Source organism: Ruegeria sp. CK3 (assembly GCF_056536565.1).
Genome location: NZ_JBQFPV010000011.1, coordinates 55,785 through 171,127 on the forward strand (window position 1 = coordinate 55,785; position 115,343 = coordinate 171,127).

The 115,343-nt window shown below is 54.9% G+C and carries 107 protein-coding genes, 1 tRNA gene and 1 pseudogene (2 of these 109 cut by a window edge); 45 read left to right on the plus strand and 64 right to left on the minus strand.

Annotation, left to right across the window (positions count from 1 at the left end):
• From ACR0C3_RS17495 to ACR0C3_RS17530, 8 genes are all read right to left on the minus strand, one after another.
• Nucleotides 1-809: the 5' portion of a haloalkane dehalogenase gene (locus tag ACR0C3_RS17495; RefSeq protein ID WP_480759690.1), read on the minus strand. 97 nt of this gene lie to the left of the window's left edge; 809 of the gene's 906 nt are visible here — the first part of the coding sequence; its start codon is at nt 807-809; its stop codon lies beyond the left edge, outside the window.
• A gap of 237 nt (nt 810-1,046) precedes the next feature.
• Nucleotides 1,047-2,936, minus strand: coding sequence for an SLC13 family permease (locus ACR0C3_RS17500; protein ID WP_480759692.1), 1,890 nt, complete (start codon nt 2,934-2,936; stop codon nt 1,047-1,049).
• A gap of 340 nt (nt 2,937-3,276) precedes the next feature.
• Entirely contained in the window at nt 3,277-4,383 is a 1,107-nt protein-coding gene (locus ACR0C3_RS17505; protein ID WP_480759693.1) for an alkene reductase, read from the minus strand.
• 114 nt (nt 4,384-4,497) lie between these two features.
• A complete protein-coding gene (locus ACR0C3_RS17510; protein ID WP_480759694.1) occupies nt 4,498-5,010 on the minus strand; it encodes a TetR/AcrR family transcriptional regulator in 513 nt (170 codons plus the stop codon).
• Between the two features lie 253 nt (nt 5,011-5,263).
• Nucleotides 5,264-5,845 carry an aspartate/glutamate racemase family protein gene (locus ACR0C3_RS17515; RefSeq protein ID WP_480759695.1) on the minus strand — a complete coding sequence of 194 codons (582 nt, stop codon included), beginning with the start codon at nt 5,843-5,845 and terminating at the stop codon, nt 5,264-5,266.
• 45 nt (nt 5,846-5,890) lie between these two features.
• Nucleotides 5,891-6,097: a hypothetical protein gene (locus ACR0C3_RS17520; RefSeq protein WP_480759696.1), complete on the minus strand. Its 207-nt coding sequence runs from the start codon at nt 6,095-6,097 to the stop codon at nt 5,891-5,893.
• Nucleotides 6,098-6,164: 67 nt separating this feature from the next.
• A complete protein-coding gene (locus ACR0C3_RS17525) occupies nt 6,165-7,013 on the minus strand; it encodes an alpha/beta fold hydrolase (RefSeq protein WP_480759698.1) in 849 nt (282 codons plus the stop codon).
• Nucleotides 7,014-7,088: 75 nt separating this feature from the next.
• Complete coding sequence (locus ACR0C3_RS17530) at nt 7,089-7,322, minus strand: hypothetical protein (RefSeq protein WP_480759699.1); 234 nt, start codon at nt 7,320-7,322, stop codon at nt 7,089-7,091.
• 105 nt (nt 7,323-7,427) lie between these two features.
• Here ACR0C3_RS17530 and ACR0C3_RS17535 point away from each other — a divergent pair, with 105 nt between their 5' ends.
• Entirely contained in the window at nt 7,428-8,303 is an 876-nt protein-coding gene (locus tag ACR0C3_RS17535) for a LysR family transcriptional regulator (RefSeq protein WP_480759700.1), read from the plus strand.
• Complete coding sequence (locus tag ACR0C3_RS17540) at nt 8,278-9,441, plus strand: trimethylamine methyltransferase family protein (RefSeq protein WP_480759702.1); 1,164 nt, start codon at nt 8,278-8,280, stop codon at nt 9,439-9,441. Before ACR0C3_RS17535 ends, ACR0C3_RS17540 begins: the two co-directional genes overlap by 26 nt.
• Before the next feature lie 265 nt (nt 9,442-9,706).
• Here the strand turns inward: ACR0C3_RS17540 and ACR0C3_RS17545 are convergent, their stop codons facing one another.
• From ACR0C3_RS17545 to ACR0C3_RS17555, 3 genes are read right to left on the minus strand one after another with little or no spacing between them, the layout of a single operon-like run.
• Complete coding sequence (locus ACR0C3_RS17545) at nt 9,707-10,732, minus strand: adenylate/guanylate cyclase domain-containing protein (RefSeq protein ID WP_480759703.1); 1,026 nt, start codon at nt 10,730-10,732, stop codon at nt 9,707-9,709.
• On the minus strand, nt 10,725-11,066 hold the full coding sequence (locus ACR0C3_RS17550; protein WP_480759705.1) for an Hpt domain-containing protein: 342 nt from the start codon (nt 11,064-11,066) through the stop codon (nt 10,725-10,727). Before ACR0C3_RS17550 ends, ACR0C3_RS17545 begins: the two co-directional genes overlap by 8 nt.
• Nucleotides 11,067-11,069: 3 nt before the next feature.
• Complete coding sequence (locus ACR0C3_RS17555; RefSeq protein ID WP_480759706.1) at nt 11,070-17,951, minus strand: GAF domain-containing protein; 6,882 nt, start codon at nt 17,949-17,951, stop codon at nt 11,070-11,072.
• 516 nt (nt 17,952-18,467) lie between these two features.
• On the opposite strand from ACR0C3_RS17555, the gene ACR0C3_RS17560 reads away from it, so the two are divergent.
• From ACR0C3_RS17560 to ACR0C3_RS17575, 4 genes are all read left to right on the plus strand, one after another.
• Nucleotides 18,468-19,178, plus strand: a complete 711-nt coding sequence (locus tag ACR0C3_RS17560; protein ID WP_170643573.1) for a M48 family metalloprotease — start codon at nt 18,468-18,470, stop codon at nt 19,176-19,178.
• Nucleotides 19,179-19,546: 368 nt separating this feature from the next.
• Nucleotides 19,547-20,086: a dihydrofolate reductase family protein gene (locus ACR0C3_RS17565; protein ID WP_480759708.1), complete on the plus strand. Its 540-nt coding sequence runs from the start codon at nt 19,547-19,549 to the stop codon at nt 20,084-20,086.
• Nucleotides 20,083-20,661 carry a TetR/AcrR family transcriptional regulator gene (locus ACR0C3_RS17570; RefSeq protein ID WP_480759710.1) on the plus strand — a complete coding sequence of 193 codons (579 nt, stop codon included), beginning with the start codon at nt 20,083-20,085 and terminating at the stop codon, nt 20,659-20,661. Before ACR0C3_RS17565 ends, ACR0C3_RS17570 begins: the two co-directional genes overlap by 4 nt.
• Before the next feature lie 856 nt (nt 20,662-21,517).
• Nucleotides 21,518-22,612 carry an AI-2E family transporter gene (locus ACR0C3_RS17575; protein ID WP_480759712.1) on the plus strand — a complete coding sequence of 365 codons (1,095 nt, stop codon included), beginning with the start codon at nt 21,518-21,520 and terminating at the stop codon, nt 22,610-22,612.
• Nucleotides 22,613-22,734: 122 nt separating this feature from the next.
• On the opposite strand, the gene ACR0C3_RS17580 is transcribed toward ACR0C3_RS17575, so the two are convergent.
• Nucleotides 22,735-23,628: a YegS/Rv2252/BmrU family lipid kinase gene (locus ACR0C3_RS17580; protein WP_480759713.1), complete on the minus strand. Its 894-nt coding sequence runs from the start codon at nt 23,626-23,628 to the stop codon at nt 22,735-22,737.
• A 593-nt stretch (nt 23,629-24,221) separates the two neighbouring features.
• A complete protein-coding gene (locus ACR0C3_RS17585; RefSeq protein WP_170668071.1) occupies nt 24,222-24,506 on the minus strand; it encodes a hypothetical protein in 285 nt (94 codons plus the stop codon).
• Between the two features lie 160 nt (nt 24,507-24,666).
• On the opposite strand from ACR0C3_RS17585, the gene ACR0C3_RS17590 reads away from it, so the two are divergent.
• On the plus strand, nt 24,667-25,464 hold the full coding sequence (locus ACR0C3_RS17590) for an MBL fold metallo-hydrolase (RefSeq protein ID WP_480759715.1): 798 nt from the start codon (nt 24,667-24,669) through the stop codon (nt 25,462-25,464).
• A gap of 2 nt (nt 25,465-25,466) precedes the next feature.
• Entirely contained in the window at nt 25,467-26,408 is a 942-nt protein-coding gene (locus tag ACR0C3_RS17595) for an MBL fold metallo-hydrolase (RefSeq protein ID WP_480759808.1), read from the plus strand.
• 1 nt (nt 26,409) lies between these two features.
• On the opposite strand, the gene ACR0C3_RS17600 is transcribed toward ACR0C3_RS17595, so the two are convergent.
• The 14 genes from ACR0C3_RS17600 to ACR0C3_RS17665 all read right to left on the minus strand — a co-directional run bounded on the left by ACR0C3_RS17600 (nt 26,410) and on the right by ACR0C3_RS17665 (nt 39,330).
• Nucleotides 26,410-27,468, minus strand: a complete 1,059-nt coding sequence (locus tag ACR0C3_RS17600) for a YeeE/YedE family protein (RefSeq protein WP_480759716.1) — start codon at nt 27,466-27,468, stop codon at nt 26,410-26,412.
• Nucleotides 27,469-27,526: 58 nt separating this feature from the next.
• Nucleotides 27,527-28,750: a 5-aminolevulinate synthase gene (gene hemA, locus ACR0C3_RS17605; protein ID WP_480759717.1), complete on the minus strand. Its 1,224-nt coding sequence runs from the start codon at nt 28,748-28,750 to the stop codon at nt 27,527-27,529.
• Between the two features lies 1 nt (nt 28,751).
• Entirely contained in the window at nt 28,752-29,186 is a 435-nt protein-coding gene (locus ACR0C3_RS17610; protein WP_480759719.1) for a DUF302 domain-containing protein, read from the minus strand.
• Between the two features lie 78 nt (nt 29,187-29,264).
• Nucleotides 29,265-30,527, minus strand: a complete 1,263-nt coding sequence (locus ACR0C3_RS17615; protein WP_480759720.1) for an FCSD flavin-binding domain-containing protein — start codon at nt 30,525-30,527, stop codon at nt 29,265-29,267.
• A 24-nt stretch (nt 30,528-30,551) separates the two neighbouring features.
• Complete coding sequence (locus tag ACR0C3_RS17620; RefSeq protein WP_170471072.1) at nt 30,552-31,262, minus strand: c-type cytochrome; 711 nt, start codon at nt 31,260-31,262, stop codon at nt 30,552-30,554.
• Nucleotides 31,263-31,264: 2 nt separating this feature from the next.
• Nucleotides 31,265-32,590, minus strand: a complete 1,326-nt coding sequence (locus tag ACR0C3_RS17625; protein ID WP_425085412.1) for a c-type cytochrome — start codon at nt 32,588-32,590, stop codon at nt 31,265-31,267.
• Nucleotides 32,574-33,836 carry a sulfite dehydrogenase gene (gene soxC, locus ACR0C3_RS17630; RefSeq protein ID WP_480759721.1) on the minus strand — a complete coding sequence of 421 codons (1,263 nt, stop codon included), beginning with the start codon at nt 33,834-33,836 and terminating at the stop codon, nt 32,574-32,576. The genes ACR0C3_RS17625 and soxC overlap by 17 nt, the downstream gene beginning before the upstream one ends.
• 24 nt (nt 33,837-33,860) lie before the next feature.
• Nucleotides 33,861-35,558 (minus strand): thiosulfohydrolase SoxB, encoded by a 1,698-nt coding sequence (soxB, locus tag ACR0C3_RS17635; RefSeq protein WP_480759723.1) that lies wholly within the window; start codon nt 35,556-35,558, stop codon nt 33,861-33,863.
• A gap of 87 nt (nt 35,559-35,645) precedes the next feature.
• Nucleotides 35,646-36,491: a sulfur oxidation c-type cytochrome SoxA gene (gene soxA, locus ACR0C3_RS17640; protein ID WP_170764814.1), complete on the minus strand. Its 846-nt coding sequence runs from the start codon at nt 36,489-36,491 to the stop codon at nt 35,646-35,648.
• 70 nt (nt 36,492-36,561) lie between these two features.
• A complete protein-coding gene (gene soxZ / locus ACR0C3_RS17645) occupies nt 36,562-36,891 on the minus strand; it encodes a thiosulfate oxidation carrier complex protein SoxZ (RefSeq protein WP_475143377.1) in 330 nt (109 codons plus the stop codon).
• 34 nt (nt 36,892-36,925) lie between these two features.
• Complete coding sequence (gene soxY, locus ACR0C3_RS17650; protein ID WP_480759724.1) at nt 36,926-37,342, minus strand: thiosulfate oxidation carrier protein SoxY; 417 nt, start codon at nt 37,340-37,342, stop codon at nt 36,926-36,928.
• 46 nt (nt 37,343-37,388) lie between these two features.
• A complete protein-coding gene (gene soxX, locus ACR0C3_RS17655; protein WP_170380044.1) occupies nt 37,389-37,865 on the minus strand; it encodes a sulfur oxidation c-type cytochrome SoxX in 477 nt (158 codons plus the stop codon).
• Nucleotides 37,866-37,996: 131 nt separating this feature from the next.
• Nucleotides 37,997-38,575 (minus strand): thioredoxin family protein, encoded by a 579-nt coding sequence (locus tag ACR0C3_RS17660; RefSeq protein WP_480759725.1) that lies wholly within the window; start codon nt 38,573-38,575, stop codon nt 37,997-37,999.
• A 14-nt stretch (nt 38,576-38,589) separates the two neighbouring features.
• Nucleotides 38,590-39,330: a cytochrome c biogenesis CcdA family protein gene (locus tag ACR0C3_RS17665; RefSeq protein WP_480523976.1), complete on the minus strand. Its 741-nt coding sequence runs from the start codon at nt 39,328-39,330 to the stop codon at nt 38,590-38,592.
• Between the two features lie 80 nt (nt 39,331-39,410).
• Between ACR0C3_RS17665 and ACR0C3_RS17670 the strand changes: the two genes are divergently transcribed.
• From ACR0C3_RS17670 to ACR0C3_RS17725, 12 genes are all read left to right on the plus strand, one after another.
• Nucleotides 39,411-39,785 carry a hypothetical protein gene (locus ACR0C3_RS17670; protein WP_480759727.1) on the plus strand — a complete coding sequence of 125 codons (375 nt, stop codon included), beginning with the start codon at nt 39,411-39,413 and terminating at the stop codon, nt 39,783-39,785.
• A gap of 100 nt (nt 39,786-39,885) precedes the next feature.
• Entirely contained in the window at nt 39,886-40,194 is a 309-nt protein-coding gene (locus tag ACR0C3_RS17675; RefSeq protein WP_170380040.1) for an ArsR/SmtB family transcription factor, read from the plus strand.
• Between the two features lie 42 nt (nt 40,195-40,236).
• Entirely contained in the window at nt 40,237-41,298 is a 1,062-nt protein-coding gene (locus ACR0C3_RS17680; RefSeq protein ID WP_475217394.1) for a YeeE/YedE family protein, read from the plus strand.
• A gap of 440 nt (nt 41,299-41,738) precedes the next feature.
• A complete protein-coding gene (gene mgrA, locus ACR0C3_RS17685; RefSeq protein ID WP_480759809.1) occupies nt 41,739-42,770 on the plus strand; it encodes an L-glyceraldehyde 3-phosphate reductase in 1,032 nt (343 codons plus the stop codon).
• A gap of 297 nt (nt 42,771-43,067) precedes the next feature.
• Nucleotides 43,068-44,228, plus strand: a complete 1,161-nt coding sequence (locus tag ACR0C3_RS17690; RefSeq protein ID WP_480759728.1) for an alpha/beta hydrolase — start codon at nt 43,068-43,070, stop codon at nt 44,226-44,228.
• Between the two features lie 1,308 nt (nt 44,229-45,536).
• Nucleotides 45,537-45,630 (plus strand) — tRNA-OTHER (locus ACR0C3_RS17695).
• A 19-nt stretch (nt 45,631-45,649) separates the two neighbouring features.
• Nucleotides 45,650-46,156, plus strand: a complete 507-nt coding sequence (locus tag ACR0C3_RS17700) for a hypothetical protein (protein WP_170334775.1) — start codon at nt 45,650-45,652, stop codon at nt 46,154-46,156.
• A complete protein-coding gene (locus ACR0C3_RS17705) occupies nt 46,156-46,335 on the plus strand; it encodes a hypothetical protein (protein ID WP_170334774.1) in 180 nt (59 codons plus the stop codon). The genes ACR0C3_RS17700 and ACR0C3_RS17705 overlap by 1 nt, the downstream gene beginning before the upstream one ends.
• Before the next feature lie 3 nt (nt 46,336-46,338).
• Nucleotides 46,339-47,397, plus strand: a complete 1,059-nt coding sequence (locus tag ACR0C3_RS17710) for a hypothetical protein (protein ID WP_480759729.1) — start codon at nt 46,339-46,341, stop codon at nt 47,395-47,397.
• Nucleotides 47,390-47,554, plus strand: coding sequence for a hypothetical protein (locus ACR0C3_RS17715; protein WP_170334772.1), 165 nt, complete (start codon nt 47,390-47,392; stop codon nt 47,552-47,554). Before ACR0C3_RS17710 ends, ACR0C3_RS17715 begins: the two co-directional genes overlap by 8 nt.
• Nucleotides 47,555-47,698: 144 nt before the next feature.
• Nucleotides 47,699-48,010 carry a hypothetical protein gene (locus ACR0C3_RS17720; RefSeq protein ID WP_170334771.1) on the plus strand — a complete coding sequence of 104 codons (312 nt, stop codon included), beginning with the start codon at nt 47,699-47,701 and terminating at the stop codon, nt 48,008-48,010.
• Nucleotides 48,011-48,208: 198 nt separating this feature from the next.
• Nucleotides 48,209-48,802, plus strand: a complete 594-nt coding sequence (locus ACR0C3_RS17725) for a hypothetical protein (RefSeq protein ID WP_480471074.1) — start codon at nt 48,209-48,211, stop codon at nt 48,800-48,802.
• 315 nt (nt 48,803-49,117) lie between these two features.
• Here ACR0C3_RS17725 and ACR0C3_RS17730 read toward each other — a convergent pair whose 3' ends face one another.
• Nucleotides 49,118-50,140, minus strand: a complete 1,023-nt coding sequence (locus ACR0C3_RS17730; RefSeq protein ID WP_171212500.1) for a helix-turn-helix domain-containing protein — start codon at nt 50,138-50,140, stop codon at nt 49,118-49,120.
• Nucleotides 50,141-50,236: 96 nt separating this feature from the next.
• Here ACR0C3_RS17730 and ACR0C3_RS17735 point away from each other — a divergent pair, with 96 nt between their 5' ends.
• Together ACR0C3_RS17735 and ACR0C3_RS17740 are read left to right on the plus strand one after the other, a co-directional pair.
• A complete protein-coding gene (locus ACR0C3_RS17735; RefSeq protein ID WP_216601803.1) occupies nt 50,237-51,748 on the plus strand; it encodes a DUF1214 domain-containing protein in 1,512 nt (503 codons plus the stop codon).
• Nucleotides 51,749-51,782: 34 nt separating this feature from the next.
• Nucleotides 51,783-53,276 carry a DUF1254 domain-containing protein gene (locus ACR0C3_RS17740; protein WP_480759731.1) on the plus strand — a complete coding sequence of 498 codons (1,494 nt, stop codon included), beginning with the start codon at nt 51,783-51,785 and terminating at the stop codon, nt 53,274-53,276.
• Nucleotides 53,277-53,414: 138 nt separating this feature from the next.
• Here ACR0C3_RS17740 and ACR0C3_RS17745 read toward each other — a convergent pair whose 3' ends face one another.
• From ACR0C3_RS17745 to ACR0C3_RS17755, 3 genes are read right to left on the minus strand one after another with little or no spacing between them, the layout of a single operon-like run.
• Nucleotides 53,415-53,717, minus strand: a complete 303-nt coding sequence (locus tag ACR0C3_RS17745) for a hypothetical protein (protein WP_214648679.1) — start codon at nt 53,715-53,717, stop codon at nt 53,415-53,417.
• A 60-nt stretch (nt 53,718-53,777) separates the two neighbouring features.
• Nucleotides 53,778-54,548 (minus strand): nuclear transport factor 2 family protein, encoded by a 771-nt coding sequence (locus ACR0C3_RS17750; RefSeq protein WP_170380001.1) that lies wholly within the window; start codon nt 54,546-54,548, stop codon nt 53,778-53,780.
• Between the two features lie 35 nt (nt 54,549-54,583).
• Nucleotides 54,584-55,378, minus strand: a complete 795-nt coding sequence (locus ACR0C3_RS17755) for a VOC family protein (RefSeq protein ID WP_170380000.1) — start codon at nt 55,376-55,378, stop codon at nt 54,584-54,586.
• A 104-nt stretch (nt 55,379-55,482) separates the two neighbouring features.
• On the opposite strand from ACR0C3_RS17755, the gene ACR0C3_RS17760 reads away from it, so the two are divergent.
• Nucleotides 55,483-56,364 (plus strand): LysR family transcriptional regulator, encoded by an 882-nt coding sequence (locus ACR0C3_RS17760; protein WP_170379999.1) that lies wholly within the window; start codon nt 55,483-55,485, stop codon nt 56,362-56,364.
• A gap of 187 nt (nt 56,365-56,551) precedes the next feature.
• On the opposite strand, the gene ACR0C3_RS17765 is transcribed toward ACR0C3_RS17760, so the two are convergent.
• Entirely contained in the window at nt 56,552-58,249 is a 1,698-nt protein-coding gene (locus tag ACR0C3_RS17765; RefSeq protein WP_170769018.1) for an adenylate/guanylate cyclase domain-containing protein, read from the minus strand.
• Nucleotides 58,250-58,451: 202 nt separating this feature from the next.
• Between ACR0C3_RS17765 and ACR0C3_RS17770 the strand changes: the two genes are divergently transcribed.
• Complete coding sequence (locus ACR0C3_RS17770) at nt 58,452-59,252, plus strand: methyltransferase domain-containing protein (protein ID WP_170379997.1); 801 nt, start codon at nt 58,452-58,454, stop codon at nt 59,250-59,252.
• A 106-nt stretch (nt 59,253-59,358) separates the two neighbouring features.
• Here the strand turns inward: ACR0C3_RS17770 and ACR0C3_RS17775 are convergent, their stop codons facing one another.
• From ACR0C3_RS17775 to ACR0C3_RS17785, 3 genes are all read right to left on the minus strand, one after another.
• A complete protein-coding gene (locus tag ACR0C3_RS17775; protein ID WP_170379996.1) occupies nt 59,359-60,138 on the minus strand; it encodes a methyltransferase domain-containing protein in 780 nt (259 codons plus the stop codon).
• A gap of 222 nt (nt 60,139-60,360) precedes the next feature.
• Nucleotides 60,361-60,933, minus strand: a complete 573-nt coding sequence (locus ACR0C3_RS17780) for a carboxymuconolactone decarboxylase family protein (protein WP_170379995.1) — start codon at nt 60,931-60,933, stop codon at nt 60,361-60,363.
• Nucleotides 60,934-61,411: 478 nt separating this feature from the next.
• On the minus strand, nt 61,412-62,284 hold the full coding sequence (locus ACR0C3_RS17785) for a bile acid:sodium symporter family protein (RefSeq protein WP_170379994.1): 873 nt from the start codon (nt 62,282-62,284) through the stop codon (nt 61,412-61,414).
• 227 nt (nt 62,285-62,511) lie between these two features.
• On the opposite strand from ACR0C3_RS17785, the gene ACR0C3_RS17790 reads away from it, so the two are divergent.
• The 4 genes from ACR0C3_RS17790 to ACR0C3_RS17805 all read left to right on the plus strand — a co-directional run bounded on the left by ACR0C3_RS17790 (nt 62,512) and on the right by ACR0C3_RS17805 (nt 65,758).
• Nucleotides 62,512-63,489 carry an AraC family transcriptional regulator gene (locus ACR0C3_RS17790; protein ID WP_237217123.1) on the plus strand — a complete coding sequence of 326 codons (978 nt, stop codon included), beginning with the start codon at nt 62,512-62,514 and terminating at the stop codon, nt 63,487-63,489.
• 161 nt (nt 63,490-63,650) lie between these two features.
• The gene (locus ACR0C3_RS17795) at nt 63,651-64,517 is read left to right on the plus strand and encodes a cysteine hydrolase family protein (RefSeq protein ID WP_058282012.1); all 867 of its coding nucleotides are present in this window, start codon (nt 63,651-63,653) and stop codon (nt 64,515-64,517) included.
• Between the two features lie 48 nt (nt 64,518-64,565).
• Entirely contained in the window at nt 64,566-65,051 is a 486-nt protein-coding gene (locus ACR0C3_RS17800) for a YHS domain-containing (seleno)protein (RefSeq protein WP_170379992.1), read from the plus strand.
• A 137-nt stretch (nt 65,052-65,188) separates the two neighbouring features.
• Entirely contained in the window at nt 65,189-65,758 is a 570-nt protein-coding gene (locus tag ACR0C3_RS17805; protein ID WP_170473744.1) for a carboxymuconolactone decarboxylase family protein, read from the plus strand.
• Nucleotides 65,759-65,769: 11 nt separating this feature from the next.
• Here ACR0C3_RS17805 and ACR0C3_RS17810 read toward each other — a convergent pair whose 3' ends face one another.
• A complete protein-coding gene (locus tag ACR0C3_RS17810) occupies nt 65,770-66,198 on the minus strand; it encodes a LysR substrate-binding domain-containing protein (RefSeq protein WP_170769020.1) in 429 nt (142 codons plus the stop codon).
• Nucleotides 66,199-66,691: 493 nt separating this feature from the next.
• Between ACR0C3_RS17810 and ACR0C3_RS17815 the strand changes: the two genes are divergently transcribed.
• On the plus strand, nt 66,692-70,060 hold the full coding sequence (locus tag ACR0C3_RS17815; RefSeq protein WP_170380010.1) for a DEAD/DEAH box helicase family protein: 3,369 nt from the start codon (nt 66,692-66,694) through the stop codon (nt 70,058-70,060).
• Here the strand turns inward: ACR0C3_RS17815 and ACR0C3_RS17820 are convergent.
• From ACR0C3_RS17820 to ACR0C3_RS17840, 5 genes and pseudogenes are all read right to left on the minus strand, one after another.
• Nucleotides 70,057-71,445, minus strand: a complete 1,389-nt coding sequence (locus tag ACR0C3_RS17820) for a hypothetical protein (protein ID WP_480759815.1) — start codon at nt 71,443-71,445, stop codon at nt 70,057-70,059. The genes ACR0C3_RS17815 and ACR0C3_RS17820 overlap by 4 nt on opposite strands.
• Before the next feature lie 54 nt (nt 71,446-71,499).
• Nucleotides 71,500-71,853 (minus strand): annotated as a pseudogene (locus ACR0C3_RS17825) (TniQ family protein); the annotation flags it as partial.
• Nucleotides 71,850-72,839 (minus strand): TniB family NTP-binding protein, encoded by a 990-nt coding sequence (locus tag ACR0C3_RS17830; protein WP_480759733.1) that lies wholly within the window; start codon nt 72,837-72,839, stop codon nt 71,850-71,852. The gene ACR0C3_RS17830 and the pseudogene ACR0C3_RS17825, both read right to left, overlap by 4 nt.
• On the minus strand, nt 72,836-74,794 hold the full coding sequence (locus ACR0C3_RS17835) for a Mu transposase C-terminal domain-containing protein (protein WP_480759734.1): 1,959 nt from the start codon (nt 74,792-74,794) through the stop codon (nt 72,836-72,838). Before ACR0C3_RS17835 ends, ACR0C3_RS17830 begins: the two co-directional genes overlap by 4 nt.
• Nucleotides 74,791-75,498 (minus strand): hypothetical protein, encoded by a 708-nt coding sequence (locus ACR0C3_RS17840; protein ID WP_170380006.1) that lies wholly within the window; start codon nt 75,496-75,498, stop codon nt 74,791-74,793. The genes ACR0C3_RS17835 and ACR0C3_RS17840 overlap by 4 nt, the downstream gene beginning before the upstream one ends.
• A 75-nt stretch (nt 75,499-75,573) precedes the next feature.
• On the opposite strand from ACR0C3_RS17840, the gene ACR0C3_RS17845 reads away from it, so the two are divergent.
• Nucleotides 75,574-76,401, plus strand: coding sequence for a hypothetical protein (locus ACR0C3_RS17845; protein WP_480759736.1), 828 nt, complete (start codon nt 75,574-75,576; stop codon nt 76,399-76,401).
• 49 nt (nt 76,402-76,450) lie between these two features.
• Here ACR0C3_RS17845 and ACR0C3_RS17850 read toward each other — a convergent pair whose 3' ends face one another.
• On the minus strand, nt 76,451-76,696 hold the full coding sequence (locus ACR0C3_RS17850; RefSeq protein WP_480759737.1) for a DUF3291 domain-containing protein: 246 nt from the start codon (nt 76,694-76,696) through the stop codon (nt 76,451-76,453).
• A 66-nt stretch (nt 76,697-76,762) separates the two neighbouring features.
• On the opposite strand from ACR0C3_RS17850, the gene ACR0C3_RS17855 reads away from it, so the two are divergent.
• Entirely contained in the window at nt 76,763-77,209 is a 447-nt protein-coding gene (locus ACR0C3_RS17855) for a hypothetical protein (protein WP_170501785.1), read from the plus strand.
• 187 nt (nt 77,210-77,396) lie between these two features.
• Here ACR0C3_RS17855 and ACR0C3_RS17860 read toward each other — a convergent pair whose 3' ends face one another.
• On the minus strand, nt 77,397-78,353 hold the full coding sequence (locus ACR0C3_RS17860; protein WP_170334736.1) for a helix-turn-helix domain-containing protein: 957 nt from the start codon (nt 78,351-78,353) through the stop codon (nt 77,397-77,399).
• Nucleotides 78,354-78,629: 276 nt separating this feature from the next.
• On the opposite strand from ACR0C3_RS17860, the gene ACR0C3_RS17865 reads away from it, so the two are divergent.
• Nucleotides 78,630-80,303, plus strand: a complete 1,674-nt coding sequence (locus tag ACR0C3_RS17865) for a sulfatase-like hydrolase/transferase (protein ID WP_170386664.1) — start codon at nt 78,630-78,632, stop codon at nt 80,301-80,303.
• A gap of 47 nt (nt 80,304-80,350) precedes the next feature.
• Entirely contained in the window at nt 80,351-81,136 is a 786-nt protein-coding gene (locus ACR0C3_RS17870; RefSeq protein WP_480759739.1) for a hypothetical protein, read from the plus strand.
• 564 nt (nt 81,137-81,700) lie between these two features.
• On the opposite strand, the gene gyrB is transcribed toward ACR0C3_RS17870, so the two are convergent.
• Together gyrB and ACR0C3_RS17880 are read right to left on the minus strand one after the other, a co-directional pair.
• A complete protein-coding gene (gene gyrB, locus ACR0C3_RS17875) occupies nt 81,701-84,118 on the minus strand; it encodes a DNA topoisomerase (ATP-hydrolyzing) subunit B (protein ID WP_480759740.1) in 2,418 nt (805 codons plus the stop codon).
• A 102-nt stretch (nt 84,119-84,220) separates the two neighbouring features.
• The gene (locus ACR0C3_RS17880) at nt 84,221-84,793 is read right to left on the minus strand and encodes a TetR/AcrR family transcriptional regulator (RefSeq protein ID WP_170537086.1); all 573 of its coding nucleotides are present in this window, start codon (nt 84,791-84,793) and stop codon (nt 84,221-84,223) included.
• A gap of 100 nt (nt 84,794-84,893) precedes the next feature.
• Between ACR0C3_RS17880 and ACR0C3_RS17885 the strand changes: the two genes are divergently transcribed.
• Nucleotides 84,894-85,460 (plus strand): carboxymuconolactone decarboxylase family protein, encoded by a 567-nt coding sequence (locus ACR0C3_RS17885; RefSeq protein WP_480759742.1) that lies wholly within the window; start codon nt 84,894-84,896, stop codon nt 85,458-85,460.
• On the opposite strand, the gene recF is transcribed toward ACR0C3_RS17885, so the two are convergent.
• The 6 genes from recF to mutM all read right to left on the minus strand — a co-directional run bounded on the left by recF (nt 85,457) and on the right by mutM (nt 92,053).
• Nucleotides 85,457-86,554, minus strand: a complete 1,098-nt coding sequence (gene recF, locus ACR0C3_RS17890) for a DNA replication/repair protein RecF (RefSeq protein WP_170660824.1) — start codon at nt 86,552-86,554, stop codon at nt 85,457-85,459. The genes ACR0C3_RS17885 and recF overlap by 4 nt on opposite strands.
• Nucleotides 86,555-86,613: 59 nt before the next feature.
• On the minus strand, nt 86,614-87,735 hold the full coding sequence (gene dnaN / locus ACR0C3_RS17895; protein WP_170351930.1) for a DNA polymerase III subunit beta: 1,122 nt from the start codon (nt 87,733-87,735) through the stop codon (nt 86,614-86,616).
• Nucleotides 87,736-87,960: 225 nt separating this feature from the next.
• Entirely contained in the window at nt 87,961-89,337 is a 1,377-nt protein-coding gene (dnaA, locus tag ACR0C3_RS17900; RefSeq protein WP_480759743.1) for a chromosomal replication initiator protein DnaA, read from the minus strand.
• Nucleotides 89,338-89,867: 530 nt separating this feature from the next.
• Nucleotides 89,868-90,131 (minus strand): 30S ribosomal protein S20, encoded by a 264-nt coding sequence (gene rpsT, locus ACR0C3_RS17905; RefSeq protein ID WP_142638226.1) that lies wholly within the window; start codon nt 90,129-90,131, stop codon nt 89,868-89,870.
• A gap of 227 nt (nt 90,132-90,358) precedes the next feature.
• Nucleotides 90,359-91,135, minus strand: a complete 777-nt coding sequence (locus ACR0C3_RS17910; RefSeq protein WP_170379984.1) for an enoyl-CoA hydratase — start codon at nt 91,133-91,135, stop codon at nt 90,359-90,361.
• Nucleotides 91,136-91,201: 66 nt separating this feature from the next.
• Nucleotides 91,202-92,053, minus strand: a complete 852-nt coding sequence (mutM, locus tag ACR0C3_RS17915) for a bifunctional DNA-formamidopyrimidine glycosylase/DNA-(apurinic or apyrimidinic site) lyase (protein WP_480759745.1) — start codon at nt 92,051-92,053, stop codon at nt 91,202-91,204.
• A gap of 86 nt (nt 92,054-92,139) precedes the next feature.
• Here mutM and ubiE point away from each other — a divergent pair, with 86 nt between their 5' ends.
• Nucleotides 92,140-92,892: a bifunctional demethylmenaquinone methyltransferase/2-methoxy-6-polyprenyl-1,4-benzoquinol methylase UbiE gene (gene ubiE / locus ACR0C3_RS17920; protein WP_480759746.1), complete on the plus strand. Its 753-nt coding sequence runs from the start codon at nt 92,140-92,142 to the stop codon at nt 92,890-92,892.
• On the plus strand, nt 92,893-94,422 hold the full coding sequence (ubiB, locus tag ACR0C3_RS17925) for a 2-polyprenylphenol 6-hydroxylase (RefSeq protein ID WP_480759747.1): 1,530 nt from the start codon (nt 92,893-92,895) through the stop codon (nt 94,420-94,422).
• A 96-nt stretch (nt 94,423-94,518) separates the two neighbouring features.
• Here ubiB and ACR0C3_RS17930 read toward each other — a convergent pair whose 3' ends face one another.
• Nucleotides 94,519-95,694 carry an acetyl-CoA C-acyltransferase family protein gene (locus ACR0C3_RS17930; RefSeq protein WP_480759749.1) on the minus strand — a complete coding sequence of 392 codons (1,176 nt, stop codon included), beginning with the start codon at nt 95,692-95,694 and terminating at the stop codon, nt 94,519-94,521.
• A 118-nt stretch (nt 95,695-95,812) separates the two neighbouring features.
• Here ACR0C3_RS17930 and ACR0C3_RS17935 point away from each other — a divergent pair, with 118 nt between their 5' ends.
• The 6 genes from ACR0C3_RS17935 (at nt 95,813) to ACR0C3_RS17960 (ending at nt 101,438) form a co-directional block, all read left to right on the plus strand.
• Nucleotides 95,813-96,376, plus strand: a complete 564-nt coding sequence (locus ACR0C3_RS17935; RefSeq protein ID WP_480759750.1) for a helix-turn-helix domain-containing protein — start codon at nt 95,813-95,815, stop codon at nt 96,374-96,376.
• Between the two features lie 100 nt (nt 96,377-96,476).
• Complete coding sequence (locus ACR0C3_RS17940) at nt 96,477-97,664, plus strand: glycine C-acetyltransferase (protein WP_480759751.1); 1,188 nt, start codon at nt 96,477-96,479, stop codon at nt 97,662-97,664.
• Nucleotides 97,661-98,611 carry a PLP-dependent cysteine synthase family protein gene (locus tag ACR0C3_RS17945; protein ID WP_480759753.1) on the plus strand — a complete coding sequence of 317 codons (951 nt, stop codon included), beginning with the start codon at nt 97,661-97,663 and terminating at the stop codon, nt 98,609-98,611. Before ACR0C3_RS17940 ends, ACR0C3_RS17945 begins: the two co-directional genes overlap by 4 nt.
• A gap of 19 nt (nt 98,612-98,630) precedes the next feature.
• A complete protein-coding gene (gene tdh, locus ACR0C3_RS17950; RefSeq protein WP_480759810.1) occupies nt 98,631-99,659 on the plus strand; it encodes an L-threonine 3-dehydrogenase in 1,029 nt (342 codons plus the stop codon).
• Between the two features lie 64 nt (nt 99,660-99,723).
• Nucleotides 99,724-100,599, plus strand: coding sequence for a tryptophan 2,3-dioxygenase (locus tag ACR0C3_RS17955; RefSeq protein WP_480759755.1), 876 nt, complete (start codon nt 99,724-99,726; stop codon nt 100,597-100,599).
• Complete coding sequence (locus tag ACR0C3_RS17960; RefSeq protein ID WP_480759756.1) at nt 100,599-101,438, plus strand: alpha/beta hydrolase; 840 nt, start codon at nt 100,599-100,601, stop codon at nt 101,436-101,438. The genes ACR0C3_RS17955 and ACR0C3_RS17960 overlap by 1 nt, the downstream gene beginning before the upstream one ends.
• A 28-nt stretch (nt 101,439-101,466) precedes the next feature.
• On the opposite strand, the gene ACR0C3_RS17965 is transcribed toward ACR0C3_RS17960, so the two are convergent.
• From ACR0C3_RS17965 to pip, 7 genes are all read right to left on the minus strand, one after another.
• Entirely contained in the window at nt 101,467-102,231 is a 765-nt protein-coding gene (locus ACR0C3_RS17965) for a caspase family protein (RefSeq protein ID WP_480759757.1), read from the minus strand.
• A 260-nt stretch (nt 102,232-102,491) separates the two neighbouring features.
• Nucleotides 102,492-104,966: a translation initiation factor IF-2 gene (infB, locus tag ACR0C3_RS17970; protein ID WP_170379973.1), complete on the minus strand. Its 2,475-nt coding sequence runs from the start codon at nt 104,964-104,966 to the stop codon at nt 102,492-102,494.
• Nucleotides 104,967-104,974: 8 nt separating this feature from the next.
• Nucleotides 104,975-105,598: an RNA-binding protein gene (locus tag ACR0C3_RS17975; protein WP_480759812.1), complete on the minus strand. Its 624-nt coding sequence runs from the start codon at nt 105,596-105,598 to the stop codon at nt 104,975-104,977.
• Between the two features lie 23 nt (nt 105,599-105,621).
• The gene (gene nusA, locus ACR0C3_RS17980) at nt 105,622-107,232 is read right to left on the minus strand and encodes a transcription termination factor NusA (RefSeq protein ID WP_480759759.1); all 1,611 of its coding nucleotides are present in this window, start codon (nt 107,230-107,232) and stop codon (nt 105,622-105,624) included.
• Nucleotides 107,232-107,822: a ribosome maturation factor RimP gene (gene rimP, locus ACR0C3_RS17985; protein WP_170379971.1), complete on the minus strand. Its 591-nt coding sequence runs from the start codon at nt 107,820-107,822 to the stop codon at nt 107,232-107,234. Before rimP ends, nusA begins: the two co-directional genes overlap by 1 nt.
• Nucleotides 107,823-107,982: 160 nt before the next feature.
• Complete coding sequence (locus tag ACR0C3_RS17990; RefSeq protein WP_480759761.1) at nt 107,983-108,801, minus strand: ABC transporter substrate-binding protein; 819 nt, start codon at nt 108,799-108,801, stop codon at nt 107,983-107,985.
• Nucleotides 108,798-109,775 (minus strand): prolyl aminopeptidase, encoded by a 978-nt coding sequence (gene pip / locus ACR0C3_RS17995; RefSeq protein ID WP_480759763.1) that lies wholly within the window; start codon nt 109,773-109,775, stop codon nt 108,798-108,800. The genes ACR0C3_RS17990 and pip overlap by 4 nt, the downstream gene beginning before the upstream one ends.
• 49 nt (nt 109,776-109,824) lie before the next feature.
• Between pip and ubiG the strand changes: the two genes are divergently transcribed.
• A complete protein-coding gene (ubiG, locus tag ACR0C3_RS18000) occupies nt 109,825-110,571 on the plus strand; it encodes a bifunctional 2-polyprenyl-6-hydroxyphenol methylase/3-demethylubiquinol 3-O-methyltransferase UbiG (RefSeq protein ID WP_480759764.1) in 747 nt (248 codons plus the stop codon).
• A 398-nt stretch (nt 110,572-110,969) separates the two neighbouring features.
• Here the strand turns inward: ubiG and ACR0C3_RS18005 are convergent, their stop codons facing one another.
• From ACR0C3_RS18005 to ACR0C3_RS18020, 4 genes are read right to left on the minus strand one after another with little or no spacing between them, the layout of a single operon-like run.
• Nucleotides 110,970-111,410 (minus strand): MarR family winged helix-turn-helix transcriptional regulator, encoded by a 441-nt coding sequence (locus ACR0C3_RS18005; protein ID WP_170379967.1) that lies wholly within the window; start codon nt 111,408-111,410, stop codon nt 110,970-110,972.
• 14 nt (nt 111,411-111,424) lie between these two features.
• Entirely contained in the window at nt 111,425-112,255 is an 831-nt protein-coding gene (locus ACR0C3_RS18010; RefSeq protein ID WP_480759766.1) for a carbon-nitrogen hydrolase family protein, read from the minus strand.
• On the minus strand, nt 112,255-112,512 hold the full coding sequence (gene grxC / locus ACR0C3_RS18015) for a glutaredoxin 3 (RefSeq protein ID WP_170379965.1): 258 nt from the start codon (nt 112,510-112,512) through the stop codon (nt 112,255-112,257). Before grxC ends, ACR0C3_RS18010 begins: the two co-directional genes overlap by 1 nt.
• Before the next feature lie 38 nt (nt 112,513-112,550).
• Nucleotides 112,551-113,315, minus strand: coding sequence for a double zinc ribbon domain-containing protein (locus ACR0C3_RS18020; protein WP_480759767.1), 765 nt, complete (start codon nt 113,313-113,315; stop codon nt 112,551-112,553).
• Between ACR0C3_RS18020 and ACR0C3_RS18025 the strand changes: the two genes are divergently transcribed.
• Together ACR0C3_RS18025 and hemH are read left to right on the plus strand one after the other, a co-directional pair.
• On the plus strand, nt 113,296-114,126 hold the full coding sequence (locus ACR0C3_RS18025; protein ID WP_480759768.1) for a class I SAM-dependent methyltransferase: 831 nt from the start codon (nt 113,296-113,298) through the stop codon (nt 114,124-114,126). The two genes, ACR0C3_RS18020 and ACR0C3_RS18025, sit on opposite strands and share 20 nt — an antisense overlap.
• A gap of 56 nt (nt 114,127-114,182) precedes the next feature.
• Nucleotides 114,183-115,232, plus strand: a complete 1,050-nt coding sequence (gene hemH / locus ACR0C3_RS18030) for a ferrochelatase (RefSeq protein ID WP_480759770.1) — start codon at nt 114,183-114,185, stop codon at nt 115,230-115,232.
• A 75-nt stretch (nt 115,233-115,307) separates the two neighbouring features.
• On the opposite strand, the gene ACR0C3_RS18035 is transcribed toward hemH, so the two are convergent.
• A protein-coding gene (locus tag ACR0C3_RS18035) for a hypothetical protein (protein WP_170379961.1) crosses the window boundary here: on the minus strand, nt 115,308-115,343 show its end. It continues 147 nt past the right edge of the window; only the last 36 of its 183 coding nucleotides appear in the window; its start codon lies beyond the right edge, outside the window; its stop codon occupies nt 115,308-115,310.

Sequence of the window (115,343 nt, forward strand, 5' to 3'; positions counted from 1 at the left end):
TGACCAACTGCCCCGGGGATCGACTTTTGGAACAGTTTGTCTACCCCCGCCATGACCCTGTCATCTTCTCCAAAAACAGTCAGAATCGGAGTGTTCAGGGTCTTGAGGGTTTCCCATGCGGCTCGGTTGGCTTCTGAAGCTGGATTGTCAGGCGAGTCGGGCACCAACACTGGAAACTCTCGAGCGCCTGCCAGATAGCGCGCATCCGGAAACGGTGCGTTATAGGCTGCGACCTCTTCATCTGAAATCTTGGATGTTGTGCCACCGAATACGATGCGTCCCGAATTAAATTCCGCCACGGATTGCGAGTATTCCCGCCATGAAAGAAATGCCTCACCCAAGGGCACGTCACCGGTAGGTAGGGCCGTGTTCGCCACAACCACACGAGAGAACCGCTCGGGCATACTCGCAACCAGCCGCAAGCCAATGAGTCCGCCCCAGTCTTGGCAAACCAATGTGATGCCCGTCAGGTCAACTTTCCGCAACCACTCGGACATCCAGTCTACATGGCGTTGGTAGGTGTAGTCGGATCGCTCAGTGGGCTTGTCCGACCGGCCAAACCCAATCAAATCAGGAGCCAGAACTCGATGGCCCGCATCTTTGAATAACGGAATCATGTGCCGATACAGGAAGCACCAGGTTGGCTCTCCGTGCATCAACAACACTGGCGGTGCCTGCGCCGGTCCCTCGTCCAAATAGTGCAGACGGAGAAGACCGCCCTCGGTATCATCCAAATCAAGATAGTTCGGGCCAAAGTCGAAATCTGGCAATCCGTCAAACTGGTGGTCCGGTGTACGAAGGAACTTCATTGTGAACTCTCCAAAATTGCCGACGGTCTTGGTCCGACAACAGTGATGGATAAAACTAAAACGGTCCAGTTCCAGCGTATACCGACTTCAGGTTTGGTTGACTTCGACGCATTGCTTCGGTCCCTCGCGGCGGAGGTTCTTTTTTGCAGACGTCTTGAATCTAACGTTCCGACAAAAAAATTTGGTCTCAAAAACCCTATATTATGAGTTCATCTGTACGGATCGCCGAGAGGCGGCTCAGAAGAAAATCGCAAGTCCAGTCATTGAGACAACCAAGAAAAGCAGAGTCATGATTCCGCCCGAGCGAACAAAATCGACCACCCTGTAACCTGCTGGGCCCATGATCAACGCGTTCACCTGGTGTGTTGGGATCACAAATGAGTTGGACGTTGAAATTGCCACGGTGAGAGCAAATACAGCCGGGTTTCCACCCGCCGATACAGCAATAGAAACTGCTAGCGGCACCAGCAGAACAGTTGCACCTACGTTCGACATGACCAGCGTGAACGCCGTCGCCAAAACGGCTATTCCTGCTTGCAAAGACCAGATCGGCCACCCCTTCAAAAGGGCCAACACATGCGCTGCAATCCAATCCGCAGTGCCGGTGTTCTGAACCGCCTGCCCCAACGGGATCAGTGAAGCGAGTAGAAAAACTGTGCTCCAACTTATCGACTCGTACGCCTCATCAATCGACAACACCCGGCTCAAAACCATGCCAACAGCGCCAACTAACAGGCACAATGATAAACGCAGGTCAGAAAATAATATTAAGCTCAACGCTATCAGGAAGAAGGCGAGCGCCCATCCGACCTTGTGTGGCCGCAACTCTTCCTGAGGAAAGTCCGAGGTGACAACGACGAAGTCCCTGTCTGACTTCACTCGTGTCAGACGGTCCCACTGCACATGCACCACACATGTGTCGCCAGCTTGCAAAGGAACTTGCCCGATATGCGTGGCTGAATGATCCTCGGTCTCAACGTGGCTGAGTGTTTCTTCGCCACGCTGAATGGCCAACAAAGATAAACCATGCGTTTGACGAAGTCGTAAATCGATCGGAGTCTGGCCGATCACTGAAGAACCTGGAGGAATAACAACCTCGGCCACCCCTGATTGCGTCGCGGCGAAATCATCCGCAAAGACATCTAGTTGGGGCAGGATCTCCAAGCCGTAAGGCTCAGCAAACTGGTGCTCAACCACCCGACGCAGGCCAAGCACTGCGAGCCGCGCCGGGGCTTCGATCTTGGTATCCGCCATCGGCGCGATGACCTTGTGGCCGCGATAAGATGTGCCCAGAATGTACATGTTATGGGCGACCATCAGATCCGAAAGCGTTTGCCCGATGATGATCGAGCCTTCGGGGACACGTATCTCAAACATATCGGCCCTGAGCCCGTATGTGGCTTCGACATAAGCCTGCATGGACCGAGCCGAGCTTGCATCTTCTCCACGCTCCCGCTGCGCTGGGAGGACCCAGCGACCAAAGAGCACAAAGTAAAGTACCCCTGTCAGCACCAGCATCACACCGATAGGCGTGACTGAAAACAACCCAAATGTCTCCATTTGTTGGTCAGCTGGAAGGGATGAGTTTGCCGAAACAATCAGGTCATTCAAAAGGATGAGGGGCGACGACCCGACTAATGTAATCGTACCACCCAGAATCGCGCAAAACCCCATGGGCATCAGCAACCTACTCATCGGGATTTCCGTACGTGCTGAGATACGGCTTACAACAGGCAGAAAAAGCGCAGCAGCTCCGACGTTTTGCATGAAGGAGCTGATGACACCAACCGTTGTTGATATAATTGGGATGATCCGGGCTTCTGTCGTGCCACCATTCTTAAGGATCAAGGCCGCAACCTTTGACATAAGTCCGGTCTTATCAAGCCCCGCCCCTATTATCATAACTGCGATGATGGACATCACTGCGTTCGAGGAAAAACCTTCAAAGAGCCTGGAGACATCGGCAAGATTACCTAGCCCGGGTAGATAACTCAGTGCGCCAAGCAGCACCATCACAAGAATTGCTGCGACATCGATCCGTATAATCTCGGTAACAAAAAGTAAGACCGTGAAAGACAATAGACTCAGTACGGCTATCATTTCGTACGTCAGTGTCGGTAATTCCATATCGTACTCCCAACCTAACGTTACCTGAATAGTAGCAAATGCGAAGGACCAACTCTGCGCCGGAGGTAAGGCCAAAAACCATCAGGCCGGCTCACACAACTGGTTTTCTCGGACATGGTATGTGCTGAAACCTGGATTTCGCCAACTTAAAGAGACGCTGATGATAGACTCAAATGCGTCTCTTAGTCACCGCAATCGGAGGGAACCAGTCCATTCGCAGACGTGTGATAAATCCCAGCTTCCAGAAAGGGTATTGCCGTAACCGCGAAAAGAGCGCGCCCAAACCGGCGCGCTCATTCTATTTGCTATTGCCTGCCAAAAAGGAGTTGAGAGTGAGGCATCACTCTGCGGCAACCGCTTCCTCTTCCAGAGCCGGGTAGTCGGTGTATCCTCTTTCATTGCCACCGTAGAGGGTCGTTTCATCCAACTCATTCAGCGAGGCGTCTTTCTCCAGCCGTCTGACAAGATCCGGATTGGAAATAAACGGTCGGCCAAAAGCTACCAGATCGACGGCGCCGGTATCAACCGCTTCTATTGCCATTTCGCGGTCATAGGCATTGTTGCCCATCTTCGGACCGTCAAACAAATCATAGAGCGCCTTTAGATCGCCACCTTCGGGAATATCGCGCGGGCCACCGGTCTGTCCTTCTACGAGATGGAGATAGGCCAACCCATAACTATTCAACAATTTGATCGCATGCGAGAACGTCGCCTGTGGGTCACTGTCGGAAATGTTGTTGGCGTTCGAGAAGGGGCTGAGGCGGACACCAATACGGTCGGCGCCCCATACGTCGACAACTGCGTCCATGACTTCTTTGAGGAACCGTGCTCTGTTCTCGACAGGACCGCCATATTTGTCTTCACGCTTGTTGGACTCGTCCCGCAGAAACTGATCAATAAGATATCCGTTGGCTGCATGAACTTCGACACCGTCAAATCCAGCTTTCTTGGCGTTTTCTGCGGCCCTCCGGTAGTCGCCAACAATGCCAGCTATTTCTTCGATCGCCAGAGCACGCGGCTCAGACGTTTCAACAAACTGCTCACCATCAAAGGTCTTGGCCTTAGCACCAATCGCGGACGGCGCAACAGGGGCACCGCCATCCTGCTGCAAGCTGTGATGCGAAATCCGGCCAACATGCCAAAGCTGGATCACAATTTTGCCGCCCTCAGCATGGACGGCTTCAGTCACTTTTTTCCAGCCGTCGATCTGTGCTTCGGAATAAATGCCGGGTGTCCATGCATAGCCTTTGCCTTGGGGCGAGATTTGCGAAGCTTCCGTGATGATTAGACCAGCACCCGCCCGTTGCGCGTAGTACTTGGCCTGCAATTCATGGACGCTGTCATCCTCGGATCTTGCCCGGTTGCGGGTCAATGGCGCCATGACAACGCGGTTTTTCAGTTCAATTGCGCCAGCTTTGATGCCGGAGAACAGTTTTTCATCAGCCATTGCTGCTTCCTTCTTTGGTTTACTTCTATCAGACTGTTTTGGACTATTTGGTCCAGAATTAGGGTTGCGATTTTTTTAGGTTTTTTTGCTTTTAAAACATTAAGTTAGATAGATCTAAGGTGATACTACCAACCGAGCTTGTTTCAGAGTTTGCGATATCTGCTCCGCGGGAACACCCGCCTTGCGCAAAGCTAACGTGCCGATTGCAAGGGAGGCAAAGGCGCGCGCTTTGTCCAGGGCCTGTCCCGGATCCGAAGGCTCAATCGCTCTCGCAATAATCTCGTCAATACTCTCCAAATGGTGCCGCCCGAGGGCCGCCACATCATCATCATGAGGAGCAAGCTCCGTAAGGCAGTTGATCAGCATGCAGCCGTCACGACCGCCTTGCGGGTTCGCCAAAGCTTCCATTATCGCACCAACGGGGTCATCTCCGCCCGCGTCCGCGACCTCACGCAGAGTTTTCAAACCACGCTTGGAATAGTGGCTGAGAGCTTTGTGAAACAAAGCTCGCTTGCTGCCGAACGTTCCATAGAAGCTGGACCGGCTCAAACCCATTGCTATGGTCAAATCGTCCACAGATGCGGTCTCATATCCCTTGTGCCAAAAAACGCACAGGGCTTTTTCCAAAGCCTCGGCTTCATCAAAGCCACGAGGCCGACCTGGGCCTACAGAGGAATTGTTGTCGCAAACTATAAGAGTATTTTCGCTCATGCGTTAGATTTGGAATGGTCAGTCCAGAAATTCAAGGGACCTGTCGAGGATTCTGGAATAAACAGTCCGAATTGAAGCCAGCGACAGGATTTTTAGGTTGGTAGCAATACCGGACCCGCCCGTCGCGCTCGCTATCTGACTGATGTAAGCCAAAATTGCCGACGGAGACCTATGCGCTTGGGAGATGATTAGCCACGAAATTGGACAAACCCAACCAAACTTGACCGTAGTAGTCGCGAGAAACGATTGCTGAGTAGGCATAGTACAGCAAGGTCCCCCAATCGAAAATCGGCAGGCCCACCTCGCGCTGTGCTGCACGAGAAAACGGTTGCATCCCTGTGCATTCATAGACGATGGCGCCGACGTTCGGATAACGTGCCACGAGCGCTTTGGTTGCCTCCACCATCTGGCGTTCTGCGGTCTCAAAGCTTGCGAGAGGAGCGTCTGGACGTTTTTCCGGATCCCAGAGTTTGTCGAACTCGGTCACCCCCAGCTCGTCCTGGGCGCCGCCAACGATCAGGTTGGAATTCGAATCAATTCCGACGGCTTCGAGGTGGCGATCTGTCAGGAAGCGGCGTTGAGCACACAGGATTACCACCTTCTTGCGGCTGCCTATGACGGTCTGGGCAAATGGCGACAGCAGCAGGCTGGACGTGAACACTGGCACGCTTACGGCGGTGGCGACATTCTGCTGGAAATAGGCAAAGAAATCACATCCTGCGGCAATGGCGCGGCATCCGTATCTTTCCAACCGCTTTGCGGATACAATGATCGGCGCGCGAAGTGGTGTTGTGTCCTAGTCCCAAACCAAGGTTTTGTTGCTGACGTCCGTGGCGATCTCGTATTGGATCGGAAAGGGAAACGCGCTTGGGTTTCGCACGTCACCGGGGAAGCCCGGATAGGCATCGTCCAGAAGCATGACGCCAAGGCCCATCCCATAGCCCACATGGTTCTGACGCACGCGGATATCTTTGATGCCGGGGTCACGGGGTGAATAAAACATTTAGTCGGGCCTTTTCGTGTCAGGGCATTTTGGCGGGCCAATATACAGACGACCCGCCCCAGTCTGATCAGCTGTTGCGTTCGAGGAAGTCGACCAGCAGGGCCGAGATCTTTTCCGGCTGGTCTTCCATCGAGAAGTGGCCGCAGTCCTCGAGCACATGCAGTTCCGAGCCGGGGATGGCGGCTTTCAGTTTATGGGCCCACGCAACCACCTGCCAGGCGTCATCCGCGCCCCAGATCAATTGGACCGGACGCTCCCCGAGCTCGGCGTAACGCGGCGCGACCTCATCGGTATGCTTGGGGTCGTAGTGCAAAACCTGATGCTGAAAGAAACTGCCCTGGCCTACGGGACCACAGATGAAATCGAGGTAGGTTTCCATTGAGGTTTCGGCGAGACGTTTCTTGTTCTGTACTGTCGAATACAGCCAATCCCGGAAATGCTCACGGTGTTCTGCATCCGGCGTCTTGATCAGCTTCTCAAGACCCGCTTGCATCTGTTCTTGGGTGCGCTTCGAGGGCCAGCTGTCATAGCTCACCACGTCGATCATGGTCAGCGTGCGGACACGCTCAGGGGATTGGATGCCGAACCGCTGGGCGATACCACCACCGATGTCATGAGCTATGACATGCAGATCATCCAGCCCCCAGATATCGAGCAGCCCTTCAAGGATCGGAACTTGCCCGGTGACCGAGGTGTCGATGTTAAGATCGCGTGGACGTTCCGACAGACCATACCCGAGCAGGTCGAATACGTGCACCTTGTGTCCGGCCTCGACCAGCGAAGGCAGGATGTTGCGCCAGATCCAGGATGAGGACGGAGTGCCGTGGATGAGGACTAAAGGTTCGCCTTCACCATGCACGCCGTGGGCGATGCGATTTCCGTTTATCACACAGTGTTGGTCCACAAGTTGGATCATGATTTTTCTCCTGCTTTGGTGGGCTGATCGGGCAGCTATTGGGGATGATTTCAAGGAAAGGGAGCGCAGGACCGGTCAGACGCTCCAGGAAAAGATGCCGTAGGCGCCGGCGGCAATGTAGAAGCCCTGTATCGTCGTCCAGCCCCACATCCGCTTGCGCACCGCAAGGGTGAAAAGAAGGAGCGCCGACAACAGGAAAAACACGAAGGAAAGCACCTCATATCCAGTATTGGAAGTGATGAGCAGGGAATAGGCGATGGACAAAAAGGCTCCACCCCACTCAAGCGATTTGTTTGCATCGGTTGTCATGTTTCAATCCGTTTTATGACTTTCCCTGATTGTAATTTCAGAGCACTCAATCTATCAAATGAATGATTGTCATGAATCAATAAGGTATACGAATGGAGCCATGCCATGGCTGAACGGCTGGAAATAGATGGCCTGCGGGCGCTTCTGGCGATCTCGTCTCATGGTGGCGTCACCCGCGCGGCCGAACATCTTGCGTTGTCCCAACCGGCGGTCAGCCACAAGATCAGGCGGCTGGAAAAGGTGCTGGATTGCGATCTTCTGGCGCGCCGTGCAGGCGGGCCGCTATTTACTGAAGCAGGTGAGCGGTTGCTGGGATATGCACAGCGCATGATGGATCTGCATGACGAGGCGCTGGCGGCGTTGGGCAAGAAATCACTCAAGGGTATGATCCAATTGGGCATGACCGAAGACACAACGGGCGGCGATGTGGCCCGTGTTTTAGGTCGCTTCACCCGGTTGCACCCAGAAACCCAGGTGCGCGCACGGATCAGCCAGAGCCTGACCCTCGCAGATTGGCTGGAGGCTGGTGAAATCGACGTGGCGGTCATGCAGGTCTTCAGCCGCGATGTGCGCCCTGACGATCTGGTTCTCTATGAAGACCAGTTGCATTGGATCAAATCTCATGACCTTCCATTGGACCTGTCGGTCCCGGTGCCGTTTCTCGCCTTTGACAGCGACTGTTTCTACAAACACTGGGCCAGTGCCGAAGGGGCGCGGGGCGGGCAGCGGTTTGAAACGGTCTTCGAATGCCCTAGTGCGGCGGGTATCCTATCGTCCGTGCGCTCGGGGTTGGGGGTCGCGCTTATGAACGGGCTGCACCTGTCGCCTGACCTGGAGGTTGTCGAAGATGTGTTCCCAGAGCCGCCTTCCATCGCCTATGTCGCGCGAACCCGCCCCAAGAACCGGAATGATGCAGTCAAGGCTCTCATCCAGGAAATCTCTCGACAGGTCAGAAATGCAATTCCCCTACGCGTTGCTTGAAGAACCAGCCCTAGCCTCTATCGAAGCACAGGCAGCCCAAATTCTCGATGAAATAGGGGTGGAGTTACAGGGAGATCCCGGCAGCCTCGACGCCATGGCATCGGTCGGGGCACGGATCGAAGGCGAGCGCGTGCGTATCGACGCTGACCGCCTGCGCGATCTGATTGAACATGCGCCCGCCTCCTTTATCTGGCAAGGAAAGACCGAAGCGACTTCGGTCACAATCGGAGGCGACCGCCCGGTGGTTGTCCCCTTCTATGGCCCACCGAATGTCCGGCACGCGGACGACACCATCCGCCAGGGCACGCTCGAGGACTACCGCGAATTCGTGCGCCTATGCGATGCTTCGTCGGCAATTGACAGCACCGGCTTTCAGCTTTGCATCGCCCACGACGGGGACTCGCTCGTGCCCTACATGGAGCTCGCCCGCGCGCATCTGGAGCTTTCAGATAAGCCGATGATGGGCACCGTCTTGTCCGAAGACGCCCTGCGCGAGGTTGCCAGCGCGGCTGGCGTCAAGGATACGGACGAAGACTGTCGATTGCTTCATCTGATCAACCTGACGCCTCCGTTGGTCTTTCAGGCTAATCCCCTGCGCTGCCTGCGTGCATCGGCTGAATTGGGTCAGGCGAGCCTTGTTGCCTCTTACATGATGATGGGGGCCACGGCGCCGGTGACCATTGCCGGGGCGCTGGCTCAGGGGCTTGCGGAAATCATGGTTGGGCTGGCTTTGACGCAAGTCTATCGCCCCAGGGCACCGGTAGTGGGTGGGATCTTCGCAACCCCGTTTTCGATGCAGTTCATGGGTCCGATCTTTGGAACACCAGAATCTCTCCTGGCCCAATTGGCCGGTTGCCAGTTGGTGCGCCGACTTGGGGTCCCCTGCCGTGGCGACGGTTTGGTCACGTCGTCCAAGATCAATGACGCTCAGGCCGGATATGAAGGCGCCAGCGCCTTCGGGGCATCTTTGACCGGAGGAGCCGACCTGATCTTGCACGCAGCAGGCTGGTTGGAGTTTGGCCGGACCGTCGGTATTGAGAAGTTCGCTTCTGATGAGGCGATCCTGAAGGCGCAGCTCTCAAATCTCCAAAGCTGCCATTCATCAGGATGTTTCCAAACCATGGCTGTAGGCCGTTAGTTTAACTTTGCAAAACCTGGTTTCTGCGAGTCACAGTCCTTCGCGAGAATCCAAGCAAACGGCCTCATGGAACCCAAAGTTCCTTAGGGAGACCCTTTGGGGGATTGAGCAACACAAAGGGCCGTAACCGCAACGGCTTCGCTAAGAACTGATTGAATTCATCGCAATGGCAGACAACCGCGCAGCGCAAAGGCTATGGGCAAACTACGCAGACATATGGGTGCGCATAACTTTGCACGATTTGCCCTACGCGTTGCATGAATGGTCATAGCGCATGGATGTCGAACGGATCGGAGAAACCTTTGATCCTAGTGCCGACAAATGTCTCCAGTACATTAACCGTTTCCAACAGATCGCAGGTTTCTTGATCAACCAGAATTCGACTTCCAGTTTTCTGCGTTTCTGCTTCCAGACGAGCTGCAAGGTTTACGGTCGATCCGATACAAGTATACGTCGCCCTGTTGTCTGTACCGGCATAACCAGCGACGACTTCTCCAGTCGCTATTCCGATACCGATTTTTAGGTCACTTTTTCCTTCTGAGCGCCGTTCGATATTCAGTATCTCAATCATGTTGTGCATTTCATGCCCTGCCGCCACTGCACTTTGCGCAGAATTGGGCAGTGGTTGCGGAACTCCAAAAAGAGCCATCAAACCGTCACCCAGCATCAGGCTGACAATTCCGCCATTGATGGTAACAGCCTCGAACATCAACGTGTAGAACGTGTTGAGCAGGTCAATTATTTCCTCAGGGGCGAGATTTTCCGACAAGGTCGTGAATCCGCGAATGTCACAGAAAAGGACCGAAGCGTTGGCACGTTTGCCTCCTATTGCAAAACCGGATTCTTGCAGGTCTTGTGCAACCTCCGTTGTTGCAAAGCGCTCTAGCAGTCTCTTTTGTTCGTCCCTGAGCCTTTTCTTTTCAAGACCGCTGGAGACGCGTGCACTGAGGAGTGTCTTATTGACTGGTTTTGGCAGGTAGTCTTCAGCGCCCAATTCAATGCACCGCACGACATTGTCCAGACCCTCAACAGAAGACGTTACAATTACCGGCAGATCGCGCAGGTCGGTGTCGGATTTGACGGCTTCCAAAACCTGAAAGCCGTCCATTTCCGGCATTTCGATATCCAGTAGAAGCAAGTCAAACGGCTGGCTAGACAGCATCTCCATAGCAACCCGGCCGTTTTCCGCGACCGATGCTTGGTGACCCAAAAGCTCTACGCTGCGCGACAAAAGCAAGCGGTTCACCTTGTTGTCGTCGACGATGAGCAAATGGCCGGGAGCGTCAGTCATCAATCAGGCTCCGCAACGCGGCGGCGGCAGTATTTAGGGCTGTCTCCAGCGCCGTCGCGTCTTTTAGGTCTCCAGCCTCGGGCAGTTCTCCGAGTTCGACTTTCCTGGCCAGTTCGGCAAGAGCCGTCGCACCAAATGTGTTGGCGTTTGACTTGATAGAATGCGCAGCACGCCGGTAACGGTCGGCATCGGCCGCAGCCGCGGCCGCTTTCAATTCGTCAATCATACTGGGCGCTTCATCGAGAAAGGTGTTCACAAGCTCAGCAGCAAAGTCTTCGCCTGTGGCGTCCTTTAGTTCCATGAAGATTTCATGATCAATTGGGCTGTCTGTCATGGATCACCTTCTTATTCTTGGGGAATTTAACAGGGCTTCGATTAGGACAGGTACGCGGATCGGTTTGGTGATATAGTCGTCCATCCCTGCTTCCAGGCACATCTCACGGTCCCCCTGCATTGCGTTCGCGGTCATCGCGATTATGCGAGGGCGACTTCCATCCGAATGCGCTTTGTTGATACGGCGAGACGCTTCAAGACCATCCATCTCGGGCATTTGCACATCCATGAAAACGACATCGTATGTTTGCCGGTTTACGCTTTCGACTGCCTCAGCACCATTGCTGGCTAAATCTGCGCGATAACCCATCTGCTCAAGCAGTCGGAGTGCAAGTTTCTGGTTCACCAGATTATCCTCGGCCAGCAAAATGCGCAGCGGATGTCGCGTCGCCATATCCGGATCTGTTTGAGGTTTGTCCTGTGTTTTGGACGGCTTTACGCGCACCTTTTCAGTCGCGAACAGTGTGACTAGGGTGTCGAACAAATGGGATTGGCGCAAAGGTTTGGCGAGGTTGGCGGCGAAGAGCCCATCTTCCAAGTCTATATCTCGCGGGCCAAGTGAACTGAAAAGGATGAGTGGTAAACCCGGCTTCTTGGCGCGAACCTTTTTGGCAAGCTCTTCTCCATCCATTTCGGGCATATGCATGTCGAGAATGGCCAAATCGAACTCAACGCCTTCTTCTAGTATCCTCAGCGCCTCCAACGGAGTCTCACACGTCGTGGTCTGCGTGCCCCATTTCTCGGTTTGAAGAGACAGGATTTTACGATTGGTGGCATTGTCGTCTACCATCAAAATTCGTTTGCCTTCGAGTTCAGGCTGAACGCCGATAAGACTGCGAGAAGACGACTTAACTGGCTTTGCGGGTTTTGCCTGGATCTTGAAAACAAATGTGGAACCGCTCCCCTCGCCATCGCTTTCAGCCCACATGGTCCCGCCCATAAGTTCGGCGAGGCGTTTCGAGATCGCAAGACCCAGACCAGTGCCGCCATATTTCCTGGTCGTTGAGCTATCTGCCTGACTGAAAGACTGAAATAAGCGACTCATGCCTTTTTTGGATAGGCCGATTCCGGTGTCTCGGACTTTAAACGTTAGTTCGAGCATTCCCTGTACCTTGGCAGATTGCTCAACAGACAGAACTACTTCGCCGCTTTCGGTGAACTTCACTGCGTTAGAAAGGAGGTTAAGCAGAATTTGCCTCAACCTTGTTAGATCGGCGCTAATCGCCAGCGGTAGCGCGTCATCGAACTCGTAGGCCAGATCGAGTTGTTTCTCGGCAGCCTTGCCGCTGATTAAATCGAGCGCGCTTTCTACGCATTCGCGCAGGTCAAACGGATGGTTCTCGATATCCATTTGTCCGGCCTCAATTTTCGAGAAATCGAGGATCTCGTTGATGATACCCAAAAGCGCATCGCCGCTATCGCGGATCGTATTGGCGTAGTCGCTTTGTTCTGCGTCCAACTCTGTGTCCATCAACAGCCCGCTCATCCCGATTACGGCATTCATGGGGGTTCGAATTTCGTGGGACATCGTCGCCAGGAAGGCGCTTTTTGCTTCGTTTGCTTCCTCAGCAACTTTTCGCGCCTCTTCAGCCTCGCGGAATAGACGCACATTCTCGATGGCAATTACCGCCTGGTCTGCAAATGAGTAGGCGAGGTCAATCTCATCTTTGGTAAAGGCGCCAGCTGTTTTCCGAGCGAACACCAACACACCCAGACACGCCTTGCCTTTTATTAGTGGCAGCAACAGAGCCGCGCGAACGCCATGCCGGTCATACGTAATCTGTTCGAACGGTGAGAGTTCGAGCGTATCCCAATCCGGAAGGTGGAGCATCTTCTTCTCATGAAGAACCTGCGCGGGAAAACTGGACATCGGATCCGGGTCGATAGGGAAACTCTGGTTGCCTTCAAGGGTGGCAACACCGTCTGCACTCACCCGCGCAAGCACCTCGAACGTGTTTCCTTGAGCGGTCATGGCTGCAACCATATCAGAGGAAACCAACCGCACACCTGCTTCTGCGATTGCCTCGAAGACTGGCTTGATGTCGTCAGGAGATTGGCTGATCACCCGTAGAATGTCCGCACTCGCAGTCTGACGTGCCAGGGAAGCCTGAGTTTCATTAAACAGGCGAACGTTTTCCAGGGCGATTATGGCCTGATCGGCGAAGGACTCGGCAATGGCGACTTCATCTTCGCTGAAAACTTTTGCCGTTTTTCGGATGAATACCAAGGCACCGAAACATTCCGTCCCACGCATCAGAGGCACTGTCAGCGAAGACTTGAACCCTTTCCTGCGTATTATCTCTTGATCGCGTGGGGGCAACTCATCGTACCGCCATTCGGGCAAATGCAAGGTCTTGCCGCTCTTGATTGCCTTGGACGGCAAATTGTCTTCGGGATCAATTGGCAGGCGCTCGTTCCATGTGATTTCTTCGACACCATCAGGTGTCGCAGCGGCGATCTGCCAAAGTTCAGTCTTGTTCGCCTGAATAGCAATCGACAAGTCGCAATCTATGAGGGTCGTCGCGAGTCCGACAATCTTTTCAAAAACCGGTTTGGTATCTGTTGGGGATTCAGAGATTACTCTTAACACATCCGCGCTTGCGGTTTGGCGCGCGAGGGCGGTCTGCGTTTCGTTGAAGAGTTGCGAGTTCTGAATTGCGATTATTGCCTGAGACGCGAAGGTCTCCATTTGCTTTATTTGTTTTTCGTCAAAAGCGGCCGCCGTTCGGCTCCCCATGCTGATAACGCCAATTGTGTCACCATCACGGATCAGTGGCACGGAAAGAACGGATCGATAGCCTTCGAGATTGGACTTGAGCAGTGGATCATAATTGGTGTCAGCTTGAGTGTCCTCAACATAGTCGGCCCTTCCATGCAGAAGCGCACGCGCTGTGGCTGATGTTTCCCCGGGTTCAAAAGGATGTGCCTTTAAAAAATCCGCGAAATTGTCCGACACATTGTGTCCGGCAAAGTAATGGTACTTCCCGTCTTCGGGTGTCTTAAGTGCCACAAAGGCATCCTGTAGGCGGCAAATGCGGGATGAAACGGCCAGCAATGCTTCCAGTACAGGCTCCAATGCGTCGGGAGACCGAGAAATAACTTCGAGTACTTCGTTTGTGGCTTTTTGATACTCTAACGATTCCTCAACTTCCGCCGTTCGGGCTGTCACCTCGTCGAATAGATGCGCATTTCCAAGTGCAATGACCGCTTGCGAGGCGAATGTTTCAACCAAGGCTATCTGCTTGTCTGAGAACGCCCCAATTTTCGAATGAGCAAGTGAAATCACGCCGAGGGTAACCCCATCCTTTACGAGCGGAACCCCCAAAGATGAACGAAATCCGGCACCCAGTGCTTCTTCTTTCCAAGCATAATCCGGGTCGTGCTCAAAATCTTCAATGTACACCGTTTTGCCTGTTAGCGCGACGCGTCCCGTGGTTGTGCCCTTGTCTGGAACGAACACCTGACGGTTTATGATGTCGTTGTGAGCTGCGGCGGAATTATGGGTCGCAGCAACGTCATAAATTCCGGTTTCTTCGTTTAGAAGTGCGACGTAAGACGCTTCGGGTTTGCAGATGCGAACCGCCACTTGCAAAATAGCTTTGAGAACTGGATCAAGTTCATTTGGCGAGCGTGAGATCACTCCCAGTACTTCTGACGTCGCCGTTTGATAGTCGAGCGCTTCTTCAACTTCTGCGGTGCGTGCCTGCACTTCTTTGAACAACCGGGTGTTGTTGATGGCTATCACAGCTTGGGATGCGAATGTCTCTAACAGGTTGACCTGTTTTTCACTAAAAGCCCCGGGCTTCCGGTGGGCCATGACAACAACACCAACTGTTACGCCGTCGGCGACCAAAGGGACGCCGAGGGTGGTGAGGTAATCACCGATCTCTGCCGCCACTTTCCATGTGTAAGTTGGATCCTTGCTCGTATCTTTTATGTAAACAGTCTTGCCATGAAGGGCCGTACGGCCGATGCACGAGCCTTCCTCTGGGGCAATAGGGTTGTCGGACAAATAACTAAGAAACGCGTCGCTCACGTTGTGGGACATGGCCACACGGTACAAACCATCGTCAGCATCCCGCATTGCGAAGAATGCATATTCTGGGTCGCAGATACGTGAGGAAACTTCCAGGATTGCATCCAGCACTCGTGGAAGATCGTTGGGCGAGCGAGAGATGACATCCAATACTTCTGAAGTGGCAGTCTGGTATTCTAGTGACTGCACGACTTCGGCAGTGCGTTCCTCCACTTCCCGGAACAGGTTGGCATTCGTAATGGCGATAGTGGCTTGGTCGGCAAAGGTTTCTAATAACTGAATCTGTTTGGTGGAAAATCCCGAAACCTCGATTGATCCGACCGAAATCACACCCACGACCTCGCCATTCTTAACCAATGGGACCCCGAGCACGGACCGATATTCCCCAACGCCGCTGTCTTCTATCCAGGTATAAGAGGTCTCGGTTTCAATATCTTCGATATAGACAGTGCGTTTCGACAGAATGGCTCGCCCGCTTACACCGCTTTCATCAGGCGAAATAGGATGCGCTTTGACATATTCCGCAAAGGTCGTGTCCTGCGTGAGTATCGCATGAACATGAAAAAGCTGATCGTCGGGGTTCAACATCGCAACATAGGCATCCTGTAATTCGCAGATCCGCGACGCTTCTTTGAGGATAGCGTCGAGAACAGGGGCCAACTCATTTGGTGATGCCGAAATCACCCGCAGCACTTCGGATGTAGAGGTCTGGTATTCCAACGCCTGCGTCACTTCCGCTGTGCGATCCTGGACTTCGCGGAACTGGCGGACGTTTTCCATTGCGATAACGGCTTGAGCCGCGAAGGTTTGGACCAAAGCGACATCGTCGTCTGAGAAAGGTGCAACTTCACGGCGGTAGAGGACAATTACACCAAGACCCAGACCATCCTTCATCAGCGGAACAGCCAGAACCGAACGGGCTCCTTCAATCTCAACCATCTGAACCCGTTTCGGGTCACGATCCCTGAAGTACAGGGGGTCGTCCGCGATATCGTCCTGACGTATGACTTCGCCGTCGATCATTGGTTTGATCGCAATTAACTCCGTGCGTGTCAGCGGTTCCACAAAATTTTTGAGCGCTTCGTCAAAGTCGGTTCTTGCGCCGATATTGGCCGGGATCGTTGCGAGCCCGCGGTCATTGTCAGCGACACATAGAAACGCCAGCGGGGCTTTGCACAAACGGCTGGAGTTTTCGAGAATGCTTTGGAACACAGGACTTTCGTCGTCGCGGCTCCGGCTGATGACTTCGAGGATTTCTCGCGATGCTTTTTCGCGCTCAAGTCGTTCCTGAACCTCTCGAAACTGGCGCGTGTTTTCTATCGCTATGACTGCGTGTTTGGCGAACTCTTCGATGAATTGCACGTCGGGATCAGAAAACGGGCGGACTTCGCGGCGGCTAACCGCAATAGCACCTATCGCTTGCCCGCCTTGCATCAAAGGGACGACAACGCGCGACCTGATACCTTCGACGTCGACAATTTGATGTGCGGTGGCATCGCCTGAGCGGTAGAAATCGGTGTCAGCCATATCCTCGACGCGAACAACTTTGCCAGTTCGGATCGCTGCAGCTGCCGTGATTGAGCTATCAAGAGACCATTCCTCGCCCAATTCAACTTCGGTTCTGTCATGGCCCCATGCTGCTGCCAATCGAATATGGGTTCCAACGGCGTTGACCAACAGCAGCGCGGACTGATCTGCCCCACAAACCTCTGTGGCCTGCTGAAGCACCGCTTCGAAGACGCGTGCATCGTTGTCGCGGCTCTTGCTGATGACGCTCAAAACTTCTTGCGTCGCGGTTTGTCGCTCCAACTGCATTTGCAGTTCTGTCATTTGACGAGTGTTGTCGAGGGCAATGACGGCTTGCGCGGCAAAGCTCTCGACCAAAGAAATCTCGTCATCGGAAAAGGGTCTCACTTCACGCCGGTAAATCCCGATGACACCTACGGGGTCACCATTTGCTGACATCAAAGGAACCGTCAGGAACGAACGAACACCTTCCTCATCAACCAGTTGCCGGCGCCAAGGGTCCCCGTTGATGTAGTGGTCGGTCTCACGCAAATCGACATTGTGAATGACGCGCGCTTCCCGCACGGACTCGGCAATTTGTAAATTTGAGTCCAGAGACCAGCGATCCACGCCGACCTTGTATGTAGCCAATTGATCACCAAAATGGGCGGCGTATTCCAAATGCGTTCCTGCCTCATTTAGCAGGCTCAACGTGGCTACATCTGTTTCGCAAAGCCGGGCCGTGTTTTCCAAGATCGTCTGAAATACCGGCGCTTCATCATCCCGAGACCGACTGATCGTCTCCAGAACATCACGCGTGGCACCTTCACGCGCCAGACGCACCTGCAACTCGCTAAACTGGCGAACATTTTCAATTGCAATGACCGCTTGCGCGGCGAAAGTTTCAACCAGCTGAACCTGATCGTCGGAATAAGGTCGCACCTCATCCCGTGCCAACATCAGGCATCCGATTGCACTGCCACCCACTTTCAATGGAACAAAGAGATTGCTCCTGCACCCATGCGTGTCGACAATGAGCTTAAAGCGCTCATCTCCCGATTTGTGAAAATCGGTGTCGCCCATATCGACAACACGTTTTGTCTCACCGCTGAGAATAGTGTCGGTCACAATGGAGTTGCCTGGCTCCATCGTGTATTTGCCATCGAGCCAGAGCTGTTGAATATCCGGGTGTAAATTGACGCTGGCAACCAGTTGCTGACAAGCATCCCCTTCTTGCCCGAGTACCAGACCGGCAAAAAAGGCATCACACAGATCTTTTGCCAGCGTTACAATCAGGTCGCATACTGGCTGGATGTCGTCCTTGGTCTCGGAGATCGCTTGCATAACCCGCGCGGTGGCTTCGAACCGAGCCTGCTGATCATCCGCGCTGAGCCCAGAGCTTTGCGCAGATGACGACGCTGAGTCAGCAGTCTCTGTTGATGCCTTCTTTCCACCCACCTGCGTTCGTGCCCCCCACGCAAACTAATGAAACACACAAGACCGGAGTTTAGAGGGCATACGATAGAAGTCACAGAGTTTCTTTCTGGACAGCATCCGTGACTGAGCTGCCTCTTCTGATTAGTGCATTTTTCTATCCAGTTAAGATAGCTACGATAAAGTGAGCGAAAGATACCAATAGATGGAATAATTTAGTACTCGAGGGGCAGCCGCGGTCCTTTGATTCAAGGCCATTTGCGTTGCCTACCATTTTGGTCGCATCGGAATCGGGTGCTGCTACAGCAAACCTCCTCTGTTATTGAATATCAATTTTTGCAGGCCCTAAGATTCGGGTATCGGTGTTGGTTTATCGACGCCTGAGGGCTCAATTTAGGATCTCCCAAAAGGTAGGAAGGCTTAGGTATGAAGCGGATTGCCTCGGTATTGCTTGCATTTTTGTTGGCGGGATGCGTTTCAACCGCGCCTCCGCCATCGGCACCCATCCCAAATCCCGGTCGCACGAGTGCCCAGGTCAATTCAAAACAGGCACAAGCTAGATTTCGGCAGGTTGCCTCTCGAATTGAGCCCGTTGCTGAAAACGAGTGTCGCCGCCAAACTCGGGGCGTGAATTGCGATTTTTTGATCCGAATTGATCCAAACAAAAATGCGCCCTCAAACGCGTATCAGAGCTTAAGTAAGTCAGGACGCCCTGTCATAACAATGACCCAAGCGTTGACACGAGATGTGAACAATGCCGATGAGCTTGCATTTGTTATGGCGCATGAAGCCGCTCACCACATTCAAGGGCATTTGGCCCAACAGGCCCAAAATGCAGCGGCTGGAGCGGTACTTTTGGCAGGTCTGGCAACAATTGCGGGGACTGGGCCGAATGACATTGCCGCAGCACAAGATCTCGGAGCCTTTGTGGGCAGTCGCAGCTATTCAAAAAACTTTGAATTGGAAGCTGATCGACTAGGCACGGTGATAGTCTACAAAGCTGGCTATGATCCACTCAATGGTGCGCTTTACTTTGCGCGCGTTCCTGATCCCGGTGATCGTTTTCTAGGGACGCATCCTCCCAACGCACAAAGATACTATGCGGTGCAGGATACAATGGCTCAGATCAGTCGCTAACCATTTTGAGTTAAGGTCTTCACCGGGCCTCAAAGTCTGATCGCGGCTAGAGAGAGCTTCGAACCCGGGTTAATTCGACGTTCTCAAGGTCGCCCCGCTGACACTCGCTTTGATGCAGGCGATGGCCGTGATGCGACCGCGTACAAATGCTGCGCGAGCAATGACAGATCGCGCACTAAAGCGGCTTTTTGCGCAAAACGGTCACTCTTGGAACGTCGGGATTTCCCCGCCGAACCCAATTCACTTGGGTTACTGAATAGGCAAATGTCCCCTTTCTTCGTTAGAGCGGCGCGTCTTGACTGATCAAGTTGCAGGTATTTGTTTAAATATTTATACGATGTATAATTTAAAGGAAAAAAGAGAACGCCATGCCAAGCGGACACATCATGATGGCCATGAGCCTCGACGGTTTCGTTGCAAGAAAAGACCATTCGCTCGATTGGCTGAATAAACAGCCCGCTGACAACGAAGATCACGGGTTCATCGAGTTTATGAACAGCGTAGATGCTCTTGTTATGGGGACCGGATCACTGCGAACAGTCCTTGGATTTGGTCAATGGCCATATGAGAAACCCGTTGTGGTACTCAGCCGCTCCATGACGAAACAGGACGTACCGGAAAATCTACACGACAAAATTGAGTTCTCCACTGCCAGCCCCGAAGAGCTATGGGGAATCTTTCGCGAGCGCGGTTACAGCCGCGTATATGTCGATGGTGGTACGATCATTCGGTCGTTCCTTCAGGCCGGATTTGTACAAGACATGAAGATTACGTTGGTTCCTATTCTACTAGGTGATGGCATTCGCATTTTCGGTGAAACGGATGGCGATATTGATCTTGAACTGATCTCTGCTACACCCTTTCCATCGGGTATGGTCGATCTGGTTTACGAAGTGAAAAGTATATGACCAAAGCACCAACTGTCGGGCGACCAAAAAAGTCCAAGGAACGTCTATCGAAACAGCTTATCCTGCAAACAGCCCTGCCAATTGTTCAAAAGCAGGGAGCCGATGCGCTTTCGTTTCGGTTGCTTGCGGATAAGCTAGAGGTCACGCCGATGGCGGTAACTTACCATTCTGGCAGCAAGCGAAAGCTGCTGGCTGACCTGGTTGAACTGGCCTTTTCGAAAACGCTTCAGGCCACCTTTGAAGAAGGAGCCAGCGCAAAAGCGCGTAGCATACTAAGTGCCTACTATCTTCGGGCCTTGCCGAATGCCAACCTACTGCGCGCAGTTCTGGAAGACGTCACACTCATCAGCAAAGATCTCTTGGACGTCACAGACAAGCTGCGGGCATGTACGCGGGAAATTGACGATGGTGACGAAAACGATGTGCTTTTGCATCTTCTCATCGACTATACGCATGGCTTTGTCCTCTCCGCGTCAAGCGGCAAAAACAATCCGTTAACAATCGATGACTTTTTGCGAGGTATTGATTGGGTACTGGCGCGTGCGATCGGCGGTGCGCACGGTTGTTCAAAATGAGGCATTCAAATCTTTGAGATTTTGACCGGTCTCGGTTGAACGCCTACGTTCGCCAAACGTTTGAGGCAGAGCGCCTCGCACAAAGGAGATTTTATGAAAGAGACCCGAGTCTAACACCTGTTCCTGGCGATCCAAATTCAGGAACACCAACATTAACGAGCACACTCACGCGTGATGCTGAGTGCCCTTTCTGTTTTGCTTTCGTACAATCGAGACCTCCCAATGAATGTCTCAATGCACGAGCAACGTATTTTGCCCGAATTCGCCCTTGTCGGGTCCATCCACTCCAAGCGCTTAGAAAACGGAAAAATGGAAGCCGTCTTTTTCGACAAGGCTGTGCACGCGTTAGCGACGGTCGTAAAGTCGAAGCCACGCTGCGCCATCTTAGGTGAAACCGCGAGAATGCCGGCGACGTTGTAGGACCGGCGGGCGATGTCGACGGCGGAAAGCGCTGCGCGAGTTCGTGACTTTCAGCCGGATTCCTGCACAAGCGGTCAGCGGGACGTCAATACAGACGCTACCGAGGTACTGACTGGTATTGCGAATCCGGTTTCAGTCGCTTTGTGAACACCCGACAAAAGTGCTCAGATGACAGAACCGAGCCAAAAGCGAACCATCCGACATCCGATCTCAAAAGGAGGTTTAAACAAGACTATTTCTGATAATCTTGCAGCCTAAGGTTTCTGATCAACGGCCAGTTCAAGGCAACGAAATGAGGACCACCATCTGAAAATCTCAGCTATTCGAGCTAGAGAGAAGTACCCGAGCCACTTGCCAAGTCACAATCAAGGCGAGCTAATATACTATCATTGCAGAAAGTGGCCGGACAACGCTCAGTCCTGTAGGGAGCCTACAAATGAAAAAGGGTATGCATCATCAAGATCCTTCATCAGCTTTCTTGGGACTCACGTTCTGGTATCAGTTGGTCGTCCTTGTGTTCTTGACCATAGCGTCGCTAGTCCTCGCCTCCTCTGTGCTGGTTCCCCTGTCTTTTGCGGCTCTCCTGTTCGTTCTTCTCACCGCGACTGCGGATCGCATTGGCAGATTCAAGATATTTGGCGGCACCGTCCCGAAGTGGCTTGCGCATTTGGCCGCAATTTCAATTGTGTTAATAGGACTCTCGCTTGTGCTGTCGATACTATCCAGTCAAGCCGGCCAGGTTTCGGAAGCGTTTCCGCGCTATGAGGAACGGTTTTCCAGCATAGTCGCAAAGCTGGTGTCACTGGTTGGGCAAGACAACTATGCAGCCGCGATCAAAGCTTTGGAGCAGATCAACCTGGCTGGGCTCGCGACAGGAGTAATCGGCTCTGCTGGGGCATTCCTAAGCGCTTTTTTCCTGGTGCTACTCTATGTGCCATTCATGTTGGTCGAACGTGTTCCAATGCGCGCCAAAATCAAACTCGCAATCAAAGACAGGGAAGCCGCTGAAAAAGTTCGTCACGTTCTTGAGAGCACGTCGGACAGCATTCAAAGATATGTTGGCATCAAAACGTTGGTGAGTGCACTAACTGGCTTGGGCAGTTATGCCGTGATGGCATCCGTCGGCTTAGACTTCTCTGAAACCTGGGCGGTTCTTGCCTTTTTGTTGAACTTCATCCCGACAGTCGGCTCCATCGTGGGCGTCGCGCTTCCTTCAATTGTCGCACTGGTACAGTTTGAAGAAGTCGTGCCATTTCTTGTTGTTCTAATTGGTTGTGGCGCTGTTCAATTCTCTGTCGGCAATATCCTGGAGCCAATGCTACTTGGGAAAAGCCTGAATTTGTCGCCATTCATGGTCATTTTGGCGCTCACGTTTTGGACTGCGATCTGGGGCATTGCCGGAGCGTTGATGAGCGTCCCGATCACCGTTTGCATCATGATTGTGCTTTCGAACATACCATCTACCCAGCCAATCGCGATACTGATGTCCGGTGATGGGAAGATAAACAACACTGACGCCGTGAACAGCTAAGCGAGAGACGTTAGCCAAACTGGATGGCAGCTTTTTACCTGACTATATCGTCGAGTGTATGTGTCAGCCCCGCACATAGTTCGAAATACCGTGCGACGTTTGAGTTTAAAGAGAAACCCGAGCTACTTACCGCTTGGGAAAACGAAATTCAGCGCATTTGGTTTAATTGAAACCTCAAAGCGTTGATCGATCATCGGCTCTCCGTCCAAATTCATATGAAACGGTTGGGAGGTTTCCAAAACCATAGATCTCAGACGAGAGCGCTGTACAACACCATCTTTGGGATCCGAGATATCCGGCAGTCTGCCAAAGGGCAGATTTTCTGGCATTAAACGCTCTGCAGAAAGCACGCTTAAATCGAGCAACCCGTCGGACACTTCCGCTTCAGGCGCCACGTCAAAACCGCCACCCGCATAGCGGCTGTTCGCAATCGCGATAGCGGAAATGCAAACGTCGTACGGGTCTTCATCATCAATCGAGATTTTTGCGAGAACGGATTTTGCATCAGATAAACGAGCAAGCCCAAACAGCGTGTACGCGAGTCCCCCCAGTCTTTTCTTCATTTCCTTGGGAGTTGTTGCAGTGATCATCGCTCCAAACCCGCCGCTTGCAACGTTCACAAACGGACTGCCGTTTATGAATCCGACATCAATTGGTCGCGCGTGTCCCGATGCAGCAACTCGAACAGATGTTGCCAAGTCCAAACCCCTATCACCATACGACCGGGCGAAATCATTTGCTGTCCCTAAGGGAACAAGACCTAAAGAGACATGCGACTTTGTCTTCAACTTCAAAACAGCATTCGCGACCGAGTTCAAAGTGCCGTCACCACCGCCCGCGATCACCCTGGTTACCCCATCGCCTACGGCTTCTCGAAGGGTCTTCCTCAAGTCTTTTCCTGACCAAGGAATACACACCCTAATGCCAAGCTCTTTTTCCAATGGGCGGACAGCAGAACGCAGATCCGGTCTTGCTGCGGATTTCCTATTGAGAATTAGCAGGGTACGTTTGGCCATGGTTCTAGCATAAAGCTCTCACACGTTGGAGCAACTGCTTTAAAAGTTCTAATGGCAGAGGCGCTCAAGCAATTGAAACCTTATTTGTGCTAGCCAACCTCTAAGTGACGATAGTCAGTTTTCTCCGCATCTCGGAGTATACAAAGATCAGTAGTGAAGGTCCTCTTCGGGCTGCAAGTGGCTATCCGAAGATCTTCCCTGATACTACGAGCATGCCGCGAACGCGTTCACGTCGCTTCTCAAAGTCATTGAGGAATTTTGCGTGTAGCAGCCCAAAGAAATTCGCGATTCAATCTCGCTCGTGAACTCCCAACGGAGAAAACAAAGTCGTTTTGCGAGATTCTCAAACGAGCTCATTTCCCTAATTTTCCATCTGAACAACCTGAACATAGAAAGATGATTTTGCGCATTTGCTTGAGGCTGCGGGAATCCCTAAAGCCTATACAGTGCCGTCATCTTGAGCGTCCAAACTCTCGGGCCCTAAAGCTAGGCACCCTCAGTTTCCTTGCGCGCATGCTACACAAAACAGTGCACTGCTTAAAAGTAACACGCGTTTCAAGCGAGGCATGGAAGAATGGATTTGTTTGGGAGAACTACTGGAAGAGGCGCTCGAGGCGCATCTGAAGCTTGAAAAGAGGGTGCCGCCAGAGCAGACGACGACGAAACCTCAGTTCGAGTCCCGGCTTTTCCTCAAAGAGTTCTTTCATCATCTCATCAGCTGTCTCGGCAACAGAGTAGTATGGATTAACTGATGCGGGAAACGCCCGGGATCGGGAACCGTGACTCGGCATATTTGGGTTGAAACCAAAAGCTCTTCTACATAGCGCCCAGCCTGCAGATCGCTTGGCGAAACTCCATCCTTCTTCATCTTTCGTCATTTACAAATTTAAACATTCATTTTATTGATTGTGTATGGGTGGAAATTCATTTTCTCGACGTACTTTCTTACACAACGCCGCGTGTATAGCGGCACTTAGTGTTCAGTCCAAAATCGCTTGGGCAGAGCTACAACTCGGTTCTTCGGCTCGGATTGCAACTATGTCAGACGGGTACCTGTCATTGCCTCCGGAAATGGTCTTCGGCGCCATGCCGAAGGAAGAACTCAGGCAGCTTCTAGACAGCTACAAGGTGGACGCGACCAAGTACGAGCCAGAGTGCAACGTGGCACTCTATCGAGATGATCAAAACACGGTGCTGTTCGATGTGGGAGCTGGACCCGATTTCATGCCGACATCTGGCAAGCTTCTGGAATCTCTTGAAACTATCGACCTGTCGCCCGAAGACATCTCGCACGTGATCTTCACCCATGCGCACCCGGATCACATCTGGGGCGTTTTGGATGATTTCGATGACCTTCTTTTCCCCAACGCCACGCATCACTTTGGCCGCGATGAGTGGGATTATTGGTGGAACCCCTCGACGGTGGATACCATTGGAGAAGATCGCGCTGCGTTCGCTGTAGGCGCGAAGCGGCGTATGGCAGCAATTGAGGATCAGGTCGCTTTTTTTGACGACGGACAAGAGATTCTTCCCGGTGTTGCAGCACGCGCAAGCTTTGGACACACGCCCGGCCACATGGCGTTTGAAATTCGCAGCGGTGGTGAGTCCGTGATGATTGTCGGCGACGCGTTGGGAAATCCACACGTAGCTTTTGAACGCCCCAACTGGCACAGCGGCACGGATCAGGATCCACAGGCGGCCGCAGCAGCTCGGAACTCACTGCTGGATCAGATCTCCCATGAGCAAATGAAAATGATTGGGTTCCACCTGCCAAATGGTGGGATCGGCCGGGTCGAGAAGACTGGCTCTGCTTATAAGTTCATTGGAGAACCATGATGATGCGATCGCTGGCGATTGTCTTGACCCTGGCCACACCAGCTTGGGCAAGTGAGGATATTGCAGACCAATATCCGAAAAGTGTGCTGTATTCCAAACCGGTCGAATATATCCCCGGCGTCTATTCTGCCATTGGCGCAACCGCCCCGCCGACCTACGAAAACTCTGGTCACAACAACAATCTCAGCTTCATAGTTACCGGAGAGGGTGTGGTCGTCATAAACGGTGGCGCGGCTTATTTGCTTGCCGAAGCACTTCACCAGGAAATTAAGGCGATCACGGATCAGCCGGTTAAGCTTGTCTTCAACGAGAATGGTCAGGGGCACGCGATGCTGGGCAATGCCTACTGGTCAGAGCTCGGCGTTCCAATTATCGCCCATTCGGATGCTGCGGCTGAATTTGAGGAATACGGCCCTCAGATCCTTGAAGGAATGCAACGGTACAATCAGGACAAGGCGGAAAGAACGTTTCTGGCTGGCCCAACCGAGACATTCGAGGACGAATACGTAGTTGAAATGGGTGATTTCCGGATTGAGGCCAAGTATCTCGGGCCGGCCCATAGTCCTGGCGATATCTCGATTTGGCTACCGAAGCAAAGCCTTGTCATCGCGGGTGACATGGCGTTTCACGAGCGCATGCTGCCGATCTTTCAGGAAACCTACACGGCAGATTGGCTTGAGACTTGGGACAACGAGTTCGAAGCTTTGGGAGCCACATATGTCATCCCCGGCCACGGTCATCCGACAAACATGGATCAGGTGCGCCGCTATACACGCGACTACCTGATCTATCTGCGCGGCAAGATCCAAGAGCATATGGATGCCGGCGGCGATCTGGCAGAGGCTTACTACGTCGATCAGTCACCATATGCCCATTTGGACACGTTTGAGGAACTGGCGACAAAAAATGCCGGGCGCGTTTTTGAGCAGATGGAATTCGAATAACTCAGGACGTTTGAGGGACAGGAATTCGGCGCAATAACTTATGCGTGCCGATCGCTCCAACCCACATGAAGAAAACGGCAAGCCATGCCGTCAATGACAGGGCGGACCCTCCTGAAAGCCCTGCTCCCACGGCGCACCCTCCGGCCAGCATCGCTCCAAACCCCATGAGGACAGCTCCAGCAAGGTAGCGCTCCATCGGAGTATCAGGGCCAAAACGTTCGATCTTCCACTCCCCTGCAGTTAAGGCCGCGCCTGCGGCACCAATTGCTACGCCTGGAACGAGGCCGATACCGAAGGACAACGCGACGTTCCTCTCGGCAACCAACGCCATTAGTGTATCCGTGGCCGGTCCTGTAAATGTGATTGACGACACGGGCACGACGTCAAAAGATGCTTGCGCGATCGCAAAGGTCATCATCCAGCCAAGCGCCACAGCCACGCCAACGCCTGCGGCTGTAACGACCCTGATAAGCGTGACTCTCCGGTGGAACGCGAATGCAATTGCCGACACCAATCCCAACGCTGCAACGGCTGTATAAGCCACGGGCGAAAATCCAAGTATTTCTGAAAGATCTCTCGAGGCGCCTCCTGAGACAGTCCAGATCCCGGAAAGCAATTCGCGGGCGGGACTAAGAACGCCCGTGTAGGCCGCCTGAGCAACTAGGGTTAAAACCAATCCTGTAATGAGGGCGCGCAGATTACCGCAGGAGGCCAATACCAATAGGCGAGATGCACACCCACGCGCAAGAACCATGCCAACGCCGAACATCGCCCCGCCAATTATTGCGCCGCTAAGGCTGCCCCTCGACGCAATCGCGCGTGTCTCGGAGAGGTTTAACAACTCAAACGCGACAAACGCCTGTACTAAGGTGAGCGCTGCGGTGAAGGCGATCAGCCAAACCGCAAGGCGTGGACCAAGCTCGCCTTCGGCGACTTCGATGGTCGACGCTCTCAAACAAAAGTGAGACTTCTGGGCCGTCACGCCGAACAAGATACCGACAAGCGCACCGGCAAATGCCAAAGCGCCAGGGTCTCCCAACAAATCGATGAGCCTTTCCATCAACAGAAACTCTGACTTCGTTGCTTGCGCGTCCTTGTCTTCGGTCAAATTGTCATTGTCACTGGGCAGCCATTGGCCTGCGCGTCAATTGGCATTGAGTCCATAACTCACCCAAGGCAGATACCAGTCGATCCACGTCGTCTGTGGAATGCACTGGAGAAGGTGTAATCCGTAGACGTTCCGTTCCCTTGGGGACGGTTGGATAGTTGATCGGCTGGATGTAAATTCCATATTCACGCATCAGTACGTCAGAGATGAAGCGACACTTGACCGGATCGCCGACCATCACAGGAATAATGTGACTTGGGTTCTGTGTATGCGGAATGCCCAGATCGTCCAGCCTGTCTCGCACCTCGCGCACGCGCTGCTGGTGTAGATGTCGTTCCGAATTGCTTTGCTTCAGGTGCCGAACCGACGCGGCAGCTCCTGCGGCCACGGCGGGAGGCAACGCAGTGGTGAAGATAAACCCACTGGCAAACGACCGGACAAAATCGACAAGCTCTTTCGACGCCGCGATGTATCCACCGACTACGCCGAACGCCTTGCCCAATGTCCCCTCAATAACGGTTAACCGATCCATCAGGCCTTCGCGCTCAGCTATACCGCCTCCGCGCGGTCCATAAAGCCCTACGGCGTGAACCTCATCCAAATAGGTCATCGCGCCGTAGCGATCGGCCAGATCACAGATCTCGGCAATTGGTGCAATGTCGCCATCCATGGAATAGACGCTCTCGAATGCAATGAGCTTCGGTGCATTGGCAGGCAGTTCAGCAAGGTGCCTTTCAAGGTCCGCCACGTCGTTGTGTTTCCAGATACGCTTCTGGCACCGACTGTGGCGAATGCCCTCGATCATCGAGGCATGGTTCAACTCATCAGACAAGACTGTGATGCCAGGTATGCGAGACGCCAAGGTTCCCAAGGCAGCCCAGTTCGAAACGTACCCGGAGGTAAACAGGAGCGCAGCGTCCTTGCCATGCAAATCAGCAAGCTCTTGCTCCAGCAAAACATGCTGGTGGGTGGTTCCAGAGATATTCCGCGTTCCTCCCGCCCCGGCACCAACCTCATCGATCACCTTGTGCATTGCTGCGACAACACTGGGGTGCTGACCCATCCCCAGATAATCATTTGAGCACCACACAGTGACTTTCTCGGGGCCATTTTCCGCGTAGCTACGTGCTGTCGGGAACGCGCCGCGCTGTCGTTCGAGATCCGCAAAGACCCGGTAGTTCCCTTCCTCCTGAAGCTGGTCGAGTTGACCACGGAAAAACTGCTGATAGTTCATTTCAGTTCCCAACGGCTTCTTCGACGATTCCTGACAACAGAGTCTGGACCTTTTGCATTGGCCCGTCAGGGTAGCTTCGGTACCCAACCATCACGCCACTGTCGTCTTCAGCCACAAATATCCCGTAAGGGCAAAAGCCAATATTCATTGGGTCGGCTTCCATGACCTCACGCGAAATTTTTGCCGAGCAGAAAATGAAGATGTCTGCGGCCGAAAATATCTGCTTGTCGCTGCCAACATCTGCGCCTGTTCGATTCAGCATTTCCCCAACATGGCTCACATAGTCGATGACCAGCCCCTGTCCCACAATCGCGGACTCCACGGCGAACGTTGCATCATCAAAACTGCCGTCGAAGGGGATAGTGATGATCTCTTCTGCAAGCCCTTGGCTCGCCAGAACAGTGGAAAACGCGGCTGCGGCGATAAAGTGTTTCATGGTTTTAGTCCTCCTCCTAAACCGCATTTTCTCAGATTGATCATCGGGGTCTTTGACACCGGTCAAAGCCCGATTACCTCAACCAAACATGTCCGACGTGATACCGGCGTACCAACCAAGAGACTCTTCGTAAGTTGCTTTCCTCAGGTCGGCATCTTCACCGGTCTGGCTGATAAAGCCATCGACTTTGGCGATCTTTTCAGGCGTCGCCTCATAAGTCGCGCCAACTTTCACACCATCATCGGTGTCAATGAGCGACCAGCATGTGTTCGAGAACTTGGCCGGGAATACTTTTGACCCGGTCAACGCACCTCTTACTGCGTTCGCACAGACCTTTGCCTGGCTGTTTGCCGAAAAACCGGATTTCGGCATGTCGCCCTGCTGGCTGGCATCACCAAGAATGTAGATATCCGGATCGGCTTTGGAAGACATGTCCGCAGCGTTTACTGGTGCCCAGTTGCCATCGGTCACTCCCGCCATTTCCGCAATTCGACCGGCTTTCATCGCTGGGATCACATTGCAGACATCAACCTTCGTCTCTTCGCCGTCGATAGTCACCGTCATTGCTTCCGGATTCACGGATACATTGCCGCCGCCGAAATCTTCGCCGATCCAGTCAACCATTCCTTCATAGTTGTTTCCCCAGCCTTCTTGGAACAAAGCCATTTTCGAGAATTTCGGCTTCGGATCCGCTACAATGATCTTTGCTGTTGGGTTGTTTGCCTTCAGCACGTGCGCCACCATCGAAACCCTTTCATACGGCCCGGGCGGGCAACGGTACGGGTTAGGAGGAGCGACCATCGCGAAGGTACCACCTTCGGGCATCGCCATGATCTGCGCCTTCAAAAGCTCAGTCTGAGATCCAGCCTTGTACGCATGTGGCATCTTGTTTTGGGCCGATAGGTCCCAGCCCTCGACCGCGCCATCAACAAAGTCGATACCCGGGCTGAGGATCAGTTTGTCATAAGGAACTGACCCACCACCTGCCAAGGACACCGTCTTTGCGTCGCGGTCGACCCCAGTGGCCCAATCATGCACGACGTTGATACCGTAGTTCGCGGCAAGCGTGCCGTAGCTGTGGGCGATGTCCGATAGCTCCTGAAAACCTCCCAAATAGAGGTTTGAGAAGAAACAGGTGTAGTAGGTCCGAGACGGCTCGATCAGCGTCACGTCAATCTCACCTTTGCTGTCCTTGGCTATGTAACGTGCGGCAGTCGCACCGCCTGCACCGCCACCAACAACCACTACACGGGGCTTGCCTTGAGCCAGCACCATCGGAGCGGATAGCCCGGCGGCCACTACCCCGGCGGCTCCAAGAAATACTCGTCTATTGAGTGTCATCGCTTTTCCTCCCCTTAGGCACTTTCATTCTGGATTATTGAAGTAGGCGGCCAATGCCGCGATCTCGTCATTGCTCAACCTTCCAGCGATCATTTGCATGACCGGATGTGGCCGCTGTTTGTCCTTGTAAGCGTGCATGGCGACCACGAAGTCTTCGTCAGGCCAGTACACAATCGAAGGAATGCCCTCATCGCCCCCTTCGATCTGGTGACACGTTGTGCATTCGCTGCTGAGATATGCGCCGTACTCAGGATCTCCTTGTATCGCCAGGATCGCGGGATCGATCGAATGATCCGTGCCTTTCGCCGTTGGGTCCGCTTCTGGGATGTCCTGAGGATTGTCCGAAAACGCCCGCAAATAGGCGATCACGTTGGCTCGGTCTTCCGGGTCTTTCAAACCGGGAAAACTCATCCGCGTGCCTGACGCAAATGCGCGTGGGTTTTCGATGTAGGCGGACAGAGTATCAGCGTGCCATTCCAGACCCGAGTTACCCGCACGTTCTAGGCTTTTTGAGTAATTGAAACCGTCCAGACCAGCAGCCTTGCGCCCAAAGACACCATTCAAATGCGGCCCGATTTTGTTTTTGGCTCCATCTCCAACCTGATGACAGCCTTTGCATTTGGCGAACACTTCTTTTCCGGCTTCGGCGTCGCCGAGGCCTTCGGTGGCGTGGGTCGATGGGGCAACAGCAACCATAACCGCCGCGCAGGTCAAAAAAATGTTCAACCACCGCATGATCAGCTTCCGAACGACTTGAGGTAAACGATCACGGCTTCAATATCGTCTGGTTTCTTAAGCCCAGCAAAGGACATGCGTGTGCCCTTCATGTAGTCCTTGGGTTTTGCCAGGAAGGCCGCCATTTCTTCTTCGGTCCAAACAAGACCAGCCTCGGCAGCTGTTTTCATAGCTTTGGAGTATTTGAACCCTTCAACCGAACCTGCGTTGGCCCCGATAACCCCGTTCAGCGCAGGGCCCGTACTGTCCTTTGCACCGTCACCAACCTGATGGCAGGACTTACACTTCTTGAAGACCTTCTCACCAGCTGCGAACAGTTCCGTAGTCTGGTCAGCCTCGTCGATTTCCTGAACATCCGGTGTTGCGGCGGCTTCTTCCTCAGGCTTTGGCGCTGCGGCTGGAATGAACGAGGGCCCTTCCGCCGTGAACGTCGGTAACCCGTCCGCGCTGGCTTCATTCATGACCGAATTCGAACCGCCTTCTGGTGGCGTCTCAACCAGAAAGACAGAACGCATAGTAACCGCTGCCTCTGTCTTGCAGTTCTCCATGCAAGGTTCCTCTCGCCATTCCGCGTATTCCGTCTCGGGTCGAACATCGACGACAAAACCGTCCATATTGTACATCTCGAATTCGGCGAAGTTTTCGTTATTAAGAACGAAGTCGTCATCCACCAGATCATTGGAATAAAGGATGTAGGCGACGATTGCGTAGGTCTCATCCGCCGTAAGAGTGCCCGCTTCACCAAACGGCATTGAGCGGGAAATGTAATCCCAAGCAGTCGACAAATGCGGCCAATAAGACCCAACAGTTTTCACAGGATCTTCGTCGGCAAGTGTGTCGAAACCGCCGGCCAGAACAGGCCAATTGTCGGCGCCTTCGGCAAACTCTCCGTGACAGGACGCACAGCGATCGACAAACACTTCTTCTCCGGTCCAGACATCGCCTGATCCAACCGGCAAACCGCGCCCATCGGGCAATACGTCAACGTCCCAGGCTGCGATCTCTTGCTCCAGCGCGGGGCGCCCAAGCCCGTATGTGCCCTCGCTGCTGGGCGCAGGCGCGGTCAGGTTCATCCCGTTTGCGATCCGTTCGGCCGCTGCGGTCTGGATTTCTTCGACCTTGGCCGCCAGTTCGGCTGCCCGGCTGGCCTCTGCTTGCGCGTTTTCCTGGGCTGTAGCTGCATGCGCCTCAACCTGACTGATCCGGGTTTCCAAGGTTTCTATCTGCGATTGGCCGTAATTCCGGTTCGCAATAGCCACTGCCGCCGCAAGCACCAACGCCGTGCCGCCGAATACAGGCAGGAAAACATGACTAAGAGACTTCGACATTCTCGGCGATCCCTTCTGCGCTCACGTACCAAGTCTGGATACAGTTGTTGTGGTAGACCGAGTTCTCTCCGCGCTTTTCGCGCAGTTGGTCTTTGGTCGGCTGCACATAGCCGGTCTCATCTATCGCCCGGGCCTGTAACAACATTGGTGCTCCGTCCCAGTTCGTGTCGAGATAGAAGCGCGTCAAAGCCTTGCTGTCGCCCTGCTTACCAAGACGCGCCGTCTCCCAGGTGATCCCACCGTCCTTGGACACATCGACCCGCGTAATTTGTCCGTGGCCTGACCAGGCAAGTCCGGAAATAACCAAAGGTCCCGGTCCATGTTTGATGGGCATTTGCGGACTGGGTGAAGTGATGACGGATTTTGCATCCATCACCCACGTCCATTTCTGGGCCCTGCCATCGGCGTAGACATCAGTGTATTTTGATGTTTCTTCGCGGCTTTCGACCGCCATATCGACGATCTCAATGCGGCGCAGCCACTTGACCCACATGTTGCCTTCCCAACCCGGAACAACCAGTCGCACGGGATATCCGTGCTCCATGCGCAGTGCTTCACCATTTGCCTTGAAAGCCACCAGCACGTCATCCAGCGCTTTTTCCATCGGGATGGAGCGGCCATTGGATGACGCATCTGCGCCCTCAACATAGACCCATTTGTCTGGTGAGATATCGGCGCCTGCTTCCTGCAACAGCGTACGCAGCGGAACACCGGTGTATTCCATGTTGTGAATCATGCCGTGCGTAAATTGGACGCCGTTGAGTTGCGCACCCGCCCACTCCATACCAGTATTTGCCGCACATTCGCAGAAATACACATGGTTTTCGCGCGGGAACCGCTCAATGTCGTCGTAAGTAAATACAAGCGGGCGATCGACCAACCCGTTGATCATCAGGCGATAATCCTCTTTGCGCAGCTCTATCGCGCCGGAATGATGACGCTCAAAAGCGCATCCTTGCGGAGTGATCGTACCATCAAGCGCGTGGATCGGTGTGAAGTTGATCGACGAAATCGGAGAGGCGGTCAGCCATTCCACGTTGCGCCGAACGACATGAGATTCGAAACTGATCGGCAGGCCATAAGGTGACTCATCGACACCGGCACCCGTATAAGACGCCCAATCCTGAAGCTCTGTTATCAGTGGATCGGGCGTGTCTGCCGCTGCCGCACCCGCGACTGACCCTGCGGCGACCGCAGCACTGCCTTTCAGGAAGGCCCGGCGGGACGGTTTGAACGCGTCATCCATATCTCTTAGGTCTCCATCTGTTTCTTAAGCGCCGACAACATCGACACTGGTGTTCTCTTGCACCGTTACAGTGCCAAGGTTGCGAATGTGGTTTTCGACGACATCCCAGATCGGCGGACCCTCAGTGCCTTCGTTGACACTGGCCCAACCAGCCACGACGTAGGTTTTCGACGGATCAATCGCTTCACCGGTTTTGAGCAGGGTCATTTCGCTGATCCGTTGCCCTTGTGGTTTGGTCACATCGATGCGGTAGCCAAGTCCACCAACGCGGACCATATCGCCGCCCTGCTGGTAGTAAGGATCGGGATTGAACAGGTTGTCACCGACGTCCTCGAGGATCACATGGATGAATTCGCCTGTCATTTCGGTGCGGTAGGCGTTGGGATACGACATCGATGTGACGTTCCAGATGTCCTCTCGCGTGATATCTTGTCCCGGCAGGATTGAGGGCCCCCAACGGACGCCAGGCGACATCGCGATGTCTGCCTCACGCTCATTGATCAGGGCATCGCAAATCAGGTCATCCCAAGTGCCGTTAAAGTTGCCGCGGCGGTAGAGTAACGAATCCGTTTTGCCAATCACCTCACTTAGCGTTGCTTCATAGGGCGCACGCTGGTCGTTTATGAGAGCGGTGATCGCAGGATCAGGAGCGATGACGTCAGAGAAGATCGGGATCAGCTTGTGCTTCAGCCCCATCATCTGCCCGTCCCTCACGTCGAGATCGACGCGGCTAACGAATTTGCCGTTCGAGCCAGACGCGATGATATGCGTTTTACCGACCAAAACCGGCTCGGGAAGTGCGTCATGGGTGTGACCGCTGAGGATCACGTCGATCCCTTGCACCCGACCTGCCATTTTCTTGTCCACGTCAAAGCCGTTGTGGCTGAGGACAACAACGACATCGGCACCGGCATCGCGAACCTCGTCGACCATGGCCTGCATGTTTTCATCCCGGATACCGAATGAGTACTCGGGGAACATCCAACCTGGGTTCGCGATTGGCATGTAGGGAAACGCTTGACCGATAACAGCGACCTTTGCACCGCCCCGATCAAAGAACTTATAGGGTTGGAACAATTCTGCAGGTTCGTCCCACTCGGCATCAAAGATGTTCTGACCCAAGGCCGCATAGGGCAAACTTTCGACGATTTCGTTAACCCTGTCGCTGCCCAACGTGAACTCCCAATGGAAGGTCATAGCATCGGGTTTCAGCGCGTTCATGACATTGACCATGTCCTGACCGGCCGTCTGATAACAGGTGTAGGAACCGTGCCAGGTATCGCCCCCGTCCAATAGAAGTGCATCAGGACGGTCAGCACGTATGGCGTTGATGACGGTTGAGACGCGGTCCAATCCACCGACCCGACCGTAGGTCTTGGCCAGCGCAGAGAAATCATTGTAGGTCAGCGCATAGGCCGACGGGCTTCCATCTTCGATCCCGTAGGCCTTGCGGAACGCCGCCCCTGTGACATGCGGCATCTGCCCTCGCGCATCGCCAATACCAAGGTTTATCTCGGGTTCGCGGAAATAGATCGGTTTGAGTTGCGCGTGAATATCGGTGACATGGATCAAGCTGATATTGCCGAAGGTCTCGAACTCCAGCAATTGATCCTGCGTTAGGCTTTGCTGCGCAGCGAGCCTGGACCAATTGCCAAACCCGGATGCCCCGTACAGAGCCGAGGCTGCCATTGAAACCTGCAAGAAGTCACGTCGAGAAATCATCTATCAGCTTTCCTATAACACATATAAATGTGTGAATGTTATATGCATGAAAAACCCGCGCAGGACAGCGCCCGCGCGGCTCGTTCCTTATTGACGTACAGCAGGAGTTTCGACTGAAAGCCCGTTGCCACGCGAGGCCACGTAGAGCTCAAGCGCGCGAAACTCGTCCGATCCTTCGGCAAAAGTTTCCGCCCGCGTATCGCGAATACAGCCGCGGAAACGATTGTGACGCGAGATCAGCTTGGCCTGTTTCAGACGATATGTCGGGAACCCGTTGATCATACCTTGGCTCAGGTGGTCGGCACGGATCATGTTGCCCCAGTTGTCTTCATGACAATTGGCGCAGCTCAACTCCAACTGACCATAGCGGGTATAATACATCTCCTTGCCCTGCTCCCAGTACGGGGCGGCATCGCCATCAATCGCTACGTTCATAGGCAACCCACGTGATTGCAGACCGATCAAAGCGACCATGCCTTGCATATCACCTCCGGACCATTTCCAAGCATCGGCTTCCATGCGGTCCGTACGACACTTGTTGATCAGATCTTCCATGACGACCAGCTTGCCGGTTTCGGCATCCACCTTCGGCATGGACGCCTGCAATCCCTTGAAGCTTTCCACCCCATCGTGGCATGAGGCACAGCTCTCGCCAGCGGCGCCATCAACGGCCTCGAAGAGATCGGCGGCCTGATCGACGAAGATCATTGCAGGATTGTCGAAGTCATCAATTTGAAGCGCTTGAGTTTCATCCGTGCGAAAATGCCAACCCGAATAGATCGTGTCCAAATTTTCCAGATGTGCCGGAGCTTCAGTGACCGAGGTCATGTCCAGCTCATCATTGATCGTGAGATTGTCTTCGTCCGGTCCAGCTATCGCTGCAGCCGGGAAAACCAGAATTGCCGCGATCGCCGTAATTGCCTTGGTATTCATTGCGTTCCTCCCTTGGTGGATCAGCGCCAATTCCTCGGACCCGCGCTGATCTGCCTTAGTCGTCGAGCCGTCAGGCGATCTCGATCGTTTTCTTCTCATCGTAGACAGAGCCGTCATCATCGTACCAAGTGAAGACAAACTCACCGGACTCGGGCACAGTCGCTTCGAACTGGAAGTACGGGTTGGTCGAAATCGCCGGCTCCATCGTCACATCAACCACCATTTCTCCGTTAAACTCGCAGGTGAAACGGTTGATGATCGAGCGCGGGATGACGTTGCCTTCTTTATCTTTACGCTGGCCGCTTTCCATCTTGTGGCTGATCAATGTCTTGATCGTAACGGTTTCGCCAGCAGCGGCTGTCTTTGGAACCTTGACGCGGGGTTTTACACCGGATGCCATTGGTTAGTCTCCTGTTCTTCAGGGCGCGTGGCGATCAGCCGCCGCAGCCGCCGATTGTCACTTTTACGGTCGCGGACGCTTTGGAGAAGCTGCCATCTGCCATCTTCGCCACGGCAATGACATCCTGCGTTCCGGCAAGACGGATGCGAGTTGATGCGGCTTGTTCAGCAGCCAACGGACCGAAATTGAAAGTTGCAACGCCCGGTTCGGGGTTACCTGCAGCCACGATAAGAATTGCAGTTGCGCCCGGAGCACTGACTTCGATTGGTACGGTATTGCCGTTTTCTGCGATTTCCGGTGCGGTCAATGTAACACCGCCGTCAGCCACATCTGCACCGCCTGTAAATGCCGCGATGGCATCTTCAGCAGCTGCATTTGCCCGAAGCGGCATAATTGTCAGGAACGCGGCGCCTAGCCCAAGGGCCAGTGTCTCGCGGCGAGAGAGTTCCATTTTCAATCTCCTTTGAAACTTCGAAAATTCACGCATCAGAACGCGATTATTCCTCTTTCAGGGTCGCAAGAAACGCGACCACGTCCTCGATTTCCTGCGCTGTCAGGATCGACGTCAAAGGCGCGGTCGGGGCTTTTCCGGTATAGGCGTCGCCCGGGCGGATATAGCCGTCATCCTTGTAGAAAGCTGGCATCACCGTGCCTTCAAATGTCATCTTTGCGTTTGCGACCAACCCGCGAAGCTCTGCTTCGGTCCAACGATCACCGGCACCATCCAGCATTGGACCGACTTCACCGTGGAACGGGATGTCCGCCAAAACCGTGACCGCGTGGCACGCAACGCAGTTACCTTTTGACTTGTCGCCAACGATGAGCGCGCCATTAGCCGCGTCGCCAGCAGCACCGGTCAACGAAGCCTCAATGGCACCATAGTCGTCGTAGGTTACGTCCTGCGGGTCTGTATCTGCCGCATATGCAGCAACGCCCGTCATTGCACAGACCAATGTTAAGAGTCTCAGCTTCATGATCCCTCCCATTTGCTAACGCGCCGACGGCGCCTTGCGACCCAAAGCCTTTGTGTACCGTAGTCGACGAGTACTGCCTATCGCAACATTAAATTCATAATAATGAATTTTTTTATTTATAACGGCAGCGCTCAATCTTGAGAAATATTGTTTCGCTCTTGAATGCGCCGAGCATGATACCGTTGGAAATCTTCACCGTTATCAAGCTTATATCGCTTTTCATCGACCCAGGTGAAAAGGTCTAAGGTTGTTCCCTTTGAGAACGCTCCGGGCATAACAGCGACCGCAGCATCGATGGCTGTCGCGCCCTCTGGCACCTCTTCCGGCAGAAAAACAAGCGTCGGGGTAAACAGAATCCCCCATTTTCGCATCAGCGCTCTTTGCTCATTTTCTTCCCCGTCAAAGTCGGTAGCGGTGGTGCTGCCATGCAGATCCAGTTGGACGACAAAGAAATTCTCTTCGATGAAAGCTGCAAGGTCAGGCTGGGGGAACACCTCTTCATGCATTTTTTTGCAGTAGATACAGCCTTGTTGTTCAATGAATAACACAAGCCGTTTGTCCTCGCTTGTGGCCTCTTCGAGATCCTCTCGGAGGTCTTTGAACGTGTCGCGCATCCACGGTGTTTTATGCAAACCGTCGTCGCCCAGCTCAGCGGCGGAAACTGTCCCGCCGATCAGACACGCGATCAATACTGACAAAACTCGTTTCATGTCTTCCTCCCGGATTATCCAATGGCTGCGAGCCAAGGCATATGGTCGAGCATCCATTGTGCGATGTAGTTGATGGAATTGGTTGCGATGAGGATGCCGAAGAGCACCAGAAAGCCACCCATGGCCTTTTCGATGAGGGGCAAGTGCTTTCTGAACTGCGCCATCCATTGCATGAAAGGGCGGACCAGAAAGGCCGCCAGAACAAACGGTGCGGTCATTCCAACCCCGTAGACGAATAGAAGTACCGCTCCACGCCAAGCCGTCTCGGTTCCGGCCGCCGTAAACAGGATCGCAGCGAGCACTGGCCCAACACAGGGTGTCCAGCCAAAAGCAAATGCCAATCCAAGAACATATGCGCCAACAAGGCTTACATTTGATGTCTCACCGACGTCCGCACGAAATTGGCGATACAGGAACCCGATGCGAATGACCCCCAGGAAATGCAGCCCCATCGCAATGATGATGGCCGCTGCAATCCAGCGCAGGATGTCGAAATACTCTCGGACCAGCTGCCCGAAGATCGAAGCTGTCGCCCCTAGCGCCATGAAAATCGTTATGATCCCAGCTGCAAATGCTATCGCAGAAAGCGTTGCCCTGCGACGAACGCCGGCGGAAAGTGTTGAGCCCGCAGATATCTGATCAATCCCGACGCCTGCCAGATAGCTAAGATAAAACGGCACGATAGGTAGGATGCAGGGCGACAGGAAAGACAACAGTCCTGCGACCAAAGCTCCTGCAAATGTAATGTCGAGCATGGTCAAACCTGTCCTGGCACGCTATCATTCACATATTCAAAATAGTAAAGATATGCCGCTGCGGTCAATCGGAGCTTAAGATGCGCCACCTATTTCTGCTTTTGCTTGCAATCACGTTGCTTGTTTCTCCGGTGATAACACGGGCAGAAATGACGCTTCTTATGGCCGAAGAAGATGGATGTATGTGGTGCGCACGTTGGGACACCGAAATCTCGGATATCTATCTCAAGACGCCCGAAGGGCATGCCGCGCCACTTCAGCGCATCGATATCCACGCAGCTGTGCCTGAAGGCATCGCATTGGAGCGGCCTCTCTACTACACGCCAACGTTTGTTCTGCTGGACAATGGCCATGAAGTCGGCCGGATCGAAGGCTATCCCGGCGAAGATTTTTTCTGGGGGTTGCTGGGCGTTTTACTGCGTGAAGCTGGGGTGCCGATTGAGACCTCTGGATAAAACGTAGCCAATAAAATAAACTGTTTCGAATGCGTGAAGCTATGAAAGCGAGGCGATCTTGTTGGACAAATCTTCGAAACTGCCTGTGTTCTCCAAGGACATGTGCGCCGAAGACCTGGACAGAATGATGGAAAATGCTCAGACGGCGTCAAATTTCCTCAAGGCAATCAGCCATGAAGGGCGCTTGATGATCCTGTGCTACCTGTCTTCGGGTGAAAAATCTGTCACGCAGATGGAAGAAATGCTCTCGGCACGCCAGGCCGCCGTGTCTCAGCAACTATCTCGCCTGCGCTTCGAGGGCTTGGTCAAAACGCGACGCGAGGGGAAAACGATCTACTACAGATTGGCGGATGATCGATCGACACAGATTCTGGAAGTCGTCTACGATCTATTCTGCAGAGAAAAGTAGAAGCCGCCAAAAATACCCGCCAGCTTTGGGAGGAGACTGGCAATGTTTGAAGCATTGGGAGACGCCAACACCGTCGCCCTGATCGGTTTGATCGGTGGCATTGTGTTGGGCTTGGCCGCACGCATTGGCCGTTTTTGCACGCTGGGTGCAATCGAAGACTACCTTTACGCAGATGACGACCGGCGGCTGCGCATGTGGGCAATTGCGATCGGCGTAGCAATTGTCGGCAGCCACTTGGCTATGGCTTTCGGGTGGCTGGACCCTGTTGGAACAAGGTATCTTGCACAGACCTGGAACCCAATTGGGTCGATCGTAGGTGGCCTCATGTTCGGCTACGGAATGGCCATCAGCGGAAACTGCGGCTATGGCGCGCTTGCAAGGCTTGGGGGCGGCGACCTTCGATCATTCGTCATAGTATTGATCATGGGTTTATCTGCTTACGTTGTCATGTCCGGGCCCCTGGCCTATTTGCGCGTTTGGGTCTTCCCCGAGGAGATGGGTCTTAGTGGCCCCCAAAGCATCAGCTTCCTTGCCGAACAACTGACCTCTATCCCAGCTTGGCTCATTGGCTCCGTTATTGGCGTTGCATTGGTGATTTTCGCCTTGGCAAACCAGCGTTTCCGCCGAACTCCCGCACAGGTGTTCTGGGGATCTGTAGTTGGACTGGCGATCGTATCTGGGTGGCTCGGTACGAATTGGGTGGCGACGCACGGTTTCGACGGTGAGCCAGTTCAAACCCATACCTTCGCTGCGCCCCTTGGCGACACAATATTCTACCTAATGACAGCCTCCGGAAACACTTTGTCCTTTGCGGTAGGATCAGTCTCCGGCGTTCTCATTGGCGCATTCTTGGGGTCCTGGTCCAAAGGTCATTTCAGATGGGAAGCATGCGAGGATCCACGTGAACTCAAGCGTCAGATGCTCGGCGCGGCGATCATGGGGCCAGGCGCGATCATCGCGGTCGGTTGCAGCGTCGGACAAGGTATATCTGCCTTCTCACTTTTGGCCTACAGCGCGCCCGTAACATTCGCTGCCATCTTCGCCGGCGCGGCGATTGGGTTGAAACAACTCGTGTCTGGGCTGTCCTTCATAACTGAGCGTTGACGTCACAGTTCAAACAAGAATTCACGTGTGAAGGACGGTTTCGGCGGCTCTCTATTGTTCAGAATCCGATCGCCGTTGAAGGCAAATAGTCCGCAAACCATCCCCATTAGCAGTTCGAAAAGTCAGATGACCATCGCGGTGCATGCCGCCGGTGTCAAAGCGACAGACCCGCAACTTCCGGTTCACGCCTCAAAACCTTCCCGTTTGTTTTGCCCATCGCTGCGGTGTGGTTCACTATAGGAGACATCCGCTGCCTTTGAGAGTTGGCATTGAATCCGAATGATCGGATAGTGAAATCTTTCACACGTGGAGCAAGGCTACCCACAAGAACGAATATGAGCTCGCGTCGATCTTGCTAAAGGTGATCCGTTTGACAGGCCCAACAATCCATTGATTATGTGCGCATGACCAAAGCTCAAAGACCGCCAAAGCCAAAACCAATTCCTTACACCCCGGAGCCGGACCGCTATGAGCGGATGGTGTATCGGCGAAGTGGGCGATCCGGTGTGAAGCTTCCTGTTGTCAGCCTAGGCCTGTGGCATAATTTCGGTGCGGACTCGACGCACGAAAACAAGCGCGCCATGTGTCGAACCGCGTTTGATCATGGGATCACTCACTTTGATCTGGCGAACAACTACGGTCCACCACCCGGTTCAGCCGAAGAGGCATTTGGCGAGATCCTTAAAACGGATTTCGCGGGTTACAGGGATGAGCTGATCATTTCCTCCAAAGCAGGCTACGACATGTGGCCGGGACCTTATGGAGAATGGGGGTCGCGCAAGTACATGATTGCGTCCTGTGACCAATCACTCGCGCGCATGGGGCTTGATTACGTGGACATCTTTTATTCCCACCGCTTTGACCCCGACACCCCGCTCGAAGAGACGATGGGCGCGTTGGATCATATCGTACGATCGGGCCGCGCGCTCTACGCAGGTATCTCGAGCTACAACTCCCAACGCACGCGCGAGGCGGTGAAAATTCTCAACGACCTTGGGACACCTTGTCTGATTCACCAGCCTTCTTACAATCTGCTCAATCGGTGGGTGGAGCGGGACGGTTTGCTCGATACTCTGGATGATCTTGGGGTTGGGTCGATTGCGTTCACGCCGCTGGCACAAGGCATTCTGACTTCCAAATATCTGACCGATATTCCGAGTGGCAGCCGTGCCACGCAAGGGAAGTCATTGCTCGATGGCATGATCAACGAGCGGTCATTGGCAAGTGTCCGTGCTCTGAACGACATGGCCGAAGCACGCGGGCAGACTCTGGCGCAAATGGCGCTGGCCTGGGTGCTCAGAGGTGGACGGGTGACGACCGCTCTGATTGGAGCGTCCCGGCCGGAACAGATCGTAGATTGCGCAGGCGTCGTTGATAATCTCGACTTCAGTGCTGACGAACTGAGAAAGATCGATCAAATAAGTTCAGAAGAAGATATCAATTTGTGGGCGCGCTCGTCAGAAACAGAGTGACCATAGTTAGAACGTACGCAAAACCCCGGTCCTTTGACGCTTGCGATCTTTGGCGGATTGAACGTTTTTAGTTCGGCCTACCTGCTAACATGAGCCATCGGTCCAATATGCTCATTGGCCAATGAACCGCTCTTCAGCAATGTGGCCCTCCCAAACTACTATTCGCTGCAGCAGCATGAATTGATGGAGGGTGAAGACACAACGTTTGTACAGAAATCACTACTCAGATCAAAAAGAGGGCCGTTATCGCTAGTCTGTTGACAGACAAGCAGCATACTAAAAAATATTGATCTAGTCATGTTGCATGAAAATTTGAAAATGAAGCCTCTTTGGAATGGGGTTTCAGGTCTAACTAAAACGCTAGGGCTACGCTTCTTTTTTTTAGTAGTAGTTCTAGGCATAGCTTCATGCATTCGACCTCCAGAACTCGTAGGCGTCGAAAATCCCCAATATCCTGCGTCAGATGTAGTTGAGGCCAAACGCCAGACAGTCTTTATTGCCACAACGCGACAGGCGTCCGGAGCAGAGGGTGTTTTTTATTCGGGCGACCGCAGCGATACACTTGGACTAGCTTCGGTGGTAGTCACCATTCCGCCAAATCACAAAGTTGGCAAAATAGAAAGAACCAACGCTCTCCCCCCCAACCCTTCGAAGCATTTCACTATCATCGACCCAAAAGTTTATGCATCTGAAAACGCTTTTGTTTCGGACATTGACAAACAACTTCTTGCACTTGGTGCTTCGGAGCAAAACGTCCTATTTTTTGTTCACGGCTACAATACGACCCTAAGTGACGCCATTCTTAGATTGGCACAATTTGTTGAGGATACCGAGTACGATGGGGTTCCGGTGTTAATGTCTTGGGCTTCTGCGGCAGAAACCCTCAAGTATGTTTACGACATCAACAGTGCGCTTGCTGCTAGATCGGACTTCTTGAAAGCTGGTGAAATAGTTACGCGATCAAAAGCTCAGCAATTCGATATTCTTGCATTCTCAATGGGCGCGTTTCTTACAATGGAAGCGATCTCGCAAGCGGAGTTGGCCGGAGAATTCAATCCTCGAAAAAGAGTGCGAAACATTATTCTTGCGGCGCCGGATATAGACTTGGCCGTTTTTGAGAACCAGCTTTCCAAAATAAAACACGACAATCAAAAGATCTTTGTCCTCGTGTCGTCAGACGATAAGATTCTAAACTTCTCAAAATTCGTTTCTGGTGGAGTAGATCGCGTTGGCGCAACAGATGCAGCGGAACTCGCGAAGTCCGGAGTAACCGTTATCGATCTAAGCCAAGTAAGAGATTCTAAGAGCACCAGCCACTCAAAATTCGCTGCTTCGCCAGAAGTCGTTCGAATATCTGGTGAAGCAATCCGGACAAGCAGACGTTCCAGTAGACGATCGACTGTAGAACTTCAGGATCTGATCGGTGACGCTTCCGTGGAAATCGTGGGCACAAGGTAGTCTGATCGTTTTCCCTATATAGTAAGTCTTCCTCGATTAGAAATGTAAACGGCGGCTTTGTCCGCAATGCTGTCATTGGCACCAAGCGCAGCGAATGCTTGTTTTCCGACCGCAACCGACACTGGTGTACAGCTAGGTGAGAAATTTCAAGCGAAGTCTAGGGCATTCCTTTTGCAAGATTGCGTTGGTGTTGGTTATGGCTACTCCCAAAACTAACAACGCTGGCCGTAGTACGTTCGCGAACGATTATGGGCATAACGAACGATTATGCGTAATCCTACAAAGTTGTAGGGACGCGCATAACGCTGCATTCATATCATTGATTTCATTCAGAAAATCTGGGTGTAGTCGCCCATAATTTTGCACAGCAATTGCGCATAAGTTTGCACGATTTGCGCATAAGTTTGCACGGTTCACCATACGCGCTCAATTTTCGATTGTTTTAGCATAGCTCGATCAACTTGACGCACCAAAACTCAATCAAAAGTGCATTTTGACTGGAGTAATTCAACCCAAAACCGAACAACACAAGTTTTGTAGGTACGCGCATAACGCTGCATTCCTTTCGTTGATTTCATTCATGAAATTCAAGTGTGCTCGCCCATAACTTTACGCGACGTTTGCGCATTACTTTGCACGATTTGCCCATAAGTTTGCGTGGTTCAAAGTACACGCTCAATTGGCAGTGGTTTCTGAACAAGCCCTACAACTTTTTGGTATTTTCCTTCAATCACAGCTACGCTTTGATTGGCAAATTTCAACTCACGTTTGCAGAATGCAGCTCACTTGCACGCTTGCGATAGATCCCAAAATAAAATTCCGGCGGTGGGGGCTCGATATGCATTCCGCTGATACGTCACGTCATAGAACATATCGGTCGAAACAGAACGCTAGACTTAGAAGCGCTAAAAGAGCGGATGCGCACCATAGACTGGTCGCAGCTTGATGGAGTCCAATGTTGGGCCTGCGACTATCAATCCGATGCGGACATGCTGCGGTGTTTGAACTATCTCCAGAAACTCGATCACTGAGGTGAGTTTTGATCTTTGGCGAAGCTTCAGAGTTCGAGTCCGGAACGCAGAGCATCGAATCGTTTTACGCTCTGAGAGCGACCCCAGATAAGTTGCCTAATTCAATTTAGCACACGCTAAGCTAGAAGGTTCCCAGAACTACGCGGTGAATTTCGAAGTGCAGCATGCTCCGTCTTGACATGGTTATACGAACTGGTTCAGCTTGCGGTCATGACGTTCACACGCATCCACTGCCATCGAATATCGGCCTGAGGTCGATAACCCACGCGAAATCCGCGGGAGGCAGCATTGGTATGCGGGCGAGGCTTATATCCTTGTAATTGCTCCAGATTAGAGTGCACGAGTCGGTTCGATTCCGACGCCTCCTACCATCCTCAGGAGGCGTCAGACATGGCGAACGACGTCACGAACACAATTGATTTCAACGACATCAAGCAGTCGGTCGAGAAGAACCTCGGCCGCACACCCGAAGGGTGGTCCGGCTTGGTCACGACGCTCTTCACAGAGATCAAAGAACACTGCGATCTAAAGGATGCCACCTACCCCTTCATCCTCCAGATCAAGGAAAAGCTGGGAGAGCTCCGCATCTACCACAGGTGTGATGATCGATGCATCCAGTCGATGATTGCTGCGACGATTGCACGAGCAAATCGTACCTGTGAGCGATGCTCAAACGCTGCCGAGACCCAGCTGTTGGACGGCTGGTACACTACACTGTGTTGTTGGTGCGCGCATGAAGTCGCAAGCAAGCGCCACCCTGAAAGGAAGAGGCTTTTTGGCGTTCGACAGAAGCCCATTCGAGATCGAATGACCTGCGGTGTCTGCGGATATTACGGCCAGATTGACCGAACGGATGACCGTAATCGGTGCCCCGCGTGCGTGAAGAAGGACTGGTGATGACCGCCGAACAACAGGTGATCTTCAATAGAATTATGGAAGGCAACGATGATGAGGACTACGCCCGGAAGCTCATGAATACTGGCTCGCTGGCCACAGGTCATGTCCCGCCGATTGCCCTTTGCCAAGTCTCGAGAGGGGGCTTCCATCTCAACAAGACCAAGTTCTGGAGAATGTGACTGATGGATGATATCGAAAAGAGCTGGAAGGAATTCCGGGAAAAGGTCCGAGGTGTGATCGAGGACCATGGAGCGCCAGATGATCTCCGCTCATTTGACGCCTGGTACGCCGAAGAAATGCGTTTGGTGATGGCGCACAACTACCCAGCTCCGCACGTCTCTGACGTCACATGGTCGACCGAGGGTCTGCATGTCGAGTGTGATGAACGCGAAGTGGTCGACCGTATGATGACTGCTATGGCGGAGGTTTCACACAATCTCAAAGAGGCGCGGGCCTGGAGGTCAGTGATGAGCAGTGTTGTCGACTGGAATGATATTCATGGAAGCGTCTTCAAGCAGCTTGGTGAGTATCGTGCCGGGTGGGCGGAGCAGCTTACGCTTGCACTTGAGAAAGTGAAAAGGTTGATCGACGAGCAGCCCGACCTGTTTGGTGGTGAATACCCGCCCATCGTTCAGATCAAACAGAAATGGGGAGGCTTGCGCGTCTATGAGGGCCAGGGCTGCAACCAGGCTACGAGTGAAGAGATTCAATGGCGTGTCGATCAGATTGAGCAAACCTGTGAAGGTTGTTCTAATTCTGCACAACGCCAGAGCATCCTTGGGTTTGTGACGACGCTTTGCAGTTGGTGCTACAATGATGCTCTGCGGCGGCGATTTGAGGGCGCCGAAGAATCCTGGCCCGACAGCCTGAGGCTGGACATTGTGGAAAACTATCCAGACCTCGTTTCTCCGGATTGCGCATCTCTTGTTCCTGCTGTCGGAAAGGGCTGGCTCGTCATGATTTCGCAAGCACTCCACAAGCTTTCCTTCAGTCAGGACTTCAGGGCACTGGACCCTGGAACTATTCAGATTTCGGACATTAAGAAAGGCCAGGATGGCAAGATTTGCATCGGTTTCAGTCGATACCACGATCTCATTCAGGAGTACGCTGTCTGGATGGAATTTCGATGCGGTGTGACGTGTGAAGAGTGTGGCCACGTTGGTGACATCGTTCGGACAGCCGACGGGTCTCAAGTACTCTGTTCTCACTGTTACTGTACTCGGGAGAAGTCTGATGGGTGATGACGACGACGTTGAGCTGGATGAACAAACCTTGCGTTTGCTTAGACTTCGGGAGGCTGAAATTGCGGCCGGTCGAGCAAAACTAACCAAGCCGATTACCTCGGATGAGATCCGGTCGCGAAAGGTGCCTGATCCGAAGGGTAAGCCAGATGAGTGACATGACTACAGAAGAGGAAATCCCAATTTTCGTAATCTGCGAGACTTCGGTGAACGGCCAACTTCGAGAGATTGAAGGAAAACAGATCACCGTAAAACCAAACAAGATCTTAGTTTTATCGATCAGTGTCGAGGATGTTGAGCGATGATAGATGATTTTTCAGAAGAAGATATCTTCGGGCGCCCGTTACAGGATGTTCCTCTAAATGACTTGATCGCAGAGTTGCAAGCTCGTCGCAAAGAGGGTCCGGACGTCTGGCTTGCATTGCGCAAAATGATTTTCGAGCAAATCGCCGATTTTGCACAGCGTCCGGCCGACGCGCCCAAATGGCGGGATGAATGGGTCAAAGAGAACACCTGGGGTCTAGTGACTGACGACGATGATGTCGAGATCACTGATGGTAGCGGCAACGTGTTCGACGACCTCGGGATCGAAGACCCAAGGAAGAAGACTTAGTGATGCGGGCGGAGCCTATCAGCTTGATCTTATCCGCCGTGATCATTGTCGCGTTGACGATCTACGTCAGACACATCGTCCACACTGCTGGAAAAGATCGCGAAGTCGATCCAGAGCGAGTTCAAAGGATAATGCGAGATCTAGACTACAGCCACCTGGACCGAGTGATGAACCGGCGAAGGAAGAGGTAGTGGGATGTTGAAGGTGGTTGTCTATGTTGGTGATCAAGAGGTCGCCCGAGCTGTGGCTGAGAACGATTCAGAACTCGCGGACGTGTCTGATTACAATATCCGGATGAACGAACGGGCCGCTGAACAGCTGGGCATTCAAGAAAAAGGTCTGGGCGGCCAGATTGAAGGCCACCCTCGAAGTCAGACGGTCTGGGCGCTCGTCCGCAAGATCGCAGACCTTTGGCTTGCAGGGACTGGTGCTGGTGAAGAAAGCGCTCAGGCAAAGCTGCTGTCGTTGATCCGTGAGTCCATTCGCGAACTAGATGAGAGGGTCGAGAAGGAATCGAACCAAAGCGAAGATTGGAATGCTGTGATCAAGCAGATTTCTGATGACGAGCCGTATTCCCTGGGCTTCTACGCTGACAAATTTGAGTCGTGGACAGCGGACGAGATTGAAGCTCTTCGATGTGATGTGGTTGAGACAGCCACAGAGGAAGAACTAATGGCCGAGGTCGAACGCCGGCGAAGAGCTGGTCTACTGCCCAAGGAGGCCTCGAATGATGGCTTCTCAGATATGGTTGATGATCTCTGGGGCAAACTCGATACAGACCCAGACCGCTAGTACAGCGTACCTGCCGCTCTTAACCAATATTTGACATAAGAAGTCTATGGCGACTGTCGTCGTAGTAGTGCGTGCTTCTTCTAAGCTCCTCTCCTGCTAGGAACCAAAGCGCCCCAGATAAGCATTTCGCCAGCACTGCTCTGCGGAACTATGTACCACCAGTCTCTACTATGAGTATGGTTGACCGCAACCAGCCCAAAGCGGACCTTCACTATGAGCTTTGCACCCTCTGAGATGCGGACTTTATTGCCATTGGATCAAAGTCGGCTATGCGGACAAAGCAGACATTGGAAGATTGCTCTCGCGACCCACAAGTCAACTATTGTCGGAGTTCATCTTGCGATAGTCAGAGGGCGTCAGTCCCGTCACCTTCCTAAATGCGCGGCTGAAATTATTTGCGGTTTCATATCCTAGCATGGAGGAGATACTGGAGACTGTCTCGCGCGTATCTGTGAGGAGTTCCTCGGCCCTTGCTACCCTGACATCGTTGACGATTTCGCGAAAACGAACCCCTTCGGTTGCTAACTTCCGTTGTAGTGTGCGAACGCCAAGATCGAGCGAACGCGCGGTGGCATCAATCGACATTTCCTCCCGATGAAGTTGTTGCCAAACCACTTCCTCGACTTGTCCTCTAAGTGTTTGAGGTGGGCCGCCCAATCGTTCGCGAGAAATATCTCCGACGGTTGTCGAGCCGCCGGTAAGTTTTTTGGGCGTGGTTTCGGCTCGCAAAGCCGATGCATCAAAATCAACCCCAAGCCGGGAGGCGTTCCAGATTACAGGACAAGCGTAGGTGTCTTCTGCCTCGACAAATCCAGGAACCTTCGGGAAGTCCAAGAGCACGGCAGATGGCTTCCAGTCGCTTCCTAAATACGCGCGGAATATGCTCAGAAAAACCCCAACGGCCGAGAAGCCGATGTCCGGATACGCGAAATGCGAGCGAAGTCCAAAACGATAACAGTAGCGCGCGCTTGTGCCCGAAGTTTCAAGCCACGCGCGATCCGTAGACGAATGAAATGGCATGACGGCAGAAGCTCGTATTAGCGCTGCCCCCAGCGTTGGAGCAGAAAGAACGTAACTCCCCCAGGCGCCGTAGTCAGCGACAGTGAGATACGGTGACCACAACAATCCGATGTTTTGTTGTCCCGTGGATCGTGCGGCTTCGTGCACAAAGGTCGCCAAGGCATGCTCCGAGATGTAACCGCCTCTTTCCTCAATGAAGTGAACAGGAAGAACGGCAGAGTCAAAAGCACGCAACAAGCGTCTTTCCCCAGCGGCCTCAAGCACAAACTGGGGCATCGCGCCCAAGGCCTTAGCCGAAATCATCGGTGGTAGGTTCAATCCGTCAACCCGCTTGTTCGCCCGCGTGTCGTGAAATGATACGCATCGGCTGAACGGATGTGCAAGCTTTCCCTAAACAGCAGGGAGCATTGCAATATGAAAATACTTCGGCCATTACACGGCGGTTTTTCGATGCATTTTTTGGGAATGGTGCTCGGCGCAGGTATTTCTGCTTCACCAGTTTTCTCCCAGTCCTTCAACGACACGGGCGACATCCTTGCACGATCAGCCGAGGTCGAGGACATCGAGTACAAGATTATGGTGCAGCGTGCCACCCAGACGGCCATTTGGGGAATGCCTGCCGCCGGTATGATCGATTTCCTCAAGGGCATTCGCCGCGACCTCGGTGGCGACTACAATGACATCATTTATCTCAACAAGCCGTTCGACTCCAAACATGGGTTTCTTACGGCCAACGATGTTACGGCCTATGCTTGGGCTTCAATGACCTCCGAACCCGGTCCCCTTGTCATTGAAGTGCCCGCTGCCACCGACAAGGTGAACTACTTCGGTACAATCGTGAATGCTTGGGATGTTCCTATTGTGGACGTAGGTCCCGATGGTTTCGATGAAGGTGTCGGCGGCAAGTACCTCATGCTACCCCCAGGCTACGAAGGGGAAATGTCGCTGGAGGAATTAACTGAAGCGGGATACCTTCCCTTTGAAACAGATACCTACGAATATGGTTTTTCGTTCCGGCCAAAACTGACGAATGGCGGAACGGACGCCGATGCGGCCGAGTACGCTCAGACGATCAAAGTGTACTACCTGTCCGAGGCCGACAATCCGCCACCCAACAACTATCTCGAAGCGTCAGAAGTGCCGTACGACTCGCTTCCATACTACAACGAGACATTCTTTCAGGACCTGAACGATTACGTTCAAAACAACCCGATCCGTCCACAAGACAAGGTTATGGTGAATTTTCTGAAAGATCTCGGGATCGAGAAGGGAAAGCCTTTCGAACCAAGTGAACTTCAAATGCAGGCAATGAACGAGGGATTGTTGCTCGCGTACGCCTCGATGCAGAACTACTTTGTGACGCCCGGGAAAGCCATGATCCCACTTTGGGTCGACGATAGCGGCGAGATGAGGAGCCAGTGGTTGATTTGGGATTTCGCGGATGGTCAACCCGAGGCTGGTTTCCCCTATGAGACTGAGACCGAAGTCCTTGTGGATGCGCGTGCGGGCGGCAGTTATTTCTGGATTACATACCTGCCGAAACAACTGGGCGGAGGTACATTTTATCTGACAGGCCTGCGCGACAGCGACGGGGAAATGTACGATCACAATCAGACCTATAAACTGAACGTCCCAGCGGATACACCTGCCGACGATTTCTGGTCCGTGATTGTTTATTCGATGGAGACCAAGAGCTTCATTCGGAACGTTGATCCTGTCGGTTTGTCCGAGCGCGACACTGATGCGATGCAGGCTAATGAAGACGGTTCTTACGACATCTTTTTTGGACCAGAAGCACCGGAAGGCATGGAAAGCAACTGGATACCAACCACAGAGCCGTACTTCCTTTTGTTTCGTCTATATGGGCCGCAAGAAGGATGGCTGGAGAGTGGCTGGATGCTGGGCGATCTAGAAAAAGTAAACTGATCAAAACAAACAGTAATTCCCAATGGAGCGAACAATGAAAACAAAGTCGTTAGCTGTGCTGACTGCCCTGATACTCGCATCGCAATCTCCAGCCCAAGAGTACAAGGCTGAAGTTCCGGATAGCATAATCGTACCGGATCAGGTGGAGACACGATTTGGAACGTTGGAATATTTTGACGGCTTGCCGACGCCGGATACAGCTAAGCTGTCGTATAACGCATTAAATTTCATGCGTGGCATGCAGGTATTCATGGATGGAATGCCTGCAGCCTCAACATATGCAATGTGTCACGGGCTCGAAGAGGGCGCTGGCGTTGATCCGATGAAGATCGGGATCTTTGAAGACCTGTATAACGCCCGTTCGCTTCTTCTCACGCCGAACACCACGACAATCTACATTCTTAACTGTACGGACCTGTCCGAAGGGCCAGTGGTTTACGACGTGCCGCCGGGCATGCTGGGGTTCGTGAACGATGCCTATATGCGTTATGTCACTGACATCGGGAACGCTGGGCCTGACGCTGGCGAGGGTGGGAAGTTCTTGATCGTTCCGCCCGACTATGAAGGTGAGTTGCCGGACGACGGTTACTATATTGTGAAGCCGCCAAGCTATCGGAACTGGTTTCTGTTGCGTGCGTTTTATGGGGAAGACGGCGTTGGAGCCGCAGTGGATCGTGTGAAGGAAACTCTTCGTGTTTACCGGTGGGAAGACCGCGACGCGCCGCCCGATCAGGAATTTGTGAACCTGACTGATCTTCAGTTCAACACGATACACGCCAATGACTTTTCCTTCTTTGAAGAGATGAAGGCCGTTGTAGACAACGAAGCGGAAGGAGCACTTCCCGATGAATTGATGGGAGCAATGTTCTCGCTGGGTATCCGAAAAGGTGAACCATTTGAACCCGATGACGAACTGAGGCTGCTGCTCACAGAGGCAGTCGCATTGGGCACGGCGGCGGCTAAGTCGTTGAATTTTGCTCCTCGCTCGCGTGCGCCATTCTACTATGACGAAGGGTATTGGAAGACGGCGTTCGTCGGTGGCAATCATGAGTTCCAGGCGGGGGACGTGAAAATCCTCGATGCGCGGACCCTGTTCCACTACTACGCGACTGGCATTACGCCTGCCATGGTTGCACAAAAGGTTGGTGTCGGGTCGCAATATGCGCTGGCAAACCGGGACAGTGACGGGAACTACTTCGATGGGAGCAACACCTATTCCGTCACCATCCCGCCAAATCCGCCCGCGCAGGATTACTGGTCTTTCGTCGTTTACGACACCCAAACCCGTTCACTGCTCGAAACTGATCAGAAACTCGCAGGGGTCGACAGCAACCAAGCTACATTGGAAGCGAATGAAGACGGAAGTTACACTGTCTGGTTCGCGCCTGAAGCGCCTGAAGGCAAAGAGGGCAACTGGATACAGACGATGCCGGGCAAATCTTGGTCGACCGTACTGCGATTGTATGGCCCTCTCGAGCCTTGGTTCGACGGATCGTGGCGCCCGGGCGAGATCGAACTTATGGAGTGATAGACTGTCAATTTAGCGCCCTAACAGTTCGCTATCGAGAACGAGATGTCGTGCCATGTGAGTGCGCATCCCGAACAACGCGACAACAACCAGGGGAGGGCGGCAACTACCTCGTAGTGCCGCCCTTCTGTTTGTCTGCTATCGCGCTAAATTGTAGCGTGTCATCGACATTGTGGTTGCATCGATCATGCTCATGAATCGTTCAGCAGCGGGTGCTGATGCAAAGCTATCCATGGACGCTTGGGCGTCTTCGGCACTTTCCCAGTTAACTACCACTGCCCATTTGCCATCTGTGAATGCAGCTTGGCGCGAGACAAAGCCTGGTTGTTTGCTGACATGCTCATCTTCGATGACTTTATCAACAGGTTCGAACTCTTGCGGTGTAACGCCTTCAGCAAGGTCCATCGTCACAATTTCAATGACGCCGACGTCTTGTGCCATTGCGTTACCTCCTACGAGCATTATCAGGGTGATCAAGAACGCTTTCATGATGGCACCCGATCAAAACTTTCCATTGTCGTGGGCCATCTCGGACGGGATGTCCGCGATTACGTCCCAATGCTCAACGATCTTGCCGTCTTCGACGCGGAACAGGTCATAGAAGGCAGTCGGCTTGTCGGCAAACGTGCCCTCGGAGGCGGTGAAGACAAAGTTGCCCTCGGCCACAACAATGTGGACGTCCGTGTAGATCATCTGGATGCCTTGCTCGGCCATGCCTGCAAGAGCCGCACCCAAACCGTCCAGACCGTCAGCAATGTTGCTGTTGTGCTGTATGTAGGTCTCCGTCGACAGAAATTCGGTTATCCGGTCAACGTCGCCATCCTTCAGGATGGTGTGCACAAAGTCTGTGACCAGCGCCTTGTTCTCAGCGGTCTTATCCAGATCGGTTATCTCAGTTGGACCATCGGTCTGAGTATGACCCGACGGGTTCGGCGGTGTGATTGGTGTCAGGTTGTCCCAGTGTTCTGCAACCTTTCCGTCCTCGACGCGGAAGACATCAAAGCCAACCAAGGTGTCTGCACCAAACGCCTGGGCGTTGTTGTAGGTGGTATGCAGGACGACGATATCGCCCTCCGTGATGACCCGGTGGATGTCCACCTCGATCCCGCTTTCCTTAAGACCGGGGATAAACCCCAGGATTGGAGCGGCACCTGTGGGTACAGCAGGGTTGTGCTGAATGTAGTCATTTGCCAGCAGTTGTTCGGCTGCGGTTGCGTCGAAGTTGACGAAAATGGCGGCTACAGCCTCCAATACGAGCTCTTTAGGTGTCATTGTTGTTGTCCTCTCTTGGTTTGATTTGACGATATTCACGCGGCGCAGGCTTGCGCCGAGTTGATCGTGAATTCAGTGCCCCACGGGTCGACCTTGCGGCCGGGCGTGAGAGTTTTGGGGTCTGCCAACAGCTCAACACTTGTGAGACCAGTGGCCCCAGCAGAGCGCGAGCCTGCTCCCTTGGATTGCCAAGCGTTTGTAGCTAGGTGGTGATGGTAGCCACCGGACCCGAACCAGCGGGCTGAGGGCAGCTCAAAGGTCTGAACCATACTCAGTTCGTCAGTAACGAATTTCGCTGCTTTGCTGACATCACCGACACGTAAATGAACGTGTCCGATGACTGTGCCTTGTGGTGCGCCTTGCCACTGTGTGGCATCTTCTGTGAGTGATTTCAGATCGAGCGGGTGCGTTGTCATGTGGACGGTATCGCCCTCGCGTTTCCACATTTTGCGAGGCAGGTCACGATAGATTTCGATGCCGTTTCCTTCGGGATCGTTCAGATAAAGCGCCTCGCTGACACCGTGGTGGGATGCCCCGTCCAGGCGAACACCGCGCTCATCCGCGTAGATCAGCCATGCGCCGAGGTCTTGTTTGGAAGGCAACAGAAATGCCGTGTGAAACAGCCCCGCCTCTTTAGGAAAGGGTTTGGCGTTTCGGTCCTGGCGCAGCTCGATCAGCGTTCCAGCCTCGGTGCCGAGGTAGGCGCTTTCACCGTCGCGTTCGATCAGGCCGAGGCCAATCACGTCTTCATAGAAGGTGGCGGTCTTATCCAGATCGCGCACCGTCAGGGCGACCTGACCTATTGAGATGGGGGCGTCTGACGCTGCCATGTTCTTTTCTCCTGCGATTAAGCTTGAGAGGAACTTAGCGATGGTCTTTTCTCCATAAAATGGCGATAAGAGCGAGTGTGTATCGCGCAAATGGAGACAATTCTATGGACCGGATCGACGGGATGCAGAGCTTCGTGGCTGTTGTGGAATCCGGTTCTTTTGCCGCCGCCGGACAACGGCTTGGCATTTCAAACAAGCTGGTCAGCAAGCGTGTCGCACAGCTCGAAAACATGGTTGGGCTGAATCTTCTCCATCGCACCACCAGGTCTATGTCGCTGACCCACGAGGGGGAGCGATATCTGGAAGGAGCGCGACGAGTGCTGGCTGAGATGGAGCAGTTGGAGACTGAGTTTGACGCTTCAGAGGGCTTGAAGGGCATCGTTCGTGTGGCCGCGCCCCTTACCTATGGCGACACGGCGGTGGCTAAAGCAGCAAGCCGCTTCGTAGAGCAACACCCGAACGTCACGGTCGAATTGGACTTGTCGGATCATTATGCCGATCTGGCCAAGGGCGGTTTCGATATCGCAATACGGATCGGCGCGCTCAGTGACTCCAGTTTGGTCGTTCGCAAGCTTGGTGAAACGCATATGAAAGTCGTCGCGACCCCTTCCTACCTTGAAGAACATGGCGCACCTTCACATCCTGCGGAACTCTCGGACCACATTTGCATTCGAGATGCGAACAACCCGGATCCAAACCGCTGGCCCTTCCAGATCGAAGGGCAAACCGTGCAGGTGCCTGTCTCTGGCCCATTTCTCGCAAACAGTCCTCCCGCCTGCCTCGTTCCGACGCGCGCAGGGAGCGGCATCTTCATATGCCCAGATGTGTTTTTGGGGGACGACCTTGAAACCGGACGTCTTGTGCAACTCTTTCCGGAGTTCCATTCCCGCACTTTGCCGATCCAAAGCGTGCAGTTGCCTTCGGCCTTTCGAAAGCCGCGTGTTAAGTCCTTTGTCGAGTTTATGCGTGAAGAGATTCGAGCGTAGGAAGTCCAAAGCAGTCACTCGCGCTATGCGCAGCATTTGGTAGGTATGGGCTCAGTGTTTCCGTTCTCTGCGGCTTGCATGATTGACTGGTCGCAGCCCGAAGCGGACAATCAAATCCGAGCCTTTTAGTAAAAAAGATGCGTTAACAAGCTTTCGAATTAACCAACTCAACTTGGTTCCGGCACTGCTATTCTGGCAACCCTGCCCTGCGAAGCGCTTCAAAGTAACGTTCAGCGCCTTCAGAGCCACCATAGTCCACGTTGCTACGCCACTTCGAAATCGTCTCACCAGGTTCCATTTGCAGCATTTGCGTCAAAGCAGCAGACGCCTCTTCAGGTTCCCCAAGCATTGCGTGAGCAGCAGCCCTCGTGCTGTGGAGCGGGGCATAGTTCTTTGAAAAGCGCAAACCTGCCTCTGCGTAGGCGATAGCATCGCGGTCTCGACCAAGCATTACGCAAGAGGTGGCAGCACCTCCGGAAGCCCCCACGAAAACGGCACCATATCGGCCCAACCGAAGCGCCGTCTGAAAACAGCTTAGTGCCATTTTAGGAAACCCAGCCCAGTTGTACCCCCACCCCATAAACAAATGCAGACGGGCATCCAATGGCGCCCTTTGCCGGATTTGCTCAAGCGCCACGGAGAGCCGATCCGCATCTCTGTCTACATTGTAGTCAGCCACAGCGACACTCAGATCAAGAGTTGGGCTTTGCCCCGCCATGTGTCGTCCGGCCTCGATCCAGTCTGGCAGTTTCTCATAGTAGGATGACAGTTCGCGACGAAGATCATAGGTGCTCGCGCCATTCATTGTCCAAATAGCTTCCGCATAGGCCGCCGCGAGGGTTGGTTTGGTTTCTATGGCCCTGGCGTGGTACGATAGCGCCTCTTCGTAGCTGCCGATGCCGGCATCCGACCAAGCGATCATGCCCATCAAAACGCATTGCTCGGCTGTCAGTTCGTCTTCTGGCAACGCGGAGAGCTTTGCGGTCTCAGACTGGATCAAGATTCCGCTAACCGCATCCAATAGCTTTTCCACGACCTCGTCCTGCCAATCAAAGATGGCATCGACCGAACCGTCGAACTTCTGGGTCCAGATTTCAGAACTAGAAGAGTCACTTAAGCGGGCTTCCAGACGCAATCGGTCGCCGTGTCCACGCAACACACCGCGAAGTGCATATCCCTCTGATGGTTCTGTGGAAGATATCGCTGCGTTTAACCAGTTGATCGTTCGAAAATAAGAACCGAAATCTGAAGTGAGAGCCGCGGCCATTTCCTTTAACTCAGTGCTTTGGTCGCTGCACGTGACAGGATGGATGGATAACTTTGGCAAGCTCGTCTCTGTGAAAGAAGGCGAGCTTTGCGATGCACCCAGGTGTGGTCCATCGTGAATCCACACATCCAGGCTGCGCTGGATGTTCTTAAGCCTCTTCTTCCCTACAGCTTTGAATGCGTCTGCCAGAGTGTGTTCAAGGTTCAAGTGTACGGGTTCAGAAATTGCGATGCCACCGGTTGGCGCAATGCTCTCAAGCCGAGCGGCAATATTCACGCCGTCGCCCAGAATGTCGTCACCTTTTTCTGTGACATCGCCCACATGAACGCCGATCCGCAGGTTCATTAACGAGTGTTCAGCCAACTGCTCTTGTAGCCGGATTGCTGCGGTTACAGCTCGCGCCGCGCTGTCAAATTGCACCAACCAACCATCGCCCATGCTTTTCACGACACGACCTGACTGGCCTGCTATCGTTGGGGCGAAGATGTCGCTTTCCAGGTGATCAAGCATTAGAATTGTGGCTTGCTCATCTTGGTGCATAAGCGCCGAATACCCAACGACATCCGCGGCTAGAATTGCCGCCAACCTTCGTTGCAACTGTTGCCCCTTGTTCGACATGCGTTCGACGATAGATGATGCGGCCCTCTACTCCAACTGCCTGAATACGAGGTTCGCTCAGGGCTTTTTACTGAAGCTCCTTGCCCTTGGCATAAACCTCCTATTTGCCCCAAGTTAAGCATTTCGGCACGGCTTGTGCTTGATTCAGGTGATGCTAGGATTTTTGGTAGAGAATACTGAGCAGTATTGGAGGCTGGTGGGGATGGCTGATCCGTTTCAAGATGTAGATGCTGCGGGAGCGGAGTTCATTTCCGCATTTGCCGACTCGATGGACGCGCGTCAGGCCGACCCCACAATGGAAAAGATCGTTTCAGACTATCTGGCCAAACTTTTGTTTGCGAAAGATAGCCTAACGATTGAAGTCGGATGCGGTGCAGGAGCTGTCACGCGCCGCATTGCGGAGAAGGCCAAACCCGCGCGTGTTATTGGTTTCGAGCCGTCTGTAGGCTTTGTGACCGAAGCAAGGGCGCGGGTTGGGGGCCACGACAATGTGGAGTTTGAGGTCGCAGGAGGAGCGTCGCTTCCCCTGGATGATGGCTCAGTTGATAACGTGATAATGCACACAGTGCTTACCCATGTGGAAGATCCGGCACCTCTTTTAGCCGAAGCAGGGCGCGTCCTTCGGTCGGGGGGGTGTCTCGTAGTGTGTGACGCTGACTTTTCGAAAGCGTCACTGGGAAACATGCCGAACGATCCCCTGGGCGCCTGCGCCAAGATATTTGTGAACGAGTTCGTGACCGACCCATTTGTTGTCGCCAAGCTGCGCGGCCTGGCCTCCAATGCGGGGTTCACAGTTGAAGACTTCAGTCTTCAAAGCAGAAGCATTCTGGACAACGACCAAATGCTCCCTTGGGTCGAAGAGACTGGAAAGGTGCTAATGAAACGCGGTGAAATTGGAGAGGATCTGCACAATGGATTGGTCGCCGAGTATCGCCGTCGAGCAAGAGAGCGCACACTTTTTGGCTATCAGGTATTTGCAACACTGATTTCGAGGCGGCCCTAACTCTTGGCATTCGAGTTGCGACGGTAGACAACAGTCAGCCACCAACCCTGCTCCATAAGATGGTTTAGCGAGCGCAGCCGAGGTCAAGGGGCGCGTTGTAGAACGATCAATCCTTTTTGCGCACCACGACGATAAATTGGGTCATCGAAAAGAAGAAGCGCCCAACTTTTGCAAGGCTGAACTGTTCGTCAAACCACGATAGTGCAAAAGCGGGGTCAACATGATCATTTGCAACAGCGTATTGCTTCATGAGGTGCATCATCATGATTGCGAGGCCATCAGGCTTTAACTGGTGATCTGTCATTGTGAACGACAATACATCTTCCACATGGTCGCCACGCGCTTTGATCAGTGCGGGCAGTCTTTCCGGGAGGGAACCACTCACAAAGTGCTGGTTCCAGGAAGTCAGCATCTTTTGCATTCTGTCGGGCTCATCGCTGAACCAGATCAAGCTGCCAAAGTGTAGATCGCTGATGACGAGGCGCCCGCCGGGTTTGACGCACCGCAGCGTGTCAGCCAACGCACCGTCTACGTCTTCGATGTACTCAAAGACCTGTACCGAGACGGCCTTGTCAGCACTCTCATCCTCAATGGGCAAGCTATTTGCGGCACCAGCACGAAACTCCACGTTTGCGTAGTCGCTGCACCGTTCTCTAGCAGCTGCCGTCATGTCAGCGCTTGGGTCGATCCCGATGACATAGCCATCCGAGCCAACTGCCCGGGCCAACTCAACTGTTAACATCCCGTTGCCACAACCGATGTCCAAAATAGTTTCACCAGGAGCCGGGCACAGCGCATCAAATGAAGCCTGTCTTCGCCGCGTCAGTTCTGCGCCTTGATAGGCGATTTCAAGTAATTTCGTTGTTTCAGCGTCAAATTTAAGCAACTCGCTCCCCTTACAAAGACCACAAGTCTCCAAAACTTATCAGAAATTGGGTTATCTAAGAAAAGCAGGATGGATCGTTGAGTTTTGAGCATGGATCCACCAACAATAAATGAATGCGCCGACTGGTATCGACGTATTGGTTAACCTCGGGAGATAAGGCCGCTTCTGCCGCGATATCGGGCCAGCTTTTTGTCGTCGTTCGAAAGTTCGAGCAACATCAATTCAAGGGATGTCGAGGCCGTTCTCTCGTCCGAAATCGGTATAGAAAGTGTCGCTGCGGTATCGATCCAAAGTGGCTTCGTCTGCTTGTCTTGGGTCGTTGCCAGGGCTCTGGACACCGGTTCCTTCTATGAAACGGTTCACGAGATTAAAGACACCACAGACCTGGATAGCATCGAACAGCGCGCTCTCTGACCAGCCTGCCGCGTAGACCGCATTTGCGTCGGCTTCTGTCATTCGCGATGGCGAGACGGTGAGCTTTTCAATGTATGCCAGTAACGGTTGGAGATGGTCTTCGATTGGTGCCGTATCGCGGTCTTCCATCAGTGCCTCGATTGTCTCGACCTCAATGCCGTAGGCTTTGGCGAAAACGATGTGTGCGCCATGGCAATACGCACAAGCATTCAAGCCCGAGACATAGGCTGCAATCAATTCACGTTGGGCAACCGATAGGTCGCTCTCTCCTCTCATCACCAAGCTTTCGTACGCACAAAGCGGAGAAAGCTTGTCCGGAAAGGCTTGATAAACACTTCCCAGTGTCGCGTTCTCGGGCAGAGATGGAAACAGGCGTTTCATTCAATTCTCTTTCAATCTTGCTTTGGATCACTTCGTCTCAAAATGAGGAAGCAACGATGTGTACGCAACCTTAACGCAAATCCGGGTTCCGCACAGAATTTCCGTTGGAACACTACGAACGGCAGGTTTGCCTAACGAGACCCCAGCAAGTTCGTCGTTTGGTTAAAGGCAATTTCATTTGAGCCGTTCTCGTAAGTCTTCAAAGGATGGATTGAGCTCAAAACCGGGGCTTCACATCCAAGCGTGGTGACTTCCGCCTTGCGGACAAAACTGACCTTGGAGTCTACACCTTCGCTGACGCAGGATCCACCGCACTGGCGGCAACAGTTTTCCCCTCCAACAGGGAAAATCGCCAAAGCGGCCGTTCCACAGAGGGCTTGGGAGCTCCTTGATCGCTCTTTGACCAGATGGCGCTCCGGCATGGAAACTAAGGGACTTGGCCCAGCCCATAATCAGAGCTGGCAAATAGGCGTCAGGATCATAAAATTGGGCTTCTTCGCGCAAGGAAAGCGAACACAGGCAACATTGTTACGATCCAGACCACGCTATAAATTGCGGATGGGATGGCATATTCGCTTAACCCATTGGTGTTAGGCAACAGCAAGGTGGCAATTGCGATCCCCAAAGCTCCGTTTTGAACGCCGGTCTCAATTGAAATCGTCTTCGCCTCGATGTCTGTGCATCCGAGCATCCCTGAACTCATGATGCCAATAAACGTGAGTGACGCACCTACAACCAAAAGTGCGGGTCCAAGCCTAAGGAAGTTATCCGCGACCACCACCCAGTTTGAAATGATCGCGCCTCCAATGACCAGCGCAAAAAGTAGCATAGAGACCTTGCTAAAGACTGGTTCGACAGCGGCTACAATACGCGGCGCCAATGACCGCGCGGTCACCCCGACTAGGATTGGAGAAGCTGTTAAAAAAAACATTGCTAAAGCCGTCGAAGAGATGTCGATGGCGGGCGCAGTTGCCCCCATGAACATCTGCATCGAAAACCCCAGGATAAGCGGTACGGTAACGACACAAGTCAGACTGAAGACTGCTGTAAGAGTAACGGACAAAGCAACATCCCAATTCGAAAGCTTGGTTACGATGTTACTGATCGCCCCGCCCGGACAGGCCGCTAAAATCATAATGCCAACGGCTGTCTCGGTGGAAATCCCAAAGATAAAGATCACCATCAAAGCGATGCAAGGCAGCAAAATGATCTGGTTGAGAGCCCCGACGCAAAAGGCACGTGGACGTCGTCCGATGCGTTGAAAGTCAGCCGCTGTGAGTCCGAGGCCAAGGCAGAACATGATGACAACAACTGCGAGCGGCAGCAGCACAGATATAAAAATTTCGCCCATCTACCATGACCTCTATGACTGCATGCTTCTTCACGCTTTCGGACGATACCGTTCAGAAAACCTGATGACGAGTTTTATCAGTTTGGCGCATTTATCCTCAAGCGCCCGAAGATCGAGGCTGTCTTTATTTATTATACCTATCACTGGGTGGGACGATCTGGTGTGAAAGAGCATTCCAGTGCTAATCTCACTGTATGGCAAGTGTAACTTACGCATTCGCCCGCGCGATGGCCAACGCCGCCGGGATGACGCTGAACGACGATGGCGCCCTGATTTCGAATGGCGCTGTCGTGCTGCGTTTACCAGAAGCTCAAGACGGCCAATTGGCGGATGATGCGTATTTCGATTTGATAGATTGGATTCGTGCGCAACAAGCGGATGAGGTTGCGTTGGTTGAGGCCTATGCGAACGCGATTGCGACCGATGATCTCGGCGTCCTTGGCCTGGCTGTAAAGACAGCTCCCACCTTGCGGGAATCTTTGCAACGGATTGAACGTTATTTTCGTCTCGTCACGGACACCGCAGTTTACAGACTTGACGAAACCGGCGATCCGGTCCTTTGGATATTTGAAGGGCAAACGCCACATCGCGCCGCCTTGGAATTGCGCAACGAATGCGCGCTTGCCGCCTTTGCACGGAATATGTATCGGTTTGTGGGTGCTGGATTGTCGCTCGAATATGTCGCGTTCAAACATGCGTGCCGACAAGAGCATGAACGTTACGCCCAGCATTTTGCTTGTCCCGTGCAATTTGGTACTGACCACAACGCCATTGCTATGCGCCCTGCTATGCTGGAAAGCGAAAATCGTCTTGGCGATCCGGGCTTGTCAGATTTCATGACGAAGCACCTGGATGAGGAGTTCAACTCTCGCGATGACGACACCTCACTGAGCCAAGCAATTGTCCACCGGCTTACGCCAGCCCTAAGTAACGGCGCACCGCAGGCGGCGCATGTCGCCCAAGAGATGGGAATGAGCGAGCGCACTCTTTACCGCAGGTTGGCCGAAGAAGGGCTGACCTATCGCGACGTTCTTGGTCAGGCACAAGTTGCACTCGCTCGTGACCTGCTCCGTGACGGTAAGGCTTCCATAGCCGAGATCGCCTTTATGACCGGGTTTTCGGAACAGAGCACGTTCAGCCGCGCCTTCAAGCGCTGGGTTGGCCAGGCTCCGGCACGATTCAGGCAGCAGGCGACCTCCGACTAGGCACACACCTTAAGACCACATGGCAGGTTCGGCCAAAACCTTGGCAGGGCGGGCCGATACCTCAATCGATGTGGCGCCTAACTTCTTCTTTGTCAGATCCACCTGGGGCGCTCCCGAGTAAAGCAAACCCATTTGCCCCTCTCAGACAAAGGAAATTTGCAATGAGCAATCATGACCACAAACATGGAGCAAGCTGCGCTTGCGACGTCACGCCCGAACGCGTTGATATGGCGCGCCGGCGACTCTTGCAACAAGCCGCCGGTGCGGCCGCGGCAGGTACAACAATAGTGGCTGGCGGGCAGGCCCTTGCCGCGACCGACGAAGCACGCGCCTACTATGCTGACCCGGAAAATCCAGGCCTTCCCCAAATCGACATGACCATCGAGCCGGGGCGTACTGCGCTTGTGGTGACCGACCCCCAGATTGATTTTTTGTCAGAAGACGGTGTGACGTGGGGTGTCGTTGGCGAAAGCGTGACCGAACAGGGCACGGTCGATAATATCGAACGGCTTTTCATTGCCGCCAAGGCTGCGGGGATGCCGGTCTTCATCTCGCCCCACTATTACTACCCGCATGACCACAAGTGGGAGTTCGAGGGCACTCTGGAAGCCACGATGCACAGCATCGGCATGTTTGACCGCCTGGGACCGCTCAATTTGGACAACTTCGAGGGCTCAGGTGCCGACTGGATGCCGCAATACAAGAAGTACATCGAGGATGGCGAAACCATCATTTGCTCGCCACACAAGGTTTATAGCCCTGCTCAGAATGACCTGAACCTGCAATTGCGTAAACGCAAGATCGACAAGGTGATCCTCGCGGGGATGTCGGCGAACCTGTGTACGCAGGCGCATCTCTACGAGCTGCTGGAGCTGGGCTACGAAGTCGCTGTCGTTCGCGATGCCACAGCCGGGGCCAAGGTGCCTGAAGGTGACGGGTATCTCGCCGCCATAATCAACTTCCGAATGGTCGCCAACGGCGTCTGGTGGACCGACGACGCGGTTGAGCGCATTGGCCAATCGGCCTGACCCAAATCGATCTTCAAATTTGATCCCGACATCCTGAAAGGACATATCATGACACGCATCTTTACATTTCCCGCACTTACAACAGCGTTGACTCTCGCCCTGGCGGCGGCGGCATTGGCTGACGATGAATACAACGTTTCGAACAGTCTTACCTTGACCGGGCAGCCCCTCGGCATGCATGGCGTCGATCCTGTATCGATGTTTGAAGCCGAAAAACCCGAAATGGGCAACGCCACTTTTACATCGGCCCATGATGGAGTGGACTACTATTTTGCGTCGCAGGCAGCGCAAGCCACATTCGAGGCGGATCCGACGGCACATCTGCCTCAATTCGGCGGGTTCTGCGCCTTTGGCGTCTATGTAGGCAAGAAGCTTGATGGCGATGTTCGGTATGCCGATATCGTGGACAACAAGCTCTATCTCTTTGTGAATGAGGACATCTTCAAGAAATACCTTGAGGACAAAGAGACCGTGATCCAAGGCGCCCATGCCAAGTGGGCAGACATCCACCACACGCCTGTCAGCAGCCTTTGATCGAGGAATTTGGTGGCTTTTGCCGGTCGGAGCCACCGCTGCCTCTCCCCTCCCCAAAAGGCCGGCATTTCTCCAAGACGCCCTGTCCGCAATGACAATTCGCGAGCGTCGAAAACTCTTCCCAAAGGAAACCAGACATGACTGATTTTGAGACCTATACAATCGCCTCAGCCCCTGATGCCGCGAAACCAATTCTGGAAGCATCGCTGAAAGGATATGGTTTTGTGCCCAACCTTTATGCGGCCATGGCCGAAGCGCCCGCAATTTTGGAAGGCTATACGACACTTTCCAACATCTTTGGAAAGACCAGCCTGTCAGAGACTGAGCGCCAGATCATCCTTATGACTAACAACCGGTTGAACGGGTGCAAGTACTGCATGGCCGCCCATACCACTCTTTCACAGATGGCCGGTGTCCCCGAAGACGTGATCGCAGCGTTACGCGATGGCAGCCCTATCGCCGACCCCAAATTGGAAGCACTGCGCAAATTCGTCATCGTGATCAACGAAAGCCGAGGCTGGCCCAGCGACGCACAGGTCGAGGCGTTTCTGACGGCTGGCTATACCCGCCAGACCATGCTGGAAGTCATCCTTGGCACAGCGTTGAAAATCCTGTCGAACTATACGAACCATGTGGCGGAAACGGCTTTGGATGATGCGTTTGTCCCAAATGCATGGACCGCCTCATCCGCGGCGGCGGCTGAATAACGCGATATTGCCTAATTGTTGGTCTTGCGCTTAGGCCTGAGTTTGGTTCTAGCCAATAAGGGAATCCGATTTGAGACGTTCGACCGAAAATCAACAAAAGCGCGTACCTTCGCAGACACGGTTCGACCCTCTTGATGCACAAGATGGATGGGAACCTCGGGTGGCTCATATGACTTCATGACAGTCTTGAGCCGCCCATCTGCAATGTAGGGTGCCACCTGATACGACAAAAGCCGTCCGATCCCATGACCTTGCAACGCCAACTCAATCACGGCGTCATTAGTATTCATGCTGATGCGTGGGTTCACTCGTTTGGTTATGCTCTTTCTACCGCTTTGAAAATGCCATTGGGCGGATGCATTCAGGGCAGTAGAATTAATGATCGCCGACCTTGTGGCTCTCCACAGCCCGGGAGGAGTGGTTTCCGAGGCACTGTCCATTGGTAAGCAGGTGAGAGGTGCTGAGCTTTCTACAGCCGTTCTAGCTGGCTCGATGTGCGTGTCGTCATGTCCTTACATCCTTGCAGGCGGTGAGGAACGCCTCGTCTCTCGTCGAGGCATTGTGGGTAGGCCCGGAATACTGCGAAAATAGGCTTCTGTTGCTACCCGTACCAAAGACTTTGCAAAGTCCGCTTACTGCGCATAGCTGACCTTAGTTTCCGGTGAAACATTTTGTACCTTGGGCTCAAGGTAACCACTGAAAGTGTACTCACGACTGGCCGTTTTTCTCGTGCGGCGGTGGTTGGCCGACGAGAGCCCAAACGCTCTATAATTGCGACTTATGTTAAATCTCGAAATCCCGGCTTTCTACCACAAAACCGGTGCGAATTTCCGACAGTTTCAGGAAAACGAATGTTTCTTCCGGTGACGTCTTGAAGGACGATGCCCGCAGTATCACTATTAGACTAAGTGTCCTTAAACCAAGACTTGTTCATTGTTTTCACTCCCTGATTGGCTGCGTTCCAAGCCAAAGCAGCTCACCGAAGCAAATCAAAAGCCCGCAAGCGAGCTTGATGCCGAACCGGTTGCGAAGGTCGGCACCAATATCGACCGGCCGGTCATCAATCTTTATCGACCCCACATCACCTCCGGGGATTGTCTGATTGTCACCGGGTATCAGGACTTCTTGTCTTCGCTGTCGATCTTGATGAAGGAATTGCCCGAGCTGAGGGATCTGGAAAACGACAGCGATATCCGGGTCCGGATATCGTTCGGGATCGACACTGCGAATACCAAAAGACTGACAAACCCCAAACCAGTCACCCAAGAAATGAAACTCTACTGGCTGGAGCGCTCCGGGCTTCAAGTGGAAGAAGATCACGATCTCATCGCAGTGCTGGCAAAACACGCCATCAAAACCGGGAAAATTGATCTGCGTGTCTTCGATCCGGAGCTCGCCAAACGCAAGTTGGGTATATCTGGGGATCGGCGGCTACACTCAAAAATCGTCAGTTCCCCAAAAGGTGCCGTCGCCGGGTCCGCAAACTTTTCCTACTCAGGGCTCTACAGAAACATCGAGTATGCCGATGACCTGGATGCGGGCACGCATGAACTTCAGGTCGAACGCACAGAAGCCGCCGAGCAGGCTTGGGATGTGTCTGTCGATTGGAATACCGAGGCGCTGGAGATACTCGATCAGCTTATCAAACCGGTGACCGCTGAAGACGCGATGGCGCGAACAATTTCGGAGCAAAAGGGGTTTGAACCCTGGCTCACTGGCGCCCGAAAAGAGATCACGAGCCATACGCTGTTTGGGTATCAACAGGAGCTGACCTATGAGGCGTGTTCCATCGTCTATGACCATGGCATCGCCTTCGTAGAAGCGCCAACCGGTTCAGGAAAGACAGAGATCGGCTGTCACCTGGCCGAAGCATTGTCAGAAACATTCTCAGAAGTCGTGCCCCGCTCCCCCGTCCATGGCGTTGCGCGAAAAAATGCGGCTGTAATTGCCCCGCCCAAAGTTATTCCCAGTTGGCGCAAGTATTCGACAAACTCGCTCCAACCTGTCGCGAATAGCAAACTTGCCAAACAACACCTCCGCGGCGCTGGCGATGAAGAAAAATCTGGGCTCAGGCTCGATCAGTTTGGCATTCTGATAATCGATGAAAGCCACACGGTTACACCAGGCTTTGAACAAGCATCTCAAATGGCTTCAGCCATCGAACTTGCCCCACCAAGCTGGAATGTCTGTCTGTCAGCAACGCTGCTCGGGAACCGGGATGTCGACTGGTTGACCCATATGCAGGAGAAGAGGGCGTCCATTTTCATGACCCCAACCTTCATTCAGGCCATGGGTGAGTTGTTCGAGCGCGAAACCCACGTTCCCAAAGATATCTTCAACCAGGATGCACAACTGGCCGTTTTGTCAGAACCCGACACGACGCTCACGCGAGAGGCTCGCACCGAACTCGCGCAACTTGTTTCTCCGTTTTTGACACGCAGACAAAGGCGATGCATTGGTGAGGACGAAGATCCCAAGAAGCACAGTTACCCGAAACTTGAAAACCACGGGCGCCCGAAGAAACTTAAGGTGACAAAGCCTCAGCAAACGCGCCTGGATGAGATTGTGGCACTCTGTAAAGAACTTGCGCCTGGCGGTAGGGTGACCGCTGTCGAGAAAAGCCGGTTCGGGCATGTCAGCACGCAACAAAGCACCCAGGACCAACTCTACATCCGCAACCTTTTGAACATTTTGCGCGTGAGCGCCGCCCAGGCCCATTGGGAGATGTCTCATGGAGCTATTGGCAAATCGCTTCGCGACTTCGAGCGTGGCGGAAAATCGAAGAAAAAGGTGCCCCACCGCGACCAGTCCGACATGTTCGAAGCATTGGGAATAGAAGCGCCTGAACCCACAAAGAAATGCGACGCGCTAAACCAAAAACTGGGTCTCAGTGTTCTCAAGGAGCTTGATGAGAAGCGGTATGAGGCATGCCTGAGAATACAAAATGAAAAAGACAGAGTCGTCTTTCTCGCAGAACGGACGGACACACTAGAGATTTTTGCAGAAGCACTGTCGCGCAAAGGCCACCACACCAACTATGTCGTGGGAAACCAAACCAAGGGCGAAGATCGCGCCGTGAAGGCGATCTTTGGAGGTGGCCCCGACAGCTTCAAGCGTATCACACAGGGCAAGTCCGTTGAGTCTTACTTCCGACCTGGAGGAAAGAACGAACCAAAAGGATCTGCCTCGGTTTTTCTGACTTACAAAATGGCTGAAGGTATCAACCTTCAGTCGTCAGACACGCTGGTGTTGCTTGGTCTGACCTCGAACCTGAAAGAGCTCATCCAAGGTCTGGGTAGGATCGACAGGATCGATAGTGAGTTCGGGGTCGTCAATTATCACCTTATTGATGTGCCAGTAGGTCAGTTTGCATCTGACGAAAAAATCGCCCAGCGCATAGAGAACTATAGAACTTTGGCTGGGGAAGAGCTGATCGACGCCGTCTTAGAAGAAAGCACCGAAGACGCAGAACTGATCCTCGATAGTGTTGTTGAATATCTGCGATCCCCGCGGCGGCTTCGCGACAATAACTTTCACGACGTGCTGGAACGCACCAAGCAAACAATCCCCGAAGACCGCTACAAACTCATCGACAAGGCCAAAATCCAGGGCACCTGGGGCGCCGAGTTGGCGCTCTTATCGGCCCGTGAGAAATTCACGGCGCTACATCTCAAAGGACTTAGCAAGAGCAATAGCTTCTTTCCGCCTCGCCTGCTGCTTCTTAAGGATACTGCGCCAGGCCTAATACTGGAACGCGACCAGCTAGCCTGCGTCCAATCGCTGGAGACTGCATACGAACGGACCAGAAGCCTTGGTATGGAGCACGCCCACATGTCACTGGAAGATCTCTCTGAAGCGCTAGAGACGATTTCAGTGCAGATCGGCAAGCTGACCGAGTGGGACTTACGCCCGGCGCGCGTTGAGAGCCTAATGAAAGCCTGCGCCGAATTCATGGGACGCAAAGGTGGCATCGAACTCAGTGATCAGAAACTGTTTGGCCATCTGTCCCTGCCCGCCGTGGAAATGGTGTGTGAGGCGTGGAGCCGTGAGCTTGATCCCTTCTGGGAAAAAGCGAAACACGAAGTGCGTGACAGCTTCGCCTATGAGGGTCTTCCCAAGGGGTACATCGCGCTTCAAGTTATCCTGGAAAAGCTCGAAAGCGATCATCAGGCGTCCGCAGAGATCCATGAGAAGATGGTCCGGGTCATCGAGGAAGCTGAACAGGTTTCACGCGACCATGAACCTGCAATTGGACAGCGCATTTCAGTGGTGTTCTTTTCGGATGGTGCAGGCGAGCACTAGGCGGCCTCAGACAGCAGCGAAGCCAGGTCACTTAGTTTTACTAGGTGCCCTCGCGTCGTCTTGCCTTCAATTTGCGCGCCATGTGTCTCAATCCCTTTGCTCTCAAAATCGGACAGTAGCTTTCGGGATGTTGTACCTCTTGACCTCGCCAGTGTCGCGACGGGCATGTACTCGCTTTGAAAAATCACAAGCTGCTGTGGTCTGACCAAGAAAGAATCGCTTGGGCAGTGCGGAACTTTGCGAGATCCGAGCAGGCCCAGCTTGCACCAATGTGTCACCGCCTGAGCCTTCCAACCCGTTAACTTCGCGACATCATTTGCAGTCCAGTCCAACGAGTGCCGCTCAGATCGCAGAACCTTTTCGACGTCCGATTTCTGGAACCTGAAATCACCGAGTAGGACATCCTGATCTTCCAATTCAGCAGCGATAGAACCTTCACAAATGAGACGAATGAGCTTCTTCAGCGCCGTCTTGTCAGTTGTTCGATTAAGCGTAAGCTCTTTGAACAAAACTGCCTCTCCCGTCAATTCAGTGGCCGATGCTCTAATCTTAAAGACAAGTTCCTCTACAGAATTCGAGTGGAACCGGCCATCCACGAGCGGTGGCCGATCTGAAACTGGGACTTCGCCGACCACACCAAGTTCTTTGAGAAATTGGAATTGTGTACGTCCAACTCCCAGATAGTCACATGTTTCTGCCGCGCTCCAGAAGCGCCGACGATCTGCTGCAATGTTGAGAACTTCGAATTTGGGAACGACTGTTTGATTATGTCCAAATCCGCGTTGACTGATCTTGCCAGCGATCTCTTTTTTCTGGACTGCCGCAACGAGACGCTGTGCAGAAATTCCGAGTTGTCGTGCCGCTTCCGTTGCGGGCAACCACTCTCTCAATGAAGTAGACGCCAAACGACCCGGATGGAAGCCACTAAATTCTCTCTCGATCACACGTGCCACTGCGTCCTTAAACACATCGTATTCCGGTTCTCGAAACCGCATTAGGCGCTGATACCAGTTGCCAAGCCGCTCAGGAGCAGAAGTTGCATCGGGATCACCTTCATGCAGCAGCTTTTTCACATAATTTTCGAAACCATGCGGCCAGTTTGCCAAAAGGGATTCGACCGGCGCCATTAGTCGAACCGCGTCTTCAACGGTCTTCGGAATTTTCGTTTTTCCGAGCTTGCCTGTACGGCTGGCTTGAAACCCAGAAGCTAAGAAATGAACGAATTTACCGACGTCGCTCGGGGGTCTGCTTCCGGTTTCGGCATTTAGGACCAATGGACCGGTGCCTGAGATTGCGGATGCAATATCGCATTCGTGTTCTGAAGCTTGATAGCGCGGCAATTTATCAAGGGGAAACCCACAACTGCACAATCGATAGCCGCCCACATGTGGCGTCAATCTCTCCGAACAATTTGGACAAACATCAACCAGCCTCAATCGATGTTCATGACATGCAGTTACCAGGGAGTGCCGCCAGTGCGCTTGATATGGTTTCTTTTCCGCGAGGCATTGGGGGCAAACTGGGTCAGAGTGAAGACGTTCGTATTGCCAGTCTCGACTAGGATCTTTGGGTGGCGAGACAGGTGCGAGGCGTTCAAGCGTCCCGGGTGGGACCCCCAACTCCTGTTCAATGGCTACGATATCATCGACCAATCGACGCCCGTATTTATTACCAAGTTCTGCAAAGAAATCCGACGTGAAGTAGTGTGCTTTTGCTCGCCCTAAGCGCCTAATATAGCCCAACAGGCTTTCTGAATTTTCCGGTCGCAGAAAGTCAGAGCGTCTCGATGTCATGCGGCCTCTAACGCCTCCAGGTCAATGAGTGACTCTGGTGTTACATCCAATCCTGCGTCCTGCATGACATGGATGTAGGATCGAACAAGGTCGATTTTCTGAGGTGCTTCCTCCCCAAAAAAGTAACCAGCGTTTAGGCTCTTTTGCGTCAACTGAATTGCGCTGTCCGAGATAATCTTGGATGTCAGCGTCTTCGACTTCATCTTGAGCGCGGCCACTTGGAGGATGCGCACAAGCATTCCAATGCGACCTCCAGTTACGCCGTACAATCTGATCACCAGTTCTTCGAAATCAAAGTCAAACTGGCCGCCGGCGGCTTGCATGTTGCATAGAGCTTCAGAGAACGCTGCGGCAAAGCTTGTAGCATCGGCGCCATTCGACCAAGCATACGGAAACAGCTCGATAGTCGACAGCGTTCTGTCCCTCAATTGCTCGTTTTCATCAATGAGCCCCTGAAACTTAGGCAAACCGGCGAGGATCAACGTGACCCCTGTTTGATCGATTAGCCATTTGAAATGGTCGGTTGCGCCACGTTTTGACAGATGAGCACCTCGTTCGGCGCAATGGCTACATTCATCCAACGCGATTGTGCGAATACCTTTTTCACGCACAGCGAAGCACAGACGGGCCTGTAAATCATGCGCGCTTTGGGTTGGTCCGGCTTTGACCCCAACGGCTTCCAGCATCGCTGTAAGCAGTGTCTTACTGTTTGGTTTGGTCGGAATACTTCCGATGACAAAATCACTTGCTCCGCTCAAACCAGAATACTCAAGCAGGTCGCTACTGAGATCTGGTCGCTTGCCGAGTTCAACTTGAACGTCATTCAAGAGTTGCGTCTTTCCGCAGCGTGTAGGTCCGGACAAGAAAACTGCGGCGCCGTTTAATTCGCGAGAGATGGAGACGGCTTCAACCAATTTGTCTTTGGCAACCAAATAGCTCGGATGTTCAATTGTCCGGTTCAGAACTTCAAACACTCGCTCTGTCATTGCGGACACCCTCCTTTAGAGACAAAACTTGGCAGTTTGCTGGGCAGATCAAACTCAGGTTTTTCCGCGCTGTACGCGGGCTCTGAATGCCCGTGCTTATCCATGACTTTCTTGGATTGGGCGAAGATTTCCTGTCTTCGCTCCTCTTTGGCGGCCTTCTCCCGCGACTTTGCGGTCTTTGTCCTTGCCTTTGGTTCTTCTTCGTAAAGGTGCAGAGCCATCGCAGCGATCAGCGCCTTTTCTTGAAGCTCTTCGTCTTCCGGGGTGAAGGTTTGCTTTCGCAGTCTCGCCAACTCATCGAAGGATAGAGCCGGGCACTCTTCATACTTTGCGGGTACGAAGAAATGCTCATTATTCAGGCGATCCAGAACCGCAATTTCTCGAATGTCATTCGGGTCAACGCGGATTTCGACCGTTGCAGGCACACCGACCATTTTCAAGTAGTTGGCGAGTTCAGCGCTATGGTATGTCACTCCGCCGTAGGAGATACCGTACCGTTGCACAGTTCTCGTCGCAGCCTGAACCATAAACATCTCTCTGAGTTCGTGGGGATCTGGAGGCATTGGTACAAAACAGTCTTTGGAAGTCCTACGCCAAGATTGCATCGGAGATTCCAGTCTTCGGAGCACGTGTTGTACGCGTCGCCTGGGCATGCGTAAGTACACATCGTAGCGCCATTTTTGCAGTCGCGTTTCAATCTCTTGCAAAGTTAGGCGGGCCTCTTTTTGTGCCTTGTCCGTCCGATCTCTCGGGCCGATGAGGGACGTTTGCGAAGCACCAGGGAATTGAGTGACAAACCGGCTCAGCTCCAAGAAGAAACGTTCGATGAACGGTTTTTTATCCGGTCGACCTGGGATCATCTTGCGCCATTCCAGGCTCGAACAATCGATGATCGTATGGAAGACATCACCGCTGTTTTCGGTGCCCTGGTCTGTAATCAACAGCTGAGGCGTCCCAAATGTCTGAAAATCGTTCTCGATACCGTGCATCATGAAAAATGCTGGTGTTTTGGGCTCCAAGATTTCCTTTACAGTTCGAGAAACCAATGCAGTGTCGGGACGGCTCCAGCTGAGTTGCATCCCAAGAATAACACCGGTTGCGCAGTCGATTGCTACGCAAATGTGGGGGCGGCCAATTGGGGTTCCGTCATCATCGACGCACCAAATATCGAGCGTGGTGCAATCCAATTCTACCCTTTCGAGCGGGGTGGATACTCTTTGGTACTCCAGCGCCATTAGATAGCGCCTGTTTGCCTCTTCGTCCCCCAGTCGCCGTTTTAAAAGTCCGGCATGTGGCAGGCTGTAAACAATTGCTTCAACACACTTTCTTCCGCAGGGACCCGGCACCTTGCCTTCGGATTCGCATTGCCTTCGGTACAGCCGCTTGGCTTGCCGGGCAATCCAAGTGATAGTTTTTAGGTCGTTGTTAAGAAAATGTTCTTCCAAAAGATCCAAAACGACCTCCCGGAACTCCGCGTTATACCTCGGAGTACGATTGCCGGAATTACTTGTCTTGGATCGTAGACCTGCTTTTCCTGAAAGTAGGTACTGCGTGCGCCAATTCTGAATGGTCCTTACAGTCGGAAAAGGTTTCTTCCGATGTACATGAAGCGGATGCGCAGCGAACTCATCTGCCAATTTGTCTCTAATCTTAGCCCACGAGTATCCTTGTCTTTGTAGTTCAGTTACTCTGACAAGGATCAGTTCTCGAAAGCACGTTTCGTTGTTTTCCTCTGGTGTACCCAGTCTTTTGGAAGTCGTACCATGAACATGCGGGCTGCTTACCACACCGAGAGAATAAAGCGTCCTGAATTCTTCATTGGTAATCTCTTTGTATGTCCCTTCTTCATCCTGAAGCGAAACGTGATCTCGTTGATGATCAAACTCCTTGACCACGAAAGCTTCCGTTCCGATGAGAACATTCCATCCGACATAGTTGGGGCCTTGCTGCGTCACAGTGGAAAGATCTCCAGATGAGACTTTTGGCCGTGGGCTAACCGTCCAACAGATTTGGGTCGAAGCATGCCTGCTCTAAGATCAACTGAGATGTGGCCCAAAACGATTGAACTTAGTACATCGATCTTGCTACAACCCAGTTCTTTCAGGAGAAATTCCAGCCGGAACGTTTGTGCTTCAATTGAAGACAGTTTGCGAAGGAACTCGTCAGTCGGAGACCTCCGAATGTAGGGATGCAGAGATCGGATATTGTGCACCAAATCTCTGGCAAGAAATTGATCGGTGAGGATCAGAAGCTCTAAACCGAGGCTTCTAAAGATGTTTGGCAGTAGCAACGTGCTCTCATTGTGCTTCAACAATCTAGAGTGTCGCACTTCCACGAAGAGCTTCCGGCCATCAAAACAGATGACTTCAAAATCAGGGGTGTAAGGTTTTGGTTTGTATCCTGTTCCCTTGAACTTGGTGATGAGCTCCGCTTTTGTTGGATAAACACGACCCGATTTCAGATCGAATGTGCAGGGTTGCGGCCGGATAGCCTTAACCTTCGGATGCAGGTCACAACCAAAGGCAAAACTTGCCTCCAACCCACTTTCAGTCTGGATCACGCCTTTTGCTTTTCTTGCGGACAAGAAATGCGACTTCTTTTTTTGCCCTCTTCGCCAAGCTTGGCGCGCAGGGATTTCTGCTCTACTGTCGATTTTCATAGGGTATTCCCTACAATATCAGCGTCGTCATTTGCAAATAATTGTTGACGATGCACAATAATGGTGAACTAACCGATGCGAAAAAGCAACGGCCTCGAAGACGTGGCAAAAAAAGATAATTGGATAGATTTTGGTGAGGCCTTGGCAGAAGCGGTCGAAAACCCAATAAAATATGACCTTCGCACATCTTCGGAAGTTCTGAATTTGGTGGCGGAACTAAGAGGGAAGCGTGCTCATACCCTGAGAAACCCGCTCGAAGCATACAAGTGGTTAAAAAAGAGATTTCCCGACGTAGAAAAAGATAGACCAGCTTGGTTGGGTATGACCCTGGTCATGTTTTTGATGAAAATAGAAGAACTGGATCCGACGATTGCTGAAAGACTAGCGCCCCAGGTCTTCGGCGGACAAATGAGACAAGTCGAGCTAAAGGCCGAGTTCGACCGACTCCGACAGGAGCGAGCAGAAAAGCACTCGGATACAAATCTTTCAAAACTATCCTCTCCTCAACGCGCGCAAATTTTTGATCAAACTGTTTTCTCTTTTCTCACGGTATATGGCCCCAAGATGTTCGGATCCGACAACGCGGTGCTCAAAGACGGAAGGAGCCTAGGTTCATTGTATCCTGACTACGTCATCGAAGTTGATGGGAAGCCCAAAGTAGCGGTCGAAATAAACGCGCACAGGACGAGAGTAGAAAGACAGTTCGCAATAAATACACTTGGCTATCTTTGGCTCCTTAGGAGACTTGTACCAGAGGCGCTCTTAGTCGTACCTCAAGACTCTGGTTATGACCTGAAGCATCTGGCAAAGCTCCGAGATGAAATTGGTCTTGATGGAATTCGTTTCGCAACCTTACCAGAAGCTGGAGCCAGGCGTTTTGAAGACTTGGTGGTTCAGCAGTAAATAAAAGCACCAAAGGATAGTCGATCCAGATTTGTAGTCGCCGAGCTGCTTATTTAACAACCATATCTTTGCCAGTTGCAAAGTCGTAAGCCTCCGGACTTGGCCCGCCTGCTCTCAACCGAAGAAGTTTTTCCTTTCCTTCTGTCAGGCGCGGGATATGGCCAGCCCGGATTGGCCAGATATTCGTCTGTCGAGTAGCAGCCCAAAGCGGACCTTCATCACTAAGCTTTGCAATCTCTGAGATGCGGGACGAAGCTGACTTTTCAGGTCCGGCTATGCGTTCCTTTCCTAGCAATAAATTTCGTAGTCTCTATCATGCTGATTTTGCCCCACTGTCGAAGGAAACAACATGTTGCGTTCAATGCTTATCCCCGCAGTTCTCTTTGCGCCTCATTGTCTGACTGCTGCAGAGAAAGTGTCGGCAACGAACTTCTATGTCGTCAACCAAGAGCAAATTTCCGCGGGCGAGGACGTGTTCTGGAAAGAGGACAACTATGGGACTTATACCGTTGACGAGGGACCAATCGATCCTGGTTTTGTCCGGTGCGTGGGCTCGGGTTTCGGCGGACCCAGCGGTGTCAGCGGCGGTGGCGTCTGTGTTTATGGTGAAGAAGAGGACACGTTCACCATGAGATGGGAGGTTGTTGCCTTCGGCGTCAACAACTGGCGGATTGTTTCCTCCACCGGCAAATATTCGGGGATGACTGGAAGTGGAACGACCAAAACACGTGTGGCGTCAAAATTCCTGGCGCTACCGCACCGTATTTCTGACTGGGAAGGCGAGGTTGCCTTGCCCGCTAGGGATTGAAACTCGAACTGAAATGGTCGGGGATGATGCTGATTTGAAAGGTTGGCAAAGCCCGCATTGGGCTTGTTGTCGCCTTTCGTTACTTTTCACATTAATGACCGGTGGCAGCCCTAAGCGGACCTTCAAAATCCGACTTTGCAATTCTAGTGTTGCGGACAAGTTAGGCCGCGGACTGCCAAGCTCTGTTTCAGTTCATTTTGCCTGACAACGTTTGTGTCGGCAGTTGTCCAAAGAGTGCTCTGTAGTCTCGCGCGAACTGACCCATGTGCCAAAATCCGTAAGCGTTTGCGATGTCCGATATACTCTCCTCTGGCGAGCAGGATACCAGTTCATGGCGCACAGCACCGAGACGGGCTCTTAGATAAAACTGCTTGGGGCTCACCCCATATGTTTCCTGAAACGCGCGACGAAGAGTGCATGTGGATACCTGAATATCTGCACATACCTCACCGATTGACACGTTATCCATCAAATGGGCCCGCATGAACTCAACGGCTTGTTGTGCTAAACGGGTTCTATTTTTACTGTTTCGCCGATCACTCCATTTTTCGCCTACCACCAGCATTTCCAGAAGCTCTAAGATCATATCACTCTCTTCACTATCAGAGCTTGGTCCGGCCGCTGATCCAATTAGAAAGCGCGCTTTGTTTTTGACTAAGTAATGCAGCTTGCCAGCGTCGCTAACGAAGGATCTTAAAGCGTCATTTCGCACGGTGCTGATATCAAGACCGCAATCGTCGGCGATCCGTTGAGCCCTTCGGATGTCGATGCCAAAGGTCAGGCCTGTGAGCGTTGAATTGCTCACGCCTTCAAAAGGGTCTCCGCTACCAAAATTCATCAGAGCGGTGTCTGAGGGTGAGCCGTTAAGCCAAGTTCGTACACTCCCTTTGTCTGGTAAGCCAAACGCTAGAATGTCAGGGCGAGAAACTCCGGTTTGGTACACAGCCTTATCAAACGACAAATCAATCATTTGAAGGTCAAGACCTGCCCAAACGGATACCGAAGAGTTCATAGTTCCCTCTTCAATTTGACGTAGCTCGACATCCCATTGGGACAGCTCGCGGAATTGCGAAGGGTCCTGCAAAAAAAGTGTGTTTGGGGCGCAGGTTTTTTTGGGGGCTGATCGTTTTTTGATGTCGTCCATTCCGCCCCGCAGGTAGTTTTCATGAAATGTTATTCGAATATGTAGGCGTGGACAATTGCAAGACAAAGCAGACAAATCGAGAGGGAAGAGGTTCGGACGCCCATCGTTGCCTGAAGATACTGTGCGCACCGAACGCGTCGTAACGCTGCTAACCAAAAGCGAAAAAGAGTTGTTGCGCTCACAGGCTGAAGACAGCGAACTCTCCCTTTCAACCTTTTGCCATCATCTGATCCTTGAAGGTCTGAAAACAAGTATATCATGAAACAGGGGTATCTCATGAAATCAAAACTGTTCCTCTCCGCGCTGGTCTTTGCCGGCTCCGCTATCACGGCGGCAGCTCAGGACAGCAATATCGTGCATGATGCGGAATACTATGTGCTGAAGCAGCAAAACGAAGCCGTTTGGGTCGAGAACGACGCACAGGTTGACCAACTGCTGGCCGATTTTCGTGAGAAAAACGGAGGGAACCCTCCAAACATCTTCTACATCCTTATTGACGATATGGGTTTTGGCGACATGGGTATGCCCGAGATGAACGCGATACGCGGGTATTCGACGCCCAATATCAACGCGCTCGCAGAGGAAAGCATGCGGTTTGCGCGCATGTATACCGAGCCGTCCTGCACACCGTCGCGGGTCGCCTTCATGACGGGTCGCCAGCCGTATCGCAATGGGATGGGCGATACCGCCGTCGATATTTCAGGTTTTGGCCTTGCCGATGAAGAAGTCACAATTGCCGAAGTTCTGAAATCCGTAGGCTACAACACCTCGCATGTTGGCAAATGGCACATGGGCGACATTCAGGAATCCTGGCCTACTTATCAGGGCTTTGACTACGCCGCGTTCCCCATCCATCAGCAGGGCCAGTTGGCCATCTTCAACGAAGATGCAGCCAAGGAAGAAATCACCATGGCCATAGGGGAAGACAACTACAACTCCAAATACACGCTGGATGATTGGTTTCGCCCTGATCCGGGACACATGATTACCGGCCTCGAAGCTGTTATTGGCGGGGAGGTCCGCGAAGTCCATATGGAACCGGGTGAGAAATGGACCCAGGACAAATATAATGAAATGAACATCCGCTATCAGGCACAGGCGATGGAACAGTTGCGCCTGCTAGCAGAACGGGATGAACCGTTCTTCCTGCAATACTGGCCGCTTGTCCCTCTGTCGACAACGCGCACGACGAGAGAGGCGTTCACGACACCCAACGGCGGTACATTCGTTGAAAGCATGGAAGAGCTGGATGAATGGATCGGGGTCATTCTGAACGAAGTCGATGCGCTGGGGCTTAGGGACAATACCCTGATCGTTTTGATGGGCGACAACGGTCACTTCACCAAATATGCCCCCGGCAGTGGGTTTTCGCCGCTGGTCTTCCGGGGCGGCAAGGCCGATACGTCTGAAGGAGGCGTTCGGGTGGATGCGTTCGCCCGCCTGCCCGGCTTGATCGAGGGAGACTCGATTGTATCTGACATTATTCATATCTCTGATTTGTTCACGTCAATTGCGCGTATCGGCGGAGCGATGGATGCCATCCCCCGCGACCGGATCATTGACGGTGTCGATCAGACGTCCCTGATGTTTATTGGCGATACGCATGGGCGCAGGGATCATGTACTGATCTACTCGATCAATTCGCTGAAAGAGGTGGTAAAGGAACACATCAAACTCAAAGTTCCGGCCAAAGGTGAAAATGCTATCGTGGCCAAGTTCTACAACCTGTTCCGCGACCCCCGCGAAGAACAGAGCGTATCGACCGAGATCGGAGCATGGGCTGGACATGAGTTTAACCGCATTATTGCCCGCCACCTGAAATTTAAGGAAATGTACCCCGATCAACCGGCCGCGACTGGACGTCCCTATGAAGGTATCGTGAACCTTCGTCCTGAAACCGTCGCAGCGGTGGATGCCTTTGTCGCCAAGCGGGACATTCAGCCCGACTAAAGGGTGAAGCTGATAAGAGTCATGCAAGCCCCGCATCAGATAATGATATGCTTGATGTGGGGCTTGGCATCCACAACAAAAATTCTGGAAACAATATGAAAATCCAAGCGCTTATCCTTGCATTGGCGACTGGCATTGTTGCGGCCCCAGCAATCGCCGATGAAAACGCTTCAAACCCTTTGGCCGCAGTTAATAACACGGACATCCGGTATCAGTATTTTGATTTGGGCAACGGTGCTGACAAGCAGGACGCCTTTATAGATGGCGCATACATGCTGCGGCCTGATCTGAAACTGAAATATGAGTTGCACTACAACTCAACGGATGTGACTGGAACTCGGTTCACTGACTTCGAGAAATTGAGCCTCAAAGCGATCTATTTCCCTTCTCAGAGACCGCTCAACGAAACTTGGGCCATCAAGTCGGCCATTGGTCTGGAGTGGATTCTGGACTTTGGCGACCCGGAAAAAGGGATCGGAACCGGGTCCGATCAAATTGCGCCTTTTGGCGGGTTCGCCTTTGCAAACACAAAATCAGGGCTGACGCTGATCCCACTGCTCCAGCATTTTGCTTCATACAATGGCCCGACGGACATAAACCAAACCGCGATGCGGTTGATTGCGCTACAACCGTTTGGCGATGGGTACTGGGCCAAGGCTGATATCAAAGCACCATATGACTGGGAGAACGATGCTTGGCCAGCTACCGCTGAGTTCCAGATTGGCAAGAACCTCAGCCCTGGCATCGCAATTTATGCTGATTTCCTCATCGGCATAGGTTCCGACCGCCCCTACGATAAAGGTGCCGGCTTAGGTTTGCGTTTCAACTACTAGTTCACCCACACCCAACCTCGGCGAAGATCATCTATGTCACAGTCCAGAAATCTGTTCAGCCATTTGTTTTCTGCGTTTATCTTGACCCTTCCTGGAACTGCCTTGAGCCAAACCCTGCCCGCTCCGGGTCGGTAGGAAATAAATTGGCGTCACGCCGCATCATTCTATCTGTTCACTCCGCTCTGAACTCGGGGAAGATCAACAGTCTCTGGGCGATCCGCTGAGATGGATTTGAACCTTGAAACTGAATCCGTCGTTCGAGCTTCTAATCCTCAGCCAGCGATGCTTAGGCCCAGAGTTCTGAGAAAATAGACTTCTATTACGATCTGTACCCAAGACTTTGCAAAGTCCGCTTTCTGCGCATCGCAGACCTTCGCGAGAATCCAAGGTTCCTTAGGGAGGCCCTTTGCGGGATTGAGCAATGCAAAGGGCCATAACCGCGACGACTAAGCCATAAACTGATTGAATTCGTCGCTAATGCAGACAAACGCGCAGCGCAAAACTATGGGCGAACTACGTAAACTTATGGGGTGCGCGAAGTGTTATGCGCAAACCTACAAGTTTTCAGAAATCCAGATTCTCCACGCTCAGGGCGTTTTGCTGAATGAACTCGCGGCGGGGTTCGACCACGTCTCCCATCAGTTTGGTGAACAGATCGTCGGCCTCGACCATGTCGTCCACACGCACCTGCAATAGGGTGCGCGCGTCCGGGTCCAGCGTGGTTTCCCAGAGTTGATCGGGGTTCATCTCGCCCAAGCCCTTGTAGCGCTGAAGCGACAGGCCCTTTTCGCCTTCTTCCAGAATGGCGCGCAAAAGGTCCAGCGGGCCGTGGATCGCCTGCACCCGGTCGCGGCGGATCAGGGTAGCTGGGGTGTTGTAGACCTCTTGCAGGCTTTGTGTGAAGCTGCCGGTCTTGCGGGCCTCGCCCGAGCGCAGCATGGGGCCATCCAGCGTGCGGACCTCTTCAACGCCGCGCAGGATACGGGCTAGGCGGATGCCGTGATCCTGCGTGATACGGCCCTGCCAGCCGCGCTCGTATTCCAGCGCGATCAAGTCGAGACGGGCGGCAACCTTGTCGGCAACACCTTGCAAGTCGGCATCGACAGCACCTGGGACAAAGGCACCGGCCACGGCGGCCTGTTCCAGAATGTGACGCGGGTAGTGAGTTGGGAAGGCATCCAGAACGCGTTTCAACTGGCGCGCTTCGTCGACGACGCGGGTCAGGTCCTGGCCGACGATTTCCTCGCCCGAGCCCAGTTTCAGGACAGCACCCTCGACCCCCTGATTGATCAGATAGTCATCCAGTGCGGCCTGGTCTTTCAGGTAAACCTCTGATTTACCACGCGAAACCTTATAGAGCGGTGGCTGCGCAATGTAGAGGTACCCACCTTCAATCAATTCCGGCATCTGACGGTAGAAGAAAGTCAGCAGCAGGGTACGAATATGCGCGCCATCTACATCCGCATCGGTCATGATGACAATCTTGTGGTAGCGCAGCTTTTCGATGTTGAACTCATCGCGGCCAATGCCGGTGCCCAGAGCCATCACGAGGTTGCCGATCTCCTGCGACGACAGCATCCGGTCAAACCGCGCGCGTTCAACGTTCAGGATTTTCCCGCGCAGGGGCAGAACGGCTTGAGTCAGACGGTCGCGACCGGTCTGGGCTGAGCCACCCGCCGAGTCACCCTCCACCAGGAAAACTTCGGTCTTGGACGGGTCCTTCTCGGAACAGTCTTTCAGCTTCCCGGCCAGATAGTTCACATCCATCGCCGTCTTGCGGCGGGTAAGTTCACGCGCCTTTCGGGCGGCCTCACGGGCCAATGCAGCCTCGATGATCTTGCCGACGATACCCTTAGCTTCATTGGGGTTTTCTTCGAACCACTCAGCCAGCTTTTCGTTCATCAGGCCTTCGACTGCAGGTCGTACTTCTGACGAAACCAGCTTGTCTTTCGTTTGCGACGAGAATTTCGGGTCCGGCACTTTCACCGACAGCACGCAGGTCAGACCTTCGCGTGCGTCGTCGCCGGTAAAGCTGACCTTTTCCTTCTTCGCGATCCCGCTGGACTGCGCATAGTTGTTGATCGTCCGGGTCAGAGCGCCGCGGAAACCGGCCACGTGCGTGCCACCGTCCCGCTGTGGGATGTTGTTGGTGAAAGGCAGAACCGTCTCGTGGTAGCTGTCATTCCACCACATGGCGATTTCGACACCGATATCGTCCCGCTCGCCCTTGATATAGATTGGCTCGGGCATGGCCGGGGTCTTGGACCGGTCGAGGTATTTGACGAACTCCTTGACGCCGCCCTCGTAGAACAGCTCGGTCTCCAGCCGTTCTGCAGGGCGCTCATCAATCAGGATGATGCGCACGCCCGAGTTCAGGAAGGCCAGCTCACGCAGGCGCTTCTCCAACGTCTCAAACGAGTATTCGAGGTTCGAGAACGTATCTGTCGAGGCCAGAAAGCGCACCTCGGTCCCGGTGCGATCGCCGCATTCGCCGACGACTTTCAGATGCTCAGCGGTCTCACCACGCTCAAAACGTGCAATGTGCTCTTTGCCCGCGCGCCAGATGCGCAGCTCCAGCCATTCGGACAGAGCATTCACAACCGAAACGCCCACGCCGTGCAGACCGCCCGACACCTTGTACGAGTTGCTGTCGAACTTACCACCCGCATGCAGCTGGGTCATAATAACCTCGGCCGCCGAGACGCCCTCTTCGGGGTGAATATCGACCGGAATTCCGCGCCCGTTGTCACTGACCGAGACGCTGGAATCCGCGTGAATTTTCACGGTCACATGGTCGGCATGACCGGCCAGAGCCTCATCAATTCCGTTGTCCACGACCTCATACACCATATGGTGCAGACCCGAGCCATCATCCGTATCCCCGATATACATACCGGGACGTTTGCGAACCGCCTCTAAGCCTTTGAGAACTTTGATGGAATCTGCGCCGTATTCCTGGGGTGCCTGTGCGTCTTCGGACATGCCGTTAGTACCTATATTATTTTGGTAACTTATACGTTTTCTGGTGGGGAATGTCACGCGCTCCCCCAAGATTTTGTGGTTGAGATCCGATTTATCTGCGGATCAAAGCCGATCGAGGTCTGCCGCGATATCAGCTGCAATTTCGGCGGCGTTGACGTCGTCCCGTTCGGCCGTCAATCGCAGGCCCAGAAGGTCCGACTGATAGCGCGCAGCAAGGCGTTCGGGATCGTGATCAGGGCTTATCTCTCCGGCCTTTTGGGCGCGGCGAAACAGGTCTGCGAAACAGGATTTCATTGCGATCATATGCGCGCCTGCCTGACCGGCCAGATCGTGATCCTTTGCCTGCAACTCGGCATAGGTCTTGGCCAGCATACAAGCTTTGGTCGGCAGGTCAGAGGCAGCAATCACGCGATAGGGCTGCGCCTTGAGCGCCCCGAGCGGCCCCAGCTCCTCAGCCAAGGCCAGCATACTGGCAACCCCGTCTTGCGCGTAACGCTCCAGCGCCAGCGCATATAGGGCATCTTTCGAGCCAAACGCCGCATAGAAACTACCCGGCTTCAGCTTCAACTCGCGCTCAAGGTCCTTCAGCGACGTCCCGGCCCAGCCGTGACGCCAGAAGATATCACGCGCCTGCGCGATCAGCGCGTCTCGGTCATATGCGGGTTTACGTGGCAATAGATCACCAATTCTTGAGTGTTTGCTCAAATATATACTTGAGTGATCGCTCAAGAAACCCTAAATACGACTCATCGCGCCAGAAATCAGGAGTTTTGAAATGGCCAACTTCCCGTCTCACGACCTCGAATCCGCCCCTGAGGGGTCCAAACCGCTGTTGGAGAAATCGCAAGCCGCCTTTGGCCGCCTACCCGGTCTGCACAAGGTGATGGCGGAAAGCCCGCAGCATCTGGAGGCTTATCAGGTTCTTCACGGCCTCTTCCTGCAAGCCGATTTCGACAATGATGAGAAAACCGTCGTTTGGCAGACCATCAACGTTGAAAACGAGTGCCACTACTGTGTCCCCGCCCATACCGGCATCGCCAAAATGATGAAGGTTTCGGACGAGATCACCGAGGCTCTGCGCAACGAAACCCCGCTGCCGACTGCCAAGCTGGAGGCCTTGCGCACTTTCACCCTGCAGGTGATGGAAACCCGCGGTAACCCGACCGAAGAACAACTGCAGGCGTTCTTTGACGCCGGTTACTCGCACCGCGCCGTTCTGGATGTGATTCTGGGTCTGGCGCAGAAAACCATGTCGAACTACGTCAACCACATGGCCAAAACTCCGGTCGATCAGGTCATGCGCGGTTTCCTGTGGGAACGTAAAGTCAACGAACCGGCCTAAGCCGACACGACCGAGCCCTCATCGCCTTCGGTAACAACCAGCGTTTGGGCCCGGTCTCCCAATTCCGCAAACAGCTCAGGCCCGGTGCCCGTCATCCAGGCCTGAGCGCCCAGCGCACAGATCTCATCATAGAGCGCCGCGCGTCGCCCGGCATCCAGATGCGCAGCCACCTCATCCAGCAACACAATCGGTGGCGCACCGATCATTTCCGCAAGCGCCCGTGCGTTTGACAGGATCAGGGACACAAGCAACGCCTTCTGTTCACCCGTGGAACAATCCTTGGCCGGAACCCCCTTGGCCGCGAACACCCCATACAGGTCCGAGCGATGCGGCCCGACCAGAGTCCGCCCTGCTGCAAGATCGCGGAAACGGCTTTCGCTGAGCGCCTCGCGCAGATCATCCGCAGTCTCGGGCATCGCACCTTCCGTTTGAATCAACTCCAAGTCTGCTGAAGGAAACGCCGTTTCGGCCTGATCCTGCGCGGCACGCAAATGATCCAATGCTGCAAGACGCGCCGCATGGATCCGATACCCTGTCTCGGCCATCTGACCTTCCAAAGCCGTGTACCAATGGGCGTCCCGGACCTGATCTTTCAATAGCCGGTTCCGCTCACGCATAGCCTTTTCGTAGGTCAGCGAAGCCTCGGCATGCGCGGGATCAAAGCTCAGCGCGATGCGGTCCAGAAATCGCCGCCGCCCCTCAGCCCCTTCGATCCACAGCCGATCCATCGACGGGATCAACCACACCACGCGCGCGAGCTTGCCCAGATCAATCTGACTGGCGGCCTTGCCATCAATCCGAACCTGACGCGCCGCGCCACCTTCGGACCACGTCTCGATCTCATACCGCCCGCCCTGCGCGCTCAGCAGACCGGACAGTTTCCAGCCCAGGGCTTCGGGCCGCCGGGTCATCTCCGCCGCACTGGCCCGCCGCATCCCGCGACCGGGCGAGAACAGAGACACTGCCTCCAGAATATTGGTCTTCCCGGCCCCGTTCGGCCCATGAATGGCCACCGGGCGCCCATCCAAAGACAAACGCGCCAATTTATGAGACCGAAAATGCGAGACCGTAAGTTCGGTCAGGGCCAATCCCATGACCCCTCCCTTCTTCTGTTCAAAAATACCTCCGCCGGAGGCATCGCGCGCCAGCGCGATCAGACGCGCATCGGCATGACGACGTAAACCGCGCTCAGATCGTTGCCTTCGCGCATCAAAGTCGGGTCACCGGCCGAGTTAAACAGGAATACCGCGTTCTCACGATCCACCTGCGATGCAATCTCGAGCAGGTATTTCGCGTTGAACCCAATCTCCAGCCGTTCGTCACCGTAAGCGACGGCCAACTCTTCCTCAGCCGCGCCACTATCCGGCGCGTTGACCGACAATACCAGCTTATCCGCATCCAGTTGCAGCTTCACGGCGCGCGAACGCTCTGATGAAACCGTTGCAACCCGGTCCACGGCTTGCGCAAATTCAGCAGCATCCACTTCCAACTGGCGCGTGTTGCCCTGCGGAATAACGCGGGTGTAATCGGGGAAGGTGCCATCAATGACCTTCGACGTCAGCGTGATATCCGGCGTGGCAAAGCGTACCTTGGTTTCGCTGACCGAGACAGCGATGTCCATCTCGTCATCGTCCAGCAGCTTGCGCAGCTCACCCACGGTTTTACGCGGCACGATCACACCCGGCATGTCCGCAGCACCATCCGGAAGGTCCGCATCAATCCGCGCCAGACGGTGACCATCGGTGGCCACACAGCGAAGAACCTTGCCGCCTTCGGACCCATCCGCGACATGCATGTAGACACCGTTCAGGTAGTACCGCGTCTCTTCGGTCGAGATTGCGAATTTTGATTTGTCGAACAACCGACGCAGCAACGCTGCCGACGCGGTGAAATTTGACTGATATTCCGAGGACGCCATGACCGGGAAATCCTCTTTCGGCAAGGTCGCCAGAGAGAAATTCGACCGGCCCGCCTCAACCGTCAGACGACCTGCGGCGCTGTCGGCTGTCAGGGTGACAAGCGCGCCATCCGGCAGTTTGCGCACAATTTCATGCAGGGTCGTAGCCGCCACTGTCGTCGCACCGGCCTTTTCGACCTGCGCAGGCGCTTTGTCGACAACCTCGATATCCAGATCGGTGGCTCGGAACAGGGCTTGGTCGCCTTCGGCCTCGATCAGCACATTGGCAAGGATCGGGATCGTGTTGCGACGTTCCACAACGGATTGGGCCTGGGAAACGGCCTTGAGAAGGGTGCCGCGTTCGATGCTGATCTTCATACCCTCTGTTCCTCTGACTTGCGTGCCGAAAATGGGCGGGACTGGCACGTTAGCGTCTCAGCCCTGAGGCACAAGGATTTTTTACCGATTTCTGGGTGGGAATACCCCGGTGGTCAAGAGGTACACGCGCGAAACGCGTCCATTCCTCCGCAACCGTGGAGATTAGCGCACAAGAAAACGCCCCGGACGCACTGGCCCGGGGCATTTACTGACAATGGGTGCGGTTCAGGCCTCTAGCGAGCGGCGCAGCATTTCCACGTCTTCTGCGATCTGACCATCGGTCGTCTTCAGCTCTTCGATGCGCTTGACCCCATGCATAACGGTTGTGTGGTCGCGCCCTCCGAAACGGCGGCCGATCTCAGGCAGAGAGCGGCTGGTCAGTTGCTTGCACAGATACATGGCCACTTGACGCGGACGAGCATAGGACCGCAAACGCTTGGGGCCGATAATGTCCGAGAGGCGGATGTTGTAGTAGTCCGACACTTTGCGCTGGATTTCCTCGACGGTGATCTTCCGCTCTGAGGCGCGCAGCACGTCAGCCAGACAGTCCTGAGTCAGCTCCATGTCGATCTCACGCCCCACTAGTGAGGCAAAGGCGAACAGACGGGTCAGAGCACCTTCGAGAACGCGTACATTGGTCGAGATGCGATGCGCCAGAAACTCCAGCACGCCATCGGCGATGACAAGATCGGGATAGGTGGCGATGTGCTGCTGGACCTTGTTCTGCAGAATGCCCAGACGCAATTCGTAGTCGGTGGGATGCAGATCGACGACCAGACCACATTGCAGGCGTGATTTCACGCGATCTTCCAAATCCTTGATCTCACCCGGTGCGCGGTCGGCCGAGATGATGATCTGTTTGTTCTGGTCCACCAGAGCGTTGAAGGTGTGAAAGAACTCTTCTTGGGTCGAGTCCTTGCCCGCGATGAACTGCACATCGTCCACCATCAGCACATCGACCGAGCGGAACAGATGTTTGAAATCCATCATCCGGCGTTCGCGCAGAGCCTGAACAAAGCGATACATGAACTGTTCCGCCGACAGGTAAAGCACGTTCAGCTCGGGGCTTTTGGTTTTCAGCTCCCACGCGATCGCGTGCATCAGGTGCGTTTTACCCAACCCGACACCGCCATAGAGAACCAGCGGATTGAACGTGACCGGGCCACCTTCAGCTACGCGGCGCGCGGCGGCATGGGCCAGTTCGTTGGGTTTGCCGACAACAAAGCTGTCGAAGGTAAAACGCGTATCCAAGGGTGCGGCCTGTAGATCCTCGAGCGCCGCATTGGCAGATTCCGCAACTGGTGCAGCAGCTGCGGTCAACTTCGGTTCATCCGTGACAGCTGCCGGTCGGGTGGTCGAATTGGCTGCCGCCTTGAACGCAAGACGTTGGACCGTCTCACCCGCGGTATTCAGTTCATACAGAATCAAATCTGCAAAATTCTGGCTGACGTAATTCCCCATGAAGTTGGTCGGCACCGAGAACACGGCTACACCATCCTGCAGCTCCTGAAATTCCAGAGGCTCAATCCAGGTGGTGAAGTTGTTCTTACCAACGGCCTTCAGTAGTTTGCTACGCAGTTGTCCCCATTTCTCTTGTGTCATCAAGCGCCTCACGCATCCCATTTTTTTTGACCTGTCGGTCTTATCAATCGTCGCCGGTTTCCCGGTCATTGACGTTCACGCACAAGGGTACCCTGCGCCGGACTGTCCCATCCGGCGGGTAAATGAACACTCAGCATGCACAAATCGTATCCCGCAGCAGGATCCCGGAAAACCGGGGCACGCGTCGTAACCCAATTGTTTGACAGGGCTGAGATCTTCGGAAAACCCGAGACCCAGAGCAGATCGTTTCACCGGCCAAGGCCGGTTTTCGAACGCTGGTTCCTGATGTCTGACTGATGCCCGTCAGTCAGATGTCTGGAACAGCCTGTCCCCCCAAGCGAGTGAATCGCTGACTCAGTGGTAGCAAGATGTTGCCTGTCGCAGCAACGAAACTCTGATATTGACTCGGGGTTCAGGGCGAAAGAATCTCTCGACTTCGTGAGGTCGCGGCTTTCTGGCAACAAACACGAAAGGCGCCGCAATGCGCGACGCCTTTACGTAGGAAAACGCTTGACGCGTCCTAGCGGGAATCAACCCAGCGCTTTTACGCGTGCCGACAGGCGCGACATTTTACGCGATGCGGTGTTCTTGTGGAAAACGCCTTTGGTGACGCCGCGCATCAGTTCAGGCTGAGCTGCGCGCAGAGCTGCGGTTGCAGCGTCTTTGTCGCCGGAAGCGATCGCTTCTTCAACTTTGCGCAGGTAGGTGCGGATGCGCGAACGGCGCGCTTTGTTTACGGCGAAACGCTTTTCGTTCTGACGGGCGCGTTTCTTTGCCTGGGGCGAATTTGCCATGTGTCTCTAACCTTTATTCGGTACGGTTATCTAGGGTTGCGCGCCACGGAGTTATCCGCACCGGATCAGAAATCACGAGTGTGAGTCGGGCCAAGCGGGCCGCACGCGCATGTATGAAGGCGGTCTCTACCCAAGTTTTACGGGTTTGCCAAGCCGATTCTTGCCTCATATGTCCAACAAATAAAGGCAGGCCACAGCCTGCCCTTCCGGAATTCCTTGCTGCGACCTTACTTGTCGCGGAATTGCGCGGCGCGTTTTTCCAGAAACGCCGCCATGCCCTCTTTCTGGTCTTCGGTCGCGAACATTGAATGAAAGACGCGACGCTCAAACAGCAAACCTTCGCTCAGCGGTAGCTCATAGCTGCGATTCACCGCTTCCTTCGCGGCTGCGGCCGTCAGCAAAGACTTCTCAGCAATCTTATGGGCTGCACCCACGGCTTCTTCGATCAGCTTCTTCGCCGGAACCACGCGGCTGACAAGACCCGCGCGCTCAGCTTCTTCGGCGTCCATGAAGCGACCGGTCAGGTTCATATCCATCGCCTTGGACTTGCCGACAAAGCGGGTCAGGCGCTGGGTGCCGCCGATACCGGCTATAACGCCCAGATTGATCTCGGGCTGGCCGAACTTGGCGGTGTCTGCGGCGATGATGAAATCGCATATCATGGCCAATTCGCAGCCGCCGCCCAGCGCGTAGCCCGCAACCGCCGCGATTATGGGTTTGCGAATGGCCGAGACACGCTCGTTGACCGAGGCAAACAGGTCGGTGCTGAAAACGTCGACAAAGCTCATCTCGGACATTTCCTTGATGTCCGCACCCGCGGCAAACGCCTTGTCCGAGCCGGTCAGCACGATGCAGCGCACTTTGTCGTTCTGATCCGCCTCTTCCAGCGCGTCGCACAGCTCACCCACCAATTGGGTGTTCAGCGCATTCATCGCATCTGGTCGGTCGAGTTTGATAAGGGCGACGTGGTCTTCGATTTCGACGATGATCGTCTCAAAAGCCATGAGGTATAAGCTTCCGGTTGTTCCGTTCAGGTACGATTCCTTAACACGCGATTTCGCTGGATCAAGCTATCTTTGGCATTGCGCACAGTAGAAGGATGAGCGACCAGACTGGGTGATTCTCTTGATTTCGGCACCGCAACCCTGGGTTCGGCAGGGTTCGCCTTCGCGGCCGTAAACATCAAAGCTGTGCTGAAAATATCCAAGTTCTCCATCGGCTTGACGGAAATCTTTCAGTGACGATCCCCCTGCTTCGATCGCGTCCTGCAACACCTGCCGGATGATCGGCACAAGGGCTGCGACACGCGCCGCAGAAATTTGTCCGGCTTTGCGACGTGGCGACACCTTGCCGCGATAAAGCGCCTCGCAAACGTAAATATTCCCCAACCCGGCAACGATTCCCTGATCCAGAAGTACCGATTTGACCGGCCTGTTCTTGCCCTTGAACGCGTCAATCAGGTGCTGTTCGTGAAAATCATTGCCCAATGGTTCCGGCCCCAGAACGGACAGCAGTTTGTGGTTTTCTGCGGTTGCGGTTGGCAGCAAATCCATGGCCCCGAACCGGCGCGGATCGTTGAAGGTCACGCGGGCACCATTGGCCATGTGGAACACTAAATGGTCATGCTTTTCGGGCATCGGATGGTCATGGACGAACTGCCCCAACGGGTCACCTGATACCGTCATACGCCCCGACATACCCAAGTGAATCAACAACGTCTCGCCACTGCTGAGATCAGCCAGAATGTATTTGGAACGTCGCCTTAGCCGATCCACCCGCTGTCCCGTCAATCTCTCGGCCAAACGCTCCGGGAAGGGCCAGCGCAGATCGGGGCGGTTCACATCTGCACGCTCGATTACCACCCCCTCCATCGCAGGGGTCAGGCCGCGTCTTACTGTCTCGACCTCAGGCAATTCGGGCATTAGATGGCTCCTATTCCAAAGGGCCGCATTGTGCCCGCCTCTGATGGCCCTATAACAGAGGCGAAATTCGACAAACGGCAAGGCAAATGTCCGACAACAGCGACAAGACCACTCATTTCGGGTTCGAAACCGTCCGCGAGGCTGACAAGGCCGGGCGCGTACAGGGCGTTTTCAACTCCGTGGCCTCGAAATACGACGTGATGAACGATGTTATGTCGATGGGCATCCACCGGGTCTGGAAAGACGCGATGATGGACTGGCTTGCCCCGCGCCCCGGTCAGCGTCTGCTGGACGTCGCCGGCGGCACCGGAGACATCTCGTTCCGCTTTCTCAAACGCGCGGGCTATGGCCACGCCACCGTTCTGGACCTGACGGAGCCAATGCTGGTCGAGGGCCGTCAACGGGCTGAGGCCGATCAGACGTCGGAGAGCCTGAACTGGGTCGTCGGCGATGCGATGTCTCTGCCGTTCGAGGACAACACCTTCGATGTCTACACAATCTCCTTCGGCATCAGGAACGTCACCCGCCCGCAAGAAGCGCTGAACGAGGCTTATCGCGTGTTGAAACCCGGTGGTCGCCTGATGGTGTTGGAGTTCAGCCAGTTGCCCAACGATGGGCTGCAAAAGCTCTATGATCTCTACAGCTTCAACGTCATCCCGCGCATGGGCAAGCTGATCGCCAATGACTACGACAGCTATCAGTACCTCGTGGAATCGATCCGCAAGTTCCCCGATCAGGATACATTCCTGGGTATGGTCCGCGCTGCCGGTTTTGAGAACGCCAAATACCGCAACCTGAGCATGGGAATCGCCGCGCTGCATTCCGGCTGGAAGATCTAAATGCGTGGCCCTCACAACATCATACGCCTGATCCGAACAGGCGCCACGCTAGAGCGCACGGGCGCGATGAATGTCGTGCTGGACGCGTTCGAAGCCCCCCGCGCGGTCCGCTTTCTCGCCCACGCGCTTGGCAAACCGTTTCAATGGCTTGGGTACAAGGGCGACCCCGAGATGCCCCCTGCCACGCGCGCCCTGACGGCGCTGGGTCCGGCCTACATAAAATTCGGACAGGTCCTGTCGACCCGCCCCGATGTGGTTGGTAACGAACTGGCCGAGCAACTGCGCGTATTGCAGGACAAGCTGCCCCCATTCCCGAAGGCCGAGGCCATGGCTGAGGTCGAGAAGGAGCTGGGCCAGCCGATCTCAGAAATGTTCAGCGAATTCAGCGAACCAATAGCTGCGGCCTCGATCGCACAGGTTCACAAGGCCAAGCTGACCAGCACAGGCGAGGACGTCGCCGTCAAAGTCCTGCGTCCGGGAATCGAGCGCGCCTTCCGCAAGGATGTCGACGCGTTTTATTTCGCCGCCCGCATGGTACAACTCTGCGCCCCAGGCGCGCGTCGTTTGCGTCCAATGGAAGTGATCGAACACTTCGATGGCGTGGTGCGCGGCGAGCTGGACTTGCGTCTGGAAAGCTCGGCAGCCTCGGAATACGCCGCCAACACCAAGGATGATGCCGGGTTCTGGTTGCCTCCGGTCGTGTGGTCTCTGTCCGCGCGCCGGGTGATGACGCTCAGCTGGGCGGATGGCATCCCACTTGGCGACAACGACGCCCTGGACGCCGCAGGCCATAACCGCCGCGATCTGGGCGAGCGTGTCCTGCGCTTGTTCCTGCTGCACGCCCTGCGCGATGGCTACTTCCACGCCGACATGCACCAGGGCAACCTGAAGGTTGCCGCCAACAACGATATCATCGCCTATGACTACGGCATCATGGGCCATATCGACGAATACACCCGCCGGGTCTATGCCGAGATCCTATTTGGCTTCATCCGCCGCGACTATAAACGCGTGGCCGAGGTGCACTTCGAGGCCGGATACGTCCCAGCCAATCAAGACGTCGACGAATTCGCCCGCGCCCTGCGCGCTGTGGGCGAGCCCATCTTCGGCATGGACGCCACCCATATCTCGATGGGCCGCTTGCTGAATTACCTGTTCGAAGTCACCGAACGCTTTGGCATGGAAACCCGAACCGAGCTGATCCTGCTACAGCGCACCATGGTTGTGGTCGAAGGCGTCGCTCGATCACTCGATCCGCATATCAATATATGGGAGGTCGCGCGTCCGGTCGTCGAGGACTACATCAAGAAATCCATCGGCCCCCGCGCGGCGCTCCGCGACTTTGGCAAAACCGCGTTGGTTCTGGCTCGGTTCGGCCCACGTCTGCCCGCTCTGGTGGAAGACGCTCTGATCGCGCAAACGCAAAAAGACGATCAGACCAACTCCCGCCTGTGGTCCAAAGCCCTTCCCGCAACGCTCGGAGCCGTGTTAGGCGCTGCTTTGGTTTTGCTACTAACAGCGCTCAGCTAGGCGCCACCCGCCTGCTTCATCTGGCTGAAAATATCCTTGGGGGGAATCGCGCCTAAGGCGCGATGGGGGGCAGACAGCCCCCCGCCCGTCTCGAAGTCAGAGCCGCTCGATGGCAATCGCAATACCCTGACCACCGCCGATACACATGGTGATCAGACCTTTGGAGCCACCAGTCCGCTCCAACTCATACAACGCCTTCAGCGTGATGATCGCACCTGTCGCACCCACCGGGTGACCCAGGGCAATCGCACCACCGTTCGGATTCACCTTGGCGGCGTCCAGACCCAGCTCTTTGTTCACGGCCAGAGCCTGCGAAGCAAAGGCTTCGTTGCTTTCGATCACGTCGAAGTCTTCCACCGTCAGGCCGGTCTTGGCCAGCAAGTTCTGGACCGCAGGCACCGGACCGATACCCATCACTTCGGGGCGGACACCGGCGTGGCCGTAACCCAGAATACGCGCTTTCGGCTTCAGACCAGCCTTTTCGGCCGCGTCCGCCGTGGCCAAAACCATCGCTGCCGCACCGTCATTGATGCCAGAGGCGTTGCCCGCCGTCACCCGACCATCCTTCTTGAACGCCGGACGCAGACCCGCCAACGCCTCAATCGAAGTCGCCTTGGGATGCTCATCGACCATGAAATCAACTATGTCGCGCTTGACCTTGACCTGAACCGGCGCGATCTGGCTTTGGAAATATCCGGCCTCAATGGCCGCAGCGGCGCGGGTCTGGCTGGTCAGAGCGAACTCATCCATCTGCTCGCGTGTGACCTGATGCTCATCGGCGACGTTCTCAGCCGTCACACCCATATGGCCGGTGCCAAAGGGGCAGTTCAACGCACCCAGCATCATGTCGAGCGACTTGTTATCGCCCATCTTGGCACCCCAGCGCGCCTGCTGCAGGATGTAGGGGCTGCGCGACATGCTCTCAGCCCCACCAGCCACAGAAAATTCGGCATCACCCAGCATCAGTGATTGTACCGCGGACACAATCGCCTGCGCCCCCGATCCACACAGGCGGTTCACGTTCATAGCGGGAGTTTCGACCGGGATACCTGCCTGTTTGGCCGCCGCACGCGACAGATACATGTCGCGCGGTTCGGTGTTGATCACATGACCAAACACAACGTTGCCAATCTGGCCGCCTTCGACGCCCGACTTCTCCATTGCGGCTTCGGTCACAACGGTCGCCAGATCAATCGGTGCGGTCGAGGCTAGAGCACCCCCAAACGTTCCAACCGCCGTACGGGCCCCATCCAGAATGACGATATCTTTCATGTCTCTTCTCCTCTTGGATTTGGCGGCACTATTACGCCCAGTTGGCGCGTTGTCCTATACGACGTACCGTCACAATCAGAATTGACAACCCACCGTGAAAAGCGCATCAGATTCCGTCATGACGGAAAACACAGACGATATCCTGACCCTTCTGCCCGCCCGCCTGAAAGAGGCGCGTCGCGCCAAGGGCCTGTCGCTGGAAGCTGTTGCAAATCTCAGCGGCGTGTCCCGCTCGATGGTCAGTCAGATCGAACGAGGCGAAAGCAGCCCAACCATCTCGACCCTGTGGAACCTGACGCGGGCCCTGCAGGTGGATTTCGCAGGGCTGCTGGAAGAGACCAAAACCTCGGACCAGATCGAGGTTCTGCGCCAGGCCGAGGTGCCCAGCATCGACAATATGGGACAGAACTGCCGCATCCGTATCCTGTCGCCCCCGGAAGAGGCCGGAGGGCACGAGGTCTACGACATCCGCTTTGACCACAACGGCACACTGAACAGCCAGCCGCATGCCCGCGGCACACGCGAACAATTGACGGTTCTGGAAGGTGCGGTACGCGTCACCTCGGGCACTGCAATATCTGAGATGCAGCAGGGCGACACCGCCCGATATGCAGCTGATGTGACCCATTCCATTGCTTCGAAATGCCCCGCGCGGGTCTTTCTGATCGTCAAAAACGCCTAAATTCCGCCTTCACGGAAATTTTTCCCGTATAGTGTAATTCTCCTATTTGGGAATTGAATCCGTTATGTTAGAAATCCGACTCAGATGAACGGAGGTCGCCATGGCAGATGCATTCCTGTCCCATATCACGGACACCCTCGCGCAGATCGAATCCGAAGGTCTGTATAAACGCGAACGCATGATTACATCGCCTCAGGGCGGTGAGATCACGGTGGGCGACAAGCAGGTCATCAACCTGTGCGCCAATAACTACCTGGGTCTGGCCGACCATCCCGCGCTAATCGAAGCGGCCACAGATGCAATGGGCCCCAAAGGGTTCGGCATGGCCTCGGTCCGGTTTATCTGCGGCACACAGGACATTCACCGCGAGCTGGAACAGAAGCTGGCCGAGTTCCTGAACAAGGATGACTCGATCCTGTTCGCCGCCTGTTTCGACGCGAACGGCGGGCTGTTCGAACCCCTTCTCGGACCCGAGGATGCGATAATCTCGGACAGTCTGAACCACGCCTCGATCATCGACGGGGTGCGGCTGTGTAAAGCCAAGCGCTATCGCTATCTGAACAACGACATGAACGACCTTGAGGCCTGGCTGAAACAGGCGCGCGAGGATGGAGCGCGGCATATCATGATCGCGACCGACGGCGTGTTTTCAATGGATGGTTACCTCGCCAACCTGCCGAAGATCCGTGAGCTGGCCGACAAGTATGACGCCATCGTCATGGTCGATGATTGCCACGCTACCGGGTTTATGGGACCGAACGGCGCGGGCACGCCGGATCATTTCGGTGTCGATGTCGACATCCTGACGGGAACCTTGGGAAAAGCACTTGGGGGGGCAATCGGCGGTTACATCGCCGGGCCGCAGCCAGTGATCGACCTGCTGCGGCAGCGGGCGCGGCCCTATCTGTTCTCGAACTCGCTGCCGCCATCCATCGTCGCCGCCGGGATTGAGGCTATCCGTCTGGTTCAACAGGGCGACATGCTGCGCGCGCAGCTGTTCGGAAACACCAAATACTGGCGGGCGGGGCTGGAGAAGCTGGGTTTTGACCTTCTGCCAGGTGAACACCCAATCATTCCGGTCATGCTGGGCGACGCGTCATTGGCGCAGGACATGGCGGCCCGGTTGTTTGACGAAGGCGTGTATGTCTCCGGCTTTTTCTTCCCAGTGGTCCCGCGCGGGCAGGCCCGGATTAGAACCCAAATGAACGCCGCCCTGACGCGGCAAGAGCTTGACCAGGCGCTTGCCGCGTTTGGGAAAATCGGCAAAGAGCTTGGAGTCATCGAATGACCCTTGCCTCTGTCATCGACGCCATCGGCAATACCCCTTTGGTGGACCTGTCGCGCATCTGCCAGCGGCTTCAGCTGGACGGTCGCATTCTGGCCAAGCTGGATTATCTATTGCCCGGCTTCTCGAAAAAGGACCGCGCGGCAAAAACCATCATCCAAATGGCCCGCGTCGACGGAACGCTTGCGCCGGGCCAAACTGTTGTCGAGCTGACCTCGGGCAATATGGGAACCGGTCTGGCGATTGTCTGCGGAATCATGGGCCATCCGTTTGTCGCGGTGATGAGCGCCGGGAACTCGGTCGAGCGTGCGCGCATGATGCGGGCACTGGGGGCTGAGGTGATCATCGTGCCTCAGGCACCTGGCAGCAAACCGGGTGAGGTTTCGGGCGCTGATCTGGCTCTGGTGGACCAAGCGGCGAAGCAAGTCACCGCAGAGCGCGGCGCGTTTCGCGCGGATCAGTTTGGCCACTCCGGCAACCCCAAAGCGCATGCAACCGGGACCGGGCCGGAAATCTGGGACCAATCGGGTGGCGCTGTCACGGCCTTCTGTGATTTCGCCGGTTCAGGCGGCACCCTGGCCGGAGCAGCGGCATTCTTCGCGCCGTATGATGTGCGGTGTTACGCCATCGAACCCGAAGGCGCACGGGCCTTGGGCGGTGAAGTCGTCGACACGCCCGACCACCCGATACAGGGCGGCGGCTACGCCATGGCTGACCTGACCCATATGAACGGCGTCCCCCTCGCTGGGCACCTTTCGGTATCAGGCAACGCGGCCCGAGATTGCGCCCGGTTGCTCGCACGCAGCGAAGGGATCTTTGCCGGATACTCGGCCGGTGCGAACCTTGCTGGTGCGATCGAGCTGCTGCGCGGCCCCGAGCGTGGCGGCTGCGTCGCGATCGTCATTTGCGACAGCGGCCTAAAATACCTGTCCACCGATTTATGGGAGTAGTGCAATGCGTCCCAATACAATGAAAGCACTGGAAAAATCCGAACCTAAGGAAGGCCTGTGGATGATCCAAGCGCCGGTGCCCGAGATCGGCCCGGATGAGGTGCTGATCCGGATCAACAAGACCGGCATCTGCGGGACCGACATTCATATCTGGAACTGGGATGATTGGGCGGCTGCCACGGTTCCCGTTCCGATGATCACCGGCCATGAATTCGCGGGAGAGATCGTTGAGATCGGCCGAAACGTAACCGGGCTTGAGATCGGGCGGCGCTGCTCGGGCGAGGGGCACCTGATCGGAACAGACAGCCGTCAGAGCCGCGCGGGCAAGTTCCACCTCGACCCCGGCACGCGTGGCATAGGCGTCAACGAACAAGGCGCGTTTGCGCAATATCTGAAACTGCCTGCCTTCAATGTCGTCCCTCTACCCGACGACGTGCCAGACGAAATCGGAGCCATTCTCGACCCGCTGGGAAACGCCGTTCACACCGCGCTCAGCTTTGATCTGCTAGGGGAGGATGTGCTGATCACAGGCGCTGGACCGATTGGCATCATGGCCGCAGCCGTCGCCCGCCACGCAGGTGCCCGCAATGTGGTCATCACCGACATCAACCCCGACCGCCTGAAACTGGCCGAACACGTTGTGCCAACGGTTCGCGCAGTCGATGTCTCCAAAGAGGACCTGCAGGATGTTATCGCCGAGCTGGGATTGAAGGAAGGTTTCGATGTGGGGCTGGAAATGTCCGGCTCGCAAGTCGCGCTGGACCAAATGGTCGAGGCATTGGTTATGGGTGGCAAGATTGCCCTGCTGGGTATTCCGCCCGGCAAGTCCCCGGTCGATTGGTCCCGCATCGTGTTCAAGGCCATCACCATCAAGGGCGTGTACGGGCGCGAGATGTTCGAGACCTGGTACAAGATGATCGCCATGCTGCAAAATGGCCTGGATGTTAGCCGCGTGATCACCCATCAGATGAAAGTCGACGATTTTGCCGAAGGGTTTGCGGCCATGAAATCTGGTCAATCCGGCAAGGTGGTTCTCGACTGGACCTGACCCTCTGGCGCTGCGCGGGCTGACCCCTTACACATCGGGTAACCTCAGGCGTTTGGAGGAGCAAATGAGCGACACTGACAGGTATCTGGAACGCGGGATCGAAGATTCTCTGGTCACCGATTTCACCGAGACCCATCGCAAAAGCTATGGCGATTTTCTGCAACTCAAGACGCTGCTGAACCTGCAGAAGACGTTTCAGGACCCCGCCCAGCCCGACGAGATGTTGTTCATCATCATCCATCAGGTCAGCGAGCTGTGGCTGAAACTGATGCACCATCAACTGGTCGAAGTGCGCCGCTTCCTGCAACAGGACGCGTTTGGTCCAGCGATGAAAAACCTCGACCGCATCAAAGCCATTCAACATCAGCTGATCGCGGCCTGGGAAACCCTGCTGACCATGACGCCCGCCGACTACATGACCTTTCGGCAGGCACTTGGCAGTTCCTCCGGGTTCCAAAGCTATGGCTACCGCCAGATCGAGTTCATTCTGGGCAACAAGGACCCCTCGACCCTGAAAGTTCACGCCCATGATCCCGAAGTGATGGAGATGTTGAACGCAGCACTTACCAAGCCGTCGCTCTACGACGAGGTACTGCACATGCTGGCCCGCCAAGGCTTCGACGTGCCGCAGGACTTGCTGGAGCGGGACTATGCGCAGCCCTACTCCGGCGATCCTCGGGTGGTGAAAATCTGGGTTCAGGTCTTTCGCGAGACCGAAAAAAACTGGGAGCTTTATGCGCTGGCAGAGAAGCTGATGGATGTGGAATGCCTGTTCCAACGGTGGCGGTTCGATCACGCGACCGCCGTTGAACGTGTCATCGGGATGCAGCCGGGAACAGGAGGCTCCAGCGGCGTCGGCTTCTTACGCAAAGCATTGGAATTGCGCTTCTTCCACGATTTGTATGATATGCGCACAGAACTGATCTATGCGGGGGACTGATGCTGTATCGCGGGTTTTCACAGGCTGAACTGGAACAGGAATATTCGCCGAGATCAATGATCGGCGGTGATCTGACGCCTTACATTGCCAGCTATGGCGCCCTCAGCGCACAGGCGCGGGGCAGTCTGACGGTTCAGGAAAATCTGACCTATGGCGCAGGCCCGGCGCAGGTTCTGGATTACTTCCCGGCGGCCGAAGCAGGCGCGCCGCTGCATGTCTTTATCCATGGCGGCTATTGGCAGGCCCTCAGCCAGCGCGAGTCCGCCATGATGGCACCGGCGCTGATTGAAGAGGGTCAGGCTTTCGCAACATTGAACTATACTCTGGCCCCTGATGCCCGCATCGCAGACATGATCGAGGAGTGCCGTGATGCGTTGCTCTGGTTGGCGACGCAGGCTGAGTCGCTGGGGTTTGACCCCAGCAGAATAACTTTGTCAGGGCACAGCGCCGGGGCGCAATTGGCTAGCATGGTTATGGCGCAATCTGCCAACGCTCTGGCCCGCGCCGGGTTGCGGGTGCGCGACGTGATCCTGATCAGCGGGGTTTATGATCTGGAGCCGATCAGCCTGACCTCGGTCAACGATCCGCTGCAACTGACCCCGGTTGAGGTCAACGACCTTTCCCCTATCCGTCACGTGCCACTACCCGGACCGCGCTATCACGTGACCGTGGCCGAAAGGGACACACCGGAATTCATCCGCCAAAGCCGCGACTACGCCGAACACCTACGAAAGGCCGGACATTCTGTCAGCTTCGATCTGAAAAAAGGGATGCAGCATTTCGACATCATAATGCATCCGGGGACGTTCACAGTTTCAAAGCAGTCGGGAACGCCCTAGTCTTCGCGTTGCCCGGGGCTGGTCCCTGTTAATTCAAACTCGGGTCCGTGATGCCAATCCGTAAGTTCAGGGATGACCGGGCCCAAGGGGATTGCACTCCGTCCGTTTCGCCGATCACTTCCGTGCGCACCTGATCAAACATCTGCTCTAGTGTTAGACCTCGGGTCCCGATCGCGCGCGCAATGGCTGCTGTGTAAGGGCTGTTGGTCCCAGTCCCGTCCAGTGCGACGTCGCCGGGTCCGGTGGCATAGGCGATCAGGTTGTTGGTGCGGGCCGTCATACGTGCAAGCCCGTCGCCGACATCCAGGGCACCATCTGTTTCACTGTCAAAAGGATTATCGCGGCAAGCGTCCAGAATCATGACACTCACGGCCTGAGGTGTGTGAATACGATCCAGAACCCACTCGGCCGGGACAGCCTGATCCGCAATATCAGCCTCGGACTTAATGTTCACGCCCAGCGGAAGCAGGTAGTTGAACTCATCACTGCGCACCCCGTGTCCGGCAAAATAGAACACCGCCAAGGCCTCGGATCCCGCCGCACGCACAGTGCGGGCAAAAGCTTCAACCTCCTGCTCCATCTCTGCGCGGCTTGCATCCGTCAGTGTCGTGACCGCAAATCCCGCGCCGCGCAGCTCTTCGCTCATCAAGCGCGCGTCGTTCACAGGGTTGTCCAGCGCCGGGACAGTTGAGTACCCAGCATTCCCGATCACGAGGGCGAACCGTTCATGCGCCAATGCGGGCCCGGCAATCAGGGTGACGACAAAGCAGAGTGCTGTAAAAATACGCGTCAAATCTATCTCCAAATCCTATCGAACGAGAGAAGCAGGTCTCTTCGTTTGGCCCTTAAGCGCTGCGGGTCCGTTCAATCCCGACCAACAGTAAATCAAGACCGGGCCTCGAAAGTCCATATACGAACTTGTTACAGCCCCCTGCATAGCTTGAATGTAACGAGGAACACGTTGAACCAAAAAATAGACGTAGATCGCGAAGTGCCAAAAAAAACAGCGGCCCAAGTCGAGCCGCTGTTTTCAAACTTACTTGCAGAACCGGATCAGTCCAGCGTGCGGGTGACTTCTTCGCGCTCGAAGATTTCGATCACGTCGCCTGCGCGGATATCGTCGTAGTTCTCGAACGCCATACCGCATTCCTGACCCGACTGAACCTCGGCCACTTCGTCCTTGAAGCGCTTCAGCGTCTTCAGCGTACCTTCGTGGATCACCACGTTGTCGCGCAGCAGGCGAACACCTGCGGAGCGGCGGGCAACGCCTTCGGTGACCAGACAGCCAGCAACCTTGCCGACGCCGGTAACCTTGAAGACTTCGCGGATCTCGGCGTAACCGATGAACTTCTCGCGGATCTCGGCGCTCAGCAGGCCGGATGCGGCCGCTTTCACGTCATCCACGAGGTCATAGATCACCGAATAATAGCGGATCTCGACACCCTTCTGGTTCGCGGTGTTCCGCGCCGATGCGTTGGCACGGACGTTGAACCCGAAGATCGGTGCGCCGGAGGCTTCTGCCAGACCGACATCCGTCTCGGTGATCGCACCGACGCCCGAGTGCAGAACGCGCACGCGCACTTCGTCGTTGCCGATCTTCTCCATCGCCTGAACGATGGCTTCGGCCGAACCTTGTACGTCCGCCTTCATCAGAATCGGCAGCTCGGTGACGTTTTCGTCTTCCTTGGCCTTCTGCATCAGCTGCTCAAGGGTGGTCGCGGCACCGGCGGCGGCGCGTTTGTCCTTGGCGGCTTGCTCACGATAGGCAGCAATCTCACGCGCCTGCGCTTCGGTCTCGGTCACGTTCAGAACGTCACCCGCCTCGGGCGTACCGTTGAGACCCAGAACCTCGACCGGAACCGAGGGGCCGGCTTCTTTCACGCGGTCGCCCTTGTCGTTGATCAGCGCACGGACCTTACCGTATTGCTCACCCACAACGAAGATATCGCCTTGGCGCAGTGTGCCGTTCTGAACAAGAACGGTGGCCACGGGGCCACGGCCCACATCCAACTGCGCCTCGATCACGGCACCTTGGGCCGCGCGGTCGGGGTTGGCTTTCAGCTCCAGAATCTCGGCTTGCAGCGCGATGGCTTCCAGCAACTCATCCAGACCCTGACCGGTGATGGCCGAGACTTCGACGTCCTGAACCTCACCCGACATTTTCTCGACGATCACTTCATGCTGAAGCAGATCGGTCCGCACCTTGTCCGGATTTGCATCTGGCTTATCGACCTTGTTGATCGCCACGATCATCGGCACTCCGGCCGCTTTGGCGTGGTTGATCGCCTCGATCGTCTGCGGCATCACGGCGTCGTCTGCCGCAACAACCAGAACCACGATATCCGTGACCTGAGCACCACGCGAACGCATCGACGTAAACGCTGCGTGGCCCGGAGTATCCAGGAAGGTCAGCGTGGTGCCGCCATCGGTTTTCACCTGATAGGCGCCGATGTGCTGGGTGATGCCACCGGCCTCACCTGCCACAACACGCGCGTCGCGGATTGCATCCAACAGCGAGGTCTTACCGTGGTCAACGTGACCCATAATCGTGATGACCGGCGGACGCGGCTGCAGATCGTCTTCGCTGTCTTCGACCTCCTTGATGACGTCTTCAACATCCGAATCGGAGACGCGAGTGACCTTGTGGCCAAACTCTTCGATGATCAGTTCAGCAGTGTCAGCGTCGATGGTCTGGTTCTGAGTAACCATCATGCCCATCTGCATCAGCGATTTTACAACATCAGCCACACGCTCGGCCATACGGTTGGCGAGCTCTGACACCATGATGGCCTCGGGCAGCTGAACGTCACGAATGACCTTTTCGCGTTCAACCGAACCGCCCATGGCTTTCTGACGCGCACGCTCTTGCTTGCGCTTCATCGCGGCCATCGAGCGTTGGCGGTTGCCTTCGCCACCGGTGGCCTGACCCAGTGTCAGCTTGCCCGAACGGCGGTTGTCGTCGCGGCCTTTGCCACGGCCGCGCTGTTCACGCTCACGATCCTGTTTGCGCGGAGCAGCCGCAGGTGCAGGCTTGCTTGCCGGGCTACGGGCCGCTTTGGGCTCTTCCGGGGCCGGGGCGGCAGCAGCGCGTTTGGCAGCTTCTTCCGCCTCTTGGCGCTTGCGCTCTTCTTCTTCGGCCTTGGCGCGGGCTTTCTCTTCGGCCTCACGCTGTTCGCGTTCCTTGGCCTCTTGTTCCGCACGGCGACGGGCGCGTTCTTCTTCACGCGCCTTTTCAGCTGCCTCACGGGCGGCGGCCTCTTCGACCTCGCGCGCTTTGGCGGCTTGCAATGCCTTCATCCGGCGGGCCATTTCCGCGTCGGAGATCCCGGCAGGACGGCGCGACGGATCACCCGAGGGCGTTGCTCCGCCACCCGGCTTTCCGGCACCCGGCTTGGGGACCACCACGCGTTTGCGTTTGGTTTCCACCACGACATTCTTGGTGCGTCCGTGGCTGAAACTCTGTTTCACATTTCCGGGGCGTGCCCCGCCACGAAGACCCAATGTCTTTTTGCCGTCATTATCGCTCATAAAGCTTCTTACCCTTCCGCGCGGCCCCTGCCGCCGTCATCCGTTTCGCGCAAGCCACGCAGGCGCTGCGCTTCCTCTACAACACGTTTGGCGAGTCCGCCAGAGGCCAGCGCCGCATGAATCACGGTTTGGCGCCCAAATGCCGCCCCTAACTCGTCCGCAGTGAGCCATCCGATGTACTTTCCGAAGTGCGGCGTGCTGAGTTTCGACTTGCCGCGCCCCGATCCATCGCTGGCCTGAATCAGTACCTGAGCCTCTTCCCGGTCCAGCCACGTCTTGACCTTTTCATATCCGGCGACCGCATCGCCGGACTTACGCGCCAAGCTGAGAAGCTCAACCACACGGCGCGCGACTTGTTTTTCGACCTCATCGGCCAGGTCCGCTTGGGCCGTGACCTGCGCCTTGAACCCGCGCGAGAACAGCTTTTTGCTGACCGCCTTGTCCAAGGCTGTGCGATCTGCCGCCACATAGACCCCACGACCCGGCAATTTCGCCGCGACATCGGGATAGACCTGACCATCCGGCCCCGTCACAAAGCGGATCAGCCCGTATTTGGGCTGAACCTCGCCCGTGGCGATGCACTTGCGCTCAGGTCCGTCGGACCGATCTTTATGGACGCCACCGCGACCCATCTCAGCCACCCGAGGCCCTGAGATCAGGCCTCAGCCTCCTCTTCGGCTTCAACGTCTTCTTCTGCCTGCTCCAGCTCGGCCGGATCAACCCAGCCCAACATGATACGAGCAGTCATGACCAGATCCTGCGCCTCTTCCAACGTTACGCCGAACGGCTCAAGCACACCGTCATCCTTGATACGCTCACCATCGACCGTGGTCCAGCCACCGGCCAGTTCCCAGTCGGCACAGGTTGCAAAGTCTTCAAGAGTCTTCACCTCATCCTTGGCCAGCGCTTCTACCATCTGGGGTGTCAGGCCTTCGAATTCAATAAGGCTGTCCTCGGCACCCAGAGCGCGCGCGGCATCCAACGCGGCTTTGGCCTGAGCCTCAAGGAAATCGCGGGCACGGGCCTGCAGTTCCTGCGCGGTGCCTTCGTCGACACCGTCGATGACCAGCAGTTCGTCCAGTTCAACATAGGCAACCTCTTCGAGGTTAGTGAAGCCTTCGGAAACCAGCAGCTGCGCGAAGAATTCGTCCAAATCCAAGCTGTCCATGAACAGCTGGGTGCGGGCTTCGAATTCTTTCTGACGACGCGCCGATTCCTCGGCTTCGGTCATGATGTCGATGTCCAGGTTGGTCAGCTGGCTGGCCAGACGCACATTCTGACCACGACGACCGATTGCAAGCGAAAGCTGCTCTTCAGGGACAACCACTTCGATCTTGCCGGCTTCTTCGTCCAGAACCACCTTTGAAACTTCGGCGGGCTGCAGAGCGTTGACAAGGAAAGTCGGCTGATCTTCGTTCCACGGGATGATGTCGATCTTTTCGCCCTGCAGCTCGTTCACAACGGCCTGCACGCGGCTGCCGCGCATACCAACGCAAGCGCCGACGGGGTCAATCGAGCCGTCATAAGAAATCACGGCAATCTTGGCGCGCGAGCCGGGGTCACGGGCTACGGCCTTGACCTCGATGATGCCGTCATAGATTTCCGGCACTTCCATTTTGAACAGCTCGGCCATGAATTCCGGCGCGGTGCGCGACAGGAAGATCTGGTGGCCACGAACCTCGCGGCGAACCTCTTTGATGTAAGCGCGCACGCGGTCATTCGGGCGATAGCTTTCGCGACCGATCTTGTCATTGCGGCGCAGAACGGCCTCGGCACCGCCCAGATCGACGATGACATTGCCGAATTCCTCGCGCTTGACCGCACCGTTGATGATGGTGCCAGCACGATCCTTAAATTCTTCGTACTGACGATCACGCTCGGCCTCGCGGACCTTCTGCAGGATCACCTGCTTGGCGGATTGCGCAGCAATACGGCCCATTTCAACCGGAGGAACTTCTTCCACGAAGACGTCGCCAACCTCGGGCGATTCCATGTACTGACGTGCCTGCTCGACGGTCATCTCGGCCTGGTAGTTCTCAAGCTCTTCATCCTCGACCACGGTGCGGACGCGGGTAAAGGTCGCCTTGCCGGTCTTGCGGTCGATGGAGACACGAATGTCCATTTCCGCGCCGTAGCGGCTCTTGGCGGCACGGGCGAGCGATTCCTCCATCGCTTCGACAACCAGACCGGGGTCGATCATCTTTTCGCGGGCCACGGCCTCGGCGGTCTGCAGCAGCTCCAGCTGGTTGGCTGAGGTGATTGCCATCAGTTCGTCTCCTCTTCGGACCCTTCGGTCTCAATCTCGTCGAAAGCGTTTTCGTTCAGGGCACCGGCGTCTTTGCGCTGGCGCAGCATTTCCTTGATCAGGTCATCGGTCAGGACCAGCTTGGCGTCGCTCAGCCAGTCGAATTGCAGACCGATGGTGATCGTCTCAGACCCCTCGGGGATGTTGATCAGAACCTCATCCCCTTCGATCCCGGCCAATTCACCCTTGAAGCGGCGGCGACCGTCGATCAGCTCGGCAGTTTCGATCTTGGCCTCATACCCTTCGAAATTTTCAAAGTCCTTGAGACGGGTCAGAGGGCGATCAATACCGGGGCTTGAGACCTCAAGCGTATATGCATCGAGGATCGGGTCCTCGACATCCAGCGTGGCGCTGACCGCGTTGGAAATCTCGGCGCAGTCATCCACTTCGATACCGCCATCGGGCTTGTCGGCCATGATCTGCAGCGTGGTTTGCTTGCCGCTCATCAAACGGACGCGGACGAGTTCATACCCCAGATCTTCAATCACGGGGGTGATGATCTCGGCCAGTCGCCGGTCAATGGCCGCTTTGGCTATCAGGTCGTTTGTCATCAGGTTCTCTACCCTATCGATCGGGCACAAAAAAACGGGCGCGCGGCCCGTCGAATTTTCCGGTGGAGCCTTGGACCAGAAGTCCAACGCGCCGCTGTTGCAACTGCATATACGCAGGAGTTCCCGAGTCTGCAACCCCCGGCGCAATTCGTGATCGGATTTACGCCAACCACCAACGTTCGGCGATACGGCCGTCATCCAGCGTCGCTTTGCCGATCTGCCTCGGCATCCCGACCTGAGCCGCCACCGCCAGCGCCATATCCGATTCGCTGGGGTAATAGCGCAGCCCCCGCTGGGATTTCAGATCGCCCCTTTCGGGCAGGGCGGCAATGTCCACATATCCGTCACGCAAGGCTTCAGCGCGGACGCGTGCATCAGGGATCACGATGATTTCCACTGTATCAGCCCAACCGGCCTGACCATCCTTGTAATGCCCGGCAACTTTGCGGCCCAAGAAATGACGCCCATCCTCGGCCCGCTCGACCCGGTAGCATCCGGTCCCGTTGGCCACATGCAAAGGCGTCACCGTCTGCCCATCGCGGGTTACGACAAAGCGGCTATTGGCCAGCAGGAAGGGAAGACCGGGATTGGCTTCGACCAGTTCCAGCCGCACGTGATCGGCAGCCAGGGCCTCGGCCTGACCAAGTTCGGCCAGCATGGCCACAACATCATCGGCGTGCAACGCCGTTTCATCGTGGAACGATACGTCTTGGCGTAGATCAAACCGCCAGATGCGCGCGTTGTCTTCCGTCTGCCATCCTGTCGCCAACTCCCCACTCAATGTGCCATCCGGTGCGATCTCGGTCAGGGTATCGAACACGGCCCCACGGGCCAGCTGCTCCAAACTGTCATCGCGCGGAACTGCCAGCCGCAGCGCGCCACCTTTCTTCGGAGTATCGGCCAAAGACGCCCCCGTGGCCGCAAGCAACGCAGCGGCGGCACCCGATGCAAACAAAGCACGGCGGTCCATCCGGGTCATGCGACCCCCTCGGCCACGCGGTCCATGATTCGGACCAGCTCGGCACTTATTCCGGGTTCCGACAGGGCGTGGCCTGCATGGCGAACCATCTTCAGTTCGACATTGGGCCAACGCTCGGCCAAAGACCAAGCCGCCTGAGGCGGGCAGATCATGTCATAGCGCCCCTGCACGATATGTCCGGGTATATGCGCGATGCGATCCATCTGATCCAGAATCTGCCCGTCCTTCTGTAGAAAGGCACTGTTGGTGAAATAGTGGTTCTCGAGCCGCGCAAAGGCCCGCGCATATTCACCGGGGCTTTCACCGGTCGATCCGTTCGAATGGATCGACGCCAGGGCGTTCTCCCACGCCGACCAAGCGCGCCCGTAGAGAACCTCGGTTGCCCGGTCGCCCGAGAACAGGCGTTTGTTGTAGGCCGCAATCGTGTCCGACAGTTCTTCCTCGGACAGCAGGGCGGTGAATTTTGTCCACTGCTCGGGCCAGAACTTCCCCGCGCCGCCGCCATAGAACCAATCCAGCTCGGCCTGCGTCGCAAGAAACACCCCACGCAGAACCAGACGGCTGACCCGATCCGGGTGCGCCTGCGCGTAGATCAACGCCAGAGTCGCGCCCCAGCTGCCGCCAAACACCGTCCATTCGTCGATATCCAGTAGCGACCGCAGCCGCTCAATATCCTCGACCAGATGCCACGTCGTGTTGTCCTCGACCGAAGCATGAGGCCGCGATTTCCCACAGCCGCGCTGATCAAACAGAATCACCCGGAAGACGCGTGGATCAAAGTACCGCCGCATCGCTGGGCTGCAGCCACCGCCCGGCCCCCCATGCAGCACAACCACCGGCACCCCGTCGGGATTGCCACTTTGCTCCATATAAATCTGGTGCCCATCGCCCACACTGACCAACCGCTGATCAAAAGGATCGATCGGCGGGTAGAGATATTGCACTGCGCGCTTTTGGTCCGGGTACTTGTCCATTATGGCCCTATATAGTCCTTAAGACTTAAAAGAGCATACGGAGACAGGAATGCAAGCGCATCCGAACACGGTCGACCCATCCGAGATCGCTAAATTTGAGGCGATGGCAGCGGAATGGTGGGACCCGCATGGGAAATTCAAACCTCTGCACATGCTGAATCCGTGCCGTCTGGATTATATCACGCAGCAGATAGCCGGGGAATTTGACCGTGATCTGAAGGCTGCGAAACCGTTCGAAGGCCTGCGCCTTCTGGATATCGGCTGCGGTGGAGGGCTGCTGAGCGAACCCATGGCCCGCCTTGGGGCCGAGGTCGTGGGGGCCGACGCTGCTGCGGGCAACCTGCCCGTCGCCCGCATCCATGCCGAGCAATCGGGGCTTGAGATCGATTATCGCCACACCACCGCCGAGGACATGGCCGCCGCAGGCGAGCAGTTCGACGTGGTGCTGAACATGGAAGTGGTTGAACATGTCGCCGACCCGCTTAGCTACCTGACCGCCACGCAACAATTGCTGAAACCCGGCGGGCTCGAGATTTGCTCGACCATCAACCGCAACCCGAAATCCTATGCCATGGCCATCTTCGGGGCCGAGGTTGTCATGCGCTGGCTGCCACGCGGTACGCATGAGTGGAACAAGTTCATTACCCCCGATGAGCTATTCGACCTGTTGCGCCAAGCCGGACTGGAGCCGGTGGACCGCAAGGGCTTTGTCTTCAACCCGATCCTGTGGAGCTGGTCGATCTCGGACCGAGATTTGAGCGTGAATTATGTGACGGCAAGTGTGAAACCAGGGTAGATTCAGCACAAATATGCAACCGATCAGCAACTGGACAATTGGGTGGTTCCTTCCGCTCTATGATCGAAATCCGCTTGTAGGAAGCGTGTTGGGCTTAGCGTGCATCTTTTTTGCGCTCATTGCGATTGGTGTGTTCATGCTTGCGATCAAAGAGAACGCCGGAGCTCCAATTCCGACAACCGGGCTGGTATAGGCGCATATTGTCATCATGCTGTTGAAACCAATGTCGATGGTTGTATGCCTAGCGTGCGAATTCCTATGGCGGAATTTTGGCGTATATTCTCTGCTGAGAGTTAAAGGTTGCCCCATTCGCGAAAGATATGAACCTGCAGACTTGAGCAAGGTCCTCTCGCGCCCTCAAGAATCCATCAGTGGTGCAGAGTAACGCTTCTTTGCCGCTACTCCCCTTCCAACTGCAACCGCAAATCTCGCAGCACCGGCAACGTGCTCCGGACACGCTCCAACCCCAGCTCTCCGACCACACGATTAATGAGCGGGGCAATCGACGAAATCGCCTGATCGCGCGCGCGGCGGCCGGCGGGGCTGATCGCCACCATCTTGCGGCGGGCGTCGTCCCAGTCGGGGCGGATGTGGATGTAGCCGGCCCATTCGAGCTTAGCCAACGTGTTGGTCATCGCCCCTCGGGTCACGTGGAAGGTGCTGGCGAGTTGCGCGGGCGTCCGTTCTCCACCGGCATAGGCCAGATGGTTCAGCACCGAGAAATGCGAGATTTCCATGCCCTTGGGCAGCACCCGGCTCAGCCGGTTGCGCAATAGCTGGTCGGCGGTCAGGATCTCGCTGAAAAGCGTGACCGCAAGGGCATTGGTATCGTCTGTCATGGTCCGGTTCTGGTTCAGGGGCCGTCAAATGCCCGCACATGGGTCAATGAGGGCACGCGACGGCGCGCCTCGGACACAGAACTATCATTCAATTCGAAAAAGTGAATGCCCGGATCGGTCCCTGCGTCGATCAAAACCTCTCCCCAAGGGGCGACGACCATGCTGTGACCGTGGGTGTGGCGGGTTTTGCCCCGCGTTTTCGGATGGGTGCCGGTTTGCGCGGGGGCCAGAACCCAGCAGCCGGTCTCAATCGCGCGGGCCCGCAGCAGCGTTTCCCAATGCGCGGCCCCTGTGACGTGCGAAAACGCCGCCGGAACCGTCAAAATCCGCGCCCCGGCCTGCGCCAGAGCGGCATGCAGATGCGGAAAGCGGACGTCATAGCAGATGGTCAGGCCGACCTTGCCAAACTCCGTCTCGGCGATGACGGCCTTGTCGCCGGGGCGGTAATTGGCCGATTCGCGGAAAGTTTCGGTCTCGGTCACTTGCACATCGAACATGTGGATCTTGTCATATCGCGCTACGATCTGCCCTTTGGGGTCGATCATGAAGCACCGATTGGCAAAGCGGCCATCCGCTTCATGGGTCTTGATCCCCAATGATCCGATCAGCAGCCAAACGCCCAACTCAGCCGCCTGCGCCCGCAGACCGGCCAGAGTGGTGTCGTCTTCCTCATGCTGCAACACTTCGCGCTGCCGGGTGGTGCTGTTGGACACGCAATTCGTGACCTCGGGGGTCAGGATGAACTGCGCGCCCTGCTCGGCGGCCTCGGCCATCATGGCGCGCACCATTTGCAGATTCGCAGCCGGATCGTCCGACGAGGTGATTTGCAGCAGAGCAGTCTTCATCACGCCGCCAGTAGACGGTCCAGCTTGCCCTGACGGTCGAGCTCATAGAGGTCATCACAGCCGCCAACGTGATCGGGACCGATGAAGATCTGCGGCACGGTGCGTTTGCCGCCGGCACGTTTGATCATCTCGGGCTTGCGCTTGGGATGCATCAGAACGTCGATTTCCTTGAACTCGACCCCCTTTTGCTTCAGCAGGCGCTTGGCCGCGTGGCAGAAGCCGCACAGAGGCGATGTGTAGATTTCAACAGGTTTCATAAATCCATCCCTTCGGGTTTCACACGATCTTGTGCGAATTAGGCATCCTTGGCAACGCGCGCCAGCACCAACACGAAAATATGATTTGCCCCCGCGGCAAGACATGCGCGCGTACAGGCTGCCAGCGTAGCACCCGAAGTCATCACGTCATCCACCAACAGGATATCGCGCCCCTCGATACGCTCAGAACGTTTGGGATGAGGCGCAATGACCCCATCCAGTGCCTCGGCACGTTGGGCAGCTGTTTTGCCGTCCAGAACCGGCGTGCGCGCCGTTCGCACCAGCAGGTCCGGGCAGACCTGCAACCCTGTCTCGCGCCCCAGATGCTGCGTCAGAAGCGCCGATTGGTTGTATCGCCGCTTCACCAGACGGGACCAGTGCAGCGGAACCGGCGCGATCAACATGTCGGGCCTCAGAACCTCTCTGCCCGCCTGCGCCATCCAGCGCGCTGCGGGTTTGGCCAGCTCGGGGCGGTCGCCATGTTTCAACGCCAGGATCAGGGATTTCGCCCGCCCCTTGTACAGCAACGCCGCGCGCCCGTCCTTCCAAGGGCGTGGCGTTTTTCTGCAATCGTCACAGTCGATCCGAAAGCCGTCCCGTTCTCCGGGGACGGGCATGCCGCAACTGTCGCAGACCGTGCCGCCGATGAACGGCGTGTCCCGCCAACATGTGGCACACAGGCCAAAGTCGGATTCGGTCAGCTCTCCGCAGCTCATGCATCGCGGGGGATAGATCAGGTGCAACGCTGTTTGAACTCGGGGCCAAATGCGATACCTGCGGGGTATGAAAATGCCTGCGTCCAATGCACCCTCTCTGTTCGACCGAGCCACCCTGCGCCACCGCCGCGCGCGGGCTAAGGATGAGGCCCTGTTCCTGCACCGCGCCGCTGTCGACGAGGTGCAGGATCGGCTGAGCATGGTTAACAGAACCTTTACAGCGCCCGCGATTGTGACCCCGTTTGCGCATATCTGGCAGGATGCCCTGCCCAGCGCGACACTCGTGGCGGATGAGGAAACGCTGGCGCTTACGCCCGGTACGCATGATCTGGTGGTTCATGCGATGGCCCTGCATTGGGCCAATGACCCGGTCGGCCAGCTGATCCAATGTCACCGCGCCTTACGCCCGGACGGGTTGCTTCTGACCGTCTGTCTGGGAGGAGAGACCCTGCATCAGCTGCGTGCGGCCCTCGGGCAGGCCGAGATTGAGGTGACCGGTGGCCTCAGCCCCCGAATCGCTCCGATGGGAGAGCTGCGGGATCTAGGCGCTCTGCTGCAACGCACGGGGTTGGCGCTGCCAGTGGCGGATGCGGTGCCTATGACGGCGGAATATCGTGACTTGACCCATCTGATGCAGGACCTGCGCGCGATGGCCGAGACCAACGTGCTGACCACCCGATTGAAATCCCCGACCCGCCGCAAGGTGTTCGAACGCGCGCAGAGCATCTACGCAGAACATTTCGCAACGTCTCAAGGCCGCCTGCCCGCCACGTTCGAGCTGATCTGCCTAACCGGCTGGTCGCCCGACGACAGCCAACCCAAACCGCTGCGCCCCGGATCCGCCCGGATGCGCCTTGCCGAAGCCCTTGGTACCAGCGAGGGCAAACTGTCCGATTGACGACCGGACATTTCCCCTTATCTCAGGCCAGACCTAGAAAATGCAGGAAGACCCAAATGTTTGACGCCACACGCCCCGTGCATGCACCAGCCGACCACCCCAAGGTTAAAATGGGGCGCGTGGGCATCCTGCTGGCCAATTTGGGCACGCCCGATCACTACAGCTATTGGCCAATGCGCCGCTATTTGAACGAGTTCCTCTCAGACCGCCGAGTGATCGACTATCCGGCATGGAAATGGCAGCCGATTCTGCAGGTGATCATCCTGACCAAGCGCCCCTTTAGCTCGGGTGAGGCGTACAAGTCGATCTGGAATCACGACAAGGGTGAAAGCCCGCTGATGACGATCACCAAGGACCAGACCGCCAAGCTTCGCGATACGATGCAGGCCCGCTATGGCGATCAGGTCATGGTCGATTTCTGCATGCGCTACGGCAATCCGTCGACCAAATCCAAAGTCAGGAACATGGTGGCGGAAGGCTGCGACCGTATCCTGTTCTTCCCGCTCTACCCGCACTATGCCGGTGCCACGACGGCAACCGCCAATGACCAGTTCTTCCGTTGCCTGATGGAGGAACCGTGGCAACCCGCCAGCCGTACGGTACCCGCCTATTACGACGAACCCACCTATATCGAGGCACTGGCCCAATCCGTCGAACGCGCCTATGCCAAGATGGAGACCAAGCCTGATGTTCTGGTCTGCTCCTACCACGGGATGCCTGAACGCTATCTGCAACAGGGCGATCCCTATCACTGCCAATGCGTCAAGACCTCACGATTGCTGAAAGAGCGGCTCGGCTGGTCGGACGATCAGCTGGTTTCAACCTTCCAGTCACGCTTTGGACCTGAGGAGTGGTTGAAGCCCTATACGGTCGACCATGTGGCCGATCTGGCGAAACAAGGCAAAAAGAACATCGCGGTGATTGCACCGGCCTTCTCGGCTGATTGCATCGAGACGCTGGAAGAGATCAACGAAGAGATCAAGGAAAGCTTTGAAGAGGCTGGTGGTGAACACTTCACCTATATCCCCTGCCTCAATGACGATGATTCGCATATCGCCGCTTTGGGCAAGATCATCGAAGACAATCTGAACGGCTGGCTGGACTAACCAGCCCCGACAACTGGACATGAAAAAAGGCGGTGGAAAGCTCCACCGCCTTTTCTCTGGATATTGCTCGTCGAATTAGCTTGCTGCAACAGCTGCGGCAACTACAACCAG

Coding starts and splice junctions, on each gene's coding strand:
- ACR0C3_RS17500 (WP_480759692.1), bottom strand. CDS start 2,936: ATGGAATTACCGACACTGACGTACGAAATGATAGCCGTACTGAGTCTA.
- ACR0C3_RS17505 (WP_480759693.1), bottom strand. CDS start 4,383: ATGGCTGATGAAAAACTGTTCTCCGGCATCAAAGCTGGCGCAATTGAA.
- ACR0C3_RS17520 (WP_480759696.1), bottom strand. CDS start 6,097: ATGTTTTATTCACCCCGTGACCCCGGCATCAAAGATATCCGCGTGCGT.
- ACR0C3_RS17525 (WP_480759698.1), bottom strand. CDS start 7,013: ATGATCCAACTTGTGGACCAACACTGTGTGATAAACGGAAATCGCATC.
- ACR0C3_RS17530 (WP_480759699.1), bottom strand. CDS start 7,322: ATGACAACCGATGCAAACAAATCGCTTGAGTGGGGTGGAGCCTTTTTG.
- ACR0C3_RS17535 (WP_480759700.1), top strand. CDS start 7,428: ATGGCTGAACGGCTGGAAATAGATGGCCTGCGGGCGCTTCTGGCGATC.
- ACR0C3_RS17540 (WP_480759702.1), top strand. CDS start 8,278: ATGCAATTCCCCTACGCGTTGCTTGAAGAACCAGCCCTAGCCTCTATC.
- ACR0C3_RS17545 (WP_480759703.1), bottom strand. CDS start 10,732: ATGACTGACGCTCCCGGCCATTTGCTCATCGTCGACGACAACAAGGTG.
- ACR0C3_RS17550 (WP_480759705.1), bottom strand. CDS start 11,066: ATGACAGACAGCCCAATTGATCATGAAATCTTCATGGAACTAAAGGAC.
- ACR0C3_RS17555 (WP_480759706.1), bottom strand. CDS start 17,951: ATGCAAGCGATCTCCGAGACCAAGGACGACATCCAGCCAGTATGCGAC.
- ACR0C3_RS17560 (WP_170643573.1), top strand. CDS start 18,468: ATGAAGCGGATTGCCTCGGTATTGCTTGCATTTTTGTTGGCGGGATGC.
- ACR0C3_RS17565 (WP_480759708.1), top strand. CDS start 19,547: ATGCCAAGCGGACACATCATGATGGCCATGAGCCTCGACGGTTTCGTT.
- ACR0C3_RS17570 (WP_480759710.1), top strand. CDS start 20,083: ATGACCAAAGCACCAACTGTCGGGCGACCAAAAAAGTCCAAGGAACGT.
- ACR0C3_RS17575 (WP_480759712.1), top strand. CDS start 21,518: ATGAAAAAGGGTATGCATCATCAAGATCCTTCATCAGCTTTCTTGGGA.
- ACR0C3_RS17580 (WP_480759713.1), bottom strand. CDS start 23,628: ATGGCCAAACGTACCCTGCTAATTCTCAATAGGAAATCCGCAGCAAGA.
- ACR0C3_RS17585 (WP_170668071.1), bottom strand. CDS start 24,506: ATGACGAAAGATGAAGAAGGATGGAGTTTCGCCAAGCGATCTGCAGGC.
- ACR0C3_RS17590 (WP_480759715.1), top strand. CDS start 24,667: ATGTCAGACGGGTACCTGTCATTGCCTCCGGAAATGGTCTTCGGCGCC.
- ACR0C3_RS17595 (WP_480759808.1), top strand. CDS start 25,467: ATGCGATCGCTGGCGATTGTCTTGACCCTGGCCACACCAGCTTGGGCA.
- ACR0C3_RS17600 (WP_480759716.1), bottom strand. CDS start 27,468: ATGGAAAGGCTCATCGATTTGTTGGGAGACCCTGGCGCTTTGGCATTT.
- hemA (WP_480759717.1), bottom strand. CDS start 28,750: ATGAACTATCAGCAGTTTTTCCGTGGTCAACTCGACCAGCTTCAGGAG.
- ACR0C3_RS17610 (WP_480759719.1), bottom strand. CDS start 29,186: ATGAAACACTTTATCGCCGCAGCCGCGTTTTCCACTGTTCTGGCGAGC.
- ACR0C3_RS17615 (WP_480759720.1), bottom strand. CDS start 30,527: ATGACACTCAATAGACGAGTATTTCTTGGAGCCGCCGGGGTAGTGGCC.
- ACR0C3_RS17620 (WP_170471072.1), bottom strand. CDS start 31,262: ATGCGGTGGTTGAACATTTTTTTGACCTGCGCGGCGGTTATGGTTGCT.
- ACR0C3_RS17625 (WP_425085412.1), bottom strand. CDS start 32,590: ATGTCGAAGTCTCTTAGTCATGTTTTCCTGCCTGTATTCGGCGGCACG.
- soxC (WP_480759721.1), bottom strand. CDS start 33,836: ATGGATGACGCGTTCAAACCGTCCCGCCGGGCCTTCCTGAAAGGCAGT.
- soxB (WP_480759723.1), bottom strand. CDS start 35,558: ATGATTTCTCGACGTGACTTCTTGCAGGTTTCAATGGCAGCCTCGGCT.
- soxA (WP_170764814.1), bottom strand. CDS start 36,491: ATGAATACCAAGGCAATTACGGCGATCGCGGCAATTCTGGTTTTCCCG.
- soxZ (WP_475143377.1), bottom strand. CDS start 36,891: ATGGCATCCGGTGTAAAACCCCGCGTCAAGGTTCCAAAGACAGCCGCT.
- soxY (WP_480759724.1), bottom strand. CDS start 37,342: ATGGAACTCTCTCGCCGCGAGACACTGGCCCTTGGGCTAGGCGCCGCG.
- soxX (WP_170380044.1), bottom strand. CDS start 37,865: ATGAAGCTGAGACTCTTAACATTGGTCTGTGCAATGACGGGCGTTGCT.
- ACR0C3_RS17660 (WP_480759725.1), bottom strand. CDS start 38,575: ATGAAACGAGTTTTGTCAGTATTGATCGCGTGTCTGATCGGCGGGACA.
- ACR0C3_RS17665 (WP_480523976.1), bottom strand. CDS start 39,330: ATGCTCGACATTACATTTGCAGGAGCTTTGGTCGCAGGACTGTTGTCT.
- ACR0C3_RS17670 (WP_480759727.1), top strand. CDS start 39,411: ATGCGCCACCTATTTCTGCTTTTGCTTGCAATCACGTTGCTTGTTTCT.
- ACR0C3_RS17675 (WP_170380040.1), top strand. CDS start 39,886: ATGTGCGCCGAAGACCTGGACAGAATGATGGAAAATGCTCAGACGGCG.
- ACR0C3_RS17680 (WP_475217394.1), top strand. CDS start 40,237: ATGTTTGAAGCATTGGGAGACGCCAACACCGTCGCCCTGATCGGTTTG.
- ACR0C3_RS17690 (WP_480759728.1), top strand. CDS start 43,068: ATGTTGCATGAAAATTTGAAAATGAAGCCTCTTTGGAATGGGGTTTCA.
- ACR0C3_RS17700 (WP_170334775.1), top strand. CDS start 45,650: ATGGCGAACGACGTCACGAACACAATTGATTTCAACGACATCAAGCAG.
- ACR0C3_RS17705 (WP_170334774.1), top strand. CDS start 46,156: ATGACCGCCGAACAACAGGTGATCTTCAATAGAATTATGGAAGGCAAC.
- ACR0C3_RS17710 (WP_480759729.1), top strand. CDS start 46,339: ATGGATGATATCGAAAAGAGCTGGAAGGAATTCCGGGAAAAGGTCCGA.
- ACR0C3_RS17715 (WP_170334772.1), top strand. CDS start 47,390: ATGGGTGATGACGACGACGTTGAGCTGGATGAACAAACCTTGCGTTTG.
- ACR0C3_RS17720 (WP_170334771.1), top strand. CDS start 47,699: ATGATAGATGATTTTTCAGAAGAAGATATCTTCGGGCGCCCGTTACAG.
- ACR0C3_RS17735 (WP_216601803.1), top strand. CDS start 50,237: ATGAAAATACTTCGGCCATTACACGGCGGTTTTTCGATGCATTTTTTG.
- ACR0C3_RS17740 (WP_480759731.1), top strand. CDS start 51,783: ATGAAAACAAAGTCGTTAGCTGTGCTGACTGCCCTGATACTCGCATCG.
- ACR0C3_RS17745 (WP_214648679.1), bottom strand. CDS start 53,717: ATGGCACAAGACGTCGGCGTCATTGAAATTGTGACGATGGACCTTGCT.
- ACR0C3_RS17750 (WP_170380001.1), bottom strand. CDS start 54,548: ATGACACCTAAAGAGCTCGTATTGGAGGCTGTAGCCGCCATTTTCGTC.
- ACR0C3_RS17755 (WP_170380000.1), bottom strand. CDS start 55,378: ATGGCAGCGTCAGACGCCCCCATCTCAATAGGTCAGGTCGCCCTGACG.
- ACR0C3_RS17760 (WP_170379999.1), top strand. CDS start 55,483: ATGGACCGGATCGACGGGATGCAGAGCTTCGTGGCTGTTGTGGAATCC.
- ACR0C3_RS17765 (WP_170769018.1), bottom strand. CDS start 58,249: ATGTCGAACAAGGGGCAACAGTTGCAACGAAGGTTGGCGGCAATTCTA.
- ACR0C3_RS17770 (WP_170379997.1), top strand. CDS start 58,452: ATGGCTGATCCGTTTCAAGATGTAGATGCTGCGGGAGCGGAGTTCATT.
- ACR0C3_RS17780 (WP_170379995.1), bottom strand. CDS start 60,933: ATGAAACGCCTGTTTCCATCTCTGCCCGAGAACGCGACACTGGGAAGT.
- ACR0C3_RS17785 (WP_170379994.1), bottom strand. CDS start 62,284: ATGGGCGAAATTTTTATATCTGTGCTGCTGCCGCTCGCAGTTGTTGTC.
- ACR0C3_RS17790 (WP_237217123.1), top strand. CDS start 62,512: ATGGCCAACGCCGCCGGGATGACGCTGAACGACGATGGCGCCCTGATT.
- ACR0C3_RS17795 (WP_058282012.1), top strand. CDS start 63,651: ATGAGCAATCATGACCACAAACATGGAGCAAGCTGCGCTTGCGACGTC.
- ACR0C3_RS17800 (WP_170379992.1), top strand. CDS start 64,566: ATGACACGCATCTTTACATTTCCCGCACTTACAACAGCGTTGACTCTC.
- ACR0C3_RS17805 (WP_170473744.1), top strand. CDS start 65,189: ATGACTGATTTTGAGACCTATACAATCGCCTCAGCCCCTGATGCCGCG.
- ACR0C3_RS17810 (WP_170769020.1), bottom strand. CDS start 66,198: ATGGACAGTGCCTCGGAAACCACTCCTCCCGGGCTGTGGAGAGCCACA.
- ACR0C3_RS17830 (WP_480759733.1), bottom strand. CDS start 72,839: ATGACAGAGCGAGTGTTTGAAGTTCTGAACCGGACAATTGAACATCCG.
- ACR0C3_RS17840 (WP_170380006.1), bottom strand. CDS start 75,498: ATGAAAATCGACAGTAGAGCAGAAATCCCTGCGCGCCAAGCTTGGCGA.
- ACR0C3_RS17845 (WP_480759736.1), top strand. CDS start 75,574: ATGCGAAAAAGCAACGGCCTCGAAGACGTGGCAAAAAAAGATAATTGG.
- ACR0C3_RS17855 (WP_170501785.1), top strand. CDS start 76,763: ATGCTTATCCCCGCAGTTCTCTTTGCGCCTCATTGTCTGACTGCTGCA.
- ACR0C3_RS17860 (WP_170334736.1), bottom strand. CDS start 78,353: ATGGACGACATCAAAAAACGATCAGCCCCCAAAAAAACCTGCGCCCCA.
- ACR0C3_RS17865 (WP_170386664.1), top strand. CDS start 78,630: ATGAAATCAAAACTGTTCCTCTCCGCGCTGGTCTTTGCCGGCTCCGCT.
- ACR0C3_RS17870 (WP_480759739.1), top strand. CDS start 80,351: ATGCTTGATGTGGGGCTTGGCATCCACAACAAAAATTCTGGAAACAAT.
- gyrB (WP_480759740.1), bottom strand. CDS start 84,118: ATGTCCGAAGACGCACAGGCACCCCAGGAATACGGCGCAGATTCCATC.
- ACR0C3_RS17885 (WP_480759742.1), top strand. CDS start 84,894: ATGGCCAACTTCCCGTCTCACGACCTCGAATCCGCCCCTGAGGGGTCC.
- recF (WP_170660824.1), bottom strand. CDS start 86,554: ATGGGATTGGCCCTGACCGAACTTACGGTCTCGCATTTTCGGTCTCAT.
- dnaN (WP_170351930.1), bottom strand. CDS start 87,735: ATGAAGATCAGCATCGAACGCGGCACCCTTCTCAAGGCCGTTTCCCAG.
- dnaA (WP_480759743.1), bottom strand. CDS start 89,337: ATGACACAAGAGAAATGGGGACAACTGCGTAGCAAACTACTGAAGGCC.
- rpsT (WP_142638226.1), bottom strand. CDS start 90,131: ATGGCAAATTCGCCCCAGGCAAAGAAACGCGCCCGTCAGAACGAAAAG.
- ACR0C3_RS17910 (WP_170379984.1), bottom strand. CDS start 91,135: ATGGCTTTTGAGACGATCATCGTCGAAATCGAAGACCACGTCGCCCTT.
- mutM (WP_480759745.1), bottom strand. CDS start 92,053: ATGCCCGAATTGCCTGAGGTCGAGACAGTAAGACGCGGCCTGACCCCT.
- ubiE (WP_480759746.1), top strand. CDS start 92,140: ATGTCCGACAACAGCGACAAGACCACTCATTTCGGGTTCGAAACCGTC.
- ubiB (WP_480759747.1), top strand. CDS start 92,893: ATGCGTGGCCCTCACAACATCATACGCCTGATCCGAACAGGCGCCACG.
- ACR0C3_RS17930 (WP_480759749.1), bottom strand. CDS start 95,694: ATGAAAGATATCGTCATTCTGGATGGGGCCCGTACGGCGGTTGGAACG.
- ACR0C3_RS17935 (WP_480759750.1), top strand. CDS start 95,813: ATGACGGAAAACACAGACGATATCCTGACCCTTCTGCCCGCCCGCCTG.
- ACR0C3_RS17940 (WP_480759751.1), top strand. CDS start 96,477: ATGGCAGATGCATTCCTGTCCCATATCACGGACACCCTCGCGCAGATC.
- ACR0C3_RS17945 (WP_480759753.1), top strand. CDS start 97,661: ATGACCCTTGCCTCTGTCATCGACGCCATCGGCAATACCCCTTTGGTG.
- tdh (WP_480759810.1), top strand. CDS start 98,631: ATGAAAGCACTGGAAAAATCCGAACCTAAGGAAGGCCTGTGGATGATC.
- ACR0C3_RS17955 (WP_480759755.1), top strand. CDS start 99,724: ATGAGCGACACTGACAGGTATCTGGAACGCGGGATCGAAGATTCTCTG.
- ACR0C3_RS17960 (WP_480759756.1), top strand. CDS start 100,599: ATGCTGTATCGCGGGTTTTCACAGGCTGAACTGGAACAGGAATATTCG.
- infB (WP_170379973.1), bottom strand. CDS start 104,966: ATGAGCGATAATGACGGCAAAAAGACATTGGGTCTTCGTGGCGGGGCA.
- ACR0C3_RS17975 (WP_480759812.1), bottom strand. CDS start 105,598: ATGGGTCGCGGTGGCGTCCATAAAGATCGGTCCGACGGACCTGAGCGC.
- nusA (WP_480759759.1), bottom strand. CDS start 107,232: ATGGCAATCACCTCAGCCAACCAGCTGGAGCTGCTGCAGACCGCCGAG.
- rimP (WP_170379971.1), bottom strand. CDS start 107,822: ATGACAAACGACCTGATAGCCAAAGCGGCCATTGACCGGCGACTGGCC.
- ACR0C3_RS17990 (WP_480759761.1), bottom strand. CDS start 108,801: ATGACCCGGATGGACCGCCGTGCTTTGTTTGCATCGGGTGCCGCCGCT.
- pip (WP_480759763.1), bottom strand. CDS start 109,775: ATGGACAAGTACCCGGACCAAAAGCGCGCAGTGCAATATCTCTACCCG.
- ubiG (WP_480759764.1), top strand. CDS start 109,825: ATGCAAGCGCATCCGAACACGGTCGACCCATCCGAGATCGCTAAATTT.
- ACR0C3_RS18005 (WP_170379967.1), bottom strand. CDS start 111,410: ATGACAGACGATACCAATGCCCTTGCGGTCACGCTTTTCAGCGAGATC.
- ACR0C3_RS18010 (WP_480759766.1), bottom strand. CDS start 112,255: ATGAAGACTGCTCTGCTGCAAATCACCTCGTCGGACGATCCGGCTGCG.
- grxC (WP_170379965.1), bottom strand. CDS start 112,512: ATGAAACCTGTTGAAATCTACACATCGCCTCTGTGCGGCTTCTGCCAC.
- ACR0C3_RS18025 (WP_480759768.1), top strand. CDS start 113,296: ATGAAAATGCCTGCGTCCAATGCACCCTCTCTGTTCGACCGAGCCACC.
- hemH (WP_480759770.1), top strand. CDS start 114,183: ATGTTTGACGCCACACGCCCCGTGCATGCACCAGCCGACCACCCCAAG.